The sequence below is a fragment of the Pseudomonadota bacterium genome, assembly GCA_038533575.1.
GTDB lineage: Bacteria > Pseudomonadota > Alphaproteobacteria > Rhodobacterales > Rhodobacteraceae > Shimia_B.
Genome location: JBCAYL010000002.1, coordinates 55,295 through 168,823 on the forward strand (window position 1 = coordinate 55,295; position 113,529 = coordinate 168,823).

A 113,529-nucleotide genomic window follows, 5' to 3' on the forward strand; every position below is an offset into this window, starting at 1 on the left:
CGCGAGGCTATCCTCGGCGAAGAGATGGGCCAGCACGGGATCATCGAGTATCGCCACCGCTGCCTCGAGCATCTCCGACGCGCCCCTTCGCTCGGCTGCCTCTTTCCAGTCTGCACGTGGAAGCGGGGGAAGGGTTTCGAGCAAGTCGTGAAGGGCCGTGCCTCTCGCCAACGCGTCCGCATCCTCATCCGTGCCCGCGAGTGTCTTCGCGCCGCCGAGATCGGACGGGCGAAGGAGCTTTTTCGGCGGAACGGGTGCAGGCGCAGGCAGATTGAGCTGCGTTGCGTCAGCGTCCCTTTCGTCCTGCCTTCGGGGCATATCCTTGGGCCAAGGCATCGGTTCATATCTGACGCCGCCTTCGATCTTCGAAAGCGGCAGCCCTTCCAGGGCGCCTGAGATTTGCGCGTGCCAGCTTGTTTCCGAGTTCTCGGACTTTCCCGCGGCACCGACGATCAGCCAGTTCTCCGCACGGGTCATTGCGACGTAGAGCAGCCGCTGTCGCTCTTCCTGCGCCAGCCTTTTGCCATCCTCCCGGGCCTCCGCAAGCACGGTCGGCATGTCTTCGGTCTTTGGAGCCCAAACAGGCCCAAACTCTGCCTTAAGCAATGCGGATTGACGCGCTGCACGGCGCTCACTCGTATCCGGGAGAATGACAATCGGTGCCTCGAGGCCCTTTGCACCGTGGACCGTCATGACCCGAACAACATTCGCGCTGCCATCAATGGCCCGTTTGACCCTCAGGTCATCGGCCGCGAGCCAGGTGAGGAAGCCGCTGAGGCTCGGTGGTTCCGTCTGTTCATAGGCGATGGCTTGGGCGAGGAGTGCGTCGATGGCGTCTTCGGCCTCCGGGCCAAGTCGAGCGACGATGGCGCGCCGACCGCCTTCGCGCGTCAGGATACGGTCGATGAGCTCGAACGGGCGGAGAAAATCTGCTGCGGAGAGCAGACGCTGGAGCCTGCTGACCGTTTCGGGGAAATCCGGCTCTCGATCCCTGAGCGCTGGCCAGAGATAGGTCTGCACGCGGTGGTGCGCGAGCTCGAACAGCGCTCGCTCGTCCCATCCGAAGAGCGGCGATTTCAGCACCACGGCGAGAGAGAGATCGTCCTCCGGGGTGGCAAGGAAATTCAGAAGCGCCGTGATGTCCTTCACGGCGAGCTCCTGTGCGACGTTGAGTTGGTCGGCCCCGGCGAGGGGGATGCCTGCATTCTTGCAAGCGCGGATGATCTCGGAGAACACGGCAGAGCGGCGCTGGACGAGGATCAGGATATCCTTCGGTTCGGCGGGCCTGTCTTGTCGGCCGTCTCGATCCACGACCGGGAGTGTCGCCGAGGCGAGGATACCCTTGATCCGCGCCGCTGTATCCTCCGCGAGCCTCCGCGTCGGATCTTCCGCGCTCACGGTATCGACGGCCTCGTACCACGCCGGCGGATCTCCCGTTTCGCCTTCGATGGGCGTGAGGAGGTCCACCCGACCAGGGAGCCGATCTTTGAAAGCGATGTGTCGGCTCTCCTGGCCGAGACCACGCTCCGCGCCGTCCTTGAAGACACGGTCAACGACATCGAGGATCGCAGGGGCGGACCGGAAGGAATGCTCGAGCGCCAGGGTTTGCAGGGGCGTATCTGAACCCTCGAGCATGGCTCCAAAATGCGCCTGCGAACGGTCGAAAGCCCGCGGATCGGCACCTTGAAACGAATAGATCGACTGTTTTTTGTCCCCGACGACGAAAACCGTCCGTTGCACGTCTTCCCGTGCGCCCTGCCCCGCGAGAATTTCCGTCGCGAGCGCCTTGATGATCTCCCATTGCTCTGGCGACGTGTCCTGCGCTTCGTCCACGAGGATGTGGTCAATCCCGCCATCAAGCCGGTAGAGCACCCAGGCGGCGACCTCGCTTCGCGCCAGCAAAGCCCGAGTCCGGGTGATCAAATCGTCGAAATCGAGCCATCCTCCTTCTGCCTTCTTCGCTTCGTAGGCGGGGAGAAAGTCTGCCGCGAAAGCATGGAGTGCCCATGTGCGCGCCGCTGCCAAGAGCCCGGTACGACGCGGGCGTGCCTTGGCCAGCCGCTCCATGAGATCATGGAATCTTTCCGTTAACTCAGGGCAAAGGATGTCCTTTCCGGCCTTGGTCGGCACACGGGCGGACTTCGGCGTGAAAGGGTTCTTCGTCTCCGCCCCGTAGACGAGTAACTCCTCCAGTTTGCCGAAAGTGGCGTGCGTCTGTTGAGACAGATCGAGCGCCGCAAGCTGAGACGCCAATTTCTTGTCATTGGCGCCTGACGTGGCGAGGAGACGAGATACTGAGGACAGCAGGTCTCCATCTCCGGGCGCAAGCACGCCCTCTGCGTGAGCTGCCCAATCATAGCCGGGAGGAAGATCAAATTCTGCCCAGAGCATTTCCATCGTTTTCGGCTGCGACAGAGCCGATTTATGGCGGAGCAACTCATCAAGCCACGCGCCCAGATCGTCGCTCGATTGCTCTGCAGCCATGGCCGAAAAGCCTGCCGAGCCCGCCTCTGCAAGTACCTCGATCACCTCACGCTGCATGAGATGCGCGACCCGCTGATCCATTTCTCGGAAATCCGGAGACACGCCTGCCTCGAGCGGGAAGCGGCGCAGGATTGCCGCGCAGAAGGCATGGATCGTCTGGATCTTGAGACCGCCAGGCGTCTCGATCGCCCGCGCAAAGAGCGTCCGCGCTCGTGAAATCTCCTCCGCAGAGAGCGCCTCATCGGCACCCACCGCAGCCAGCGCCTCGCGGAGGTCTGGCTCCGGCTGCATCGCCCACGCGCCCAAGGTGGCGAAGAGGCGATTCTGCATCTCGCTCGCAGCCGCCTTCGTGTAGGTCAGGCAAAGGATGCGCTGCGGTTCGACGCCTTCGAGCAGAAGGCGCGCCACGCGCTCCGTCAGAACCCGCGTTTTCCCGGAGCCAGCGTTGGCCGTGAGCCATGTGGAGCGACCGGGCTCCGCCGCGCGGAGCTGTCGTTTGGTGGCTTCGTTCGTCAAAGCCGGACTTTCTCTACGGGATCGGCAGCGGACCACTCTCCGAAGCGGCTCAGAAGATCGTAGGGGCTCAGGTCAGTTTCGCGCTCCATGGCCCGACGCGCGGTGAAGCCATGGTCGGGCGCAAGCATGCGCGAAATGAGGTCGATGAATTTCTCATGCGTGTCCTCGTCGCCGAGCGGTGCGTCCCTCTCCTCCGGGCTTCCGCCGAGCCCGATATAGGCGGCCCGTTCGACGCGCGCGGCGCCCACTGCTTCGAATGCGCCGCGCTCTACCATCATTGCTTCGAGAAGAAGCTGCTTGTCAAAGATCCTCTGCTGCTTGTCGCTCGGAGGTTTGCCGGTCTTGTAGTCATATATGCGCGCGCTCCCGTCCTCCGCGATGTCGATGCGATCAGCCTCGCCGGTGAGAAGGAAGTCCACCGCGGCGAGCTTCAGCGCGCCTTTCGTCTCCAGCTCAAATCGGGACACCCCTTGCTGCCGCTTCCCTTCCGTCGCCACAAACCAAGGTGCCACCCGCGCCAGACGCGCTTGCCACATGGCGCGCGCCGCAGGCCAGTGAACGCTGGCCGCGAGGACCTCCGCCGCTTTTGCAGTGAGTGCGTCTATGGCTTCGTCCCTGTTTTCTGGGAGCCCGTCAGCGATGACGCGTTCCATGACCTTGTGAAGTACCGTGCCTCGCAAAAGTGCGTCCGGTTCCGCTTGAATAGGGTCTAATTCTCTGAGGCGAAGGATATGCCGGGCGTAGATCGCGTACGGATCCCGGATCAGGGTTTTGATCTCGGTGACTGACAGCTTGTGCGGCCTCACCGGCACTGGAGGGATCGGTGCCGGGCGCGGGGCTGGCGGAACGCGCGGCGCGATATCAAGCCTGCGTGCCAGCCTTGTCCAATGCGCGCCCCGAGCTTGCATCTCCTCAAGCGCGCGCGGTCCATTCTGCGCCGGCAGGCCCTTCAGCAATGTCATCAACCGGTTGAGCCAACGGGATGGGACCGTCTCAGCATCGTCGGATTTCGTCGCGCGTGTCAGCCATACTTCCGGGGCGCATGCCGCTTGTTGAAAATCATGGGCCGAGAGCCCCACTTGCCGTTCAGGAGACCGAAGACCCAACGTGCGGCGCAGGTCTCGATTGAGCCAGGGATCCGACGCCGCGGGCCCCGGCCAACTGCCTTCGTTGAGGCTGCCGAGGATCACAAGATCAGCTCCCTGGGCACGCGCATCAAGCGTTCCCCAGATCATGATGCCGGGATGGGAGACGTTCTGAATGTTCATCGGCTCCGCAGCCATGGCTTGGGTCAGCAGCGTCAAAGGATCGACTTCTTCGAGCAAGTCGGCATCCATCGCGAGGGCTTCCAGCTTGGTGAGGAGGGCGTCTGCGGCGCGCCCAGCTGCCTCCTCCCACAGCGCCCCTTGACCAGCTCCATGAGGGCCGGCGGCGAGCGCTTCTGCTGCGTGGCGCAACCACCCGAGAAAGTCCGGGAGCGTTGTCATCTGCGGAATTTTCAAGACGGCGGTCAGCCAGGCAGCCCAATCTGCGCGACGTTCATCCTCGGCAGCGCAAGCCGCTATGTGCGAGGCATCCGGAAAAGGCGGACCGCGACGCCGCAAGTGCAGCTCGAGGGCGCGGGTCATCAGCAAATGAGGTCCGCGCGCGTCATTGCCCGTGGCGACCAAGGGGTGCTTGAGAAGCGCGATGAGGCTCTGGGCGGATAACTTCTGTCGCGCAAGGCTGGCCAGTTGTCTGAGTAACCGGCCGGGGGCGGTGAGCGAGAGCGGTGTTCCAGCAGAGTCATCGGCGACGATGCCCCACCGGTCGAGCGCGGCCGCCACGCGCCGTGTGAGGCTTCTGTCCGGGGAGATCAGCGCCGCTGCGGTGCCGTCGTCGGCGGCCTGGCGCAATCGAAGCGCAATGGCGTTGGCTTCTTCCCGCTGGTCCCGCGCCTCGACAAGCGTCAGTCCCTCAGTCGCCGAACTCAGAGAGCCGAGCGTGGGCCCTTCATCCAGCCATTGGTGCGTCACTGGCGCGGGACGGAGTGCGAGAGACAAGACCTTTGACCGCGCTTTGTCAGGTTCAGCGCCGAGGATTGTGACATCATCCTTTGTGATGCCCATGGCTTTCAGCAAAGCGACATAGCGGTATTGCGGATGATCCTCATCCTGTCGGCGATCAAGACCCTCCCACGTACGTTGAGGTGTCATCGGGTCGAAACCGGGAAGCATGACTGCCCCCTGAGGGAGTGCGGCGATGGCCTTGAGCAGAAGTGCGGTGGGGCCTCGCGATCCGGTGGACCCCACGGCCACGATGGGCCCGATTGGCGCGCTTCGCTGCCAGGCCGCAACCAAAGCGTTGACCTGGGCGCGGAGGCCGACGCGGGCCTCACGGGCTTCAAAATCCGCAGCAATCTTAGCCACGGCGAGGGCGCGCTTCCAATGCTCACTATGCGCGCCGAGATCGAGCGCCTCGAGCTCCGGGAAGCTTACCCCTTCCTCCTCCATCTCGGTCAGTAGTGCGGCCAGGGTGCCGGCGAGATCGTAGGCCGTGGCCGGTGCGCCCATCCCCTCGATGGGCAAGAGGAGCCGCGCGAGATCCAACCTACGACGCTCAGCCATCTGTCCCTGTTGCATCGGCAGCAGCACACCGGGCGCCAGAGTCTGGATATCCGTAATCAGCGACATCCGCGGAAGAAGCTGTGGGGGATCGGCCTCGAAAACATCTCGGAGGCGCGTGAGCATTCGGCCCGAATTCGCCACCAACGTGATCCTTGGCCAGTCCTCGGGCGCGGCCACACGTTCCCTCAGCGCAGCCACGACTGCCGCCGGATAATCCGCTCCCGGCGGTACGCCGTAGACCTTCGCCTCAAACACGAAGCATTTCCTCGGCGAGCGGGATGGATGCGGGGCGGCCCACATCACACCACCTACCGGGATAGTTGACGCCCCGCAGCGTGCCTCGCCCGATCATCTCGTCCCAGAGGTGATTGAAGGAAAAGACATCACGCGGCTCCGCGGCCACGACATCTCCGTTGATGATCTGTGCACCGGTGAAGACGACGCCCGGCCCCCGCTTGATGTGGCCATCGGGGCTGAGGCTGAAGTCACCATGGTCCGTGCGGCCATACGCTTGCTCAACCGGGACACACAGAAGCAGGGCCTCAAGCCCGTCGCGCCAATGATCGCGGAGAATTTCATATGGGTTGGGTCCATCCCACGCGGCATCCGAGTTCATGGTGAAGATAGGCCCTGACCCCAGATGCTTGAGTGCATTCTTGAGGCCTCCTCCTGTCTCGAGAAGCGTGTCCTCCTCAATGACCGAGACGTTATCATGCGCCAGCGCGGCCGTGATCTGGCTGGCGAGGTAGTGCGCGTTGACCACTATGGGGGCCAGCCCCGCTTCCTTCGCGGGCTCAAGCGCGTGGGAGAGGAGCGTGCGACCGGCAACCTCGATCAGGGGCTTTGGTCGTGCGTCGGTGAGCGGAGCCATCCGCGTCCCACGCCCTGCCGCAAAGATCATGCAAGCTCTGGGATCGTTCCGCATCGGGCCTTCAGATCTGAGAGGTGTGCTTGGGAGGGCGGTGGCAGGATCGCGAGCGCAACCCTGCGGAGCTCCTCGAGGCTTGGATGAGCGAGGTCGGTCAGCAGGTTTTTCCAAACCCGCGGCAGGAGGTCGATGTAGTGAGGCTTGCCGAAGTGAAGCGAAAGACGCGCAAACACGCCCATGATCCGTAGGTTCCTCTGAGCACTCTGGACAGCAAACTGGCTTCGGAGAGCTTCGTCTTCCACTCCGATCAGCGAAGCGAAGCGGGGGAAGGCTGCCTCGGCGACAGGCTCCGAAACGTCTCGCCGGGCGTCTCGAACAAGAGAGGCGAGATCATAGCTCGGCTGGCCCGCACGTGCGTCCTGGAAATCGAGGAGCCCTACGCGCGCCAAGCCTTGCCGTTCGGGCAGCCAGAGCAGGTTCTCGGCGTGATAGTCTCGCAAGACTAGTGTCGTCCTCGAGCTCTCGGTCTCCTGAAGGGCTTTCATGCAGGCCGCTTCGAGCTCCTGCCGCGCGGTGGGGGCATTGACGTACCATTCGGCCGCCAGACCGGCGAGCGGCGCCATGCTGGCCGCGTCATAGGGGGCAACGCCATCAGGGACTTGAGCAGCGACGAGTGACGCGAGCACCTCGATGGCAGCGTCATAAACGCGGGCTTCTTTGCCCGGGTCGCGCGCAACGACACGGGCAAAAAGCGCATCTCCGAGATCTTCCAACAGCAGGAACCCCGCCGTCTCATCCGCTGCGAAAATGCGTGGTGCTGACAGACCGAGGCTCGAAAGGTGCCGGGCAATCTTGATAAAGGGACGGACGTCCTCGCCCTTGTCTGGCGGACTGTCCATGAGAACGGCTGGATGGCCCTTGAAGGACTTCAGCCGGAAATAGCGCCTGTTTGACGCGTCACCGGCGAGGGTCACTAGCTCTGCGCCCTTCCATTCCGTCTCGGCCAGAAAGGCTGCGGCGCGCGCGTCTCTGTTCATGCGAGATCGTCCCATCGCTCGTCCCCGACAATCGTCAGGAGACGGGCCGAATGCCCTTCAATGCTCAGCCTGAAGAGCTGGGCGTGAGCTGGTGCCAGGCTCCCGAGCCTGTCCGGCCATTCGATGAGGGTGACGGCTGTTGAAAATGCCTCCTCAAGGCCAAGCTCCGCGAGCTGGTCCGCGCTGGAAAGCCGGTAGAGGTCGCAATGCCAAATGTCGAAGTGCGGCGTTTGGTAGGTTTGGACGAGTGTGAACGTGGGTGACGGGACGTCCTCGGGTACGGTCAGCAAGGATTGAATAAGTGCCCGTGCGAACGCGGTTTTCCCGGCCCCGAGATCTCCTTCGAGGAGAAGACAGTCTCCCGCCGTCAAACGCGACCCGACCGTTTCTGCCAGTGTCTCCGTCGCGGCAAGACTGGGAAGTGAGATTTGGATGGCGTTCTTGTTTGCTTCGGCTACGGGCATGGCCGCAGACTATCCACGCGAGAGGCCCACGCAACCGCTTCCTCAGGTCAGCACGCTGTGACCACTTCCCGCTTGCTGGAGACCGGCCGAGACTTTCCAAGGGTTGAGAAGCCCACGAGGGTGGACCCGCCGCTGATCCGTTGGGTCCTGCAGGCGATCCGCCGCCCGTCATCGGTCGTGATCTGGCCGCTCCACGTCGTGGCGCCGTTGCGCCGTTCGATGGCGTCGACGAGGGCGTCCCATGTCGGGCGGTCGCCTCCGCAGGCTCTCCAGCGGTCAGCGGCATCGCGCAGCCGCGACACAACGAGCCCCTCGTCGGCATCGTCCTGCCACATCGCGCGGTAGGCTCGGTTGCTCAGCGTGACCATGCCGACACCGTTCACGACGAGGATCGCTTCCTCGATGGCATCGAGCGCTTCGTGGCCAAGCTCGATCTCTGAGCGGAAGCGGTGGGAGAGTGAGACTTCCGCGCTGATGTCTTCGAAAAGGAACGCGATGGCACCATCCGGATGCGGCCTTCCAGTGACGCGGAAGGTAATGCCACCCGGGAGGTTCCATGTTTCGCAATAGGAGCCTTCCTGCGCTTGGGCCTCAAGCTCCACGATCTGGCTGCGCCACGCTTTGTAGTCTTTCGGCTCCGCGAGAAGGCTATCCGCGCGAAGTCGGTCGAGAAACGCTTGCAGGGTCGGTCGCTGCGCGAGGAATTCCACGGGCAAGCGCATCATGTCGAGAAGCGCGGGGTTGAACAGTGCCATCCGCCGGTCCTTGTCGAAGATGGCAAGCCCGATGGAAAGCTGGGCGAATGTCTTTGTCAGCGTCTGGACGAATTCGCGCTGCGAGGCTTCTGCCTTGACCAAGCCATCCGCCGGAAAGGCGAAGAAGTTGAAGCGTCCTCCGCGCTCCACGCAATGGACGTCAAAGCTCCTGGAGATCAGAGAGGCGCCGGTATCGCTGGCGTCGATCATTGCTCTTGCCGTTTTCCCGGCGGTCGGCGGGGCGCTGTGGAGCTCCGGGAACAGGGCGGTTGGTGGCCACGTCATTCGATCGGCCTCTCCGACGGCATCCACAACGGTGAGATAGGTCTCGTTGGCCCACTCTATTTCGCCTGCAGAGTTGGTTTGCCAGAGCAGCAAGGGCGCTTCGTCCGTGACTGTCCGCAGAATGGCGAGTTCGTCACCGTGCCGCATTTGCGTATAGGCATCGTCGGACTGAATGCCTTCATCCACATCGCCGTGATGCACGAGGGTGACCCGGATGAAACCGTCCCATTGGTCTATGCGCATCCGCAGATCATGGTCTCGCGCCTGTCCACGGACGGTTCCCTCAAAAGCCCCGCCCTTGATCTTCTCGAGGCTTGGAAGGCCTGGGAAGCGTCTCGCCTGGCCCCTTAGAAGCCGACAGAGGTCGCTCCCTCCGGTCGCGAGATCATTCATGATCCGGCGAGCCGGCGCGGTGCAGTCGACTAGGTCCTCTTCATCGAAGAGAAAGATGACCTGCTGATCAGCGTTCCGGAGCGCTGTCCGTGCGACCTGATCCGGGTCCGGCGCAAGCCGCGCCCACAGCAACACCGCCGTGATGCTGATGACCCCCGCCAATAGCACCACCATCGCATATTCTAGAATCACCTGCGCCATATCGGCCCTCCGCTTCCCGCCCAACAGATTGGGGAAACAGAGTTAATTTCTCGTTAAGCTCGCCTAACGGTTGGTAACCAGTTTCGCTGGCCCCTCATGGTGCGATGGGTTCGTTTGGCCCGAGTGCGGACGTGGCGGCCTCTTTGCCACGTTGCGCCACTGCATCCATCGGCCAGCTCACGGTGACCTGCGCCCCGTTAAAGCCGTCGTCTTGCGTGCCATTGTTGAATGCGAGTTCCGCGCCCGTGCGCTCCAGCAGAGTCTTCGCGATGAAAAGGCCCAGCCCCATGCCATCATAGCCCGGCCTCGCGTCAGAGCTCTGTGCGCGCCGGCGGGCCCGCGTGAACGGATCGCCCAAGCGCCCAATCACCTGCGCCGAAAAGCCCGGGCCGTCGTCACTGATTCGGATCGAGACCCAGCGGCTGCCCCAGGCGAGCTCGACGCGTACTTTTTCGTGCGCGAAATCCACCGCGTTTTGCACGAGGTTTCGCACGCCGTGGATGATCTCCGGATGACGTCTGATCTGCGGCTGCTCGAGCGCCGCGTCTGCGGAGGGCGACAAGAGGAAGTCTACCGCCACGCCTCGATCAGTGTGGGGGCTGGCGGCCTCGCGCACGACGGTCTCGAAAGGCGCGAAGCGCAGGTGCAGATCGTCCTTCCCGGCCCTTCCCATGGATCGAAGGATATCGCGACATCTGTCCGCCTGGGTGCGGATGAGGGCTGCGTCGTCATGCAAATCGCCCTCTGGCAGCTCTTCCATCAACTCGCTCGACACGAGCTTTATGGTGGCCAGTGGCGTGCCGAGCTCGTGGGCCGCCGCGGCAACCACACCTCCCAGATCGGTGAGCTTTTGCTCCCGCGACAGGGCCATCTGGGTTGCGAGCAACGCACGAGACATGGTGTGCAACTCGTCCGTGACACGGCGCGCATAGGCCGAAATGAAGATCGCTCCGACGACGATTGCGGCCCAGAATCCGACCATGAAGAGACCGGGAACCTGTAGAACAAACCCGTCGGCGGACCTCAGCGGCAGGTGGAATAGCCCTGCAAACGTTACGGCGGTGAAGGCCACTGCGCCGAGAATGAGAGTAGGTCCAAGGGACAAGGCGGTGGCCGAAATCGTGACTGGGCCAAGCACGAGCAGCGCGAAGGGATTGTTGAGCCCGCCGGTGAGGGTCAGAAGAAAGCCCAACTGGATGAGATCGAACAGGAGGAAGAGAAAGGTCTCCATCTCCGTGAGGCGCTTGTTTTCGGGATAGATCCAGACGGCCGTGAGATTGGCGAATACGGACATGCCGATCGCGAGGTAACAAAGCCCGATCTCCAACTGCAGCTCGTAGATGCGCTGGGCGATGGTGACGGCGAGCAGCTGCCCCACGATGGCAACCCAGCGCAGGACGACGAGCGTGCGCAGACGGATCCAGTTCCGTCGCTCGTCGCCGGGAGAGATCGTCGGAAATTGAGAGGCTTCGGGTCTGACATTGCGCGGGCGCGCGCGATCTCTGCCGGCGGCGTTGTGCGTTGTGTTGTTTGAAGCGTTGATGTCTGTCATGGGCTGCGGACCCGCTGCAATTCAATCAGATGTGACGTCGGGCCTCAGTAAATTCCGGCACTATCTGCCTACATAGCAGGGTAGCTGGCAAAAGGGAGAGCACCGAGGTGAGCGCGAAAGTAGCAGCAATAGCATCCGGAGTGGCGGGTCTCTTGGTGGGCGGCTCTTTTCTTGCAGCGACCGTCCTGGCGCCGTCGAATGACTTGCAAGCGTGCCTTGGCTCTTCGGTTGCTGGCGGAGATGTAGGAGGGCCCTTCGAGCTCGTCAGCGAAACGGGACAGACGGTGACGCAGGACGACGTCATCACCGGCGCGACACTCGTCTATTTCGGATACACGTTTTGCCCCGATGTCTGCCCGATGGACGTAAATCGCAACGCCATCGCCATGGAGATTCTCGAGGAAGATATGGGCACCGAGATCGATGGCCTCTTCGTCACGATCGACCCGGCGCGCGACACGCCCGAATACCTTGCCGAGTTCACGGAGTGGGTTCACCCGCGCCTGACGGGCCTCACTGGTTCAGAGGAGCAAGTGGCCGACGCAGCGCGGGCCTACCGGGCCTATTACCGAAAGGTCGATGGGGATGATCCTGACTTCTACCTCATGGATCATTCGACACTCACCTATCTCATGCATCCGGAAGAAGGCTTCGTGACTTTCTTCCGCCGGGACATGTCTCCGGAGGACATGGCAGAACAGATTGATTGTGTCGTGGACACGCTCGCTTAGGCGAGCGAATTGACGTCCGCGACAATCGGCTCATATGTGATCCAGCCGCAAAGCCGATGACATAGAGGATCGCAGATGCCCGAGACTGCTGTCGACCTTGGACCAGACCCAACCCTTCTGCTCGTCGATGATGACGAGCCGTTTCTGAAGCGCCTGGCGAAAGCCATGGAAAAGCGAGGCTTTGCCGTGGAGCAGGCCGGTTCGGTGGTGGCAGGCAAGGCCATAGCGACCGCGCGGCCCCCGGCCTACGCTGTCATCGATCTGCGCCTTGAAGATGGCAACGGCCTCGACGTCGTTGAGACGCTTCGTGAACGCCGCCCCGAAAGCAAGATCGTCGTGCTGACCGGTTACGGTGCAATCGCAACGGCCGTCGCTGCCGTGAAAATCGGTGCGACGAACTACCTGTCGAAGCCCGCCGACGCAGGCGACATCACCGACGCCTTGTTGGCCAAAGAAGACGAGCTTCCCCCGCCGCCGGAGAACCCGATGAGCGCAGATCGCGTGCGTTGGGAGCATATCCAGCGGGTCTATGAGCTCTGCGATCGCAATGTGTCCGAGACGGCGCGCCGCCTGAACATGCACCGCCGCACGCTCCAGCGGATCCTCGCGAAGCGTTCTCCCCGCTAACTGGGCAGCAAGCTCTTGCTCTCGGGCACTGGCGTACGCACGGTGCCCTTAATGAGGTGATCCACGAGGTTATCGACCACGAGCTGCCCCATGGCCCCGCGGGTCTCCACGGTCGCGCTGCCGACATGCGGCAGAAGGACGACGTTCGGCATCGCTTTCAGAGCATCTGGTATTCTCGGCTCGGCCTCGAACACGTCGAGCCCCGCCCACCCGAGCTTCCCTTGTTCCAGACACCTTACAAGGGCAGCCTCGTCCACGACTGACCCTCGTGCGACGTTGATCAGCGTTCCCTCAGGCCCCAGGGCCTCGATCACCTCTTGGGTCACGAGGTGGCGCGTTTCCGGTCCACCGGGGACGATGACGATGAGGCAATCCACCTTCTGCGCCATTTCCAGAAGGTTTGGCTCGAAGATGAACGGCACGCTTTTGGGCGCGCGGCTGTGATAGTGGATTTCCGGTGAGAAGGGCGCAAGCTTGCGCGCGATTTCTTGTCCGATGCGGCCCATCCCCACGAGACCGATGCGCTGCCCGTCGGCGCTGCGCGTGAGCGGGGCCGCCCCTCTCGCGGACCAGTTGCCGGATCGCGCCCAGTCGTCGTCTCGCAGAAGCTCCCGGTAGCAGGCAAGCATGAGCATGAGTGCGGTCGTGGCCACCTCGGCATTGAGCACATCCGGGGTATGGGTGACGATGATCCCGCGCCGCGCTGCCTCCCTGGCATCGATCGCGTCGTAGCCGACGCCGTAACAGGAGATGAGCGCGAGCCGTGGAAGCGCCGCCATGTCCTCGCGACTGATGCCGAGACCACCATTCGTGAGCACATATGCGAACCGGCCACCTTCGGCAGCGAGATCGAGGCCCTCGCGCGGAACCAACGTCATGTGTGGCGCCAGAGCGTGCGCCATGGCCTCCGTCACCTCACCGTAAATCAGGCATTCGGTCATGGTCGTGCTCTCAATGATTGTCTCGCGGCAGACCCTTGCGCGAGATGTCTTGGTACCCGGCCGCGTCTCGGAGCGTCATGCCCTCATCGAAGCGGCCGACCAGCTCCCGGAAGTATTGCTGCCAGGGCGTCTGGCTCTCGGGATGCGCGTAGCCGCCCGCCTCCGCGAGCGCCGCCGCGCGCGCCTGAAGCTCCTCAAACGGAACGAGCATGTCGGCCGTGCACTTGGCTAGATCGATCCTGACGCGGTCGCCGGTCTTGAGCAAAGCGAGGCCGCCATTGTCCGCGGCCTCGGGCGCCGCATTCAGGATGGATGGCGAGCCCGACGTACCGGATTGCCGTCCATCGCCGACGCAAGGCAGGGCGTGGATGCCCTTTTTGAGGAGGTAGGATGGTGCCCGCATATTCACGACCTCGGCGCCGCCGGGATACCCCTTCGGTCCGGCGCCGCGCATGAAGAGGATGCAGCGCTCGTCGATGTTTTCTGCAGGGTCATCAATCCGGTGATGGAAATCCTCCGGGCCGTCGAAGACCACCGCGCGCCCTTCAAAGGCCATCGGATCCTTCGGATCGGAGAGATAACGCTGACGGAATTCTTCCGAGATCACCGAGGTCTTCATGATCGCACTATCGAAGAGATTGCCCGTCAGGTTGATGAAGCCGGCTTCGGCAACGAGCGGGTTAGAGACTGTCATGATGACGTCAGGGTTCCCCGTGCGGGCGGAAGAGCAGTTCTCAGCGATGGTTTTGCCATTGGCAGTGAGAACGTCGGGATGGGGCAGAAGCCCTGCGGAGATAAGCTCGCCCATCACGGCGGGAACACCTCCGGCGCGCTGATAATCCTCGCCGAGGTATTTGCCAGCCGGCTGCAGGTTCACGAGGAGCGGAATGTGATGCCCCAGAGCCTGCCAGTCATCATTGCTCAACGGGACACCGAGATGGCGCGCGATCCCGTTCAAATGGATCGGCGCGTTCGTCGACCCGCCAATGGCCGAGTTGACCACGATTGCGTTCTCGAAGGCCTCACGGGTCATGATATCCGAGGGGCGCAGGTCCTCCCAAACCATGTCCACGATCCGCTTGCCCGTCTCGTAGCTGATCTGCCCACGTTCGCGGTAGGGCGCGGGGATGGCCGCCGAGCCCGGCAGCTGCATGCCCAGCGCTTCAGCGAGCGAATTCATGGTCGTAGCCGTGCCCATCGTGTTGCAGTAGCCCACAGAGGGCGAGGAAGAGGCCGCGATCTCGAGGAACTCGTCACCGTCGATCTTGCCCTCGGCCATGAGCTCCCGGGCCTTCCAGATCACCGTACCGGAGCCCGCATGCTTGCCTTGCCAATAGCCATTGAGCATGGGCCCCACGGAAAGTGCGATGGCAGGAATGTTGACCGTCGCTGCAGCCATCAGGAGCGCGGGCGTGGTCTTGTCACAGCCAATGGTGAGAACGACCCCGTCGATGGGATATCCGTAGAGGCTCTCGACCAGGGAAAGATAGGCAAGGTTGCGATCGAGGCTCGCCGTGGGCCTTTTGCCCGTTTCCTGGATCGGGTGAACCGGGATCTCGATGCATGTGCCACCGACGGCAATGATCCCGTCGCGGACACGTTTGGCGAGTTCGATGTGGTGTCGATTGCACGGGCTGAGATCGCTTCCGGTTTGCGCGATACCAATGATCGGCTTGCCAGCCTGGAGTTCCTCCTGCGTCATGCCGAAATTCAGATACCGCTCGAGATAGAGCGCCGTCATTTCCGGGTTGTCCGGGTTCATGAACCACTGTCGCGAGCGGAGGTCTTTCTTGTCGATCATGCTTGGTATCTCCTAGCGTCGCTGTCCCGAGGTGCCCGTTTCAGCCCAATGCTCCTCTGCACCGCTCATATCAGGAAGTCACTCCACGATTTCTCGGGCTGACGCCGCACCGCGGCCTCGGTAGCGTACCGTCAGACCACGGGGCAGGGAAAGGCCATCGAGATGCGGGTGATGATACTGGGCGGCGGTGGCATGGTGGGTCAGAAGCTCGCGCGCTGCCTTTTGGCGGACGGCCTCCCCAACGATCCCTCCCCGGACATCACGACCTGTGACGTCGGATATCCAACTGATCCGGCGCCCGTTGCGCGGCAGGACATTCGGGATATCACGCACCCGACCACTGCGGCCGAGATCGCAGCGCAGCGCTATGACGTGATTTACCAGCTTGCCTCGGTGGTCTCGGGGGAGGCGGAGGCCGACTTCTCAAAAGGCTGGGACGTGAATCTTTGGCCGATGTGGAGGCTTCTCGAGGCGCTTCGCGCCGAGCACGAGAGGAGCGGCGGCACATACAGGCCCCGCTTCGTCTTCACGTCGTCCATCGCCGTGTTCGGAGGCCCTTACCCAGAGGTCATCGACGATGAGTTTCTCACGTCTCCGCAGACCAGCTACGGCGCACAAAAGGCCAGCTGCGAGATGCTCGTTCAGGATTTCAGCCGCAAGGGCTTCATTGACGGGGTAAGCTTGCGTCTTCCCACGATCTGCGTGCGACCCGGAAAGCCCAACGCCGCGGCATCTTCATTCTTTTCCGGGATCATTCGGGAGCCCCTCAACGGTCAGCTCGCATCTCTCCCTGTTCCTGAGACTGTGCGCCATACCCATGCATCGCCGCGCGCCGCCGCGCGCTTCTTGCGCCACGCAGCCGGTATCGACACGGAGAAGCTCGGGGGTCGGACCGCTCTCAATCTGCCGGGTGTGAGCGTCACGGTTGCAGAACAAATCGAAGCGCTCTCTCGCGTGGCCGGGGAAAAGGTGACGAAACTCATCAAGCCGGAGCCGGACGAGACGATCATGCGGATCGTCGCGCTCTGGCCGCAGCGTTTCGATCCAGTGCGCGCGAAGGTGCTCGGTTTTGTCGCCGAAGAGAGCTTCGACGATATCATAGAAACCTATATCGCCGACGATCTGGTTAAGGCGTGACCTTTGCAAGCTCGGCTGTGAGCGCGTCATGGCGCGCGACATAGGCTTCGCGGACCGCCACAGGCGGGCGCAGCGTGAGCACCAGTCCATCGACGATTTCAGGCTTGGGTCTGCCGAAGAATTTTGCTGCTTCCTTCTCTTCGAATCCGGCCAGTTGCGTGGCTTCGAGGTACGCGCTGATTGTGTCGGCTTTCTTGATCTGCTTCTTCACCATGGCCGGAACGGCAGCGGGCAGCCCAAAACGCAGGTGGATCGCCGCCGTAAGCCGCGCATCGAGTTCGCCGTAGCCGGGCCCCACAGCCGCCTTCACCGGAGAGATCATATCCCCAATCACGTATTCAGGGGCATCATGGAGCAACGCGGCCAGCCGCCACTTCACTGGCGCTGACGGCTGAAGGCGTGTGTAGATGTCTTCCACGAGAATGGAGTGCTCGGCGACGGAGTACGCATAGTCGCCAAATGTCTGGCCGTTCCACCGCGCGACGAAGGCGAGCCCGTGGGCGATATCTTCGATTTCGATATCAAGCGGCGTGGGATCGAGGAGATCGAGCCTCCGTCCCGATAGCATCCGCTGCCATGCGCGAGGCTTTCCACGTGGACCAGCTGTCATTTTCAGTTTCCTGTGATCAGACGCAACCTGCGGGCATCGAACAAGATTTCCGGAAGGTGCACGAGTGCATACTCTCCGCCTAGGATTTTATAGCCAATCGCGCGGGACTTCGAGGCGAAGGAGCTAGGTTAAATGCCATGGGGAGGCGCAAAGCCACGTCTCTGCTCAGGGCGAAAAGCTCGAGCAAGCCCGAAATGGGAGCCGAAAATGAAGAAGAACCTCACTCGGGTCGTACCCGTCCTACTTGGGGGAGCCGCTCTATCGACTTTCCTTTCTTCGCCTGCACTCGCAGACATCAGCGCTGAGAACAGATGCGCACCTCGGGACTTGATCGTCACGTCCCTCGCGATGGATTACGGCGAAACCCCTGTTGGTAGCGGCTTCCAGGGCACCCAGCAGATCCTCGAAGTATTTGCCTCCGACGACAAGGGCACATGGACGATCATCGTCACTGAAACCAACGGGGTGGCATGCATCGTTGGCGCCGGAACGGACTGGCATGAGAGAAGCATGTTGCCGGTCGGCGTGCCGGGCTAGGCCAGTCGCGCCTCGAGCATTTTTCGAGGCCCTCTTCCCAAGTTGTATCCCGCTCTGACGGCTGGTATCGCCCCGTCGATTAAAGTGTTTATGCGCTTGTGAGATGAGGAGGGCCCCATGGCCAAGGATTACGTTGTCAAAGACATCGCGCTCGCCGGCTATGGCCGCAAGGAGCTCGATATCGCAGAGACAGAGATGCCCGGCCTCATGGCGGCACGGGCGGAATACGGCGAGGCCCAGCCCCTGAAGGGCGCGCGTATCGTCGGGTCCCTCCACATGACGATCCAGACCGGTGTTCTTATCGAGACGCTCACGGCGCTGGGCGCCGATGTCCGTTGGGCATCTTGCAATATTTTCTCGACGCAGGATCACGCCGCGGCGGCGATTGCCGAGGCAGGTGTGCCGGTCTTTGCTGTCAAAGGGCAGACGCTGGAAGAGCACTGGGATTACCTCGATCGCTCGTTCCAGTTCGATGACGGCCCCAACATGATCCTCGACGATGGTGGCGATGCGACGCTCTACGTCCTGCTCGGTGCACGTGCGGAAGCGGGGGAAGAAATCATTCCCGTGCCGCAGTCGGAAGAAGAAGCCGTGATCAAGGCGCAGATCGCCAAACGCATGGAAGCGTCGCCCGGTTGGTTCACGAAGATCAAGGAGCAGATCCAGGGCGTCTCCGAAGAAACGACGACGGGCGTCAACAGGCTTTATCAGCTCAAGCGCGACGGCGGATTGCCGTTCCCGGCAATCAACGTGAATGACAGCGTCACAAAGTCGAAATTCGATAACAAGTACGGATGCAAGGAAAGCCTTGTGGACGGGATCCGTCGCGCAACGGACACCATGATGGCAGGCAAGGTCGCCGTTGTTCTGGGCTATGGCGACGTCGGCAAGGGCTCCGCGGCATCTCTCGCAGGGGCCGGTGCGCGCGTGATCGTCACCGAAGTCGATCCGATCTGCGCCCTGCAGGCTGCGATGGACGGCTTTCAGGTCACCACGCTCGAGGACGTCGTGGAAACCGCCGACATCTTCGTAACCACAACCGGCAACAAGGATGTCATCCGCATCGAGCACCTGCGCGCGATGAAGGACATGGCGATCGTGGGAAACATCGGCCATTTCGACAACGAGATTCAGGTTGCCTCGCTCAAGAACCACAAGTGGACCAACATCAAGGAGCAGGTGGACATGATCGAGATGCCTTCGGGCAATCGGATCATCCTGCTTTCCGAAGGGCGTCTCCTGAACCTCGGCAACGCGACGGGGCATCCGTCCTTTGTGATGTCGGCCTCGTTCACCAATCAGGTGCTCGCGCAGATCGAGCTTTGGCAAAACGGCGACAACTACGGCAATGACGTCTACATCCTACCCAAGGCGCTTGATGAGAAGGTGGCGCGGCTGCATCTCGACCGGATTGGGGTGAAGCTCACCGAGCTCGACAAGACGCAGGCCGACTACATCGGTGTGACCATCGAAGGGCCGTTCAAGCCAGAGCATTATCGCTACTGACAGCGTGGACAGTCGAGGATCGGCTCGGCTCTTGGATCAATTCGCGGCGGGCTTTGACTTGCCGCGTGTCCTCCGTCAGCGTCGGCTCCGATGACGAAGGAGCCCGACATGGCCGCACGCACCGGGGCCGAAAGCCTCGTGGAGACCTTTCTGGCGGAAGGTGTGAACCTCTGCTTTGCAAACCCCGGTACGTCGGAGATGCATTTCGTCGCCGCGTTGGACAGTCACCCAGACATGCGCTGTGTGCTTTGCCTTTTTGAAGGCGGCGCTTCGGGTGCTGCCGATGGCTATTTCCGGATGTCCGGGAAGGTGGCGGCCACAATGTTTCATCTCGCGCCGGGTTTCGGAAATGCCTTCGCCAACCTGCACAACGCGCGGAAGGCGGGTTCGGGCATTGTCAACGTGATGGGCGAACATGCGCGCATCACCTTGCCTATGACAGTCCGCTCAAGGGCGATACCGCAGGGATCAGCGACACGATTTCCTATTGGACTCGGACAGTCACGGATGCGGCCTCGGTCGCCCAGGACGGCGCTGAAGCCGTGGCAGCAGCGCGGAGTGGGAATGGCCGCCTTGCGACGCTGATCCTGCCGGCGGATACGGCGTGGGGCGAGGGAGCTCCGGCCAAAACAGGCACTGTTTCAGCCCTGGAGCGACCAAGCGAAGAAGATATCTCTGCTGCGGTAAAGGCTCTGAAGGCGCCGAACACCGCGCTGCTCATTGGCGGCGAGGCAGCCTACGGTGAAGGCTTGCGACGTGCTGGGGGGATTGCCGAAAAAGCCAGCGCGCGGCTTATCGCGCCACTCTTTGTGAGCAGGCTCGAGCGCGGCGTCGGGACACCCCTCGTCGAACAGCTGCCCTATGCAGGGGATCTCGCCGGCGACATGCTGCGAGGGCTGGAGACAATTGTCTGCATCGGCGCGAAGCCACCGGTGAATTTCTTTGCCTATCCCGGCAAACTGTCGCTGCCTACCGACCCGGCTTGCGACGTGGTGGAGCTTTGCATGCCCGACATGGATGCCCGCTACACGCTCGACGCAATAGCTGATGCCCTCGGGAGCACGCAGCCGACCGGGCTTCGAGAGCTCGCCCTCCCGGACGCGCCTGCCGACGGCCCTCTTTCCGCGGAGAGTGCTTGCACCGTCATTTCTCGCTGGATCCCGGACGGCGCAATCGTGGTGAACGAGGCTATCACCTCTGGCCGCACGTTCGCCGCACAGAGTGTGGGAGCACGGCGCCACGATCTTCTGAATGGTGCGATGGGCGGTGCGATTGGCGGGGGCCTGCCAGTGGCACTCGGTGCTGCGATCGCCTGCCCAGACAGGCCCGTACTCGCCTTGATCGGCGATGGATCCGCGATGTACACTCTTCAAGTCCTTTGGACGATGGCACGTGAGCGGCTCAACGTGACGGCCGTCATCTTTGCCAATCGCACTTACAATATCCTCCACCAGGAACTCGCAGCGATGGGTGCCGGAGCGCCAGGACGCAACGCCCAGCGCATGTTCGATCTCACCGATCCATCACTCGACTGGGTCAAGCTTGCGGAGGGTCATGGTGTGCGGGCCACGCGCGTAGAGACCGTTCGGAGCCTTGAAAAAGCGCTTGATGAAACAGCGAACATCAGCGGGCCGTCGCTGATCGAGGTCGTGCTTTAGGGCGCCGCTGCTATGTCATGTCTTTATCATTGTTTATCGATCGCTGTTTCGGCAAAGATTTTGCAGGCGGATACGCCTCAAACAGAAGGTTTACAACGAGGGAGCCAATTATGGGAAAACGCGACGATTTGATCGCAAGATATGCCGAGGACCTGCGGAGCAAATGCGGGATGGAGCCTGACATGGACTTGCTGACCAAGGTCACCATTGGCTGCGGCCCGTCCATCTATGACGCGGACGCATCCACCGTCGCTGCCGGTCAGGCGGGTGAGCTCGAGACCGTCAAGGACAACTTCCTCGTCAAGAAACTGGGCCTCGCCGACAGTCCGGCGTTGATGGATGCGGTAAACTCCGTGATCGATACCTATGGCCGCTCGGAGCGCAACAAGTACCGCGCGGTCATCTACTACATGCTGACCAAGCACTTCGGGAAAGAAGCGGTCTACGGATAACAGCGGCGACTTCTTCATTTGAAGTCGGATCGCACGTGCCCCTCCGTCGCTCTTTGAGCGGATGAGGGCCAGCCAGCGGCCCGATCCAGGAGAGCGCGCATCGAGAAAGATGAAGGGCGGCTGCGGGATGCATCCGCCCTTTCTCGTTATTGGCTCAGCGCATCAGGTTGAGGACGAGGCCGATAGTGGCGGACCCGCCGATGGCATAGCCGGCGTCAATCATAGTGAGACGGAAAGGCCTCCCGGCAAATCCGTAATTCGTGGCCAGCCAGGGAGCTGCGATGAATGCGCCGAGCCCGGCCCCGTAGCCGAGGCCGCGGAGCGCATCATCGACACCGGAGGCGTCGAACATGTGGCGCATCATCCCCGCCACAAGCACGACTGAGACAAGTGAGATGATGTAGGGCGCCGGATCTTTCTGGTTGGCCGGCCGACCATCGACCGTCGCGACGCCCGATGCGGCCATCCACGGCTTTGCAAAGATGCTGTACCAGACCGCGCCGAAGATGAAGCCCGCGAGGGCAGCGACAAGGATACTAAGAGTGGGCATGGAAGCCTCCCGTTTCTTATTGTGCGGGAAGCTTCACCTCCGTTCGCCCTTTGGATCAAGTCTCTTCGCGATTGGCCATATCCAGGATCTTCTCCCACTCCGCTTCCGTCACCGGCTGAACAGAGAGGCGTGAGTTGTTGACGAGGACCATGTCTGACAGGCTCTCTTCCGCCTTGATTTCATCGAGCGTGACCGGGCGCGGCAGCGGGTCGATTGCCTTTATGTCCACGCAGTCCCAGCGATCATCATCGGTCGTGCTATCGGGATGGCTTTCAGCGATGACTTCCACGATGCCCACCACCGCCTTCTCCGATTGCGAGTGGTAAAAGAAGCCTCGGTCGCCGACCTTCATCTCGCGCATCTTGTTGCGCGCTTGGTAATTCCTGACGCCGTCCCACTCCTCGCCCTCATCACCTTTTGCGACCTGGTCGTCCCAGCTCCAGACGGACGGCTCAGATTTGAACAACCAGTGCGCCATCAGCCGATCACCTTGTTCCACGGGTCGAGCCTGACGCTTTCGAACAGACCTGCCTGTGCGTAGGGGTCATTTGCCGCGAAGGCCTCAGCTTCCGCGAAGTCGTCGACTTCGAGGATGATGAGCGAGCCCGCCATGGCGCCGTCCGCGTCTAGCAGGGGGCCTGCCATCCTGACGGCGGGCGTTGACTTGAGATACTCGACATGAGCTGGGCGGTTCTCCATGCGGACGTCAAGCGCACCCGGCTTGTCACGGGCGGTAAGGGCGACGAGCATTTATTCCTCCTTGAGCGGACGTGTCATGAGGGCGTCTATCGCCGGTGTGATGGCGAGCTCGCCCGAAATCAAGCGGTGGATCGTGGTGAGCACGGGCAGCTCGAGATCGTGCCTTGCGGCCAGCTGCGCCACGGCCGCGGCTGTCGCGACGCCTTCGACGGTCGTGTCCTCCGCGAAGTTTTCCCCACGCCCCAGCGCGAGGCCATAGCGATAGTTGCGGCTTTCCTGCGAATAGGCAGTGAGCATGAGATCACCCATGCCCGAAAGCCCCATGAGCGTCTCTCTGCGCGCGCCCTCGGCGACGGCCAGCCTCGCAAGCTCCGCGAAACCGCGGGCAAGGAGCGCCGCCTGCGCGCTTTGTCCGAGCCCTGATCCGATCACTGCGCCTGATGCGATGGCGAGCACATTCTTCAGGGCCCCACCGAGCTCCGCACCGATGATGTCGTCGGTCCTGTAGAGCCGGAGGGTGCGCGAGCTGAGCCTCTTCTGGGTCTCCGCGCCGTCCTTCATCGCAAGCGTCAGTGCGGTGGGCAGGCCGCGTGCGATGTCCTTGGCGAAACTGGGTCCGGTCAGAATTCCGCAGGGTGAGTGTCTACTTTCGGCAATCGTGGATGCAGGGCCAAGGCCAGTGATGGGGTCAATCCCTTTGCAGCACGCGATTAATGGCGCTTGCGTGGCGGGAATGGCGCCGAGCGTTTCGCGCAATGCTTTCATGGGCACGGCGAGCAGAATAGCTTGGGCACCTTCTACGGTCTCGTCGATCCCCGCAGTGACTTGGACGTTGGCGTGAAATGGATGGCCGGGCAGGCGTGGAGCTTCCGTCATTCCGGGCACAAGGCCGCGACCCCAGATCCGGATCTGGCCCTCGAATGCATGCGCCAGGGCCGCGCCGAAAGCCCCAGCCCCCAGAATTGCAATCATGCCTTCGCGCCCTTCTTGCCGGAGCCGAGAATTGCGGGAGAGCTCGTATCCAAGGGCCAGCGCGGCCGCGCCGAAAGACCCATGTCATCCCGGTGACCTTGCTCAAAAAGCAAACCGCCAGCATGGGCGATCATCGCGGCGTTGTCCGTGCAGAGCGCGAGCGGCGGGGCAACGAAGGTGACGCCATGGGTGGCGGCGAGGCTGGAAAGTGCCGATCGAATGGGTCCGTTCGCGGCGACGCCGCCGGCAACGGCCATAGACGGCACTTGAGGCTTCTCCCCGAGATACGCGCTGAAGGCATGGGCTGACTTGACCTTCAGAACATCAACGACTGCTGCCTGAAAGGATGCCGCGAGATCGGCTTGCGTTTGTCTTCTGAGGCCGCCCTCCGCCTCCATCGCCGCATCCCGCGCTCTGAGGACAGCGGTCTTCAGGCCGGAGAAGGACATGTTGCAGTCGTTTCGATCGAGGAGGGGGCGCGGCAGGTCAAAGCGCGTGGCGTTCCCGCTCTTTGCCGAATTCTCGACGGCGGGGCCCCCGGGCTGTGGGAGCCCGAGAAGGCGCGCCACCTTGTCGAACGCTTCGCCCGGCGCATCGTCGATGGTGCCACCGAGCCGCGTGAAGTCTTTCGCTCCACGCACGACCAGAAACTGGCAGTGTCCTCCGGAGACAAGGAGCATGAGATAGGGAAAGGTCAGTTGATCTGTCAGGACCGGGGTGAGCGCATGGCCCGCGAGGTGGTTGACGCCGATGAGGGGAAGGCCGGAAGACGCCGCGAGGCCCTTCGCACACATGACGCCGGACAACACACCGCCGATAAGGCCCGGCCCGGCCGTGACAGCGATGGCCGCGCAGTCCCGCAGACCCACGTTCGCAGCCTTGAGCGCTTGCGCCACCGCCACGTCGATCTTTTCCGCGTGGGCGCGCGCAGCGATCTCGGGCACAACGCCGCCAAACTCCGCATGGAGCGTGGATTGTCCAAAGACCACGTTGGACAACACCTCTGACTTCTCTCCCACCCTGACCACCGCGGCGGCCGTGTCGTCGCAGCTGCTCTCGAGGCCGAGGATGAGGGTCATCGCGTTGCTCCCATGGGCGCACCCCCTTAATGTCACCCCATACATGACACAAGCGTCCGAACCCGTCTGCCTCCTGACCCGCCCGGCGGCGGAGGCAGAGCGCTTTGCGACGCGGGTAGAAGCAGAGCTTGGACTGCGCACCGTGACGAGCCCGCTCTTGTGCATTGAGCATGTCCGGGTCGAGGTAAACTGGACCGCGCGCGCCGGTGTGATTCTCACGTCCCAACATGCTGCGGCCCAGCTGACGGCGCTGTGTGCGCCGCGGGATCTGACGGTCTTCACGGCAGGTGAGAGGACCGCGCGGATGGCGGCGGATCAAGGCTTCCGCGCAGAGCCGCTTGGGCAGGACGTGGAATCGCTTTTGTCCGCTTTGGCGCGGCGCTTTTCCGATCAGTCGCCCACCGGGTCGTTCGTCTACCTTCGGGGGGAACATACCCGCGGTGATCTCGCGGCGCGTTTGCGGCAGAGATCCGTGGAGTGCGAAGAAGCCGTTGTTTATCAGCAGCTTGCAGTGGATCTGTCGGCTGAGGCCGCGGCGCTTCTCGCCGGGGACAGTGCCGTCGTCGCGCCGGTCTTTTCTCCCCGGACGGGAGGCTTGCTCGCCAAAGCCGCGCCGTCCCTTGCTAAGACGCATATCATCGCCATGAGCCAGAACGTGGCTACGCCGTTCAAGGGCACCAATCTAAGCGGCCTCACCATAGCCGCGACGCCCACAGAACAGGCGATGCTTGCCGCCATGAAGCAGCTACGCCCATGATGGGGCTTGCTTGAGAGCAGCCCTGTGCAAGGGTAGGTTGATGTGTGGCGTGGTGTTTGCGTCCAGAACGACGATAGGGGACCTCGGTGGCTGCCAAGAACGAACCGACTTCATCCAAGAGCGAGATCGAGGACGCAGAGGTCGTTGAGACCTCCACAGAGAAAGACCAAGAGGACCTATCTCAGGAGAACCCCGAGGGATCAGAGGAACCTCAAGAGGGGGTCTCCGATGAATTGCCGGGAGAGGTCTTGGAAGAGGCTGAGCTCGAGGCGACTGACGACACCGAGCAAAGTGAGGACCTCGATAGGCCGCGAGATGAGCTCCTCGAAGCTGAACAAGACGAAGTCGAAGCTGTACGAGCCACAGACGCCGAGGAACCTCAGCCCGTAGCGGCGCCGGTGGAAAAGCGCGGCGGCATGTCAGCTCTCCTCGGCGGCGCGATCGCCGCCGTTCTCGGCTTCATCCTGGCGCAGGCCGTGCCGAATGGCTGGCCGGTGACAGCCGATACCGAGATCACGGACGCCCTGGCCGATGCTGACGCAGGCCTCGCATCGAGCCTTGCTGAAAAGCTCGACGCCTCCGCCCTCGAACCTCTCTCGCAGCAGATCGCAGCGCTATCCGCGCAAATCGACACGCTATCCGCTGAAGCGGCTGCCGGGCGTGATGCCTTGGAGGGGCGTATCGCGGCCCTCGAAGACCGCCCGATCGTGGATCTCTCTTCGTTGGACAATTCCGGCGCCGTGGAAGCCGAGCTTGAGGCCCTGCGTGCCGAGATTGCATCGGTATCGGCTGAGGCCCAGCGCCAGATCGAAGAAGCGAGGAACGAGGCGACGATCCTCGAACAGAACGCCGCGGATGCGGCGGAGGCTGCCGCGCGCCGGGCCGCCCTGTCGCGTGTGCTGGCCGCGCTCGATAGCGGGGTGCCATACGAGGCCACGCTCTCGGAATTCGCCCAGATCAGCGAGGCCGAGATACCCGAGGCACTCGTCGCAGCCGCTGCCGAGGGTGTGCCTACGCTTTCCAACCTGCAGGAAGAGTTTCCTCCTCTCGCCCGCGAAGCGCTCGCTGCGATGCGCGCTGAAAATGCCGGCGGTGAAAACACCATGGGCAACTTCTTCAGGAACCAGTTCGGCGTGCGCAGCCTGTCACCGCAGGAGGGTGACACGCCTGACGCGATCCTGAGCCGCGTGGAAGGTGCGCTGTCTGCGGGCCGTCTGGGGGACGCCCTCGCGGAGATCGGGACACTCCCCTCAAGTGGCGTAGCAATCCTTGCTCCGTGGGTATCTCGCGCCGAAACGCGGCTCGCGGCCTTCAGCGCAGCCGATGCTCTCACGCAATCTCAGATTTCGAACTAAGGACGCGACCCATGCTTTGGTCTCTCATTAAAGTGCTGCTCTTCGTGGCAATCGTGGCCGCGCTCACGCTGGGCGCCGGGGCGCTTCTCGAACTGGGCGGGGGCGTGACAGTTCAGGTCCCGGGGACCGGCATGACCACCCCTGTAGAGTTCTCGCTGACGCCCATTCAGATGATCATCGTGCTCGCGCTTTTCGTCGTGGCGATCTGGCTCTTCTTCAAGCTCTTCGGGCTGCTGATCGCGACCCTCAAGTTCATCAACGGCGACGAGACGGCCATCTCGCGGTACTTCGATCGAAATCGCGAGCGCCGCGGCTTCGAGGCGCTGTCGGAAGGTTTGGTGGCATTGGCCTCTGGCGAGGGGAAGCTCGCCATGGCGAAGGCCGCGAAAGCGGAGCGCTATCTCGGGCGGCCAGAGCTGACGAACCTTGTGACGGCGCAGGCCGCTGAGATGTCCGGAGATCGCACGCGGGCTGCGGATGTCTACAAGCGGCTTTTGCAGGATGATCGCACGCGATTTGTCGGCGTGAACGGGCTTTTGAAGCAGAAGCTCGCGGCCGGTGAAACCGAAACAGCGCTGAAGCTCGCGGAGAAGGCCTTCGCGCTCAAGCCAAAGCACGTCGAGACACAGGATACGCTTCTCAAGCTGCAAGCTGGCGAAAAGGATTGGTCGGGCGCGCGGGCCACTATCGGCGCGAAACTCAAGCACGGCTCCATGCCGCGCGATCTGCACAAGCGCCGAGACGCCGTGCTCGCGATCTCCGAAGCCCGCACCCTGAGGACCGACGGCAAACTCGACGAGGCGCAGAAGCTTGCGATCGACGCGAACCGTCTGTCTCCGGAATTGATCCCGGCCGCCGTCATGGCGGCGCAGGCCTATACCGAGCAGGGGAAACCGCGCTACGCGACCAGGGTCTTGAAGGCGGCTTGGGACACGCTTCCACATCCGGAGCTTGCCGCGGCATTCGCGGCCATCGAGCCCGATGAAAGCTCAGCCGCGCGCATCAAACGCTTCAAAGCGCTGACCAAGGGCAAGCCAAACGATCCCGAGACGCGGATGGTGACGGCGGAGCTCTACATCACCGCCGAGGATTTTCCGGCGGCGAAAAGAGCCATGGGCGAATTGGCCGAAAGTGACCCTTCCATGCGTGCGCTCACCATCATGGCCGCAATCGCCCGCGGCGAAGGCGCCGATGACGCGACGGTGCGTGATTGGCTCACGCGCGCGATTGCCGCGCCGCGAGACCCTGCATGGATCTGCGACCTGTGCGGTGAGATCCACGCGACGTGGGATCCGACTTGTGACAATTGCGGGGCTTTCGACACGCTGAGCTGGCGCCGGCCTCAGGCTGGCAAGGTGGATGCTGGACCGGGAGCGAAGATGCTGCCGCGTCTCGCTGAGGCGCCGGAGGTCGCGCAGGAGCTTGCGGCGGAGGAAACGCCTGCGCTTCCGGCAGCGGACGTTGTCGATGCGGAGCTCGTCGACGAAAAGGGTGAAAATAGGGTCTAGAGGCCCCCGCGAATCTTCGTTAAACGCCCGCCACCGGACACGTCGCCGAGACGTGCCGGTTGGCCGCTGTAGCTCAGCTGGTAGAGCACGTCATTCGTAATGATGGGGTCGGGGGTTCGAGTCCCTTCAGCGGCACCACCCACTTCTAGAGACCGAGGATTTCGCGGGCCTCACTTGTGGTGGCCACCGGCCGCTCGTGCCGCGCAGCGACCTCGACGGTCCGGCGGACAAGCGCGGCGTTCGACGGGGCGAGCGTATCCCGGTCGAGGCGCACGTTGTCCTCGAGCCCGGTCCGCGCGTGGCCTCCGCTGGAAATCGCCCACTCGTTGAGGGTGATCTGCCCGGCGCCAATGCCAGCCGCGCACCACGGCGCGTCATCGCCGAAGAGACGCTTCACCGTGCTGACGTAGAAATCAAATACATGGCGATCGATCGGCATGGCATTTTTCACACCCATCACGAACTGGACGTAAGGCGTCGCCGCGATCTGCCCCTTCGAGTGCATGTCCGCTGCCCTGAAGATGTGAGAGAGGTCGAACGCTTCCACCTCGGGCTTGACGCCATAGGTCACCATCTCTGAGGCGAGCCACTCCACAAGCTCCGGCGGATTCTCGTAGACGCGTGTCGGAAAATTGTTCGAACCCACCGAAAGCGATGCCATGTCCGGGCGTAGGGACAGCATCCCGCCGCGCTCTTTTCCCGCGCCCGAGCGACCACCGGTGGAAAACTGGATGATCATGCCGGGGCAGTGCTTTTCCAGACCCTCCTTGAGCGCCGCGAAGCGCTCGGGATCGCTTGTCGGCGTTTCGTCGGGGTTGCGCACATGTGCGTGGCAGATTGTGGCGCCAGCTTCGAATGCTTCCTGGGTGCTTTCGATCTGTTCGGAGACGGTGACAGGCAGCGCGGGATTGTCGGACTTCCTCGGCACGGACCCCGTGATGGCGACACAGATGATGACCGGTGTCTTCATGTCACCGCCGCCCGCGCTTTGAACTTTGGCTCGTCCCACAATGCGTGCGCCATGACCTCCTCGAGGATGTCTACGGCGCGGCGAATGTCTCCCTCATCGAGGTAGAGCGGGGTGAACCCGAAGCGCATGATGTCAGGCGCGCGAAAATCGCCAATGACCCCGCGGGAAATGAGGGCCTGCATTGCGGCGTAGCCCTCGTCAAACCGGAAGGAAACCTGACTGCCTCGCAGCTCTGGGTCTCTTGGGCTCGCGAGCGATAGCATCGGACATCGCGCCTCAACCTCGGCGATGAAGAGATCCGAAAGTGCGATCGACCGATCTCGAATGTCTTCCATGGATACATCATCCCAGAGGTCCAGCGCTGCGTCGAGTGCCGCCATCTGCAGAACGGGCGGTGTCCCCACGCGCATGCGGCCCACGGCCTCCGCCGGGCTGTAGGCCAAATCGAAGTTGAACGGAGCAGCGTGGCCCAGCCAGCCGGCAAGTATCGGTGAAATGCGCGCGGCCATATCAGGCCGAATGTAGATGAAGGCCGGGGCACCGGGACCGCCGTTGAGGTACTTGTAGGTGCAACCGACGGCAAAATCCGCGCCGACCCCCGCCAGATCCACGGGAAGGGCGCCAGCGCTGTGCGCAAGATCCCATAGGGTGATCGCGCCGACCTCCCGTGCTTTTGCGCTCAGGGTCGCCATGTCGTGCATGCGGCCTGTCCGATAATCCACGTGGGTGAGCATGAGCACCGCCACGTCATCATCGAGTGTATCGAGCACATCCTCCGGCTCCACGATGCGAAGCGTGTGTCCTTTCCCGAGCGCCTTCACGAGGCCTTCTGCCATGTAGACATCCGTGGGGAAGTTGCCGCTATCGGTGAGGATGACCTTTCGTTCGGGCCGGAGGTCCAACGCTGCCGAAAGCGCCTGGAAGACCTTGATCGACAGGGTGTCGCCGACCATCGTCGTGCCCGGCCCGGCCCCGATGATAGGCGCTATGCGGTTCCCAAGTTGCGCTGGCGCGTCCATCCAGCCTGCGGCGTTCCAGCCCCGCACCAGCAACTGACCCCATTCGGCCTCAGTCGCCTCAGCGACGCGTGCCGCTGCGTGTTTTGGCAAGGGGCCAAGCGAGTTTCCATCGAGGTAGATGACGCCCGCCGGCAGTACGAAGTCTTTCTTTTTCATTCGCGCTCCATGTCATTCGTCCGTCGGCGCTGAAGTGAGGCCGTCTATCATGTCTCTCGGAGGAGCCTGTCATACACTTCGAGGATCGCGCGTGCCTCGCCACTGATCTCAAAGTTGGAGGTGGCGTGAGCGTATGCAGCTGCACCCATCCCGGTGAGATCGCCGTCCAAGGCATCGAGGATCGCGCACTCCATCGCAGCGAGATCGCCGGGATCCACGAGCGTGCCGGTCTTCCCTTCGAGAATGATCTCCTCAAACGCACCAACGCGCGTCGCAACCACGGGGACGCCGGATGCCATCGCCTCCAGAGGGGTAAGGCCGAACCCCTCCCACCTTTGCGGTGCAACAAATAGATCGAGGGCACAGTACCATTTCGGGACGTCCTCCACCGGGACCTCTCCCAGGAAACGGATCCGATGGTGTAGTCCCGCGTTGCGGACTTTCGCCTCGAGCCTCGCCTGGAAATCAGCATGCTCCTGCGTCGCACGACCGAGCACCACACCGCGGACCCGCCGGTCTGCCTTGCAGACGGTGATCAGGGCATCCACGAAGATGTCGGTGCCCTTGTTCTCTCGCACGCGGCCGAAGCATCCCAGGAATAGATCTTCCGTTGGGAGGCCTAACGCTTCCTTGGCGGCTTCCTTTGTCTCTGGTGGCCTAAACCGCTCCGTATCGATCCCGTGCATGATCACTTGGGCATCGCGGTCGAGGTAGCTCGCAGCCTGCTGTGACGTGGCAATGAGGGCGTCCATCTGCCGGATGAGCCATTTCGTATAGCCGCTGTGATCCCGTTGGGCTGCCGATGTGAAGAGAAGCTTGAACCGGCGACGGAGAATGTGACGCAGGGCGAGGCCCACGAGCATCTCGGTGTTCCGTCGCGCATGCCAGACGCGCCACCGATTGCGCGGGAGCGTCACGGCTCGAATAAGCGGGATGTGCGGAACAGTGGAGGGCAGACCGGGCCCCGTGGCCACGACCCCGCTGTCCTTCATGAGCGGCACCAGCGCCGCGACAGTCGACGTCACGCCCGAAAGCCGTCTCTTCAGGTTTGGCGCAACGACGCGGATGTCTTTCGAGGTCGTCATAGGAAGTGCGCGATGCTGGCTCCGAAGGCCGCACTGACGATAGCGACGAGGGCCACGATACGGAGCGAGGTGCGCTGCGGAGCTTCACGCGACCGAGGGTTCGACGCCTCGATCAGCGCCCGCTCTGCGAGCTGTGGCAGGCGCGGGCCGAAGCGGGAGAGGACCCGCGCTGTCTCGAAGAGGTCCTTGGCCAAGGCTTGCGGTCCCACATTGCGGCGCACGTAGTCCTCCACGACAGGCTTGGCGACCGACCAGATATTGATGTTGGGGTTGAGCGTGCGTGCCACGCCCTCCACCACGACCATCGTCCTTTGCAGAAGGATGAGCTCCGTTCGCGTCTCCATGCCAAAGCGCTCGGTGACCTCGAAGAGATATGTCAGGAGGCGGCCCATGGAGATCCGAGAGGCATCCATTCCGAAGATTGGCTCGCCCACGGAGCGCAGCGCGCGTGCAAATTCGTCCACGTCGCGGTCGGCGGGCACGTAGCCGGCCTCGAAGTGGACCTCTGCGACGCGCTTGTAGTCTTTCCGGATGAAGCCGAAGAGGATCTCCGCGTAGACGCGGCGGGTATACTCATCCAGGCGGCCCATGATCCCGAAGTCGAGCGCAATGAGCTCGCCCTTGGCGCCGATCTTCAGATTGCCCTGATGCATGTCTCCGTGGAAGTAGCCGTCCCGCAGGGCGTGCCGCAGGAAGAACCTGAGGACGCTCTCGCCGAGGTCGTAGCGATCGTGGCCGGCGGCTTCGATGCCAGCGAGGTCGGAGGCATTGAGGCCATCGACCCATGCGAGCGTCATGACCCTGCGCGAGGACAGATCCCATTTGACGGCCGGGACCTCGAAGCCCTCGTCTTTCTCTGTGTTGGCCGCGAACTCCGCCGCGGCGGAGCTTTCGAGCCGGAGGTCGAGCTCCGCCATCACGACGCCCTCGAAATGACCGATGACTTCGAGCGGCTTCAATCGCCGCGACATCGGAGAGAGACGATCCACGATCCATGCGGCGAGCCAGAAGGCGTCCACGTCCCTGCGAAACGCACGTTCGATACCGGGACGCAGGACTTTCACGGCGACGGTTTCGCCCGTTTCGCGCACGACGGCCTTGTGAACTTGAGCGAGCGATGCGGCGGCGATGGGCTCGGACAGGCTGGTAAAGGTCTCCTCCACGCGTATGCCGAGTTCCGCTTCCATGGTGGCCTTGGCATCGCGCAGGGAGAAGGGCGGAAGCTTGTCCTGCAGGACCCGCAATTGCACCGCGAGCTCCTCGCCCACGACGTCGGGCCGGGTGGAGAGGATCTGACCGAACTTGATGTAGGCAGGCCCAAGCGCCGTCAGCGCGCGCGTGAGCGGCGGCATCATCGGGTCACCTTTGTATCCCAGCCACTGAAAGGGCCACCCGAGGATTCGCGCCACGAGGCGGAGCGGCGCAGGCGCATCCATGGCCTCGAGCACCACGCCCATGGCGCCGGTGCGCTCCAGCGTGGCGCCGGTGCGGATCAGGCGCAGAATGTTGTGCGGTCCGCGCATCTATCCGCAGCGGGGACACGAATTTTTGCAAAAATTCGTGTGCGTCTTCGGAGACATCACAGTTTCCAACCGCTGTGGAGACAGGCGATGCCCTGGCTGAGATTGCGGTACTTGGCGTTCTCAAAGCCGGCCTCGCGGACCATACCGAGAAACGTGTCCTGATCCGGGAACTTGCGGATGCTCTCCACGAGATACTGGTAGCTGTCGCGATCTCCGGTGATCAGGCGCCCCATCTCGGGGATGACATTGAAGCTGTAGGCGTCGTACGCGGCCTGCAGCGCCGGGTTTGGAAGCTGGCTGAACTCAAGAACCATCAGGCGCCCGCCGGGCTTCAGGACGCGAAAGGCCTCGTTCAAGGCTTCCTGTGGGCGCGTGACGTTCCGGATACCGAAGCTGATCGTGTATACGTCGAAGCTCGCATCTTCGAAGGGCAGCGCCATGGCGTCGCCCACGATCCAGTCGAGTTGGCCCGACATGCGCTCGGCCTCGGCTCGCTGGCGGCCCTCGACAAGCATGCCCTCGGTCAGGTCGAGAACAGTCGCATGCCCGGCCCCCGCACGCGCGAGGAAACGAAACGCGATGTCACCCGTGCCACCGGCCACATCGAGAAGGCGTTGCCCCCGACGCGGTGCGAGCCAGTCCATCATGGCGTCCTTCCAAAGACGATGGATGCCAGCGCTCATGACGTCGTTCATGATGTCGTATTTCGAAGCTACGGATGAGAAAACGCCGCGAACGCGCTCGGCTTTCTCACCTTCCGGCACGGTTTCATTGCCGAAATGCGTGGTGGTGTCTGTCTCTGTCATGGAGGTGCGGCTTTGCCTAAGTCTTGTCTAAGTCGTGATATAACCCGCTGCTTGAAAGAACAAACGTGTAAACGTGGAAGGACAGGCGAGCGGTGTCGAGCGGGCTTGCTTTACTGGTGCTGACCGTGGTGGCGCTGTGCCTCTACGTGGTGCCGCGCTTGACCGAGCATCGAATTGTTCGGCGGGTTTCGGCGTACTTTTCCTTTGCCAGATCGACCGACGCTGTCCTGCGAACGCAGATGCGTGTCACGCTTCCATTGAGCTTCGGTGCACGATCCATGGGAACCTTGGCCGCGGCTCTGCTGCTCTATGCACTCAACCTGCATTCCTCCGGGCCCGTAGGATCGCCGTTACCTCCGGAGTATTTCTGGGAGAGCTACACCATCGCCAGCGGACTCATGGCCTGGTTCATGAGCTACATCTGGACCTATGCCATAGCCCTCGACGGCAACAAGCTCTCCGTGCCCACTTGGAATTTTGGCTCTCGCGAGCACGACATCCGACACCTCGTGCGGGTGGAGGCATCTGGTGGTTTCTGTCTGCGTCTGTGGTTCTCAAATGGGGCCAAGGCGGCGATCCTGAAGCCACTTCGCGGGAGAGCGGAGCTCCTCCAACGTCTTGAGGCACAAGCTGCGCGGGGCGGAGTCTTGTGAGCGCTTGGCGGTCTTGCTAGCTCACCCCAATGAACACCACCCGCTGTATCCATGCCTGAACTGCCCGAGGTGGAGACCGTGCGGCGCGGCCTGCTTCCGGCCATGGAGGGCGTGCGGATCGAGCGTGCGGAGGTCAATCGGCCCGATCTGCGCTGGCCCCTTCCGGCGCGCATGGCCGCGCGGCTCACGGGTCAAAGGGTTCTGCGGCTTGGTCGGCGCTCGAAGTACATCCTCGCCGACCTCGAAAGCGATGAAACGCTGCTCGTCCATCTCGGCATGTCCGGGCGCATGCTGATCTCCGGAACCGAGATCGGCGGGTTTTATCACCCGCATCCGGCACCGGCGAAGCACGACCACGTGGTTCTGCATATGGAAAATGGCGCGCGGATCACCTTCAACGATGCGCGCCGGTTTGGGCACATGGATCTTTGGCCGTCCCGCGATATCGAAGGGCATTGGTTGGTGGAGCGCCTTGGCCCCGAGCCGCTCGGCAACGCATTCGACGAGACCTACCTCGCCGGGAAACTCCACGGAAAGAACACGCCCATCAAGGCCGCGCTCCTTGATCAGCGTGTCGTCGCGGGTCTTGGCAACATATACGTCTGCGAGGTGCTCCACCGGGCGGGCATTTCCCCGAGACGGAAAGCGGGCAATCTCAGTGCGAAGCGCGCAGGCGCCCTCGTGCCCATCATCAGGGATGTTCTCTCCGAGGCAATCGAGGCGGGCGGCTCCTCGCTCCGGGACTACCGGCAGGCCGATGGAGAGCTCGGCTATTTCCAGCACACGTTCCACGTCTATGATCAGGAAGGCAAAAGTTGCGTCACCGAAGGCTGCAACGGGGTCGTCAAACGCATAGTGCAGTCGGGGCGATCCAGCTTCTACTGCCCGACATGCCAACGATAAGGGAGAGCGCCATGGCCTACGAAATGATCGAGTACGCGATCGACGATCATGTCGCGGTGATCACGTTGAACCGGCCCGAGGCGCTCAATGCGCTGAATTCGCAGCTCATGGGAGAAGTGGCCGAAGCGCTCACGGAGGCGGACGCGTCCAAAAAAGTGCGCGCGATCATCATCACCGGTTCCGAGAAAGCCTTCGCGGCGGGGGCAGACATCTCGGAGATGGTCGAGAAAGACTTCGTCGACGTCTACAGCGAGAACCTCTTCGTCCGAGAGGCCGAGATCATCGCCGCCATACGAAAGCCCATCATTGCCGCGGTCTCGGGCTACGCGCTCGGCGGCGGGTGTGAACTCGCCATGATGTGCGATTTCATCGTGTGCTCCGAAAGCGCGAAGTTCGGCCAGCCCGAGATCAATCTCGGCGTCATCGCCGGGATCGGCGGAAGCCAGCGGCTCACCAAGCTCGTGGGCAAATCGAAGAGCATGGACATGCATCTCACCGGTCGCTTCATGGACGCCGAAGAGGCGGAGCGCGCGGGTCTCGTGAGCCGGGTGTTTCCGACCGACAAGCTGCTCTCCGAGGCCAAGGCCATCGCAGAGAAGATCTCGGAAAAGAGCATGCCTTCCGTGATGGCGGCCAAAGAAGCGGTGAACCGCTCCTACGAGACGACGCTGCAGGAAGGGCTTCTCTTCGAGCGCAGGCTCTTCCATTCGCTCTTTGCCACCCAGGACCAGACGGAGGGCATGGAGGCATTCCTCGCCAAACGGGAGCCCCGCTTCCGCGACAAGTAAGGCTTGCCATCAGGGCACGGCTTGCCTAACAGGCGCGCCAGACATGCGTGTGCAGCCCGCTCAAGGCTAGATTCGTCCCGGCGACCGACGTTCCGGTGGGCAGTGTACGTATTTTGATATCGCTGACCCACGGAAGGGACACCACCCATGGCCAATACGCCTCAATCCAAGAAGCGCGCTCGTCAGAACGAGCGCCGAAACGACGTGAACAAAGCGCGCCGTTCCCGCATCCGCACCTATCTTCGCAAGGTCGAGGAAGCCATCGCATCGGGCGACTCGGCAGCCGCGGCGGAGGCTCTCAAGACCGCTCAGCCCGAGCTGATGCGTGGGGTGACGAAGGGGGTGTATCACAAAAACACCGCCTCCCGTAAAATGTCCCGCTTGGCTGCGCGTGTTAAGTCAATGGCATGAGTCGCCGATGCGACTCGGGAACAAATCCACCTAATCGCTCGGATTTTTGGAAAGCGCCCGACACGGGCGTTTTTCGCTTTTTGGGGCATGGAAAGAAGTCAACAGATTCCTTTTGAGCTTTTTTTGAGTCAAGGGAATTGAACAGTTGTCGGCGCCTCGGAGAACCACGTAGTTTCTGTCAGCGAGTCATTGTCTGGGGGGACATGGCGCTCGGTCTGAAGGCAGGTCCGCAAGGCGTGTTGTGACTAGATAGAGCGCACTTTCGCAGCGGCGTGGCAGCGTCGCGCGAATGGTAGGTAGGCGTGTGTGAGCCTGCCTTATGTCCGCATTACATGGGGTCGGGCCTTTGCCCGCGGGAAAGCAGCACCCACCAGCGCTTAGCCGAGCGCGGGGCACCTCCTGTATGCCTCCGGCATGATTTGTACAAAGCCGCTCCATCCGGAAATGGGGCTGGGGATACATTTAAAAGCGGGGCATACTCGATGACGCAAGAAGCATGGGGAACAGTTAAGGAAAGTTTGAGGTCCTCCATGGGGACCAACGCATACGACACCTGGATTAAACCTCTTAAATTCGAAGACGCGCAGGATGGCGTCGCAACTCTGATCGCCCCCACGGCCTATGCCCGGACCTACGTTGATCGCAACTTCAGCGATGACATCGTGCACAGCTTCCGTGCCAACGGCGTGACCGTGGAGCGCGTGGCTTTTCACGTTCCCAACAAAATGACGACGCCGGCCAACTCCCACACGAGCGCAGCATCGGAGCGACCCATGGACGATGACGATCGGGACGAGGCACATGGCGAAGATGCTCGGCTCGATGTCGGCGGAGCCAAACTCGACCCGAAGTACACATTCGATCGCTTTATCGTCGGAAAGCCCAACGAACTCGCCTATGCCGCCGCCCGTCGTGTGGCCGAAGGCGGGGACGTCACGTTCAATCCGCTCTTTCTTTATGGGGGTGTCGGTCTCGGCAAGACGCACCTCATGCAGGCCATCGCCCATGAGCTTCGCGCGCGCAAACCCGACCTCAAGGTGCTCTATCTCTCCGCAGAGCAGTTCATGTATCGGTTCGTCCAGGCGCTCCGCGAGCAACGCATGATGGACTTCAAGCTCCTCTTCCGGGCGGCCGATGTTCTCATGGTCGACGATGTGCAGTTCATCGCAGGCAAGGACTCCACGCAGGAGGAGTTCTTTCACACATTCAATGCGCTCGTTGACCAAGGAAAGCAGATCATCATCACGGGAGATCGTGCGCCCGGCGAAATGAAGAACATCGAGGACAGGATTGCCTCCCGCCTGCAATCGGGCCTCGTCGTGGATCTCCATCCGACAGACTTCGAGCTCCGTCTTGGCATCCTGCACTCCAAGGTCGAGCTTTATCGGCAGTCCTATCCCGGCCTCGTCATACAGGACGGCGTCATCAAGTTTCTCGCGCACCGCATCTCGACCAACGTCCGAGTGCTCGAGGGGGCACTCACGCGCCTCTTCGCCTTCGGCTCCCTCGTGGGCCGCGAGATCACCATGGACCTTGTCCAGGAGTGCCTCGTCGATGTATTGCGCGCGTCCGACCGGAAAACCACCGTGGAAGAAATCCAGCGCAAGGTGGCCGAGCACTACAACATCCGCCTCTCCGACATGCTCGGGCCCAAGAGGTCCCGCAATCTTGCGCGTCCGCGGCAGGTGGCGATGTATCTCTCCAAGAAGATGACCACGCGCAGTCTCCCCGACATCGCGCGCCGCTTTGGCGGGCGGGATCACACGACAGTCATGCATGGGGTCAAGAAGATCGAAGAGCTGATGGTGCAAGACAGCCAGATGGCAGACGATCTAGAGATGCTCCGACGCGCGCTGGAAGCCTGACCCGGGCCCGCACCGGACACGACAGACGAAAAACGCGGCGCCCCTGTCACGGGGTGCCGAATTCGAGCCTTTGGGGCTTGCCAGAGGCGAGCGAGGAGGTAGTGTCGCAGCCCCGGCCCAGACGACGCCGGAGCGGGGACAAAGAGGCCAATTATGAAGCTCAGCATTGAACGCGGCACGCTTTTGAAGGCGGTGTCCCAGGCGCAATCGGTCGTGGAGCGCCGCAACACGATCCCCATTCTCGCCAACGTGCTGATCGAGGCCGAGGGGAATTCCGTCAGCTTTCGCGCCACGGACCTCGATATCGAAGTCGTCGACAAGGCCGAAGCCATGGTGGAGCGTGCCGGAGCCACCACCGTGAGCGCGGTGACACTCCATGAAATCGTCCGCAAGCTGCCGGACGGAGCGCTCGTGTCTCTCTCCGATGACGGCACGCGCGGCCGCCTGACCGTGGAAGCCGGGCGGTCCAATTTCAATCTGGCGACCCTGCCCAAGGAGGACTTCCCGGTGATGACCTCCTCTGAGTACACGGCGAATTTCACCTGTGCGGCCCCGACGCTGCGGCGTCTCTTTGACAAGTCGAAGTTCGCGATCTCCACCGAGGAGACGCGGTACTACCTCAACGGCGTCTATATGCACGTCGCCGAAGGCGGCGATGGGCGCGTGCTGCGCTGTGTAGCGACCGACGGCCACCGCCTAGCGCGCATCGATGCAGATCTTCCGAGCGACGCTGAAAACATGCCCGGCGTCATCGTGCCCCGAAAGACCGTCGGTGAGCTCCGCAAGCTCCTCGACGACGATGAGGCCGAGATCTCGGTCAGCGTGAGTGAAACCAAGGTGCGCTTCGCGACCGAGAAAGTGACGTTGACCTCAAAGGTCATCGACGGGACCTTCCCGGATTACATGCGCGTCATCCCCACGTCGAACACGCGACGGCTGGAGGTGGATGCAGGTGAATTCGCCCAGGCCGTCGATCGCGTGGCTACGGTGAGTTCGGAACGGTCCCGCGCGGTAAAGCTTCAGCTGGACGAGGACAGGCTGGTTCTCTCCGTCAATGCGCCTGACAGCGGCGCTGCCGAGGAAGAGCTTGGCGTCGCCTACGGCGATGAAAAGCTCGAGATTGGCTTCAACGCGAAGTACCTGCTCGAGATCGCGAGCCAGGTGGACCGAGAAAACGCCGTCTTTCTGTTCAACTCCGCCGGTGACCCCACCTTGATGCGCGAAGGCACTGACGAAAGCGCCGTCTACGTCGTGATGCCAATGCGCGTCTGAGCGCGGCCATGGCGCAGCCTCTCAGAGGTCTGCCCGGGTCTTCGAAGCTAATCGCGAGCCATCGAAAGGGAGACGCGCGGTGCTTTTTGTAGAGCATCTGACGCTCTCTCACTTCAGATCCCACAAGATCGCGCGTCTCGCGCTCGACGGTCGACCTGTCGTGCTGTTCGGATCGAACGGGGCCGGGAAGACAAATGTGCTGGAAGCCGTGTCGCTCCTTTCTCCGGGCCGAGGGCTGAGGCGTGCTGCGGCTGACGAGATGACCCGGCAGCCCGATGCCGTCGGGTGGAAAATCATGGCCGATGCAGGCGGCCATGAAATCGAGACTTGGTCTGAAGGCGGCGCCGCGCGCAGTGCTCGGATCGATGGCAAGGCAGCGACACAGGCCGCGCTGGGCCGGCTCCTGCGGGTCCTTTGGCTCATCCCGGCGATGGATCGCCTTTGGATCGAAGGTGCAGAAGGACGCCGCCGTTTTCTGGATCGCATGACGCTGAGCTTTCATCCGGAGCATGGAGACGCGTCCCTCACCTATGAGAAGGCCATGCGCGAGCGGAACAGGCTCTTGAAGGAGCAAGTCACGGATCCAGCATGGTACCGTGCACTGGAGGGACGGATGGCAGAGGCCGGGGAAGCCATCATAGCAGCGCGCGCCTCGACCCTGGCCGCGCTCGCTGACGCGCAAGAGGAGGTTGAGACGGCCTTCCCGACCGCGGATCTCGCCCTCACGCACCCCGAAACGGAGCTTCCACCCCAAAAGGAGGAACTCGCCGCCGCGTGGGAAGAGACCCGTCGCCGAGACCTGGCCGCCGGCAGAACGCTTCTCGGGCCGCATCGCATCGACATGGAAGGCACCTATCAAGCCAAGTGCATCAATGCGCGCGCGGCCTCGACAGGCGAGCAAAAGGCTCTCCTCGTGTCACTCATCCTCGCCAATGCGCGCGCGCTTGCTGCGGAGATCGGGGCGCCACCCTTGCTCCTTCTCGATGAAGTTGCCGCGCATCTCGATCAAGGCAGGCAGGCCGCACTTTATGACGAGATCTGCGCTCTTGGCGCGCAGGCATGGATGACAGGGACCGGCCGCGAGCTGTTCGATGCTTTGGGAGACCGTGCGCAGTACTTCGAGGTGCAAGAAACGGACGGCCAATCCTCGTTGGTTGCGCTGTGACACTCGATGCTATCGATATCGCGCTCTACGCGTTCGCAGTCCTCATTCTGTTTCTCACACCGGGGCCCGTCTGGGTCGCGTTGCTTGCGCGCGGGATGTCATCTGGGTTCTCAGGGGTCTGGCCGCTCGCCTTGGGCGTGGCGATCGGAGATGCGGTCTGGCCCTTCCTCGCAATTGTTGGCGTCTCTCTCCTCGTTCAGGAAATCGAGGGCCTCCTGACAGTTCTCCGTTGGGTGGCCGCGGCGATGTTCCTCACCATGGGCATTCTTCTCATTCGACAGGCGGCCAAGCCCTTGGGCAGCGACTCGCGCCTCACGCGGCCGGGCATGTGGGCTGGCTTTGTCGCTGGCGTGCTGGTGATCCTCGGAAACCCGAAGGCGATCCTGTTCTACATGGGCGTGCTGCCGGGGTTCTTCGATCTGACGAAGGTCACGGCGGGCGACATCGCGGCCATTGTCGCGGCCTCCATTATTGTCCCGCTGGCGGGAAATCTCGCGTTGGGCGCGTTCGTGGATCGCGGTCGTCGGCTGCTCAGCAGCGCGCGTGCCCGTACCCGTCTCAATACCGCTTCAGGCATGCTCCTGATCGGCGTGGGGTGCATCATCCCGTTCACTTGAGGGCGCTGTGGATAAGCTGGTGGACAGGCGCCCAGTGAAGCAATGATTCTCCTTGTCTGCGAGACGTTTGGGCGTAGCAAACATCGCCGCCAAATCTGGCCCAATCGCGTGACATTTCCCGCTCGGATGCGTATAAACCCATAGGAAAAGAAGAAGGGTCAGAACGTGGCCGAAAACGAGCAAGAGCAGCCGGAATACGGTGCAGATTCCATCAAGGTTCTCAAGGGCTTGGAGGCGGTCAGAAAGCGCCCGGGCATGTATATCGGAGATACCGATGATGGCTCTGGCCTCCATCATATGGTCTACGAGGTCGTCGATAATGGGATCGATGAAGCCCTCGCGGGCCATGCCGACTTTGTGCACGTCAAAATCCACACCGACAGCTCTGTCTCGGTCTCCGATAATGGGCGTGGGATACCGGTGGGTATCCACGAGGAAGAAGGGGTCTCCGCCGCCGAGGTGATCATGACCCAGCTCCACGCCGGCGGAAAATTCGACTCCAATTCCTACAAGGTGTCCGGCGGACTCCATGGCGTTGGCGTGTCTGTCGTCAACGCACTTTCCGTTTGGCTTGAGCTTCGCATCTGGCGCGATGGCAAGGAGCACATTGCGCGGTTTGAACATGGTGAGACGGTCAAGCACCTCGAGGTCGTCGGTGACGCTGGCGGGAAAAGCGGAACGGAGGTGCGCTTCCTCGCCTCCACAGGCACCTTCTCAAATCTCGACTACGTCTTCGACACTCTGGAGAAGCGCCTGCGTGAGCTTGCATTCCTGAATTCCGGCGTGCGCATCATTCTCGAAGATGAGCGCCCGGCAGAGCCGCTCCGCACGGAGCTTTTCTACGAAGGCGGCGTCAAGGAGTTCGTGAAGTATCTGGATCGCTCCAAGAGCTCGATCATGAGCGAGCCCATCTATGTCACCGGGGAGCGTGACGACATCGGCGTTGAAGTCGCCATGTGGTGGAACGACAGCTTCAACGAGATGGTGCTGCCCTTCACCAATAACATCCCACAGCGCGACGGCGGCACCCACCTCGCCGGATACCGGGGCGCGTTGACCCGGACGATCCAGAAATACGCGACCGACACGGGCATCGCAAAGCGGGAGAAGGTGAACTTCACCGGGGACGACGCCCGTGAAGGTCTGACCTGCGTTCTGTCGGTGAAGGTGCCGGACCCGAAGTTCTCCTCTCAGACGAAGGACAAGCTCGTCTCCTCCGAAGTGCGCCCAGCCGTGGAGAACCTTGTCGGTGAGAAACTCACGGAGTGGTTCGAGGAGAACCCGAACGAAGCCAAGCAGATCGTCGGCAAGATCATCGAAGCCGCGCTGGCGCGAGAAGCTGCGCGCAAGGCAAGAGAGTTGACGCGCCGCAAGACGGCGATGGACGTCAACTTCCTCGCAGGGAAACTCAAGGACTGCTCCGAGAAGGACCCGTCCAAGACGGAGCTCTTCCTCGTCGAGGGTGACTCGGCCGGCGGCTCCGCACAGACGGGGCGCGACCGCCGCACCCAGGCCGTCCTGCCCCTCCGCGGCAAGATCCTGAACGTCGAACGCGCGCGCTTCGACCGGATGCTGTCCAGCCAGGAAATCGGCAATCTCGTCATGGCGCTGGGCACTGGCATCGGGCGTGACGAGTTCAACATCGAGAAGTTGCGCTACCACAAGATCGTCATCATGACCGATGCTGACGTGGACGGGGCCCATATCCGTACGCTGCTGCTCACGTTCTTCTTCCGCCAGATGCCCGAGCTCATCGAGGGCGGATACCTCTACATCGCGCAGCCGCCGCTCTACAAAGTCTCGCGCGGACGGTCCGAGGTGTATCTGAAGGATCAGGCGGCCCTCGATGACTATCTCATCGAGCAGGGTGTCGATGGCGCGGTCCTTAGGCTTTCCTCCGGCGAAGAAATCATCGGGCAGGACCTGGCACGCGTGGTGCAGGAAGCGAGAAACCTCAAGCGTCTTCTCGATGCCTTCCCCACGCACTATCCCCGCCACATCTTGGAGCAGGCCGCGATTGCCGGGGCCTTTGTGCCCGGCGCTGTGGATGCCGACCTTCAAGGCGTGGCAGATCGCGTCGCCGCCAGGCTCGACCTGATCGCACTGGAATATGAACGTGGGTGGCAGGGCCGCATTACGCAGGACCGTGGCATTCGGCTCGCGCGCATTCTGCGGGGCGTCGAGGAAGTCCGCACACTCGATGGCAAGATGCTCCGCTCGGGAGAGGCATCGCGTACGGGAAGCTTCACGCAGTCACTGCAGGAGGTCTACGCCCAGCCCGCCACGCTGCACCGAAAGGAGCGGCATCAACTCATCCTTGGCCCGCTCACGCTCCTCGAGGCAATTCTCGAGGAAGGTGAGAAAGGCAACCAGCTCCAGCGCTACAAGGGCCTTGGCGAGATGAACCCCGACCAGCTCTGGGAAACCACGCTGGACCCGGACGCGCGCACGTTCCTCCAAGTGAAGATCGATGACGTGGCCGAGGCCGATGACCTCTTCACCAAGCTCATGGGAGATGTGGTGGAGCCACGGCGCGAGTTCATCCAGGACAATGCGCTGAGTGTGGCGAACCTCGATTTCTAGGCGGTCGCCCGATCCTCGGCTTCCTCAGGGAAGCCGAATGTCCAGAAGCACAGGGTGATGGTCCGAGGGCCAAACGGCGCCGAGCTTTTCGTTGAAGATCATGGCCTCGCCTGGAACGAGCCCGGAGGTCACGCCGATATGGTCGATTGCGCCAAAGATGTGGAGACCGCGATCGAGGTGGAAGGTGGCGCCGGGCGGTTTGGGAAAGGTCAATCCTTGCGCTTCGTAACGCTCATGCGCGGCTGAGCCGTGGAGCGCGTTGAAATCCCCCAGCAAAATGAGCTCTTCCCCGGCGGCGAGCCACGGAGCGATGCGCTCTGAAACGAGGGCGTGGGAGGCCTGCCTGTTCACCCGAGAGAAGGCATCGGGATGAATGTTGACCACGCGAAAGCGGGTTGGATGGTCGCCCAAAACAGTCTCGAACAAAGCCCAACTCGCAAAAGATGGGCTCGCACCATCAAAGCCTCTCGAGTAGAGAACGTCCGGCGTTCTCGAGAAATGAAACCACCCCTCATCGACCACGCGAAGCGTCTCGCGGCGATAAAAAATCGGCTGCGTGGGAGGAAGGGTGCGAGCATCGCCCGTGGCGGCGGCTGCATAGGCAAGGTTTTCCGCAAGCAGGAAATCACGGGTCAGGTTGATGTTGCCGTCCCCCCTGCGAGAGAAGCACTCCATCTCCTGAAATCCGATGATGTCGGCCTCCAGTTTCTTGAAGGCGGCATCCATCGGTCCTTTTCGCGCCTTCCAGCCGGAAAGCCCCCAGCGGCCCTCTTCCTGCTCGAGCCAGATGTAGTGGACATTCCAAGACGCGACGCGAAACGCCGCTTCAGGCTTCGGCGGCAGCGCGGCACTTGGTGAGAGGCGCACCTGCTGACATCCGATGAGCGCCAAGGGCACGATGATGAGCGCAATTAGGATCCAAGCCATTCGGGGCACCACACAACTCCTCCCGGGACGGAACAAACCCGGGGGCCCCCCGCGTTTTCCCGTCAATCAAAGGAGACGAAACATGGCCGAGAAGGCAATAGACAGCACGCAACCCGACGCCAACGCCCATGCCGAGGACCTCACTGAAGTGACGCCTGGCGAGCGCAAGGCGAAGCGGACGGAAGAAACCGACTACTCCGACCCGCCGGTGGCCGACCTCGCTCAAGAGCTTCCCCCCGAAGCAAAGGAGGCCATGCGGCTTGAAGGCGACTGGTCCGGCGATGGAGATGAAAACCACGCCGATGACGCGCAAGCATCGGAAGATAACCTGCGCGACAACGGCTAGCCTTACATTTCGTGTATCTCAGCCACCTCGACGGACCCTGTTCCGTCGAGGACCATTGGGTTCTTCGCGGCCGCGGCGCAGGCTGCCTCAATATCTGGCATCGTCAGGATCGTGTATCCTGACACAGGGTTAGCGCCCCCATTATGGACATGCCCCGCAGAACTCACGGTGTGACTGCCCATCACCGGATTTCCCGGATCGACCGTGGCCTTTCCGAGTTTTTCATACCAATCGCCCCAAGCCGCCATGGCCTTTGCACCCTCTTCGGGCGTGTCGGGCATCTTCCCGCCGTGATAAATCAATAGATAGTTTGGCATATGCAGACCCTCCTTGCGGGCGTCATCATGCCACGAAAGCAAGATTCGCTTAAGCGTCGAGCCCGTGCTTGAGCAATACCGGCACGACGACCTCTTCTTCGTCCCAAAGGTGCCTGTGGAGAAGAGCCTGGAGCAGCCGGACCTCCACAAGAGCCTTGTCCACGGCACGCCGATCATCAGTCGACCGAAGGACGGCATTGGCCGCCGTTGCCGTATGCTCGAGCCTTTCGGCGAGATCGTGGTGGTCCGCATCTAGGATCTGAAATGCGTGCTCTAAGCGTGGTTCCATCGGGATCAGCCGCGGAAAATAGTGCTCATCCTCGATGTGATGGTGCTCATGGAGCCCACCGAGCAGTGCGTTTCCGTAGCGCGAGAGGTTTGGCGCTGTGCGCTGGGGATCGGTGCGCCCATCGAGGTGACCTTCGAGCAGACCGACAAGAGCGACGCAGATCTCCCGGAACATGGCATGGCGCTCCAGCCAAAACCGGATGAGGTCGGAGAAAGCCGGGTCAGCCTCCCATGCCTCGCGGGGATACTCCTTGAGCAAGACGCGGAGAGGCTCAGAGAGGCCATCGCGCTCGGCCAGAGCGTCAGTCATGGCCACCGATGCGTCTCTGCTTCATGCGCTCCTGGAAGCGGGCCCGGTCTGTCTCGTCATACTCGTCCACGCATTGGTGGCATCGCACGCCTTCGAGGTATTCGGCGCGCTGGGTATCCTCGGGCGCGAGCGGGCGGCGGCAAGCGTGACAAAGACTGTGAGGACCTTCCCGCAAGCCATGTTGGACACTCACGCGCTTATCAAAGACGAAGCACGCGCCGCGCCAGGAGCTCTCGGTCTCCGGAATGTCTTCGAGGTATTTCAGAATGCCACCTTCCAGGTGATAGACATCCTTCACTCCCTCCGAGAGCAGATAGTTGGTGGATTTTTCGCAGCGAATGCCACCGGTGCAGAACATGGCGACGCGCTTTCCCTCGAAACGTTGCCTGTTCGCCTGCCACCATGCAGGGAAGTCGCCAAAGCTCTTCGTCTGCGGGTCTATCGCCCCCTCGAAGCTACCGATGGCCACTTCGAAATCGTTGCGCGTGTCTATCGTCACCACGTCGGGCGCCTTGATGAGCGCGTCCCAGTCTTTGGGTGCCACGTAGTGACCTGTTCCGTCCGCAGGCCTCACGTGCGGCTGGCCCATCGTCACGATCTCGCGCTTGATGCGCACCTTGAGCTTTTTGAACGGTGCCTCTGTGGCCGCGCTTTCCTTCCAGTTCAGATCCTGGCAGCCGGGCAGTGCACGGATTGTCGCGAGCACTGCGTCTATACCGTTCCTTGTCCCTGCGATGGTGCCGTTGATGCCCTCGGGCGCGAGGAGGATCGTGCCGCGCACGTCCGCGGCTTCGGCAACCTCCACCAGCCCGGGTTTGAGCGCGGCGGGGTCGTCTAAGGGCGTGAAGTGATAGAGGGCGGCAATGGTGAACATGCGGCGGCAGATACGCATTTGCCTTCCCGCGCTCAATCCCTACGCTTTGCGGCATGATCCGAAAGAAGCTCACGAAGGCGAAAGTCAAAGGCGGCGGCGACGGGCGCGCCCGAGCCCAGCTCGAGGCCTACATCACCGCGCAAAAGCTCGATGAGAAGGCGCTCGAGACCGAGCTTCATTCAGGTGTCGCGGCCACGCGGATCGGGCAAATCGGGCTTGCCACGACAGCCGAGCCTGATGGCCTTGCATGTGCGGCCGGGTGCGCGTTTTGCTGCATCCTTCAGGGTGAAGACGGTGGCGTGATCACGGGCGCAGAGGCCAAGGCGCTCCATGCCGCGCTTGCCCCGCTGCAGGGACACCCCGATGGGCGCGACTGGCATCCGAAGGCCTGTCCATCGCTTGATCCCGAGACCCGCACCTGCCGCGCCTATGCGGCCCGGCCGATGATCTGCCGAAGCTATGTCAGCCGGGACGCGGCCGCATGCGAGGAGATCGCCGAGGGCAGGGCTGCCGAGGGCACCGGCACCCGTGCGGCGTATGGCACATACTTGACCGTGCATGCGCTCGCGCGCGCGGCTTTGGGCCCCGGCCATGCACCCACCTATGCGCTGCGCAAGGTCGCGGAGGCCGCCGTCGAAGGCGTGCCACTCGACGCCGCGCTCAAGGCTGCGCGGCACCGTCCAGCCGAGCTCATCGAAGAGCGCAAGCGCGCGACCCTTGCTTGAAGCGGACCCTTGCCATGACACATGCCCTCCTCGTGATCGATGTTCAGAATGATTTTTGCCCCGGCGGTGCGCTCGCAGTGGCCGGGGGTGACGAGATCGTTCCGGGCATCAATGCCCTCATGGCCGATTTCGAGGCGGTGATCCTGACGCAGGATTGGCATCCGGCAGGCCACTCGTCCTTCGCGTCCAGCCATCCCGGCGCGGAGCCCATGAGCATGATCGACATGCCCTATGGGCCGCAGGTCCTTTGGCCCGATCACTGCATTCAGGGAAGTCACGGAGCTGCCTTCCATGCCGACCTCGCCGTGGACCGGGCGGACATGATCATCCGGAAGGGCTTCAATCCCGCCATCGACAGCTATTCCGCCATGTTCGAAAATGACCATGAGACGCCGACGGGTCTTGAAGGCTATCTTCGGACGCGGGGCATCACCGCGCTGACGCTCGTAGGCCTTGCAACCGATTTTTGTGTGAATTTCTCGGCAGTGGATGCGGCAAAAGCCGGCTTCGAGGTCACCTTGCGCGAAGATCTCACGAGGGCAATCGATCTGGATGGCTCACTTGGCGTAGCCCATCAGGGGATGAAGAAGGCTGGTGTCCGCCTCACATGAGGCCGGAAAACCCGGCGAGGTATCCAGCAAATGCCATGATCCCGAAGGCAACACCGACCTTCATGGGCGTCCGCTCCGGCGCAGCGGGTATTGCCACGATAGGGCCAAAAGGCTGCGCGGTGGCGACGGCCTTAGCGAGCTCAGAGATGTCGAACTCCGTGGTGTGGTCGCGCCGGGGCGTTTCGTCATCGTCGCGCATCGCAGCGTCCAAGCACGCGGCGACATATTCGCGAGCGCCGGCATCCCGATACGCATAGTGCCCCGCTGGGACGTTCGATGAGGAGGGCTCCAAAGAAATTCCCGCGTCTTCCAAGAGTGCGCCGATCCGCGGATCGGCATCCCGTGCCGCCTGTGCGGTGGCCGGATCCCGGAACGCCGCCACGAAGAGGCCGAGGCTCTCTTTGTCTTCTGGAAGGATGTCGATATCGTAGTTCAAAGCCATGGGCTCATATCCGAACTGCCACCACAATCAACTCAACCTTGCATTGAATTGTGGGCGGATTGGGACGTCTTCATGGAATGTTAACGGAAAGACCTTGCCCCTTCTGGACGGGAGCGCTTTGATCCTCACCGTCGAGCTGGGAGGCCCTGATGGTCGATATCGCCACGCGTGTGTGGAACCACAAATGGAAGATCGACCCCATCGTAAGGTCGCTCATCGACACGGATTTCTACAAGTTGCTCATGTGCCAGTCCGTATTCCGGAACCGTCCGGAGACGCAGGTCACATTCTCTCTCATCAACCGCTCCAAGGACATCAAGCTCGCGGAGTTGATCGACGAGGGTGAGCTCAGAGAGCAGCTCGATCATATCCGCTCGCTCAGCTTGAGCCGGGGCGAAAGTACGTGGCTGCGCGGCAATACATTCTACGGCAAACGGCAGATGTTTCGCCCCGACTTCATGGAGTGGTTCGAGGGGCTCAAGCTCCCGGCGTACCACCTGGAAAAGCGGGACGGACAGTACGAGCTCACCTTCGAGGGCTCTTGGCCGGAGGTCATGCTCTGGGAAATCCCGGCGCTCTCGGTGCTGATGGAGCTGCGCGGGCGGGCCGTCGTCAATGCCATGGGCCGCTTTGAATTGCAGGTGCTGTACGCTCGCGCCATGGCGAAGCTTTGGGAGAAGATCGAGCGCCTGCGTGCGCTCGATGGTCTCCTGATCGCGGATTTCGGGACACGTCGCCGCCATTCGTATCTCTGGCAGGACTGGGCGGTGCAGGCCATGATCGAGGGGCTAGGCCCGCGCTTCATCGGAACCTCGAATTGCCTCATCGCGATGCAGAGGGAGGTCGAGGCCATCGGGACAAACGCGCACGAGCTGCCCATGGTCTATGCCGCCCTCGCGCGGGATGATGACGGACTCGCCCGGGCGCCTTACGAGGTGCTGGCGGATTGGCACGAAGAGCATGATGGCAATCTGCGCATCATCCTTCCGGATACCTATGGGAGCGAGGGCTTCCTCGAACGCGCGCCGGACTGGCTCGCACGTTGGACCGGGATCCGCATTGACTCAGGCAAGCCGGAAGAGGGCGCGGAGACCGCGATCCGCTGGTGGAAAGAGCGCGGAGAAGATCCCACGGAGAAGCTCATCATCTTCTCCGACGGGCTGGATGTGGAGAAGATCGAGGCGCTTCACACGCAGTTTGCGGGGCGTGTTAGGGTCTCTTTCGGTTGGGGAACCCTTCTCACGAACGATTTCCGCGGCTTGACCCCCGGCGATAGCCTCGCGCCGTTTTCGCTCGTCTGCAAAGCGGTGTCAGCGGATGGCCGCGCCACGGTGAAGCTCTCCGACAACCCCAACAAAGCCATGGGGCCGAAGGATGAAATCGAGCGGTACAAGCGAGTCTTCGGCGTGGGCCAGCAGGAAAAACTCGAGGTCGTCGTCTAGCTCTCACCCATCCAGTGGTGGACCGCCGCGAGCGCCCGATCTGCCAGGGCGCGCTGCTCCGCTTCGGCCCTCGCTGCACGCGAGATGGCCCAGCCGCAGCTGGCGAGCGCGCGCAGCATCGTGAAAAAGCGCAGCCGCTCAAGGGTCGGCGGTATCCTCAGCGTGCCATAGCCCGCCAAAAGCGCGTCCTGCAGCAAGGGCAGCTTGGGATGGGAAAGATGCTGAACCATCGCGGTGCCGAGGTCGTAGGCGCGGTATCCAAAGCCCGCATCGTCGAAATCGATCAGCGCGAGACCCGCGGGCGTGGCGAGGATGTTCTCCTGAAGGCAGTCGGCGTGGATGAGGCCCGCATCAACGGCGTCCATGTCCACGAGTTCGTCATAGGCCTGGGCTTTCACCTGCAAGAGGAGCTCCTGTTCAGACCCATCGAGCGTCGGATTCTCCCAAAAACGCCCCCATAGCGGCTCTTCGCCCAAGAGCGCATCCGCGTCCCATGCAGGGCGCTGGATATCGTCTGTCTCGACGGCATCGGTTGCATCGTGGAATGCAGCGATCAGCGCACCGACGGCTGCGTAGAGCGCGCGAAGCTCTTCATCCGTGCCCGGTAACTCCCGGCCTCCTGCTCCGGTGGCGCGCCCCTCGAGCCACGTGACCGCGCTGGCATACTGACCGCCATGTACCGCCTTGAGGAATGTCTGATCCCCAGATGCCACGGGCCGCGGGCAGGGGAAGCCAAGATCAGCGAGGCGAGACATCCAGCGCAGCTCGCTCTCGATCGCCATGCGGCTTTGATACCCGGCACGATGAACACGCAAAGCAAGCTTTTGACCGTCAATTGTGCAGTAGTAGACCCTGTTTTCTCGTGCAGCGACGAGTGCCGGAGCGTCTTCCACATTGCCCCAAAGTCGGGCGACATCAGCTAGATCGGACATGTGGCGAGCGCCTTCTTCAGTGTCGTCATGAGGTGGTCCAAATGGCCCTCGCCAAAGGGCATGGGCGGGCGCAGCTTGAGGATGTTGCGATCCGGCCCGATCGTGCCAAGGAGTACCCCCTGCCTCCGCAGCTCCTCCATGAGCCAGACCGCGAGCTCTGGCACAGGCTCGTTGTCCCGGGTCAGCTCGACCGCGTAGAAGTGACCGCGGCCGCGTATATTTGCCTCCGCACGAAAGTCAGCGGACCGGAGCGCGTCAACGACGATCGATGACATCCGCGCGGCATGGGCTGTCAGTCCGTCGTCTTCGATCACGTCCAGCGTTGTAGAAGCGGCCGCAGCGCTCACCGGGTTCCCACCGAAGGTGTTGAAATAGCCGAACGCCTCTCGGAAGGCTGCCATAATCTCTGGGCGGGCAAGACAGGCTGCCACCGGATGACCGTTGCCCATGGGTTTGCCGAGCGTGGTGATATCGGCCCTGAGATCCATCCAACCTTGCGCCCAAAGATGTCGCCCGGTTCTGCCAAATCCCGACTGCACCTCGTCCGCGATGATGAGCCCGCCCGCATCTCGCACAACGGAAACGGTCGGGGCGAGAAAGTCATCGGGAAGGTCGGGGAGCCCTTCATTCGCGAATATCGGGCAGACCATGATGCCCGCAAAGCCCGCCCCGTTGGCCTCGAGCGCCTCGATGGCCGTGCGGACGCTCTCGGCAAAAGCTCTGCCCTGGCCTTCAGGCGTCCCTCCGAGCGGGGCGAGGGTGTGCGGGGCGGGGACAAAGCGCACGTGGTCTCCGTAGCCGCCTATGGGCGGGCGGCGCGTGCTGAGCTGGGAGACCGCTGCCGTGTTTCCATGGTATGTGGCGTCCGTCGCGATGAACCCGCGTTTCCCCGTGGCCGCCTGCGCCATACGGAGGGCAATGTCATTCGCCTCGGACCCAGTGCAGACGAGGATCGCCTGATGGTCCGTCTCGAACGTCGCGACAAGCCGCTCGACATAGCTCACCATCCCTTCGTGTAGGTAGCGGGAATGCGTGTTGAGCGTCGCTGCTTGCCGTGAAATCGCGTCCACGACGCGCGGGTGGCAATGACCGACATGGGCCACGTTATTGTAGCAGTCGAGGTATCGCTTACCGTCCGCATCCCAGAGCCAGCAGCCTTCTCCCCTCACGATATGGACGGGGTCGGCGTAGAATGTCGGCATGTTCGGGCCCAGCACGCGTGTCCGTCGCGCGAGGAGGTCACTCATTGGGTGACACCCTTCCCCGAAGCGCCTTCTTTTCCGCGGTCAGCGCCTTCGCTTTCAGGCGCCGCTTCTTTGATGCCAAGGTGGGCCGCGTCGGAATCCTGCGCTTCGGTTTTTCGAGCGCCTTCTGGATCAGGTCCTTGAGCCTCTCCCGCGCGATTTCTCGATTGCGCGCCTGGCTGCGTGTCTCCTGGACCTGCACGATGAGCGCGCCGTCTTGCGTCCAGCGTCGTCCCGCGAGCCGTCTCAGCCGCCGCTTCACCGGGTCCGGAAGATGGGGAGACCGCTCAGCTTCGAAGCGCAGTTCCACGGCCGTATTGACCTTGTTCACGTTCTGCCCGCCCGGACCGCTGGAGCGGGCGAAGGTCTCCACCATCTCCCAGTCCTCGATCGTGATGTCCCGGCTGATCTGCAGCATGGCCGCACCCTAACCTTGCCCCGTGCCGGTGGAAACCGGCTTGCGGCGGCAGCGCGGCTCCCGCAGGCTTGCGAGGAAGGAGGCTCATCATGCTCAGATCCACAGTCAACGAGATCATCGCCGAGTCGAATGCGTTCATCCGGTCCCATGGCGTGCACCTGCCGCCCTTCGCCTATCTCTCTCCGGCAGAGCTCAAGGCCCACGTCGCCCACGCCCCCTCGATCCGGGAGCGTTTCCTCGGTTGGGACATCACGGATTATGGAGAGGGGAAATTCGAAGAGCTCGGTCTTTTCCTCTTCACCACGCGCAACGGGCTCCAATCCAACATTCAAAGTGGGCGTGGCATGCTCTACGCCGAGAAGGTGATGATCGCGGGGGAGCACCAGATCAGCCCCATGCATCGCCATGTCACCAAGACAGAAGACATCATCAATCGCGGCGGGGGGGATCTCGTGCTCGAGCTCTTCAAGGATGACGGCGCGGGCCAGGTGGACGAAGGCGCCCCGGTCGAGGTCGTGAGCGATGGGCGTCAGCTGTCGTTGGCCGGGGGCGCGCACCTGCGCCTGAAACCGGGCGAGTCAGTAACGCTCGAGCCGCATACATGGCACGCCTTCTGGGGAGATGGTGGCAAGGTGCTGATCGTCGAGGTGTCGAACGTGAACAATGATCGAACGGACAACATTTTTCGCGCCCCGATAGGACGCTTTTCGACAGTTAAAGAGGACACCGATCCTTCCCACCTCCTCGTCTCGGACTATGACACTTGGCTATGACCTACACGCCTTCCCCCGACCGCTACGACACGATGGTCTATCGCAAATGCGGTAGGTCCGGCCTGAAACTTCCCGCCGTCTCCCTCGGTCTATGGCACAACTTCGGAGAGGACACGCCCGACGCGGTGAAGCGCGACATGTGCCGCACGGCCTTCGACGCCGGCATCACGCATTTCGATCTCGCCAACAATTACGGCCCGCCAGCAGGGTCGGCGGAGGAATTCTTCGGGCGCTTCCTCGCCACCGATTTCCGGGGCTACCGGGACGAGCTTATCATCTCTTCCAAGGCCGGGTATGACATGTGGCCAGGGCCTTACGGAGAGTGGGGCAGCCGCAAATACGTGATCGCTTCTTGCGATCAGTCGCTGAAGCGCATGGGCCTCGATTACGTCGACATATTCTATTCTCACCGCTTCGATCCCGAGACACCTCTCGAAGAGACCATGGGCGCGCTCGATCAGATCGTGCGCTCAGGCAAGGCTCTCTACGCCGGGATCTCGAGCTACAACTCGCAGCGCACGCGCGAGGCCGTGGCGATCCTCGAAGAGCTGGGCACGCCCTGCCTCATCCATCAGCCGTCCTACAACATGCTCAATCGGTGGGTTGAGACGGACGGGCTGAAAGACACGCTCCACGAGCTGGGCGTCGGCTCCATTGCCTTCACGCCGCTCGCGCAGGGCCTGCTGACCAAGAAGTATCTGAACGGGATCCCAGAGGGGAGCCGGGCGACGCAGGGCAAATCGCTCGACCCGGAAACGTATACCGACAGCGTTCGGGACAGTATTCGTGCGCTCACGTCGATCGCGGAAGCGCGAGGGCAGTCCCTGGCGCAGATGGCGATTGCGTGGGTCCTGCGCGACGGGGGGATCACGACCGCGCTCATCGGTGCCTCGAAGCCCGAGCAAATCACGGAATGCGTGGGTGCCGTGGGCAACCTCGAATTCACGGCGGAGGAGCTCGCCGAGATCGACAAGGTGGCCAAGGATCAACCCATCAACCTGTGGGCGCGCTCGTCAGAGACGGAATGATCAGAGTGTCTTGAGCAAGGCGCTCATGCGGTCGAGGCCGAGCGCGAGCTTTGCCGCTTCACCGCCACCCACCCCGATGCGGATGTGACCGGGTCGCCCGTAGGAAGAACCCGGCAGGAGGAACGTTCGATACGGGTCCGCAAGGAGCTGACGGGCGAAGTCGTCTCCGTCGATACCGCTGAGTTTTGCAAGCCCGATGAGACCGGCCTCGGGCTTCTGCCATGAGAGCTTCGGCTCTTGGCCGACGAAGTCATCGAGGACGCGCAACGTGGCGAGCGCATCTGCGCGCACGGTCTCCAGCTTCGCCGCATAGCGGTCCGGGCGCATGGCGATCTCGGCGATGACCTCGCCCATGATGTTCATGATCTCGGAGCTGTTCTCACGCAGGATGAAAGCGTCCCGTATGGCGTCGGTGTCCTGGGAAACCATCCAGCCGGTACGAAGGCCCTGAAGCCCCAAGGCCTTGGAGACCGAACCCGTCGTGATCCCTTTTTCGTATAACCCGGCCACCGAGGCTGGGCGCGGCCCGGCCCATTCCAGACCTGCATAGCACTCATCTACGAGCAGCCACGCGCCGTTTTTAGCTGCAATAGAGACGATTTTCTCCAGCTCAACCGTTGGGATCATCCGACCCGTCGGGTTGTTTGGATTGGTCAGGAAAATGAGCGCTGCGCCCTGCGCTGCCTCTGCCATGGCGTCGAGGTCCAGCGCCCAGCCGGCGGTTTCATCGCGCGGCACGCTCACGAGCTCTGCTCCTATGGCGTCAGCCATGACGCCGACTTGTGGCCAGCCCGGTGTCTCGGTGACGATCTTCTGCCCCGGCCCGACAAGCTGCCTCAAGGCGAGATAGTTTGCTTCCGCGGCCCCTGCCGTGATGAGGACGCTGTCGAGCGGCAAGTCGAGGCCTGCGCGATCCAGCACGTGCCGCCGAAGCGCAGGCAGGCCTCGGAAATCCTGACCGTTCCAGTCCAGGGGCAGGTCGGGGTCGAGCTCTCCGAGAAACTCGCCAAGCCGCGGCGGCTCTGCGAGCGAGAAACCGACAAAGGCCTGGGGCTCGGCCGCCGTCGTCTCGAGCAGGTATTCGAAGAGGGTGTGTATCTTGACTTTGTGCATCCCGCGCCGTCCCTTCGCCCCATGTTCCTGAAGGGTCGCCCCATTTCGCTGACAGTGTTGGACTACGGCACTTTCCATGTCCACGAGGGGCCACGGGATATCGGGCTCATGGGCGCGCTTGTTGTCACGGATGCGGGCGAGCGCGTGCTGATCGATACCGGGCTTCCCGCGAAATATGCGCGCGATCCCGCGGCGGGGACGGAGGATGGGCTCGACAGTTTTGGTCATGTCCTGAGCGTGGGAGAGGAGAACCTGCCCGCCGCCCAGCTTGCCCTGTGTGGGGTGGAAGAGATCGACCTTCTCATCATCACGCATACGCATATCGACCACATAGGCGCGATCTTCGACTTCCAGGATGTGCCGACCGTCATCTCCCGCCCGGAAATCGAGCTGCCGAAGCCTCTCTATTGGTCAGGCGGCCAACCTTGGGATTGGCCCGACCGGGATTGGTTGGTGGTCGCCGGGGACAGCAACATCGGACACGGCTTCGACGCCTTCCTCTGTCCGGGCCATGCGCCCGGGCAGCTCGCGTTTCTGATCACGCTCCCCGAGACAGGCCGAGTGCTTTGGCTCTCGGATGCGATCTCGAGGCCCTCAGAACTCGAGGAGCGCTTCGCAGGGGCATGGGATGCAGAGCAAGCGTTGCACCATGCCAAGCGCCTCCTCGCGCTCGAGCATGACCTGGCGATCTATGGTCACGGACCTGAGCAATGGTCGGAATTGAGGAAGGCGCCTCAAAGCTACCGCTAGCGCTTCCCGTGAGAGCGGGAGCGAGGGGCCAGCCTCTCGCGCTCCCCGAGGTACGGGGCACAAAGAAGCTCGGTCCTTGTCGACGTTGCGGGCCTCACCGCACGTCCCGCCCCTGGTTGAGAATGATGACGTTGCCCGAAGAGACATCCCCCATCGGGCCAGCGAGATGGGCGACCCAGCCGGCGATCTGCTCGGGCCGCATCGCCTCACCGTGGGGCATGGCGGAGATGGCCTTTTCCAGCGTCGCATCATCGAGCACGCCGAAGAGCGGGGTTTCCGTCATGGCAGGTGCGATGGAGTTCACCGCGATCCTGTCGCGTGCATAGCGGCGCGCGAGGTCTTTTGTGAGGGTGTCCATGGCGGCCTTCGACGCCCGGTAATGGGGCGGGTCGAAGACATCGAAATTGTAGGCGCCGTTCGAAGAGATGTTGATGATCTTCTTCACTCCCGCGCGGCCCAGCATGAGCGGCACGGCGGCCTGGCAGCAATGGAACATGGAGGAGAAGTTGACCGCCATCTGTGCCTCGAACTCGGCGGCGGGGATATCGGGGAAATCGGACATGAAGCATGTGCCCGCGTTGTTGACGAGCACGTCGAGGCCGCCGTGCCGATCCGAGATGCCGTCGAAAACGGTTTTGATGGCGTCCGCATCGGTGAGGTCCACCGTGATGGGCTCAGCCGTATTCGAGTGCTTCAGATCGAGGCCGATGACGTTGTGTGACGGGGCGAGGGCTTCTGCGATGGCGGAGCCGAGCCCGCCCGCTGCGCCTGTGACGACTGCTATCTTCATGGCGCGACCCTATACGGGAAACGGAAAAGGGCCACCCCGGCGAAACGGAGTGGCCCTTCGAAGTTTGCGGAGGCAGGGCCGGTTAGTGACCGTTGCCAGCTGGGGCGGCGCAGCCGCCGAGGGTTGCCTTAGAGGCGCGCCTCCCCAGTTGTCCCGACCGCTTTCTCCAGAACCTTCATCGACACTGGATCACCTCCTTTCTGAATGTTTCGCCTATGCCTTGAAAGAAAGGCGCGTCCTGCGAAATGTCAATCAAAAGGCTCAGGCGGTTTCTTGTGACGCAGCGCGGCGCTGAACAATCAGGCGGAATGGCACGAGAGCGATCATCGCGAGCGAAAGCTTCACGCCCCAATCCGCCACGGCAAGCGACACCCAGAGCGGTGCCTCCGGACCAAAGCCGAGAAGCGGAAGCACCTCCTGCGCCCAGACGGGCATGTTGTCAGGCTCCATGCCGTTCAGGAGTGCCGAGAACGCGATGGTAAAGAAAATCGCCGTATCGACCGTCGATCCGATCAGCGTGGAGGCGAGGGGTGCGCGCCACCAGCGCCCGTCGCGGAGCCGGTCAAAGACGGCCACGTCCACGAGCTGCGCGGTGAGGAATGCAAGGCCGGAGCCAAGGGCCACTCGGAAGGTCACGAGCGGGCCGAACTCGCCCATGATCTGCGTCCCCACGAGGGAGCAGAAGATTCCGACGATGAAGCCCACGATCACCACCTGCCGCGCGGCGCGGGGCCCGTAGAATCGGTTCATCAGGTCGGTGACGAGAAAGGCGAGCGGGTACGTGAACGCGCCCCAAGTGAGCCAATTCCCGAAGAGAAACTGTACGAGGATGTTGGAGGCCAGCACGATGGCGGCCATGGCAAGAATGCCGGGAATGTGGGAGCGGTCCATTTGTCAGAGCCCGTTTTTACAAGGTTGCGGAACTTGGCCGCCTGATGGCGGCGCGCGTGTCCTAATGCCGCACTGCGACCTTGGCAAGCTCGGAGGAGGTGATGCAGGCTTTACCGCGAGGCAAGCACGGCCGCGCATTGCTGCGGCAGATCGGCCAGCACGAGTTCCTTGCGCGGCTGCGGCGCGGGCGCATTCGGGTCGGGCGGTGGCGGGTTGAGAATGCGGTCCACCCAGCCCTGCGCCTCGGCGCAGCCATCTCCGGGCGGTGGCGGGGTCTGGGACGTGCAGTTCGTATCGCCCCGCGGGCAATTCAGCCGAACGTGAAAGTGATAGTGGTGGCCCCACCAGGGCCGGATCTTGCGCAGATAGCTTCGGTCGCCCGTCTCGGCATTGCACATGTCCACCTTGGCCCCCGGGAAGACAAAGATCCGTGCCGTCCGTGGATCAGAGGCGGCGAGTTTGAGCACCTCGCGATGTTGGGGTGTCCAGCGGTCATTCACGAACGCGCCCGCATTCCGCCGCATCGAAATCGACGAGATGCTTTCCCGTTCTGACACAGAGAGGTCGAGCCGCGCGGGGGGAAGCATCCATATGTCGATATCGAGGCCAGACTGATGTGAGCGGTGCCCGGTCAGCATCGGCCCGCCGCGTGGCTGGCTCATGTCACCGACATAAATGCCCTCCCAGCCAGGAAGGCGGGCGACGCGCTGGGAGAGGTCCTTTACGTAGTCGATCGTGACGGGCTGCGCCCAGTTCCTGTTCCGGGAGAGCCGCATGGCCTGCCAAGTGGGTCCTGTTTCAGGAAGCTGCACAGCGCCCGCCTGACAGCCGCGCGCATAGCCTCCGATGGCTTGTGGCGCCTGCTGGGAGCCGCGCGGCTCCGCGCCGAAGAGGTTTTTCGCGGGGCCCGATGTGGCCAGAGTCGCCACGCGGGCCATGGCTTCGGGCGCGGCTTGCGGCTCAGCCGCGGCCTCCTCCTCCGAGGGGCCGCAGGCGAAAAGGGCAAGCAGGGCCGCCGCGATCAGGGAACGGGGATGGCGTCTTTGGACCATTCGTCTTGGTCTCCCTCTGGTTGCACCCAGCGTAGCAAGAAGAGCCCCAAAAGAAAGAGCGCGATCACCGGCGTGAAGCCCAGCCGCGCATCCTGCAGCAGCCATGTGAAAAGGGCGATGAGGCCGGGTGCGAGAAAGGCGGTGGCTTTCCCCGAGAGCGCGAAGAGACCGAACGCCTCCGTCGGACGCTCGGGATGGGTGTGGCGGACCATCATGGACCGGGACGCGGAATAGATGCCCCCGCCGGCCGCGCCGATGAGCGAGCCGCAGATGTAGAGCGAGACGTCGGGGATGAAGAGGTCTCCGAGCACGGGCAGTGACAGGAGCGGCGTGTCCGGGAGCGCGATCCCGTAGAACGAGCCGGGCGCCATGCCGATGATCGTGGCGCTCACCGCGATCAGCGTCCAGATGCAGACCATGATGACCGGCCGTGGCCCTTTTGCCCGGTCGAAGCGGCCCGCGATCTGCGTGCCGATGGCGGCGGTGATGGCCGCGATGATGCCAAAGACGGCGATCTGTTCGAGCGTCCAATTCAGGACGAGCCGCGCATAGACGCCGCCGAAGGTGTAGAGCGCGCCGAGCGCGTCGCGGTAGAACATGGAGGACAGGAGGAAGTTGAGGAGGCTCCGGCGGCCCACGACCCCGCGCAGGCTTTGCTTGAGGTCTGCGATCGCGCCCTTGAGGCTGCCGCCTCGGTTGGGCGGGCCCTCTCGCACGAAGGCGAAATAGGGGATCATGAACACGACGAACCAGAGCGCCACAAAGGGCCCCACCGCGCGGGTGCCCTCGCTCTGGCTGCCATCGAGGCCGAAGGGCGGCGGATTGCCGAGGAGGGTCTGCCCGCCCGAGATCTCGAAGAAGAAGATCAACATGATGAAGAGCGAAAGCACCCCACCCCAGTAGCCCAGCGCCGCGCCGTCTCCCGAGATTTTTCCGATCTCCTCCTGGGTGCCGAGCGACGGCAGGATCGCGTTGGTGAAGATGAGCGCATATTCGGCGGCGATGAAGGCCACGGAGAACATGAGCAGGCAGAAAAGCCAGTTCGAGCCGTCTGGCACCATGTACCAAAGCGACCAGGCCCCGACGACGTAAAGGATCGAAAACCCGATCATCCAGGGCAGCCTCCGTCCGGTGCTGTCAGCGTATGCTCCGAGAACCGGGGCCGTGAACGCGATGAAGAGGCCAGCCACCGTCTGGCCCAGTGACCAGATCGACTGGGCGTCCGCGTCAGCGGCCTGTTCAGTCGCGCCGCTCGACAGGAAGAAATCCGCCAGAACGCCCGCGAAATAGGGTCCGAAGATAAATGTGAGGCCGAGCGTGTAAAAGGGCTGCGTGGCCCAGTCGAAGGCCATCCAGCCCCAAATGCGCTTCCTGACGCTGACGTCGGCCATACCGCTCTCCCCATGGCTTTTCGGCCATTAGCGCGCGGCGGGGCTCACCCGGCAAGAAAAAACCGGTGGTCAGGTCTGCATCGGGGGCCAGGGGCGTTGCCTGTCAGCCTCTATCCATGCCTCGGCCCAGTCCGGCAGAGGAGGAGATGCGTCCACGCCTTCCATGATCTCGATAACGTCATCGGTCATCACGGCCTTGCCTTTCGAGACGATGGCCGTGCGAAAAAGGCAGTGGTTGGCGCATTCTCCCGAGCGCTTGAACATGGCTTGCTCGACATAGATGAAGCGCGCGTCCCAGCCGAGAACACGCGTCCGCATCTCGAACCGCTCAAAAGGAACGAGGCGCTTGCGATACCTGACCGACGCCCCGGCGACGGCGAAGCCCCAGCCACGCTTGCTCAATGCGGTCCAGAGCCCTGTGCGCAAGGAAAGCTGCCATCTTCCGAACTCGAAGATCGTCAGGATCCGGCCATTGTTCATCTCGCCGAACATGTCGCAATCCAGAAGCGAGACGCGGTGCTGGGAGACATGCGTATCGAGGACATGCATGGGGGCCAGCCTGCGGCCGGTGACCATGGTGCGAACGAAGCGAAGCCAAGGATACATGTCGCCCTAGGTGCAATCGATGACGCGCGCGTCAACCGTGCCGTGACGGAAGCTGCTTGTGCGCCTCTGGCCCGCGCCCTAGATGCAGCGCACGACTTTGGAGATCCAGATGACCAGCCTTTTCCAGATCATAATGCTGCTGCTCGACGTGGCGACGTTCTTCATCTTCGCCCATTTCATCATGAGCTGGCTCATCAGCTTCAACGTGTTGAACGTCCGCCAGCAGCTGGTGGCGCAGATCTGGTACGGGCTGCAGCGCATCCTTGAGCCGCTCTACGGGCCCATTCGCCGTGTGATCCCGTCGGGCGGTGGTCTCGACTTCGCGCCTCTGGTGGCGTTGCTCCTGATCTATGCTCTTCGGATCATCCTGACGAACAACGCGAGCGCCTTCATCTAGGCAAAGCCCTCTATGAGGCTTCGCAACTGCATGAAAGCGCCTTTGAGGGCGCTTTTGCGCGCGTGTCGATCCCCGCGCTCTTGTTCAGGGATTCTTAATGTGGGACCGTCAGGAAAGAGCAGTTTAAATCACATCTGACAGGTTCCCGTGCACGACACCCTCCGTGACGTCTTCGGATTCGATGCCTTCCGCCCCGGGCAGGAGGACATCGCGCGTGCCGTGACGGCCGGTGAAGACGTGCTCGCGATCATGCCCACCGGCGGGGGGAAATCGCTCTGCTTCCAACTGCCCGCCCTCGAGCGAGAAGGGGTCACGGTGGTCATTTCGCCGCTCATCGCGCTCATGCGTGACCAGGTGCGCGGGCTGCAGGAGGCGGGCGTTGAGGCCGGCGCGCTAACGTCCGGCAACACCGAGGAAGAGACGGCTGAGGTCTGGGAGGCTCTCGAAGCCGGTCGCCTCAAGCTTCTCTACATTGCGCCTGAGCGTCTGGCGGCGGGCTCCGCGCTCGGCATGCTCCGGCGCATAGGTGTCTCGATGATTGCCGTCGATGAGGCGCATTGCGTGAGCCAGTGGGGCCATGATTTCCGCCCGGACTACCTGCGCGTGGGCGAGCTCAGGCAGGCGCTCGGCGTGCCCTTGGCTGCCTTCACGGCCACCGCGGACCCGGAGACGCGCGCCGAGATCGTCGAAAAGCTCTTTGGCGGGGCAGAGCCGCGCACCTTCCTCCATGGATTTGACCGGCCCAACCTGCACCTCGCCTTCCAGCCGAAGACAAAGCCGCGCGAGCAGATCCTCGCCTTCGCCGCAGCACGCAAGGGGCAATCGGGCATCGTCTATTGCGGCACCCGGGCGAAAACAGAGACCTTGGCTCAGGCGTTGCGCGCCGAAGGACACGCGGCCTGTCACTATCACGGCGGGATGGAGGCAGAGGATCGCCGGATCGTGGAGGCACGCTTCCAGCGGGAAGATGGGCTCATCGTTGTGGCGACGGTCGCTTTCGGGATGGGCGTCGACAAGCCGGACATTCGCTGGGTGGCCCATGCCGACCTGCCAAAGTCGATCGAGGCCTACTACCAGGAGATCGGGCGCGCGGGCCGGGACGGCGCGCCGGCGGAGACGCTCACGCTCTTTGGCCCCTCGGATATCGCGCTGCGACGCAACCAGATCGACGAAGGGCTCGCCCCGGTAGAGCGGAAGGCAGCGGATCACGCGAGGCTCAACGCCCTGCTCGGCCTTGCCGAGGCGCTCACCTGTCGGCGGGCCAAGCTGCTCGAATACTTCGGCGATGCGCCCGCCACCTGTGGCCAATGCGATCTTTGCGACAAGCCAGCCGAGGTCGCGGACGGTACGACACCCGTGCGCATGGCGCTTTCGGCGATCCTCCGCACGGGCGAGTATTTCGGCGCCGGACACCTGATCGACATCCTCCTCGGGGCCCAGACGGACAAGATCCGCCAGAAAGGTCACGACGACCTGCCGACCTTCGGGGTCGGCCGGGAATGGACGAAGCCGCAATGGCAGGCGATCTTCCGGCAGATGATGGGGCACGACCTCGTGCGACCGGACCCGGAGCGCTACGGCGCGCTGCGCATGACCGACCGCGCGCGACCGATCCTGCGGGCCGAGGAAGAGATCCAGCTCCGCTTCGATACCATTCGGGCCGCCAAGGGCCGCCCGGAGCCCAGAAGCCTCGTGAGCGAGGATGCTGCTCCGCTCCTTGCGGCCCTGAAGGCGAAGCGCCGAGCGCTGGCCGAGGCCGCGAAGGTGCCAGCTTACGTGATCTTCAACGACCGGACGCTCATCGAGATGGCGGAGGCCCGGCCGACCAGCCTCGACGCGATGGCGGGGATCAATGGCATCGGGGCCAAGAAGCTGGAGCGATACGGGCGAGAGTTCCTCTCTGTGATCGCCGATGACGCGCCGGAAATGCATCCCACGCGCCGCAAGCTCGCGGGACGCGCGGAGGGCGAAGTCTATGATCGTCTCCTCGCGGCGCAGTCAGACCTTCAATACGGGCCCATGGGAACGGAAAAGCCCATGAGCTGCAGCGCGTCGACCCTGCGCCAGATCGCCGAACGGCGGCCGCAATCGCGCGACGAACTTGCGCGCATCCAGGGCGTGGGAGAAACGAAGGCCGAGCGCTTCGGCGATGCCTTTCTCGATGTGTTGAAGGCCTCCTAAGCCCCCCTACGTCTGGTTCAAAGGAGGAGCCTCATGCTCGTTGTCATCTCGCCCGCAAAACGCCTCGACTGGTCTGACGTGCCGCGATCCGATCTGACCAGGCCGGAATTCGAGGCCGAGGCGCTGAGCCTGGCCAAGACGGCGCGTAACCTGACGCTGGGCGGACTTCGTGAGCTCATGGACCTCTCCGACGATCTGGCCCGGCTCAATCGGGATCGCTTCAAGGCGTTTTCGGCCGAGCCTGACGCGGACGCGCTTCGGCCCGCGGCCTTCGCCTTTGCCGGTGACACCTATCAGGGGCTCGAAGCGCGGACGCTCGATGAGGACGATCTCCGCTTTGCACAGAGCCATCTCCGCATACTTTCGGGGCTATACGGCGCCCTGAGGCCGCTCGATGAAATTCAGGCCTACCGGCTCGAGATGGGCTCGAAGCTCAAGACCCGCCGGGGCGCATCCCTTTACGAGTACTGGGGACGAGAAATCGCGAAATCCCTAAGGTCGCAGGCCGAAGGGGTCGGTGCCGAGGTGCTCGTGAATTGCGCGAGCCAGGAGTATTTCGGGGCAGTCGACCTCAAGGCCCTGAAGCTGCCCGTGGTGACGCCCGCTTTCTACGAAGAAAAAGACGGACAGGCGAAAATGGTGAGCTTCTTTGCCAAGCGCGCACGCGGCGCGCTCGCGCGCTTCATCGTGCAGAATCGTCTCACCTCAACGGACGGTCTGAAGGACTTTGATCTCGGCGGGTACCGCTTCGATGCGAGCCGCAGCGAGAGGGGCACGATGGCCTTTTCGCGGCCCTACCCGGACCCGGCCCAAGCCGCCTAACGGAGGCGCGGGACGCCTCGACCTGTCCCGCGCGCCCCTTTGTCAGAGCCGCTCAATGGCCACGGCGATCCCCTGCCCGCCACCGATGCACATGGTGCAGAGCGCCTTCGAGCCGCCGATGCGCTCGAGCTCATACATCGCTTTCACCATGATGATGGCACCGGTTGCCCCCACGGGGTGCCCGAGGGCGATCGCCCCGCCATTGGGGTTCACCTTCGCGGGATCGAGGCCGAGCTCCTTGTTCACCGCGATGGCTTGGGACGCGAATGCCTCGTTCGACTCGATGACGTCGAAATCAGCTGCCGTGAGCCCCGTCTTCTCAAGGAGATTGCGCACTGCGGGGATCGGGCCCACGCCCATGACCTCTGGCCGTACGCCCGCGTGACCATAGCCCAGAACGCGAAACTTCGGCGTGAGGCCCGCCGCCTCCGCCGCCTCGGCGCGGGCCAGGACGATGGCCGCAGCCCCGTCATTGATGCCCGAGGCGTTGCCCGCGGTCACCGTGCCGTCCTTTTGGAAGACGGGGCGCAGGCCTGAGAGGGCCTCGGCATTTGTCGCTTTTGTGTGCTCATCCCGCGCGAAGGGGACCATGTCGCGCTCCACGCGCACCTCGACGGGCACGATCTGACTGTCGAAGTGTCCAGCATCTTGCGCAGCCGCGGCGCGCTCCTGGCTCGTGAGGGCGAAGCGATCCTGATCCTCCCGGGTGATCTGATGTTCGGCGGCGACGTTTTCCGCAGTCACGCCCATGTGGCCCGTGCCAAAGGGGCAGTTCAGCGCGCCGAGCATCATGTCCAGCGTCTTCACGTCGCCCATCTTCGCGCCCCAGCGTTGCGAGGGCACGATGAACGGCGATCGCGTCATATTCTCCGCGCCTCCCGCGACGCCGAAATCCGCGTCGCCGAGCATCAGAGACTGCGTGACAGACACGATGGCCTGAAGCCCAGAGCCGCACAGGCGATTGACGTTCATTGCCGGGACGGTCTCGGGCGTCCCGGCATCCATGGCAGCCACGCGGCTCAGATACATATCGCGCGGTTCCGTGTTGATGACGTGGCCCATGGCGACGGTGCCCACTTGCCCTGCGTCGACGCCGCCGCGGTTCAGCGCCTCCTTGATGGCGGCCGCGCCGAGCTCGATGGGCGGCGTGCCCGCGAAGCTTCCTCCGAAAGTTCCGATTGCGGTGCGCGCGCCGCCGAGGATCACGATATCTGTCATGGCTATCTCCCTTTTGCCGCGTTCTGCCTTCTAGCGGGGGGCAGGGGAAGGGGCGCGGGACACGACGGAAGGTCAAAATCCGACGCTCGGGGTCGGCTGGGGCGTGCTTTGGCGCGCGCGCTCGGCCATGGTGGGCGTGAGGAGAGAGAGACATGAGCAATCGATTCCGCGCCCATATCGAGGCAGAACTCGCTGGTATCGCGGCGGAGGGGCTCTTGAAGGTGGAGCGGCCGATCCAGGGCCCGCAAGGCGCGCACATCAAGGTGGGCGGGCGCAAGATGCTCAACCTCTGCGCCAACAACTACCTTGGCCTGGCAGATCATCCAGAGCTCACCGCCGCCGCCACGGGCGCGCTGGAAGAGAGCGGGTATGGCATGGCCTCGGTTCGCTTCATCTGCGGGACAGGGGAGCTTCATGCAGAGCTCGAGGCACGATTGGCCGCTTATCTCGGCATGGAAGACGCGATCCTCTTCGCCGCCTGTTTTGATGCCAATGGCGGTGTGTTCGAGCCGCTTTTCGGGCCAGAGGATGCAATCATCTCCGACGCGCTCAACCACGCCTCGCTCATCGATGGCATCCGCCTCTGCAAGGCGCAGCGATACAGGTACAAGACCAACGACATGGCCGATCTGGAGCGCCAGCTGCAGGCGGCGCGAGATGCACGCTTCCGGATCATCGTCACAGACGGCGTCTTCTCCATGGACGGCACCATCGCCAATCTGCCGGAGATCGCGCGGCTCGCAGAGGCCTATGACGCGATGACACTGGTGGACGATTGCCACGCGACTGGGTTCCTTGGGCCGAGGGGCGAAGGAACCCACGCCCATCATGGCGTCGAGGTGACGCTTCTCACGGGTACTCTTGGCAAGGCGCTGGGCGGTGCAATGGGCGGCTACGTGGCCGGCCCGGCGCCGCTCATCGAGATGCTGCGGCAGAAGGCGCGGCCTTACCTTTTCTCGAATGCTCTGCCACCCGCCGTCGTCGCTGCGTCGCTCAAAGCGCTTGATCTCGTCGAGGCGGGCGATGATCTCCGGGCGCGTCTCTTCGAGAACGCTGCTTACTGGCGGTCGGGGCTTGAGGCGCGTGGCTTCACCCTCCTCCCCGGCGAACATCCGATTATCCCGGTCATGCTCGGCGAGGCACAGCTTGCCCAGGACATGGCCGCGCGTCTCTTCGAGCTCGGCGTCTATGTCTCCGGCTTTTTCTATCCCGTGGTGCCCAAGGGGCAGGCGCGCATCAGGACACAGATGAACGCAGCGCTTGATCGTGAGGATCTCGATGCCGGTCTTGCCGCGTTCGAGCAGGCGGCGCAGGAGCTGAAGGTCTTGGCGGCATGAGTATGGCGAACGGGACGATGAAGGCTCTATCAAAGGCCCGTGCAGAGGCAGGGCTGGTCATGGGCCGGCACCCGGTGCCCGAGATCGGGCCGTCGGAAGTGCTGATCCGCGTCCGGGCCACCGGCATCTGCGGCACGGACATCCACATCTGGAACTGGGATGAATGGGCGGCGTCAACCGTCCCCGTCCCGCTCATCACGGGCCATGAATTCGCCGGTGAAGTCGTCGAGATCGGCGCGCAGGTCACGGGGCTGAGCCTGGGGCAGCGCGTGAGCGGTGAAGGCCACCTCATCGGCACGACCTCCCGGCAGTCGCGGGCGGGGCGGTTTCATCTCGACCCGGCCACGCGTGGCATCGGGGTCAACGAGCAGGGCGCCTTCGCCGAATACCTCCGACTACCGGCCTTCAACGTCGTGCCCTTGCCGGACAGCATCTCCGACGAGATGGGCGCCATTCTCGATCCGCTGGGGAATGCCGTCCACACGGCGCTCAGCTTCGATCTTCTGGGCGAGGACGTGCTTGTGACCGGGGCAGGGCCGATCGGCATCATGGCGGCGGCCGTTGCGCGTCACGCCGGAGCCCGCCACGTCGTCATCACCGACATTAATCCTGAGCGCCTCGCCCTCGCCGGACAGGTCGCTGATGTGAGGCCCGTAAACGCGTCCGAGGAAGACTTGCGCAGCGTGATCGGCGCGCTGGGGATGAAGGAAGGCTTCGACGTGGGCCTCGAAATGTCTGGAAACCAGCGCGCCCTCGATCAGATGGTTGAGGCGCTTGTGATGGGCGGGCGCATCGCGCTTCTGGGCATTCCACCGGGAAAGAGCCCGGTGGATTGGTCGCGTATCGTCTTCAAGGCCATCACGCTGAAGGGCGTCTATGGGCGCGAGATCTTCGAGACGTGGTACAAGATGATCGCCATGCTCGAGAACGGGCTCGACGTCACGCGCGTCATCACCCACCGCTTCCCCGCGGATCGTTTCGCGGAGGGTTTTGCCGTCATGAAGAGCGGCAGCTCCGGGAAGGTCGTGTTGGACTGGACCTGAGAGACGCCTTCAAAGGGTGTCGTGTGTGTCTGCGCCGTTGCCGCGCGTCTCGCGGCCTTTCTCACGTGCAACGATTCTAGACACGCGGGACGCATGCGACGGGTGATGAGCGGCAAGTCGGCCCGCTCGCTTGACCGGCTTTCTGGCGCGGCGATATTCTTTATGAGGAGGCAGCCATGACGGACCATCCATCTGAGCATCGACGATTCACAGCGCCGGGTCGCCACGGCGGGACTTTAGGCGCATTGCGGGTTACGTGCCGCCACCCCAAAACGGAATCGAACGCGCGCGCGCCGCGGAAGGACAGGTCTCCGAAAATCTGTGCCTTCAGCCGTGAAAAGTCGCTGGACACATCCCTCAAACGGGCTGGCACGCCATGATCGAGATCCTGTCCGAGGTAAGCGTTGCGGGCTGGCTTCTCGGCCTCCTCGTGCTGGTCGCACTCTCCCAGGTGCCCGGCATCCTGCGCGACTGGTATCGGCAGAGCAGGAAGCCGCATCGCTTCATCCCGGGCCAAGACCCTCCCATCTACAGGGATCCCGGCCCCGGCGGCGACACGTGACCCTCGGGCAGATCGTGCTCGTGCTCATCCTGCTGGGCCTGTCCGGGCTCAGCCTCTTGCTCGTGATCGGGCGGCCCGGGCCGCGGATCAAGAAGAAGCGGACCAAGAGAAAGTGAGCCTCGCGCCGTCCTGGGTGGAGAGCGCAAACCGCGCCGATACGGACTTTCCCCTGAACAACCTGCCCCACGGAGTCTTCTCGCTCGGCGGCGGCGCGCGCCATTGCGGCCTCGCCATCGGCGATGACGTTCTCGACGTCACGGCGCTCGCTGGAGACGGGCACGTGTCATCGGTCGATGCGGCTGTCTTTGCCGTCCCGTCCTGGAATGCGTTCATGGCGCTGGGGCGAGGAGCCTGGCGCGCCTTTCGGGAAGAGATGACGGGGCTTTTGAGCGCGGGCCATGCGCAACATGATACCCTGGGGGAGTACCTTTTGCCCCGCCGAGAAGTCGCGCTGCACATGCCGTTTGAGCTGGCAGAGTTCACGGATTTCTACGCATCAAAGCACCACGCCACGAACGTCGGCACGATGTTCCGAGGGGCGGAGCATGCGCTTCCGCCGAACTGGCTCACCATGCCCATCGGCTACAATGGCCGCGCGTCGTCGGTGGTCCTGAGCGGGACGGACATCCCGCGCCCTTGGGGGCAGCTGCGCGGCGAGGATGGCCCGCGGCTGGCACCGTCTGAGCGCTTTGACTTCGAGCTGGAGCTTGGCGCGGTCGTCGGCGCGGCGTCCTCCGGCCCGCTCTCCGTTGCGGAAGCCGATGCCGCGATCTTCGGCTACGTGCTGCTCAATGATTGGTCCGCCAGGGACATTCAGGCCTGGGAGTATCAGCCGCTCGGCCCCTTCCAGGGCAAGGCGAGCGCGACGACGATCTCGCCGTGGATCGTACCGGCCGAGGCCCTCGCTCCCTTCCGGCGCGCAGTGCCAGAGCGCGAGGTCCCCGTCCTGCGGCACCTCGAGGAGTTGGCGCCGACCCTTTTTGATATCGCGCTGGAGGTCGACCTGCTGCGGAACGGCGGAAGGACCACGCTCACGCGTACGAACTATGCCGAGATGTACTGGTCATCGTCGCAGCAGCTCGCGCACCATGCCTCCTCCGGATGCCCGATGCGCATCGGCGATCTGCTCGGCTCCGGCACCGTCTCCGGCCCGGAGCGCGAAAATCGCGGCTGTATGCTCGAGCTGAGTTGGAATGGTGAGCTGCCTTTGGAGACACATGCCGGCCCGCGGCACTTCCTAGAGGACGGGGACGAGATCGTGCTGCGCGGCGCGGCGCAGGGCGATGGATACAGGGTCGGCTTTGGCGAAGCCCGCGGCAAGTTGCTCCCGGCGCTGGACGATCCGTGGGACCGCTCCACTTGAGAGCTCATGAGCAAGAAGAGAAAATTCGGGCCCACGCGGGGCGAGTATATCTTCCGGGCCGTCAGCGGCGCGTTCATCCTCGCGCTCGTGAGCTACGCGCTCCTGGCCAACGGGATGCCCGAGGGCATCATCACGTCCGAGTCGATCCTGTTCGGCACGATCTTCGGCGTCTTCCTCGTCGCCCATTCGGGCTGGAAGCTTCTCAAGCGGGACTACCGCGAGCTGTGAGGGCCACGCGCCCGGCCTCCGTGAGCGCGTAGATTTCCCGACCTTCGCAGGCCACGGGTACGAGCGGGCGCCCGAACGCGGCGCCGCTGTCTATGGCGACCCTGTTCCGGAAATGGGTGGGGGTCTCGACGGGTGTATGGCCATGAACGACGAGGTGAGGATGGACCGTCTCGTCATCGAGAAAACCGTCGCGGATCCAGACGAGATCGTTCTCTGCCTGCTCGGCGAGCGGGACCCCAGGCCGGATGCCCGCGTGGACAAAGAGGAGCGGCCCTGCCTCGTGAAACAGCGGGAGGCCCCTCAGAAACGCGATGTGATCCTGTGGCACGTGCTTGCGCGCCCGCGCCGCGAGATCACCGAGCCGGATGCGCTCGGGCACGTCCACACCGTAGGAGGCCAGCGTCTCTGCTCCGCCGAAGGCCTTGTGGAGCCAGTGGTAGCCCACGAGGATATGCGGATCCTGTTTCGGGCCATCGGGGTGGAAGAACCACTCCATGAGGCGGTCATGGTTGCCCTTGAGGCATGTCCACCGGCGCCCTTTGGCCTGCCCCGTGGCCAGCCGCTCGATCACGGCCCGGCTGTCGGGGCCGCGATCAATGTAATCGCCGACAAACACGACCTCGGCGTCACGGCCCCCGTCGGCTTCGATCAGGGCCAGCGCGTGATCGAGCTTCTCGATGTGGCCGTGGATGTCGCCGACTGCGTAGATCGTCATGAGGCGACGTCGAACTCCAGCGTGGACACGGTGCCGAACATGCCCGTCTGCCGCAGGGCTCCGAGTGCCTCGGGCTTGACGGCCTCGTCGACGTAGAGAAGCGCGATGGCCTGCCCCCCGGCCTCGTTCCGGCCGAGGGTGAAGTTCGCGATGTTCACGCCGTTCTGGCCCATGGTGTTGCCCAATGTACCGATGATGCCGGGGACGTCCTCGTTGGTCGTGTAGACCATGTGCCGCCCGATTTCGGCGTCGATGTTGATCCCCTTGATCTGGATGAAGCGGGGCTTCCCATCGGAGAAGACCGTGCCTGCCACGGAACGCTCGCGCTTGTCGGTGACGACGGTGACCTTGATATAAGCATCGAAGACGCCGGACTTCGCCTGGTTGGTGGTTGAGATGTTGACCCCCCGCTCCTCGGCGATGACGGGGGCCGAGACCATGTTCACGTCCGGGTTCGCGCGCTTCATGATCCCGGCGATCACGGCGCAGTTCAGCGCGGGGAGGTTCATCTGTGCGACGGCGCCGTCGTAGAGGATGTTGATGGCCTTGATGCCTTCGTCCGTTAGCTGGCCGATGAAGCTGCCGAGATGGCCGGCGAGCGCGACCCAGGGCCCCATGACCTTGGCCTCCTCGGCGGTCATCGACGGCATGTTGAGCGCGTTCTCCACGGCCCCGTCGAGGAGGTAGTTCGACATCTGCTCGGCCACTTGGAGCGCCACGTTCTCCTGTGCCTCGGTCGTGGAGGCGCCGAGATGGGGCGTGACCACGACGTTGGGCAGGTTGAAGAGCGGCGAGGCCGTGGCGGGCTCCACGGCGAAGACGTCGAAGGCGGCCCCGGCCACGTGGCCGGACTTCAGCGCCTCAGCGAGGGCGTCTTCGTCCACCAGGCCGCCGCGGGCGCAGTTGATGATGCGCACGCCCTTCTTCATCATCGCGATCCGATCGGCGGTGATCATGTTGGCGGTCTGCTCGGTCTTTGGGACATGGAGCGTGATGAAATCGGCGCGACCGAGAAGCTCCTCGAGCTCCACCTTTTCCACCCCCATCTTCGAGGCCTTCTCCTCCGACAGGAAGGGATCATAGGCAATCACCTTCATTTTCAGGCCCTTTGCGCGGTCGCAGACGATGCCGCCGATATTGCCCGCGCCGATGACGCCGAGCACTTTCGACGTGAGTTCGACCCCCATGAACTTCGATTTCTCCCACTTGCCTGCATGGGTGGAGGAAGAGGCCTCGGGGATCTGGCGCGCCACGGCGAACATCATGGCGATGGCGTGCTCGGCCGTGGTGATCATGTTGCCGAAGGGTGTATTCATGACGATGATCCCGGCCTTCGAGGCGGCGTCGCGATCGACGTTGTCAACCCCGATGCCGGCGCGGCCGATGACCTTGAGGTTGGTCGCGGCGGCGATCACCTTCTCGGTGACCTTCGTCGCCGAGCGGATGGCGAGGCCGTCATATTGGCCGATGACCTCGAGGAGTTTTTCCTTGTCCTTGCCGAGGTCGGGCTGGAAATCGACGTCGATTCCGCGGTCCCGGAAGATCTGGACGGCGGTTTCCGAGAGTTTGTCGGAGACGAGTACTTTGGGCATGATGGATGTCCTTGGGGTGCCACGAATTTTTGCAATAATTCGTGGGCGCTAATGGGTCAGGCGGCTTGCGATTGAGCGGAGATTTCGGCGTGGAAGGCCCAGTCGAGCCAGGGCAGGAGCGCCTCGATGTCCGACGTCTCCACGGTCGATCCGCACCAGATGCGCAGGCCTGGGGGCGCGTCTCGGTAGGCGCCGATATCATAGGCCGCGCCCTCGGCCTCGAGCCGCTTGGCGACGGCCTTGGCAAAAGCGGCGCCATCCACAATCCGGCTGTCGGTGAATTTCAGGCACACGCTCGTCGTGGAGCGGGTGGACGGGTCGGTGGCGAGATTGTCGATCCAGTCCCGCGCGGCGCAGAAGTCCCACACGGTCTTGGCGTTGAGTGTCGCGCGGCTCACGAGGCCGGGCAGACCGCCCACGCTCTCGGCCCAGTCGAGGCAATGGAGGTAATCCTCCACGCAGAGCATCGAAGGCGTGTTGATCGTGGCCCCCTCGAAGATTCCGTCGATGAGCTTGCCGCCTTTCGTTAGGCGAAAGACCTTTGGCAACGGCCAGGGCGGCGTGTAGCTCTCAAGCCGCGCCACCGCGCGGGGGCTCAGGATAAGCATGCCGTGGGCCGCTTCCCCGCCGAGCACCTTTTGCCAGCTGAAGGTCGTCACATCGAGCTTGTCCCATGGCAGCTCCATGGCGAAGGCGGCGGAAGTGGCATCGCAGACCGTGAGGCCCGCGCGATCCGCCGGGATCACGTCACCGCTGGCGACGCGGACGCCGGAGGTCGTGCCATTCCAGGTGAAGCAGACGTCCTTGTCGTAGTCGAGGGCGGCCATGTTGACGATCTCGCCGTAATCGGCGGTGTGGACATGGGCGTCGATCTTGAGCTGCTTGATTGCGTCGGTGACCCAGCCCGCGCCGAAGCTTTCCCATGCGACCATCTCCACCGGGCGTTCCCCCAGCATCGTCCACATGGCCATCTCATAGGCGCCGGTATCGGAGGCCGGCACGATGCCCACCTTGTAGTCGTCCGGCACGCCGAGGAGCGTGCGGGTACGCTCGATGGCGGCCTTGAGCTTCGCCTTGCCCAACGCGGCGCGGTGCGAGCGCCCAAGGGGCGCGTCGGCGAGCTTGTCGAGACTGAAAGTGGAGGGCTTGGCACAGGGGCCAGAGGAAAAGCGCGCGTTTTGCGGCCGCGCGGCCGGTGCTTCATGAGCCATCGGTGTTACCCTTACAGATATGCGGCCCTCGTTGGGGAGGGCTGTCCCACCGCCGGGTGTACGGAGAGCCCGCGCGCGCTGCAATGCGGAAAATGCAGGGGCTTCGCCCGTGGCGCGCGCGGATCGGAAACCTCGTTTCCCCGTTTCCCCTTGGCGCTCCGTGCGGGGCTGAGTATGGCGCGGGTCATGACAGTATCGATGATTGCCAAGCCCGGGGGGCTCACGGCGGCCCATCTCGCAGAGGTGCCGGGGCCGGTGACGTGGTTGTCCGACGGTGAGGCGGCGCTGGTGGAGGGCGTCCTGCCCGCGGGCGTGCGCGAGGCGCTCGGGCCCGAGGGTGTGGATGTCAACGCGCTCCCCGGCGGGCCGCGCGCGCGGCGTGTGCTGCTCGCGGACATGGATTCGACCATGATCCAGCAGGAATGCATCGACGAGATGGCCGCCCATTTCGGGATCGGCGACGCGGTGGCCGAGATCACCGCGCGCGCCATGGACGGGCAGCTCGACTTCGAGGCAGCGCTCGACGCGCGCGTGGCGCTCCTCGAAGGGCTGCCTTTGGCCGCGCTAGAGACTGTTTTCGAGGAGCGCATCCGCTTTACCCCCGGCGGTGCCACGCTTTTGGCGACCATGAAGGCCCGGGGGGCCTACGCCGCGCTCGTCTCCGGCGGGTTCACCTATTTCACGGGGCGTGTGGCGGCGGCGCTCGGCTTTGACGAGAGCCGCGCGAACGTGCTGCTCCACGCGGACGGCGCGCTCACCGGCGCCGTCGCAAAGCCCGTGCTCGGGCAGGAGGCGAAGGTGACGGCCCTCGAGGAGATCACGGCGCGGCTCGGGCTCACGCCCGACGAAGTGCTGGCGGTGGGCGACGGGGCCAACGACCTTGCGATGCTCGGGCGCGCGGGGCTCGGTGTGGCGCTCCATGCCAAGCCCTCGGTGCAGGCGCGGTGTAACGTGCGGGTGAACCACGGCGACCTCACGGCGCTCCTCTTCCTACAGGGCATCCCGCGCGCGGAATTCATCACGCCCTGACCGGCGCCCGCGCCTTTTTCGGAACGGGTCCCGCCCACCTCCCCCTCAGCCTGGAAGGCTTCGGCCTTCGGCGGCGCGCTGCGCGCGCGCCTGCGCCTGTCGCCCGTGTGGTCTCTGCTTTCGGCACCGTGGCGGCCGTGATAGGCCTCCGCCCATGAGCAGGATACCGACGCGTGACGAGATCCTCGATTGGATCTCCGCCCATCCCAAGGAAGCTTCGAAACGCGATATCGCCAAGGCCTTCGGCATCAAGGGCGCGGCGCGGATCGACCTGAAGCGCATTCTCCGCGAGCTGGAGGACGAGGGGCACCTCGCCAAGCGGAAGAAGAGCTACCGCGACGCCGACAGGCTGCCGCCAGTGGCGGTGCTGCTCGTGCAGGCGCCCGATGCCGACGGGGACGTCTTTGCCCGGCCCATGGAGTTGGGCGGCGAGGGGCCGGAGCCTCGCGTGCTCATGGTGCAGCGCGCCTCGGAACCCGCGCTGGGCGAAGGCGACCGCATCCTCGCGCGGCTCTCGGAGGTGAAGGGCGAGGAGCATCACTACGAGGGGCGGCTGATCCGGAAGATCGGTGCCAACCCGCGGCGCATCCTCGGGGTCTTCCGGCAGGGATCCGAGGGCGGGCGGGTCGTCCCCGTGGACAAGAAGCAGGACCGCGAGTGGATCGTGCCCGCGGGCGCCACGGGCGGCGCGCGGGACGGCGAGCTCGTGGAAGCCGAGCAGGCCGGGCCCAAGGGGCGAATGGGCCTGCCAAAGGCGCGCGTGGTCTCCCGACTGGGCGACCCGTCGGCGCCGAAGGCTGTCTCGCTCATCGCCATCCATCATCACGGCATCCCCGACGCCTTCCCCGACGATGCGATGGCAGAGGCCGACGCGGCCGAGCCCGTCGCCCTGGGCGACCGGGAGGACCTGACCCACTTGCCGCTCGTCACGATCGATCCCGCCGATGCGCGGGACCATGACGACGCGGTCTGCGCGCTCGCGGCCGAGCACGGCTTTACCATCTGGGTCGCCATCGCGGATGTTGCGCATTACGTACGCCCCGGCTCTGCGCTCGACCGAGAGGCGCGCAAGCGCGGGAATTCGACCTACTTCCCGGATCGTGTTGTGCCGATGTTGCCCGACATCCTCTCCGGCGATCTCTGCTCGCTGCACGAGGGGGTGACGCGCGCCTGCCTCGCCGTGGAGATGAAGATCTCGCTCGACGGCGCGCTTCTGGGCAGTCGCTTCACGCGGGGGCTCATGAAAAGCCCTGCGGCCCTCCACTACGGGGAGGTGCAGGCGGCGATCGATGGCGCGCCCAATGCGCGGACGCAAGACCTGCTCGAGCCGGTGCTGAAGCCGCTCTACGCCGCCTATGCTGCGCTGGTGCGCGCGCGCGAGGCGCGGCAGCCGCTCGATCTCGATCTGCCAGAGCGGCATATCGAGCTCTCGGACACGGGCAAGGTCACGACGGTGGCCTTTCGCGAGCGGCTCGATGCCCACCGGCTCATCGAGGAGATGATGGTGCTCGCCAATGTGGCCGCGGCGAAGACGCTGAGCGAGAAACGCGTGCCTCTCCTATTCCGCGTCCATGAGGAGCCGTCTCCGGAGAAGCTCGAAGCGCTGCGGGAGACGGCGGGCTCCGTGGGACTGCCACTGGCCAAGGGGCAGGTGTTGCAAACGCGGCATCTGAACCGCCTCCTGGCGGAAGCGGAGGGTACGGAGTTCGCGGAGATGATCAACACCTCCACGCTTCGTTCCATGACGCAAGCCTATTACGCGCCGCAGAATTACGGGCATTTCGGGCTGGGGTTGAGCCATTACGCACATTTTACGTCGCCGATCCGCAGGTATTCCGACCTCATCGTCCATCGCGCACTCATCACCGCCCATGGCTGGGGCGAGGACGGGCTTTCGCAAGACGAGATCGAACGCCGCGAGGCCACCGCCGAGCACATCTCCGAGACCGAGCGCCGCTCCATGCTGGCCGAGCGCGACACGACGGACCGCTACCTCGCGTCCTATCTGAGCGAGCGGGTTGGCAACGAATTCACCGGGCGGATCTCTGGCATCGCGCGTTTCGGCGTCTTCGTGAAGCTCGACGAGACTGGGGCGGACGGGCTCGTGCCCATCCGGGACCTCGGCGCGGAGTATTTCCACTACGATGCCGACGCGCTCACGCTCACGGGCTCTGACACTGGCCGCGAGATCGGGCTGGGGCAGCGTGCAACGGTGCGCCTGGCCGAGGCCACGCCGGTGACCGGTGGCCTCATCCTCGAGATGCTCGACATCGAGGGCGCGCCGCTCACGCGCGGGCCCCAGCGCCGCGCGAAACCGCCCAAGCGCAAGATGCGTGTCGCCAAGAAGAAGAGCGCGAAGGTGCGCAAGGTCACCCGGCGCAAGCGATAACGCGCCGAGCGCCATGATCGCCGCTGACAGGAGGCGCGTGCGGGCCTAACGTGAGCCCAGTTCCCGTGGTGCCGAGGCCCCTCATGCGTAGCGTTTTCGCCCTCCTTGCACTATTGGTGTTGGCCGCCTGCGCCGGTGCCGCCACTCTGGGCCCATCGACCCAGTCGCAAAGGGCGGAGAGACCGGTGGACCCAGCCAAGGAGCAGGCCTTCCAGGCATGGATCGCAAAGTATCGCGCCGGCGCGGAGGCGCGGGGCGTATCCCCTGCGGTGTTGGCTCGGGCTTTCGCGGATGTGCGCTACAACGCCGAGGTGATCGAAAAGGACCGCAACCAGGCGGAGTTCTCCCTGCCGATCTGGGACTACCTCGCACGCATCGCCTCGGACGCGCAGGTGCGGGGCGGGCAGGCGGCGCTCGCGCGGCACAATGCCGTTCTTGAACGGATCGAGGCGCGCTACGGCGTCGACAAGGAGGCGGTCGTGGCCGTCTGGGGCGCAGAGACGCGCTATGGCGAGACGCGCGGTACGATCCCTGTGATAGAGGCCACGGCGACGCTGGCCTTCGACGGGCGGCGGGGCGACTTCTTCCGCCGCCAGCTCGACGCGGCGGTCCGCATCCTCGCGCGGGGAGACACGAGCCCGGCCAACATGACCGGAAGCTGGGCGGGCGCCATGGGGCACACGCAGTTCATCCCCACCTCCTACCAGGAATACGCGGTCGATTTCGACGGGGACGGGCGGCGCGACATCTGGAGCGATGATCCCACCGACGCGCTGGCCTCCACGGCGGCCTATCTCGACCGCTTCGGCTGGACGGAGGGTCAGCCTATCGCGGTGGAGGTGCGGCTCTCGAGCGATGCGGACACGTCTCTCGCGCGGCGCAGCTTCACACTCGCGCCCTCGCAATGGGCGGCGCGGGGCGTCACCGGGCTCGACGGGCGGCCTGTGCCCGATGTCGGGCAGGCTTCGCTCTTCCTCCCCGCCGGGGCCCAAGGGCCCGCCTTCCTCCTTTTCAACAATTTCCGCGTGGTGGAGCGCTACAATGCCGCCGACGCCTACGTCATGGCCGTGGGGGAGCTTTCGCGGCGGATCGCCGGCGCGCCGGGCATCCAAGGCGCGTGGCCGGTGGGGCAGCGGGCGCTCAATGCGCGCGAGGTGCGAGAGTTGCAGCAGCGGCTGACGGCGGCCGGCTTCGATACGCAGGGTGCGGACGGTCTCATGGGATCGAACACGATCGCCGCCATCCGGTCCTACCAGCGCGCGAACGGGCTCACCGTGGACGGCTTTGCCTCGCTCGAACTGCTGGAGGCGCTGCGCTAGAGCGAGATTTCCATCATGCGGTGCTGGATCCCGGCATCGTCGAAGACGGCGCCGTAGGGGCGGTAGCCCAGCCGCTCGTAAAAGGACAGCGCCGAGAGCTGCGCGCCGAGGATCGCGCGCGTGGCGCCGAGGCGGCGCGCGCTCTTGTGGCATTCCTCGATGATGGCTTCGCCAAAGCCCTTGCCGCGATGATCGCGGAGGATGCAGACGCGCCCGATCTTGGCGGTCGTGCCCATGGGCAGCACGCGTGCCGCGCCGATGGGATAGCCGTTGAGCGAGGCGAGGAGATGCACGGCCTCGCCATCCTTGCCGTCCACCTCGTCCTGCTCGGCGACGCCTTGTTCATTGATGAAGACCGCGCGGCGCATGGCCTGGCAGGCGGTGACGTTCTGCGTCTCGGCTACGGTGACGGCGATGAGAAATACTCCCTCAGACAACGCGTGTAGATGGCTTTGAGGCGGTGAATATCGTCCAGTGGGACGCGTTCGTCCACCGCGTGCATGCGTTTTCCCACGAGGCCGCATTCAACGACGGGGCAGTGATCCTTGATGAAACGGGCATCCGAGGTGCCGCCCGAGGTGGAGAGTGCGGGAGTGCGGTTCGTCTCCGCCTGCACCGCCGATTGCACGAGCTCGGAGAAGACGCCGGGGGGCGTGAGGAAGCTCTCCCCGGAGATCTTGATTTGCAAATCCACCGTCACGCCGAAGGCATCGGCGACCTGCGCGGCCTCGCGCTTGAGCCAGTCGCTGACGCTGGCCCCGGAATGGAGGTCGTTGAAGCGGATATTGACGATCCCCTTGGCATGGGCCGGGATCACGTTGGTGGCGGTGTTCTCGGTGGTCATGGAGACGATGGCGAGCGTGGAGGGATCGAAGTGATCTGTGCCTTCGTCGAGCGTGTGGGAGGCGTAGGTATCCATGAGCCGGGCAAGCGCGGTGAGCGGATTGACGGCCATGTGCGGGTAGGCTGAGTGCCCTTGCTTGCCCGTGACCGTGACCCAAGCGGTCATGGAGCCGCGGCGGCCGATCTTGATGGCGTCGCCCATCTCCTCGGGGTTCGTGGGCTCCCCCACGAGGCAGTGGGTCATGGCCTCGCCGCTCTCGTCCATCCAGTCGAGGAGCGCTGTCGTCCCGTCGAGGGCGTCGCCCTCTTCGTCGCCCGTGATGGCGAGGATGACCGCGCCGTCGGGCGGGGTTTCGCGGACGAAATCGACAGCTGCGGAGGCAAAGGCCGCCACGCCGCTCTTCATGTCGGTGGAGCCGCGGCCGTAGAGGTAACCGTCATGGATCTCCGCGCCGAAAGGGGGATGTGTCCATGCCGCGGCATCGCCCACGGGGACGACATCGGTGTGCCCGTTGAAGCCGAACGTGCGCGCATGCCCCTTCTCGCCCCAGCGCGCGAAGAGGTTGGACACGCCGCCCCGGTCCACGCGCATGCACAGGAAACCCGCCGCGCCCAGAAGGCTCTGCAGCACCTCCAGGGCACCGCCTTCCTCGGGCGTGACAGAAGGGCAGCGGACGAGATCGGCTGTGAGCGAAACGGGGTCGTGAGGCATCTCCATGTGCCTTTGATGCGTCATCGGGCTGTCTCTCACAAGCTATTCGGGCCCGCAGCGCGATTGCAGCTATGCAGGCCCGGGGTTTTGAGTTATCCCCAAATCAATCGCGCGCGAAAAAGCGCGTGAAGACAAATAAATGCCTGAGGCAGGGCAGAGGTCGAGCAGGCCTCATCAGCGGTAGAAAAACGCACGATGCGGGGATGGGTACCCCGTGGGTTCGTGTGGCCGTCGATCCTGTCCCGGCAATGGGGCAGAGAATGGTTGCAGGCCGCGAGCTAGACTACGACACCGGTGCGACCGCGCGGGAGATGGCCGATACCATCTTTGGCGATGGCGTCTCCGTCGTCGGAGCATCCTATACTGGCGACAATCGATCCTCGGCGATCTACTCGCGCGGCGACGAGCTCGCCTCCAACGTCACGCCCTCCGACACCGGGGTGATCCTGTCAACCGGGCGGGCAGACCAGTTCACCAACCAGAACGCCAGCCAGTCGAACCTGTCCGGCAGTCGCTCCACCAACACCTCTGGCGAGAACAACAACGCCGATTTCAACGCGGTGGCGGGCCGCTCGACATTCGACGCCTCCTATCTCGACGTCTCTTTCACCAGCGTGGGCGACGTGATGACGATGCAGTTCGTCTTCGCCTCCGACGAGTACCCTGAATACACGTCCTCGATTTACAACGACGTCCTCGCTGTCTGGATCAACGGCACCTACGTCCCCATGGCCGTGGGCAACGGAAACACCTCCGTCACCACGATCAACGAGCAGAATACCCAGAACCTCTACCGAGACAATACAAGCGACCAGTTCAACACCGAGATGGACGGTTTCACCGTCACGCTCTCGCTCACGATCCCGGTCATCCCCACGACGGATCCCTCCGATCCGCAGGTCAACACGATCCGCATCGGCATCGCTGACGCCTCTGACAGCGTTTACGACTCCAACGTCCTCATCGCCGCTGACAGCGTGCAAAGCGTGCTGGTGGCCGACGACGACGAATTCACCCTCCGCCTCACGGAGACGAAGACGGTGGATGTGCTGGCCAATGACAGCTTCACAGGCTTTGTCGAGGTCACGCATATCAACGGCGTCGAGGTGGAAATCGGCGACACCGTGATCCTCGCCACCGGGCAGGAGATCACGCTTAACGACGACTACACCTTTGACGTGAAGGCCACGGGCACCGTCGAGGAGACCGTCTTCACCTACGAGGTGCTGGACGATGACGGGGTCACCGATGTGGCCTTCGTCACGCTCGACACCATCCCCTGCTTCGTCGCCGGGACGCTGATCCTCACCCCCGAGGGCGAGCGGCGCATCGAGACGCTGAGCGAGGGCGACCTCGTCATGACCCATGATGGCGGGCCGCAACCGATCCGCTGGATCGGCGCGCGCACCGTGCGCGCGAAGGGCGCCCTGGCCCCAATCCGGATCGAGGCGGGCGCGCTGGGCGATCACCGGCACCTGCTCGTGTCGCCGCAGCACCGCGTGCTCATCCGCGACACGCTCTCCGAGCTGCTTTTCGGCGAGGCCGAGGTCCTCGTCTCTGCCAAGCACCTCGTCAACGATCACACGATCCGCGCCATGGAAGGGGGCTTTGTGACCTACGTCCACATGCTCTTTGACCGCCACGAGGTGGTCTTTTCGGAGGGGCTCGCCACGGAGAGCTTCCTGCCCGGTCCGCAAACGACGGAGTGCTTCGAGGCCGAGATCCTCGAGGAGATTTGCGCCATCTTTCCAGAACTCGACCCCGAGACCGGGCAGGGCTACAGCCTCGCTGCGCGGCGCACGCTCAAGGCCCATGAAGCGCGGGTTCTGATGGGGAGCGCAGCATGACCTGGATCGGCCTCGCAGATCCGCAGGGCGCGGAATTCGACCTCGTGGGTCTCGGCAATCGCGCGCGGGTCCCACAGGCGCCCGGCGGCGACCGCGCCGCGGCGCTCGCGTGCCGCGGAACCATCCTCTTCGAGGCCGACGTCGCGCAGTTCACTGTGCCACGCCCGCTCATCGGCCACGGGATCGGTGCGAGCTTCATGCTCAAAGTGGATTTCGGCACCGAGGACAAGCTCGATTTCACCATGACCGTGGGCGATGGCATCTGGCAGCACCGGCTGCCGCTGAAGATCACCAACGACCTGCAAGTCGTGCGGGTGAGCTACGCCTGGGACACCGAGACGCGCGCGGGCGTGCTCAGCGTCTACCAGCCGCGCTCCCGCCACCTCGCACAGTGCCTCGTTCCGGAGCCGCGGCCTGTTCCTTGGGCAGTGCTGCGGAGCCTGATCCACGACGCGCCGGACATGTGTCGGTCGAACGAGATGAGCTTTGTCGCGCTCTCGCGCGCATTCGAGCCCGCCGGCCCCATGCCGGGGCTCGATGGCAATGTGGAGGTGGCTACGCCCGAGGGCATGCGGCGCATTTGCGAGATCGGCGCGGAGGACCGGGTGCTGTCGGTCGACGGGCGATCGCTCCGCGTGATCCGGCGCGTCTGTCGCCAGCTTCCGGCGCGTGGCAGCTTTGCCCCCTTCCGCCTGCGCGCGCCCTATCTCGGGCTCGAGCGGGACATGACCCTTTCCGGGGAGACGCTCGTGCGGCTCGACGGGCCCGATGTGGAATACCTCCTCGGCGTCGAGGCCGTGCTCGCGCAGACCAACCAGCTGGGCGAGAGCCGGGCGGCCAGCGTGCATCCGCGGGCAGCGCTCGCGAGCTATCACCAGCTTGTTCTCGAGGAAGCCGACATTTTCGACACGAGCGTGGGGATCGCCTCGCTCGACCTGACGATGGCGGATCGTGACGGGCTGGGCGCGGCGACGACGCTCTGGGCCGATCTCGCGCGCCGCGCGCCCGTGGGACCGGCCCGCACGGAGACCCCGCTCGCGCGGCCCTACGAGATCGTGACGCTCAACGACACCCGCGCCGCCTAGGTCAGGACGCCTCTTCGAAGAAGGGCGTGACCTGCGCCACGATCACGGCGTTCTCGGCAAGCGCCCTGTCCATGAGCGCGCGTTCGTCCTCGGCGATGTCGTGGCCCTCGGCGAGGCGCTCCTCGAGGGTGCCGTAGCCCGACACGTCGAGCGGGGCCATGTCGGCTTGTTTGAGGATCGCCACCGTCTCCCGCACCGCTTCCGCCTCGTCCACGCCAGAGGCATAGACCATGAGCGCGGCCCCGGTCGCGCCCTCGGGCAGGCCGTCCCCGGCCCTGCGGCCCACCTCCACGAGGAGGGTGAAGACGTGGTGCGGTTTCTTGGGTTTGTCGGGCTTGGCCATGGCGTCTCTTGTGCGTCTGTGACAAGGGGGCGCCGCGTCTCGGACATGCCCCCGGGGGGTATGTAACGTGCGTCAGTCGCGCAGGAGTTCGTTGATCCCGGTCTTGGAGCGGGTCTTTTCATCCACGCGCTTCACGATCACGGCACAGTAGAGCGAGATGTTGTTCTTCGAAGGCATGGAGCCCGCGACGACCACCGAGTAGGGCGGCACCTCGCCATAGGTCACCTCGCCGGTTTCCCGGTCCACGATCTTGGTGGACTTGCCGATGAACACACCCATGCCGAGGACCGAGCCCTCGCGCACGATGCAGCCCTCGACCACTTCCGAGCGCGCGCCGATGAAGCAATTGTCCTCGATGATGGTCGGGCCCGCTTGCATGGGCTCGAGCACGCCGCCGATCCCCACGCCGCCCGAGAGATGCACGTTCTTGCCGATCTGCGCGCAGGAGCCCACCGTGGCCCAGGTATCGACCATCGTGCCGCTGTCGACATAGGCGCCGAGGTTCACGAAGGAAGGCATGAGGACGACCCCCGGCGCGATGAAGGCGCTCTTGCGGACCACGCAATTCGGGACCGCGCGGAAGCCGGCCTCGCGCCAGCGGTTCTCACCCCAGTCCTTCCACTTCGAGTCGACCTTGTCCCACCAGCCGCCGCCCTGCGCGGAGCCGGGCTGCATTTCCATGTCCTTGAGGCGGAAACCCAGCAGCACGGCCTTCTTGGCCCATTGGTTCACGTGCCAGTCGCCGCTCTCCTGCCGTTCGGCCACGCGGAGCGTGCCGCCGTCGAGCGCCTCGAGCGTGGCCTCGATGGCTTCCCGGGTCTCGCCGCCGGTGCTGGGCGAGATGGCATCGCGGGCCTCCCAGGCGGCCTCGATCGCGGTTTCCAGCTCTTTATGCGACATCTGTCTCTCCGTTTGCCCCGTCTGTGCAGCGCGGTCACCATGCGGCGCGTCATTCGCGCGTCCTTATCGTTTGCGCGCGGGGAGGGGAAGCAGGCTCAGCTCTCCGGACGGCCCCCGGATCGGGCTGGCGCTTGAACGGAGGCTTCGGCGCTGGTGTCCTCCGGCAGGCCCAAGTTGAAGCGCGCCTCGATCTCGGCGTTGAAGTCAGCGAGGGGCTGCGCGGTGTCGAAGGGTGTCTCGGGGATCTCGATGTCGATCAGGACGTGGCGGCGGCCCGTCTTGCGACCGATGAATGTCCAGAAGCGATCGCGCTTGATCTCCTCGTGGGGGCTCAGGCCCCGGATCCGGATGAGCGCCACCGGCAGGCCGTCGAGCGCCTTGATCGTCTCGTAGGCGCCGCTGAAATGGGGCGCGATGACCTCCCGCCGCTGCTTCTTGATCATGCCCGCCGGGTAGAGAAGGACCATGTTTCCGTTCTCGATGATGCGGCGCATGGTGTGCAGCGCCTTTTCCTTTTGCGCCTTGCGCCGCTCGGGCGTCCACGTCTTGGGAGAGGACATGGGTACCGAGCCCGCGATCATGAGCGGGAACCATTGCAGCGGGTTGTAGTACTCGGTGTAGAGCACGGCGGGGCGTACACGGCGTGTGGTATAGAGCAGCGCGCAGATCATGGGCCCGTCATGGCGCGAGCCGTGGGAGCACAGAATGAGCCCCCCGGGCAGATCCTGCAGCGCGGCCTTGTCGGCGCAGCTGATGTTGAAGAAAAGCCCGTAATAGCTCCGGAGCAGCACGAAGAAGAGATGGCGTGTCCAACGCCCGAGGGTGGCATCCGCGGCGCGGCGCAAGGATTTCATGGGCTGCTCTCCCTCATCAGGGTTTTGATAGCAGCTTCGGGGCCTTGGCCCACGATTTTCTGCGGGGCGATCAAGGCTTTCCGCCGGGCGCAGGCCGTGCAACTCTCCGCCCAAACGCGGGAGGAAGCGATGAACCAGTACCAGCGGCGGCACGTGATGCGGTCCTCCCACGAGGACATCGAGACGACCAAGGGCACGCCTGACACGCCGCAGACCCGCGCACCGACCTACGCCCTCGCCTTCGCGGACCCGGACTTTCTTTGCCGCGAGGAATTACGCCCCGTGCGGCTCCAGCTCGAGCTCCTGAAGCCCGAGATGTTGCTCGAGGAGGAGGGCGTGGACTCCACCATCGTGCTCTTCGGCGGGGCCCGCATCCCGGAGCCCGAGAAGCGCGACAGCGCCCGCACAGAGACACTCGCCGAGCTCTCACGCTTCTACGAAGAAGCGCGCCGCTTTTCCCGGCTCATGACGGAGAAGTCGCTCGAGGCAGGAGGGCGCGAGGGCATCATCATCACGGGCGGCGGGCCGGGTGTCATGGAGGCGGGCAATCGCGGCGCTGAGGAGGCGGGCGGCCGCTCCATCGGGCTAAATATCGTGCTGCCCCACGAGCAGGCGCCAAATACCTTTGTCACGCCTGAGCTTTGCTTCAATTTCCACTACTTCGCGATCCGCAAGATGCACTTCCTGCTGCGCGCGCAGGCGATCTGCGTGTTTCCGGGCGGGTTCGGGACGCTCGATGAACTCTTCGAGGCGCTCACGCTGATCCAGACGAAGCGGATGGACCGGGTGCCCGTGCTGCTCTTTGGAAAGTCGTTCTGGGAGAGCATCGTGAACTGGGAGGCGCTGGCCGAGGCCGGGACGATTGGCGCGGACGACCTCGCGCTCTTCCAATTCGTGGAAACGGCGGAGGAGGCCGCCGAGGCCCTCGCCCGCTGGCAGGGCTAGCGCGCGGCGCCCAGCACCATCACCCAGAGTGTCCCGTCCGGGCTAGGCACCGAGGCGACCCCGATCTCCCGCGCGGCAGGGTCGAGGAGGTTGTCGTTGTGGCCGCTCGAGCTGCGCCAACTCGAGAGCACGCTGGCCGCGCTGGGCTGACCCTTGGCGATGTTCTCGGCGATGAAGGCCCAGGCATAGCCCGCAGTGCGGGCGCGGTCCCCGACGTTACTTCCGTCGCTGCCCTGATGCGAGAAGCGGCCCGATGCCGCCAGATCGCAGGCGTGGATCGTCGCTGCGCGGGCAAGCTCCGCATCGCCTGCGAGTGGCGCGCGGCCCAGGGAGGCGCGGTAGGCATTGGTGAGGGAGATCACGCGGAGCCCCGCATCGCCATCGGGCGCGCAGGCCCATGCTGGCCCCGCCACGAGGATCGCCGCGAGCAGGCTAAGCCTGCGCTGCACCGGTCTCTGCCGCGATCTCGCGGCGGCTCTTGCGCGCGCGCTCGGTCGCCGATTTGAGCTGACCGCAGGCGGCCATGATGTCCTCGCCGCGTGGGGTGCGGATGGGTGAGGCGTAGCCCGCTTTGTAGATGATGTCCGCGAAGGCCTCGATCCTGGACCAGTCGGAGCGCTCGTAGGGCGAGCCGGGCCAAGGATTGAACGGGATGAGGTTCACCTTGGCGGGGATGCCCTTGATGAGTCTGACGAGGCGGTGGGCATCGGCGTCGCTGTCGTTGACGTCCTTCAGCATCACGTATTCGAAGGTGATCCGCTCTGAGTTGGAGAGGCGCGGATAGTCCTTGAGCGCAGCGAGAAGCGCCTCGATGTTCCACTTCCTGTTGATCGGCACGAGCACGTCGCGGACCTCGTCGGTCGTGGCGTGGAAGGACACGGCGAGCTGGCAGCCTATCTCTTCGGCGGTCTTGGCGATCTCGGGCACGACCCCGGACGTCGAGAGCGTGATCCGGCGGCGGCTCAGGCTGATGCCCTCGGGGTCCATCGCGATCTTCATCGCGTTGCGCACTTCGTTGAAATTGTAGAGTGGCTCGCCCATCCCCATCAGCACGATGTTGGAGAGGAGCCGGGTCTCGTCCTTGGGCGCGCCGGGGACCGGCCATTCGCCGAGATCGTCGCGCGCCACCATGACCTGCCCCACGATTTCACCCGCCGTGAGGTTGCGCACGAGCTTTTGCGTACCAGTATGGCAGAAGGTGCAGGTGAGCGTGCAGCCGACCTGGGAAGAGATGCAGAGCGTGCCGCGGTCGGCCTCTGGGATATAGACCACCTCCACCTCGTGGCCCCCGGCGATGCGCACGAGATACTTGCGCGTGCCATCCTCGGAGACCTGGCGGGAGACGACCTCCGGCACCTCGATCACGAAATGCTCGGAGAGCTCGGCGCGGTAGGCCTTGGCGAGGTTCGTCATCTCGGCAAAGTCGCGGCGACCCCATTGGTAGACCCACTGCCAGATCTGCCCGGTGCGCATCTTGGCCTGCTTCTCAGGCGTGCCCATGGCGATGAGCGCGTCGCGCAGCTCGGCGCGGGTCAGGCCCACGATGTTCCTCCGCGCGCCCTCGGGCCGCTTGCGGGGAACGGTCAGATAGTCCTGCGCGATGGGGGCGGGCTGGGTCACGGGCTCTGGCTTTCAGCTGGTTGCGGCACGCATATAGCCTTGCCCCGCCCGCTTGGAAAGGCGCGGGGCCCGCGTCGTCCCTGGTCAGGCACGAACCGTTGGGTCAGGCGTCGCAGCGTTGCTCGGCGTCTTCCACAGCGGCCGTGAAGCCGAGAAGCGAGAATGTGTCGCGCGTCGTCGTCCCGCGGGAGGAGCGCGCCGTGACGATGGCCTGGCTGCCGCGTTTCATGGCGGTGACGATCTTGGCATCCTCGGCAGGGGAGGCGGCCCAGGCCCATTCGCCTTCTGTGAAGAGCTCGAACTCAGTCCCGTCGATGTTGAGATTGACGGTGGAGCCCGACGCGAAGGGATAGCCGCCGGTGAAGTTGAGCTGCCCGGAGACGGAATCCGACGGGCGGTAGAACACCATGAGCAGGATATCCCCGCGCCGCGCTGCCACGACACGCCCCTCGCGGGTGTTCACCGTCTCCTTGGGCGCGGTCACGCCCCAGCATTCCGTGGGATCGTCTGCCACGAAGACGCTCCAGTCGGTATTGGCAGCCACGCGGTTCTCGCTCTGCTCCTGGGCAAAACCGGGAAGAGCGGCGGTGGCGAAGGTGGCCGTGGCGGCCAGCATGGCGATTGAACGGATCATCTCATCAAGCCTCATATGCGGGACGGACGGTGCGCGCTGGCCCGCCCTTGTTGTTGTGTTTTCCATAGCCTAGCGAGGGCGCGTGAGCAAAGGCTCGCGCATCACATTTGCGATTTCTTGCCATCGGGAGAAGCAGGCCATGGACGCGGGCGCACCCCTCATCGAAATCTGGCGCGGCTCGCTCCTCGAGAGCGTGCATGGGGGCCATGCCGTGATCGTGGATGAGAGCGGCGAGATCATCGAGGCCTGGGGCGATCCGGGCGCCCTCATCTTCCCCCGGTCGTCCTGCAAGATGCTGCAGGCGCTGCCCTTGGCGCGGGCGGGGCTCGGCCTCTCGCCGGAGCGGCTCGCGCTGGCCTGCGCGTCCCATCAGGGGGCTGCGCTTCACCGGGGCCATGTCGCGACCTGGTTGGATGAGCTCGGCCTCAGCGATGACGCGCTCCTCTGTGGTCCGCAGCCGCCCCGCGACGCGGCGGAGCGCGACAGGCTCGTGCTGGAGGGTGTCCCGGTCTGCCAGGTCCACAACAATTGCTCGGGAAAGCACGCGGGTTTCCTGCATTTGGCGGCTCATATGGGCGCATCGCCCGAGGGCTACATCGCGCCGGATCATCCGGTGCAGCGGGCCGTGCGCGCGGCCTTCGAGGAGGCCGTGGGCGCCGACAGCCCCACCTGGGCGATTGACGGCTGCTCGGCGCCCAACTTCGCCTGTACGCTGACCGGTCTCGCGCGGGCCATGGCGGGCTTTGCAGCGGCGCGCGAGGGCGCGGAGGCCGCGCTTCGGGAGGCGATGATGGCTCATCCCGAGCTCGTGGCCGGGGAGACCCGCGCCTGCACCGAGCTCATGCGCGCCGCCCCGGGCGTGGCGCTCAAGACCGGCGCGGAGGGAGTCTTCATCGCGATCCTCAGGGACCGGAAGCTGGGCGTCGCGCTCAAGATCGCCGATGGCGCCACGCGCGCCGCTGAGGCGGCGATCGCCGCGCTGCTCATCCGGCTGGGGGCGCTCGATCCCGCGCACCCGGCGGCCTTGAAGCGGCTCGGTCCGATCACGAACTGGGCCGGTCGCGAGACGGGGCGTGTGGCCGCGGGCGCGGCGCTGGCCTGAGCCGCGGAGCGCGCATCCCGGCGCGATACCAGACAAGGCGCGCGGGCGCTCGGTTTCGAGAGCCCCGGTTTCTTTGTGCCCTGTACCTCCGCCGGAGGCATCCGGAACGCGCCCTGCGCGGGGAGATCAGCCGTTGCTCACGATCCTGAGTCCCTGGTCGCGCGGATGTTGGTGGCCGGTGCGGGCGGCGGCCACGCGGCGCATGGGCGCGACATCGGGCACGCTTCGCTCGGGCTTCGCACGGTCCCACATCTCCGTGCGTCCGGGCTGCAGCGCCTGCCAGTGGTCGCGCGCGAGGCCCACCTCCGAGAGCGCGGGCGCCTCGCCGAGGTCCGGCGTCAGGCGGTGCCGCAGGAAGGCGAGCGGGTGCTTGCGCAGTGTCAGGCGCATGGCGACGTAATCTTCCACCACCTCCTCGCCCTCGGTCATGGCCGGCAGGTTCGGCGCCGCCTCAGAGATGGCCTCGTCCTCGGTGTCCTGGGCGAATAGCGGGAGCGGCTTCGTGCCCACCAGCGCCTTGGTCTCCCAGAGCGCCTCGCGCCGTGAGAGGCCGAGGCTCGCGAAGGCATCCGCCTCGGCGAGTGATTTCACCGCCGCGGGGATGATGCCCGCGCGGCGCCAGACATCGCGCACCGTTCGGTAGCCATTGGCGCGGGCGGCCACGATCCAGATCGCATCTTCCTCGGACATGCCCTTGAGCTGGCGGAAGCCCAGCCGGATGGCGAGCGACCCGTCGGGCTGCGGCTCCATGATGTTGTCCCAGTCCGAGGCGTTGATGCAGACGGGCAGGACGGTCACGCCGTGCTCGCGGGCATCGCGGACGATCTGGGCCGGGGCGTAAAATCCCATGGGCTGCGAGTTGAGCAGCGCGCAGGCGAAGATGCCGGGGTGGTGGCATTTCATCCAGGCCGAGACGTAGACCAGGAGCGCGAAGGAGGCGGCATGGGACTCCGGGAAGCCATAGGAGCCGAACCCCTCGATCTGAGAAAAGCAGCGCTCGGAGAAGTCCTGGTCATAGCCGTTGGCGGCCATGCCCTTCATGAAGCGTTTGCGGAATTCCGACACGTTTCCATGCTTTTTGAACGTCGCCAGCGCGCGGCGGAGGCGATCGGCCTCGCTCGGGTCGAAGCCCGCGCCCACGATGGCGATCTGCATGGCCTGCTCCTGGAAGAGGGGCACGCCCAGCGTCTTGCCCAGCACCGCGCCCAGCGCGTCGGAGGGAAAGGTCACCTCCTCCTCCCCGTTGCGGCGGCGGATATAGGGGTGGACCATGTCGCCCTGGATCGGGCCGGGCCGGATGATGGCGACCTGGATGACGAGGTCGTAGAATTTCTGTGGCCGCATGCGCGGCAGGAAGTTCATCTGCGCCCGGCTTTCCACCTGGAAGACGCCGAGCGAGTCGGATTTGCAGAGCATGTCGTAGGTGGGCTTGTCGTCCTCGGGGACGGTCGCCAGCGTGAAGCGGTCGTGGTGGTGCAGGTCGATGAGGTCGAAGGCCTTGCGGATGCAGCTGAGCATCCCGAGGGCGAGGATATCGACCTTCAGGATGCCCAGACTGTCGATGTCGTCCTTGTCCCAGCAGATGACCGTGCGGTCTTCCATGGTGGCGTTCTCCACCGGCACCAGCTCGTCGAGTCGCCCCTCGGTGACGATGAAGCCGCCCACATGCTGGCTGAGGTGCCGGGGAAAGCCGATGATCTCGTAGATCAGCTCCAGCGTCTGGATCAGGTGCTGGTCGGTGGGGTCGAGCCCGATCTCGGCCATCCGCTCCGCCTCGAGCCCGTTGGCCGAGAAAAAGCCCCAGAGCTGGGATGACATGGCCGCGATGGTATCCTCGGAGAGCCCCATGGCCGTGCCCACCTCCCGCACCGCGCGTTTGCCGCGGTAGTGGATGACGGTGGCGCAGAGCCCCGCGCGGTGGCGGCCGTAGCGCTCGTAGATGTGCTGGATCACCTCCTCGCGCCGCTCGTGCTCGAAATCGACGTCGATATCGGGGGGCTCGTTCCGCGCCTCGGAGACGAAACGCTCGAAGACCATGGTGCCGAGTTCGGGGGAGACAGAGGTGACGCCCAGGCAGTAGCACACCACGGAATTGGCCGCCGATCCGCGCCCCTGGCAGAGGATGTTTTGGCTCCGCGCATAGGCGACGATGTCGTGGACGGTGAGGAAGTAGGGCTCGTATTTCAGCTTCCCGATGAGGGAGAGCTCGTGCTCGAGGAGGGTCTTCACCCGCTCCGTCGCGCCTTGCGGGTAGCGCCAGGCGAGCCCCTCATAGGCCAGGCGGCGGAGCCGCGCGGGGGGCTCCTCCCCGCCCATGACCTCCTTGGGGTATTCGTAGCGCAGCTCCTCCAGCGAGAATGTGAGCCGCGCGGCGAGGGCGGCGGCGCGGTCCACCGCGTCCTCGTGACCCTTGAAGAGCCGCCGCATCTCCGCCTCCGAGCGCAGGCGCTGCTCGGCATTGGCCTGCGCCTCCCGGCCCAGCGCGTCGATGCGGGTGCCCAGACGTATGGCGGTGAGCACGTCGGTGAGCTTGCGCCGGCGGCCGTGATGCATGAGCGGGAGCGCGGAGGCCACGAGCGGCAGGCCGAGATCCCGGGTGAGGCGCGCGCGCGCCCTGAGGCGGGCGGCGTCCTGCCCGTCATAGCGCGGCGCGGCGAGGAGGTGACAGGCTCCCGGAAAGCGGCGCGTCAGGGCCCGCGCCGCCTCTGCCCAGGCGCGCCCGCCGGGCTGCGAGAGCGGTTCCCGGGGCGGATGCAGTAGAAGCTCGAGCCCCGCCCCGAAATCCTCGAGATCCGAGAGGTGGAGGATGCAGCGGCCTTTCTCAGCCCGAAGCCGCCCGCGGGAGATGAGCCGGCACAGATGCCCCCAGCCCGCGCGGTCCCGGGGCAGCGCCGTGACGGTGAAGCCATCTACCAGCACGAGCCGCGCTGCGGGAATGAGCCGCGGGACATTCCGGATCGCCGCGCTCGCGGGCCGCGGCAGATGCGCGGGGCAGGGCGGGCCGATGATGCCGTCCCGCGCGTCGGCCTCCGCGCGCAGTTTCACGCGGCGCGCGATCTCCTTGGCTTCGGTATGGGCGCGCACGATGCCTGCCACGCTGTTTTCATCGGCGATGGCGAGCGCCGGCTGACCCAGCAGCGCGGCACGGCGCATATACTCCTCCGGATGCGCGCCGCCGGTGAGGAATGTGAAGTTCGACGTGGCCGAAAGCTCGGCGAAGGGAGGGTGGTCCGTCATGGAGTGGCAGCTCCTGAAACGACTCGGAAGCTTAGTTGTTCACATTTTGTTCCAGATTTCCAGTGCTGTCTTGTGAAAGGGCCACGCCACCGGACCGCCGGGCCATGCCCGTCTCGCGCTGTGCTACTCGGCCGCCCGCTCTCTCGCGCTCTCCTCGGCGCAGGGGCCGCCCGCGTGGCAGGCACGGATCCGGGCGATCTGGTCCTCTGTCGGGTCAGGGAAGGCGCTCCCTCCGCAGGGCCCGAGCGATAGCAGATACCCGTCCGCGGCCTCCTGAAGAAAGACCAGCGTCTCCAGGCCCGGTGCCATCGAGGCGCACCACGGGCCCGCGCAGGTGGCGGCGATGGTCACATCGAGCTCGGTGAGGAAGTCGAACCCGTCACCGGAAAACAACGCACCCGTGAAGCCCGCCGCCACCCGCCGCGTGCCTGCCCAACTCCCCTCTCCCGCCGGTCGCGGCGCCAGCGCCTCCGGTGCAAAGCTGAAGCGACCCAGGGCGATGACGTAGGTCTCCTCCGCGGCGGCCGCATCGAGATAGGCCCGCGACACCGAGACAGGCAGACAGCTCAGGGCACTGGCCGGGGACGCCAGGAAGATAAGACACGCCAGAAAGACTGCTCGCATGGCGCCAGGGTGGACCGGCCTGCCGCCCAAGACAATCCGTTGAGATGGGAGGGTCTCAGATCGCGGGGCCCAGCTCCGCCAGGACGCGCTCGTAGACCTCGCGCTTGAAGGGCACAATTGCCCCTGCCAGCTCCCCAGGGGGCAACCACTTCCAAGCCGAGAACTCGGGGTCTTCGGTGGCGATGTTCACGTCTCCGTCGCCGCCGAGAAAGCGCATGAGAAAATACTTCTGCTCCTGTCCCCGCCACTTGCCGCCCCAGAGCCGCGGCACGAGGTCGGTGGGCAGGTCATAGGCAAGCCAGCCCTGCGTCTCCGCCTCGATCCGCACAAGACTGGCAGGGACGCCCGTCTCTTCCTCCAATTCACGGAGCGCCGCGGCTTCCGGGCTCTCGCCCTTGTCGATCCCGCCCTGCGGCATCTGCCAGGCATCCTGCCCCGACGGTGCGTCGCGGCGCTGCCCCACGAAGACATGGCCCGCCGCGTTCACGAGCATGACGCCCACGTTGCGCCGGTAAGGGAGCCGCGCGATTTCATCCGGTGTCATGACACATGTCCCAAATCCAGATCGGCGCGCCTATGCCCGCCCCGGGCGCACCCGAGCGCAGCGAGGCCACCGAAGGCGCAGGCGTCAGCGCGGCGGGGAGGCGGGCGGGCCCGCTTTGGCAGAACGCGCCGCTCCTGGGCTGGAGCCTCACTGCTGCAGCGCGCTCAGGCCCTTGAGGATGTCGATGGCGTAGGCCAGCTGGTAATCCTCTTCGCGGAGCTCGGCCGTGGCCTCGGCGATGGCCTCCTCCGCCTCGATCTGCTCGAGCTGTTCATCGGTGAGCTCGTTGCCGAGCGACCCGCGCAGGTCCGCTTCAGAGCGAGAAGGGCGCTGATTTTCTTCCTCTTCCTCGGTGACCTCTGCCGCGCGGCGGGGCTGCTCGACGATGATGTCGGGCGAGATACCCAGCGCCTGGATCGAGCGACCCGAGGGCGTGTAGTACCGCGCCGTCGTCAGCCGCATGGCGCCAGAGCCACGCAGCGGCATGATTGATTGGACCGAGCCCTTTCCGAAGCTCTTCGTGCCCACGACGATGGCGCGGCGGTGATCCTGCAGCGCGCCTGCCACGATCTCGGACGCAGAGGCGGAACCGCCATTGATGAGCACCACCACGGGCAGGCCCTGCGCGAGGTCGTCGGGGGAGGCGTTGAAGCGCTCGGCGTCCTGCGGATCGCGGCCCCGGGTGCTCACGATCTCGCCCGCCGTCAGGAATGCGTCGGAGACCCGCACCGCCGCCGTCAGGAGGCCGCCGGGATTGTTGCGCAGGTCCACGACGACGCCCGAGACGTTGGAAATGCCGCCCGCCTCGTCGATCTGCTCGGCGAGCCCGTCGCGCAGGTTAGGGTAGGTCTGGTCGTTGAAGGTGGAGACGCGCAGCACGATGGCGTCGCCCTCGGTGCGCGTGCGCACGGCCGTCAGGCGGATCGTGTCGCGCACGATGGTGATGTCGAAGGGATCGTCCTCGCCCTCGCGCACCACGGTGATCACGATCTCCGAGCCAACGGGGCCGCGCATGAGCTCTACCGCCTCGTCGAGCGTGAGGCCGAGGAGGCCTTCGCCATCCACATGGGTGATGAAATCACCGGCCTCCACGCCCGCGATATCGGCGGGCGTGTCGTCCATGGGAGCCACGACCTTCACGAAGCCCTCCTCCTGGGTCACTTCGATGCCGAGGCCGCCGAACTCCCCGCGCGTCTGCACGCGCATGTCGGCGGCATCGTCGGGCGAGAGATAGGAGGAATGCGGGTCGAGCGAGGTCAGCATCCCGTCGATGGCCGCCTCGATGAGCTCCTCGCTCCCCACCTCTTCGACGTATTGCGCGCGGATGCGCTGGAAGATGTCGCCGAAGAGATCGAGCTGTTCATAGACGTTCGCCTGCTCGTCCGCTTGCTGCGCGAGAAGTGGGCCCGCGACTTGGGTCGTCGCGATCCCGCCGGCTAATATGCCGATCCCTGCCGCAAAGATGAATTTCCGCATCGTCAGTTCCTCTCCAGTGCGAACCACTCTTCGGGGTCTGCTTTTTCCTGATTCACTCGCACTTCGATATAGAGCGTTTCACTGCGCTCGGAGGAAGTGGAGTCCTCACCGGCACCCATCAGGCCGAGGGGCGCGCCGGTGGTGATGACCTCGCCTGCGGACACATAAATATCTTCGAGCCCCGCGAGCACCAGCAAAACGTCGCGGGCGGGCTCAAGGATCATCACATTTCCGTAGTCGAGCAGCGGACCTTCGAAGCGGACGGTGCCCGCCGAGGGCGCAGTGACAAGGGCCGCGGGCTCGGTGGCAAGGATGAGGCCGGGGCGGCTGATCCCGGCTGCATCCGCCTCGCCGAAGCGGCGCAGCACGGTGCCACGCACCGGAAGCTCGAGTGTCCCGGCGAGCGCCTCCGCGCCGGGGAGCGCGGCGGCACCTGCGTCCGTGCCAGTGCCGCCATCGGTCACCCGGGCCAAGCCGGCGGCAAATCCGTCGAGCGTCTCGGAGGCCGCGATGAGGAGCGCGATCTGGATCGGGTCTTCCGTGAAGCGCGTGGGCAGGGGCGCGCGGTCCGCGATCGCGCGAGAGAGCGCCGCGCGCGCCTCCTCTACTCCGACGAGGCCCTCGGTGAGCCGGATGGCGGCATCAGCCTGCAGCGCACGCAGGTCGGACACGTCGGCAAGATCGGCGCGCAGGGCCGCGACCTCGGCCTGCAGCGCGGGCGTCACGTCGGACAGAAGCATGCTCGAGCGGGCCGCGCCCGTGGGTCCCGACGGGTGCAGGAGCATCTGCGGCGTGCCGCGCTGGCTCATGATCTGGAGCGCGCCGATGAGGCGGGATACTTCGTCCTCCTTGGCGGCGAGGCCACGCGTGAGCCTGTCTTCCGCCTGGGCTGCCGCGCGCTGTCCGGCGCGGATTGCGGCGAGCCCGTCCTCGAAGGCGCGAACCGTTTCGGTGAGCGCCGCGATGCGGTCACGGCCGCTATCAGCGGCGTCTAGCGCCTCGGTAGCGGCCTCGATGGCGGCCATGGCGGCGCGGGCCTCCGTCGCGGGGTCCGCCGTCGCGCGTGGCGCGAAGCCAAGGGTCGCGAGGCTCAGGGCGATAGCAGAGAAAAGCACGCGGCCAGCCCCGTTGCTGATCGAAGTGGGCTGCCGGTCAAGTCTGAAGCAGCGGTGTCTCACGTCGGGCGGTCCAGGAGGCTCTCGCCCGTCATTTCGGGTGGCTGCGGGAGCCCCATGAGCGCGAGGAGCGTCGGCGCGAGGTCGGGAAGACGCCCGTCGGCGAGCCGAGCCGCGGCGGGGCCGCCATGGAGCAGGACGGGGACGCGGTTGAGCGTGTGAGCCGTATGCGGGCCGCCGGTTTCGGGGTCCACCATCACCTCGCAATTGCCGTGATCGGCGCAGATGATCATCGCCCCGCCCACCGCATCGAGCGCCTCAACCACCTGACCCAGCCCGCGATCCACGGCCTCGCAGGCCTTGATGGCCGCGTCGAGATCGCCGGTATGGCCCACCATGTCGGGGTTGGCGTAGTTCGTGACGATGAGGTCGTACCCCTTGTGCACCGCCTCCACGAATTTCTGCGTCACCTCCGCGGCCGACATTTCCGGCTGCAGGTCGTAGGTGGCGACCTTGGGAGAGGGCGGCATGAAGCGATCCTCGCCCTTGTAGGGTGCCTCCCTCCCGCCGTTGAGGAAGAAGGTGACATGCGGGTATTTCTCGGTCTCGGCGAGGCGGAACTGCCTGAGGCCTTGCTTGGAGACCCATTCGCCCAACGTGTTGGCGATCTCGCGCTTTGGATAGGCCGTGGCGAGGTATTCGGAGTGGGCGTCAGAATACTCCACCATGCCGAGCTGTGCTGCGAACTGCGGGCGTGTCCCCGTCTCGAAGCCATCGAATCCCGGGGCGCAGAGCGCCGCGAGGATCTCGCGTGCCCGGTCGGCGCGGAAGTTGAGGCAAAAGAGCCCGTCGCCATCGGCCATGCCGCCGAAATCACCGATGACCGTGGGCAGGATGAACTCGTCGCCCGTCCCCGCGGCATAGCTTTGTGCGACGGCGTCGGCGGGGGTGTCCGCCCGTTCGCCGGTGCCGCGCGCCATCGCCATGAACGCCTCTTCGACCCTGTCCCAGCGGTTGTCGCGGTCCATGGCGTAGTAGCGCCCGATAACCGTTACGATCGTTGCACCCTGCGGCAGCGCCTCCTCGAGCCGCGGCAGGAAGGTATCCGCGGTGCGTGGGCCCACGTCGCGCCCATCGGTGATGGCGTGGACCGCCACCGACACGCCCATGGAGGTGAGGAGCTTGGCTGCCGCAATGATATGCGAGAGATGGCCGTGAACGCCCCCGTCCGAGGCCACGCCCATCAGGTGGGCTGTTCCGCCCGTCTCGAGCAGGGCCTCGCCGAAGACCAGGATCTGTTCGTTCTCGAAGAAGCTGCCATCCTCGATGGCGAGGTCGATCTGCCCGAGATCCATCGCCACCACGCGCCCCGCTCCGATATTGGTGTGGCCCACCTCGCTGTTGCCCATCTGGCCGGTGGGCAGGCCCACATCGGGGCCGTGGGTGATAAGCTGCGCTGAGGGGCCTTTGGCGCGCAGGCGATCGAACGTGGGCGTCGCGGCGAGCGCAGGCGCGTTCGCCTCGGTGCTCGGGCTGTCGCCCCAGCCGTCGAGAATGCACAAGACAACGGGTGTAGGTCTGCTCATTCGATCGTCCCCTGCCAGAGGCCCCTGTCTAGCAGAGCGGCGTGGCGCGGCAAGCGGCGGTGGCTTGGTCTGCGCGGGTCGTCACGCGCGATGGTAGGGGCTCCCGGCGAGGATCGAGGCGGCGCGGTAGAGCTGCTCGGCGAGCATGACGCGGGCCAACATGTGCGGCCAAACCATCTTGCCGAAGCTCAGGGAGGCGTCCGCTTGGTTGCGTAGCTCCGGTGCGAGCCCGTCGGCCCCGCCGATGAAGAAGACCGCGTCTTGCGTGCCGGTATCCCGCCACTCTTCCAGCGTTTGGGCGAAATCCGGGGAGCTCATCAGCTTCCCCCGCTCGTCGAGACAGATGCGGCGCGCGCCAGCCGGTGCAGCCTTGGAAAGGAGCTGGGCCTCCTCGGCCATGCCGCCCTTCTTGGCCTCCACTTCGGAAATGGTGAGCTGCGTTAGGCCGAGCCCGCGACCCGTACGCTCGAAGCGCCGGGCATAGTCATCGATCAGATCGCGCTCGGGGCCGGCGCGGAGCCGTCCCACGGCGCAGATCGTCACGCGCATTCAGGTGTTGCCCGCTCCCGAGGCAGCCTCGCCGGACGACAGCCACATCTTCTCGAGCTGGTAGAACTCGCGCACTTCCGGGCGGAAGATATGAACGATGACGTCACCAGCATCGATCAGGACCCAGTCACCCGCGGATTTGCCTTCGGTGCGGCCGCTGATGCCGAGCTCGGAATTGAGCTTTTCGGTCAGCTTGTCGGCGAGGGCAGAGACCTGCCGCGTGGAACGACCGGATGCCACGACCATGAAATCGCCCATCTCGGATTTCCCGCGCAGGTCGATCTCCACAATCTCTTCGGCTTTTTCCTCGGTGAGGGTTCGGGTGATGAGGGCGCGTGTGGCCTCGCTCATCGCTTTGGGGGTAGCTGCGACCATGGCGCTCACCCCTGCATCCGCGGCATGTGCCGCATCAGACGTAAAAGACAGGACATTGTCCTCCTTCTTCTACGCGCCGCTGGCCCCGGCGCTGGGCATGTATCGAAAATAGCCTGCAAAGCGTGTCAGTTCAATGAAACACGCGGGGCGCCCTGCGAGGTGTGACATCACCGCCTATGGCGCCTGCGCCGGCGAGCGCGACCTGCGAGGGATGGATCAGTCCAGCGCCTTCGTAGCGGCGCCCGGGCTCTCGCCCAGCACGCGCACCTCGCGCTGCGGGAAGGGGATGGAAACGCCGTGCTCCTGGAACGCGTCCCAGAGGGCGAGATAGACGTTGCCGCGGATGTTGGTGAGGCCGCCCGTGGGATCGGTGATCCAGAAGCGGAGGATGTAATCCACCGAGCTGTCGCCGAAACCCACGATGTGGCAAACGGGCGGACGCTCCGCCAAGACGCGCTCCACCCCCTGCGCAGCGCCGATCGCGACGCGGCGTACCATGTGCGGGTCGTCTCCATAGGCCGTCCCGAAATAGATATCGAGCCGCACGAACTCGTTGGAATGGGACCAGTTCACCACCTGCCCGGTGATGAGGTCCTCGTTGGGGATAAGGTATTCCTTGCCGTCGCGCGTGACGACGCTGGCATAGCGGGCACCGAGGGTCTGGATCCAGCCGAAGGTCTCGCCAAGCGAGATGACGTCCCCCGGCTTGATCGACTTGTCGAGGAGGATGATGACGCCCGAGACGAGATTCGACACGACCTTCTGCAGGCCAAAGCCGAGACCCACGCCGATGGCGCCCGAGAGGACAGCGAGGCCGGTGAGATCGACGCCCGCGGCGTTGAGGCCGATGACGATGGCGAGGCCGTAGAACACGATCTGCAGGACCTTGACCACGAGCACCTGCATGGAGGGCGACATCTCCTCTGAGCGGCGGATGCGGGCGGAGGTCGTGCGCGTCAGGAGCCGGGCAGCGGTGATGAGGACGCCGAGCGAGATGAGCGCCTGCACGGCGAGAAGCGCGGACAGCCGGAAATCACCGATGGTGAAGGCGAGGCTGTCGAGGACGGCGATGCCCTGATCGAGAAGACCGGTGATCTGGAGGGTCACGTAGGCCCAGGCGCCGTAGCGCACCACCTGCCGGAGCGCCTTGTTGCGGATGAGGCGCGTGGCATAGGCGACGGCGAGCCAAGCCAGGGCGAGCGTGGCGATGATGCCGAGGAGGTAGGATCGCGAGGGCCATGTGATCTCGCGCATCACGAGGACGACCGACCAGATCAGCACGACGAAGATAATCGCGCGCAGCCGCTGGAGGATCGCCAGCACCGACTTGATCCGCCAGAGCGGCCAGCCTTCCCGGGTGGAGAGCCAGGCCCGCGTGCGCGGCGTGATGATGCGGGCGAGGAGCCAGGCGACGAGGAAGAGCCCCAGCGCGATGGCGATCTGATAGGCGCTCCACGGGCGCATTAGCCCGCTCAGGAAGAGCTCGGTTTGCGACAACAGATCCGTGGCGATCGTCGTAAGTTCTTCGAGTTCTTCGGTGCTTGGCTCCATGGAGGGACTGTATCGTCAGGCGGGCGGGTTTCAACCGCGGGTGGCCGGCGGCCCGCCGCGTGCCGGGGTCAGAGATGCGCGCTGGTGATGATCCCGTCGATGCTGCGCCGGACGTCGCTGCTCGCCGCTTCCGTTGCCTCCGAGAGCGATTTGATTTCCTGCGCGATCACGGAAAAGCCGCGCCCCGCCTCCCCGGCGCGGGCCGCTTCCACGGCAGCGTTGAGCGCGATGAGGCGCACGGTGCGCGAGATCGTGTCGATCCGGTCGACGGCATCCCGCGCGGCGCCGCGCGCTGTCTCGGCCTTGACGCGGCTCGTTTCGATGTAGTCGAGATGGGCGGCCTGGATCGCCTCGGTGAGATCGACGGCCGCGAAATGCACGGTCGAATAGGCAAAGGCGATGAGACCCTCGATCTTCTGCGTGTCCACATCGCCGGTGGTCGTGAGATCGGCGACGATGCTCTCCGCGCGCCTGCGATATTCCGAGAGGGGCGCGAGCGTGTCTGAGTGGGCGTCGGCCACGCCGCGCACCCAGCCCAAAGCTTCGGCGTTGAGCTCGGGGATAGGCGCGCGGCCGATGATGGCTCTTTCCATGTTCTTGAGGCCCTGCAGCGCGCGGGCCGCACCTCGGATGGCGGAGCTTTTGCCTTCGACGCTGCTGCTGATCTTGGCCACGCTGGAGAACATGCAGATGCGGATGCAATGCCCCCGGATCAGCGTGGGAAGGTCCGCCATCATGGAGCGCGCGAGCTCTGTATTTGCGTCACGCCCGATGGCGGGCGGGAAACCGATGTCGAAATGCACGTCGTACTGGCCCATGGCCGGGCGATAGCGGGAAATGCTTAAGCGACTGCGAATGAAGGTGAGGCGAAGCGCCTGAAGAGCGCGGGCGCGCTCAGCCCGCAGCTCCGGGCAGGATCGGGACGGCCACCTCGTTGCGTCTCGCCCAGGGCGGGGTCATCGGTCCGTCATAGAAGAAGTAGCGCGGCGCTCCGATCATGGTGAGCTGCCTTGCCTGCGCTTCGTCGATGAGCGCCTGCGTCTGGCGGGCGAGGGCCCCGGCCGTGCGCATCCCGGAGAAGGACAGGACGAGCATCTCTTCGGGCTTGGCCTCAACGAAACGGATCGCGCCGTTCTGCGCGTCAGGCAGCGTCTCCAGCGTGAAGGCGGCGGGCATCATGAAGCTCACCGTCCAGCCTTCGCCCGGGCTCGCCGCGCCCTCGTTGGGCGTTTGCGCCACGGGGACGGTCATGGCGATCTTCTCGCCGGTGGCCTTGCCGCCGAAGATGTAATTGGCCAGCACCTGGAAGCCCCGGCTCACCGCGCGCCCCTGCCCGCCGCGCACGGTCACCTCCGCGAGGATGTGGGGGCGGTAGCTCCGGCGCTCGAACGGGCCCTCGCTTTCGAGGACCTCGTAGGGCGGCAATTCGTAGCCTTTGTACATCTCGCCCTCCGTGGCCGCCGCGACGCCCGCCCCGATCAGGCCGAGGATCAGCACGACGTGGGTCAGGCGGAAGAGGCCGAAGCGATCTGTTTTTGGGCGTCTCATGCATGTGATACGCTGCGGGTGGGGTGATGGATCACGCCGCCTTGCCCCCGGCGGGGTGGAGACGTATCACTATTTTCCGACACTTCAGAGGCGCGATGATCGCAGTGGCTGGCCGGACGCTCTACGACAAAATCTGGGATGCCCATGTCGTCCACCGGGGGGAGGACGGCACGTGCCTTCTCTATATCGACAGGCACTTTGTGCACGAGGTGACGAGCCCGCAGGCTTTCGAGGGCCTGGCCCTGGCCGGTCGCCCCGTTCGCGCGCCGGAGAAGACGATCGTTGTCCCCGATCACAACGTGCCCACGACCTGGGACCGCGCGCAGGGGATCGAGAACGAGGAGAGCCGGATCCAGGTCGAGGCGCTCCATGCCAATGTCGCGAAGTTCAACCTGCCGCACTACTACGACATGAACGATGACCGGCAGGGGATCGTGCACATCGTGGGCCCCGAACAGGGCTGGACGCTCCCGGGCTGCACCATCGTCTGCGGCGACAGCCATACGCCTACCCACGGCGCCTTCGGCGCGCTGGCCCATGGCATCGGGACCTCCGAGGTCGAGCACGTGCTGGCCACCCAGACCCTGATCCAGAAGAAGGCGCGGAACATGCGCGTCCGCGTTTCGGGGGGGCTGCGCCCGGGCGTGACGGCCAAGGACATCGCGCTCCATGTCATTGGGGTCACCGGGACGGGCGGCGGCACGGGTCATGTCATCGAATATGCCGGCGACACGATCGAGGCGCTTTCTATGGAAGGGCGCATGACGATCTGCAATCTCGCCATCGAAGGCGGCGCGCGGGCCGGGCTCATCGCGCCTGACGAGACAACCTTCGCCTATGTCCGGGGGCGGGCGCATGCGCCGAAGGGCGCGCTCTGGGAAGCGGCGCTGAGCTATTGGCGCACGTTGAAGAGCGACGCTGATGCCGTCTTCGACAAGGAGGTGGAGATCGCCGCCGGCGATATCGCGCCCGTCGTCACCTGGGGCACCTCGCCGGAGGACGTGCTCCCCATCACGGGCTCGGTGCCCGCGCCCGAAAGCTTCAGCGGCGGGAAGGTCGCCTCGGCGGCGCGCGCGCTCGATTACATGGGCCTCACGCCCGGCACCAAGTTGTCCGATATCGAGATCGACGCGGTCTTTCTCGGCTCCTGTACCAATGGCCGCATCGAGGATCTTCGTGCCGCCGCCGACATCCTTCGCGGGCGACGGGTGGCGGACCGTGTCCAGACCGCGATCGTGGTGCCGGGCTCGGGTCTCGTCCGGATGCAGGCCGAGGAGGAGGGGCTGGCCGATATCTTCCGAGCCGCGGGCTTCGAATGGCGCCTCGCGGGCTGCTCGATGTGCCTCGGCATGAACCCCGACCAGCTCGGCCCGGAGGTGCGTTGCGCGTCCACCTCGAACCGCAATTTCGAGGGCCGGCAGGGCCGCGGATCCCGCACGCACCTGATGTCTCCGGCCATGGCCGCCGCCGCGGCGGTCACCGGGCGGCTCACGGATGTGCGCGAGCTCAGCTGAGCGCCGGGCTGCGCCAGCGCGCCCTTCAAATCTGAACAATCGCGGCCTCGACGCGTTTCTTTCGCCCGACCAGACGAAGGAGACTGCACATGACATCGGCCCGTTGGACACTCATTTCCGGCATCATCCTCACCTTGGGTGGATTCCTCGGCATCCTGGCGCCCCTGGCGGTCTCCTTCACGGCGACCCTCTTTGTCGGATGGATTTTCCTCTTTCAGGGCGGTCTTGGCCTCTATGCGGCCTTCAAGGATGCCGATGATCGCGGCTGGCAGCTCGTGATGGCGATCCTCGGGATCGTCCTCGGCCTCAGCTTCATCATCAACCCGCTCGGCGGCCTCCTGTCGCTGACGCTTTTCGTGGGCATCCTGCTCGCCTCCTCTGGCGCGCTGCGCCTCTGGATGGCCTATCGGGGATCCTTCGGGCTGCCGCGCTGGGTGCTGATCCTCGGCGGCGTGGCGTCTTTCGCGCTGGGCGTGATCATGATGTTTGGCCTCGCGGGCTCAGGTCCGGCGATCCTCGGCCTCCTCATTTCGCTCGAGATGGTGATGATGGGCTCCGCGCTCGTGGCAATGGGCTGGCGCGGCAAGGCCGCCGCCCCACAGACGGCTGATCGCGAAGACTCCGTCAACGCGTGAGCGCGGGCCGGGCGCAGGCCCGGTGATGCATGAGGGCCACAGGATTTGGGGCCGCGCCATTGCGCTGCGGCCCCAAAGGCACACCATATCTGGGCCCAAGCCGCTCAAATGCCTGAATTTGAGGCGGCGACGCAACGCCCATACGGACCAGCCCCGGTCAAGACCCAAAAAGATTCTCTCGGTGAAAACAGGCGCTTGCCCGCCGATGTGAAAGTGGGCACAATCACGGCAAGAATGAGGCATCCGGGTTTAGCAGGCTCGGGATCAAGAACTGGGACAAGGCTCCGGCATCGTATCGGCGTCGTCCATTTTTGAGGGTCAGGCAGTGTTTTCACGGCTCCCAGGGGCGTTTTTGCGCGCATTGCTCGTGGTCTGGATGATCGCGACACCATCGCTGCTTCTTCCCGAAGCAGGGCCGGATGCCACACAGGTCGTGGCACTCGTTGCCATATTTGCAGCCGTCATCACGCTGATCGAATACGCGTCCGACTATCCCTCCCTCATCGAATTCCGCCACGCGCCGCCCTTCAACCGAGTGCGCTTTGTCTCGCTCTTCGTGACGGTCTTCCTGCTGACCATCATCGCGCGGGGCGCCATCGCGCCGACGGCTATGACCGAAATCATGACCGATATCGGCAAGATCATCGGCTATGCCATCGACTTCCCTTATTCGCCGGTGCGCAACATGGTCCTAGCCCTGCCAGAGGGCGCCAATCCCGACCAGGTGGATGCGATCCGTACCGCCGCGGGCATCAGCTATCTTAGCTCGCTCCTGTCGCTGGCGATCTTCGTCATCATCATCCGCGTCTTCCACTGGCCGGGTCGGTTCGGGAGCTTCAATGTCTGGGTCAATCTGCCGACCTTCGATCCCACGGCGGGCGGTGACGTCGTCGAGCGGCTTCAGCGCGATGCGCGGTTCAACATTGCCATGGGCTTCCTTTTGCCTTTCATCATACCGGCAGTACTCAAGATCGCGGCGGAGACGTTCGAGCCGATTTCCGTGGCCTCGCCGCAATCGCTCATTTGGATGATGACGGCATGGGCCTTCTTGCCATCCTCGCTTTTCATGCGCGGCATCGCCATGGGGCGCGTGGCGCAAATGATCGAAGACAAGCGTCGCCAGCGCTACGCCGAGTTCGGCGAGGAGCAGGCGCTGGCCTGATCTTCTTCGTCTGGGCCCTGGCGGCCTCGGGTGAAACGCTCCGCATCGCCAGCTACAACACCGAGCTCACGCGGGAGGGTCCCGGGCTCTTGGTGCGGGATCTTGGGCGAGGGGCCAAAGACATCGAGTTCGTGTTGACCCGCATGGCGGAGGTCGATGCCGATCTCTGGGTATTGCAGAATTTCGACTTCGACCTCGATGGCGTGGCGCTCTCCCGCTTCGCCGCAGCCGCGGGCTATGCGCACAGCTTCGCCCAAGCGCCCAACGGCGGACGGCAGAGCGGGGTCGATCTCGATGGTGACGGCCGCCTCGGCGGGCGCGACGACAGCCAGGGCTTCGGCTGGTTCTCCGGGCAGGGCGGCATGGCCGTGCTCTCCCGCTATCCGGTCACTCTGCGCGGCGATGAGACGGCGCGTCTTTGGGCCGACATTCCATGGGCCACGCTGCCCGAGACGATGGACGCGGAGGCGCGCGCCGTGCAGCGCCTGTCCTCCACGGCCCATTGGGCGCTGCGCGTCGACTTCCCCGGTGGCCCTCTCACGGTGCTCACCGCCCATGCCACCCCGCCTGTCTTCGATGGACCGGAGGATCGCAATGGCCTGCGAAACGCCGACGAAATCAGGCTCGTCGCCGAGATGCTGGAGGCCACCGCTGGCCCCGTGGTGATCGCGGCGAACCTCAACGTCGACCCCGCGCGCGGCGAAGGCCGGCGTGCTGTGATCGCGGAGCTTCTCGCGCATCCGCGCTTGCGCGATCCCCTCCCCGGCGCGGTTACCGTGGATTTCGGGGCGGAGTCGGGCGGCAGACTTCGGGTCACCTACGTCTTGCCCACCCGCGATCTCGGCCTCTCGGGCGCCGGGATCTTTCGGTACGGCAGCCGACCGGAGGGCTTCACCCGGCACGACCCCGTCTGGATCGATATCAAGCTGCCCGTGGGCGAGTGACTCCCCCGTATCGCATTCCTTAACGTCAGCAGTCACCTCAGTCCCCGGCTTGACCCCTCCGAACGCGGCGGCTACCGCCCTCGCGACACCCCTCTGAGGCCACACGCGGAGCGACCCATGACAAAATCCCTGCTCATCCTGCCCGGCGACGGCATCGGCCCCGAGGTGATGGCCGAGGTCCGCAAGGTGATCGACTGGATGGAGAGCCAGGGTCACGCCTTCGACGTGAGCGAGGATCTCGTGGGCGGCGCGGCTTACGACGCCCATGGCACGCCTTTGACCGACGCCACGATGCAGAAGGCGCAAGAGGTGGACGCCGTCCTTCTCGGCGCGGTGGGCGGGTACAAGTATGACAAGCTCGATTTCTCCGTGAAACCCGAGCGCGGGCTCCTGCGGCTCCGCAAGGAGATGGACCTTTTCGCCAATCTTCGCCCGGCGCAGTGCTTCGACGCGCTGGCCGAGTTCTCCTCGCTGAAGAAAGAGGTGGTGGCGGGCCTCGACATCGTCATCATCCGCGAGCTCACATCGGGCATCTACTTCGGCGAGCCACGCGGGATTATCAAGGAAGGCAACGAGCGCGTGGGCATCAACACCCAGCGCTACACCGAGAGCGAGATCGCCCGCGTGGCCCGTGCCGCCTTCGAGCTCGCGCGGAAGCGGCAGGGCCGTGTTTGCTCCATGGAAAAGGCCAACGTGATGGAGTCGGGCATCCTCTGGCGCGATGTCGTCACCGAGGTCCATGCCGAGTACGAGGACGTGGCGCTCTCGCACATGTACGCCGATGCCGGCGCCATGCAGCTCGTCCGCGACCCCAAGCAATTCGACGTCATCGTGACCGACAATCTCTTCGGCGATCTCCTGTCCGACGCCGCCGCCATGCTCACCGGCTCGCTTGGGATGCTGCCGTCGGCCTCCCTCGGCGCGCCCATGGAAAATGGCCGCCCGAAGGCGCTCTATGAGCCCGTCCATGGCTCCGCGCCCGACATCGCGGGGCAGGGCAAAGCCAACCCTTGCGCCTGCATCCTGAGCTTTGCCATGGCGCTGCGCTACTCGTTCGACATGGGCGAGGAGGCCACGCGCCTCGAGTGGGCGGTGGAGCAGGTGCTCCGCGACGGGGTCCGCACGCCCGATCTCATGCAGGCGGATGGCGGCGCCCCCGCGACGACTGCCGAGATGGGCGACGCGGTGGTGGCCGCGCTCGAAGCGGGCTGAGGCCCAGCACTGCGCGAATTGCGGGCAGGCGAGCCCTCCACGTCTGCCGCTAGGCTTGCTCTGCCTTGTCCTCCGCGCCGCGGCCCATAAAGTGACCGTGGCTGGGAAAGGAGGCCCTCATGTCGGTCAATCTGCGCGCCGTGACGCTCGCGCTGGCGGCTTTCGGGCTATTCGCGACCCATGACGTGATCGTCAAGCTCCTCGGGGCCGACTACTCCGCCTTCCAGATCGTCTTCTTCTCGGTCCTCTTCAGCTTTCCCGTCGCCACGGTCCTGCTCCTGCGGGACGAGACCTCCGGCACGCTCATCCCGAAGCACCCCTGGTGGGTCATCGCGCGTACGCTCGCGGCGGTGATCACGGGGGCCGCGGCCTTCTATGCGTTTTCCGTGCTGCCCCTCGCGCAGGTCTACGCGATCCTCTTTGCCTCGCCGCTCCTCATCACCATCATGTCGGTGCCATTTCTCGGTGAGAAGGTTGGCCTCCGGCGCGGTCTCGCGGTTCTCGCGGGGCTGGGCGGTGTCCTCGTGGTGCTCAATCCCGGCGCGACGGAGCTCGGCCTCGGGCACCTCGCGGCGCTCACCTGCGCGCTTTTCGGCTCCTTTGCCTCCATCGTGGTGCGCAAGATCGGGCGGGAGGAGCGGTCCATCGTGCTCGTGCTCTACCCGCTCGTGACGAACTTCGTCCTGATGGGCGCGCTGATGCCGCTCGTCTACCGGCCCATGCCGGTGGAGCATCTGGGCCTGTCCTTCGCGATGGCCGCGCTGGCGATGGTTGCCATGCTCTGCCTGATCGCGGCCTACAAGGCGGGCGAGGCCGCCATCGTGGCGCCCATGCAGTATAGCCAAATTCTCTGGGCCACAGCCTATGGCGCGCTCTTCTTTGGCGAGCTGCCGCGGCTCAACACCGCCATCGGCGCAGCGATCATCATCGCGGCGGGCGTCTACATCGTGCTCCGCGAGAGCCGGAAGCCCGGCAGTCAGGCCCCGGTGCTGCGCACCCGCACGCGCCTCGATACAGGCACCGTCCCCCGGGTGAGCACGCTCATCCGCGCGGGCGGCGCGGAGCCGCCCAACGCGCCTATGCCCGGCGCGGTCGGGGCCAGCCCCTCGCGCGGGATGCGCGGCCTGCCCGGGCGCGGCTAGGCACCGCGAATCCCCTTGCCAAGCGATAGGCGCGCCGCTAGGCACCGCGCCACGGTCGGAGTGTAGCTCAGCCTGGTAGAGCACTGTCTTCGGGAGGCAGGGGTCGTGAGTTCGAATCTCGCCACTCCGACCAATTCAGCCCCTTCGCATCGCCCCGGACCGCGCGGCTAGATCACCGCGTGCTCCACGAATTTGCGGCCCTCGGCGACGCGGGTGACGGCGAATTCGGACATGTCGATGCTCTGGTAAGCGCCGGTCATGAGCCATTCGGCCGTGGCGCGGCCCATGGCGGTGCTCTGCTGGAGCCCGTGGCCGGAAAAGCCGTTGAGGAAGGTGAGGTTCTCTGCCTTGGGATGGGCGCCCATGAGCGCGTTGTGGTCGAAGGGATTGTACTCGTAGTGCCCTGCCCACTCGCTCACCACCTTCACCCGCTCGAAGGCGGGGATGCGGTGCGCGATTGCAGGCCAGGCTTTCTCCATCCACACGTCGCCGTCCATCGTGAAATCGGTGGGCTCCACGGCGGGATCGTCATCCGGCGTGGCACCCACGAGGTAGGTCTTTGGCCCGTCTTGCCGGACATGGACGCCGGAAGGGTCGATCGTGAGCGGCAGGTCGCGGTCGAGCGGGTCTGCCGCGGAGATGATGTAAGTGTAGCGCTTGCGTGGCTCCACGGGCAGCGCGATCCCGGCCATGGCCGCGATGGTGGCCGCGCGGGGGCCGGCGGCGTTAAGCACCTGCCCGCAGGCCACCGCCTCCCCGGAGGCAAATTCCACATGGGTGATCTTCGCCCCGTCCATGCGAAGCCCCGTCGCGCGGTTCTTGCAGTATTCCACGCCGCGTTCGCGGGCGAGGCGGCGGAACCATTCGAAGAGCGTGCCGCCGTCGAAATACCCCTCGTCGCACGTGTTGATCGTGCCGATGGCGATGTCGTCGAGGTGGTAGAACGGATAGCGCGCGGCGATCTCCTCTCGGTCGAGCACCTCGGTGGCCGCGCCCGCGGCCCGCTGCAGCGCCGCCCGCCCGCGCAGGTCCTCGGCGCGGGAGGCATCGGCGGCGAGATAGAGGTAGCCGTAGCTCTGCAGGAGGATCTCGGGCACGCGGTCATCGCCCATCTCCTCCGCCGCGTTCTTGATGAAATGCGCGCCGAACTGGCTGATCTCGATGTTGAGCGGATTGGTGAATTGCTGGCGGATGCAGCTGTTGGTGTGGGCCGTGGAGGTCTGGGCGTAGCTCGGATCCATCTCCACCACGAGGACCCGGCCCCTGTACCCCAGCTTCGTGAGCCAGAACGCTGTGGAGGAGCCCATCATGGCCCCGCCGATGATAACGATGTCGTAGCTCTTGTGCTTCGGTGCCTGCCAGTCGGTCACGGCGCGTCTCCCTTGGCCATGGCCGCGACGACAGCGGCGATCTCGTCCTCGGTCAAGCCGTAGATGTCGCGCGCGGCGGCCTCAGTGATGTATCCCATGGCAAGATCGCGCTTCACCGCCGCGGGGTCGCGCTCTACTGGCGCGCCGAAGCCCGCCCCGCCCGGGAAGGCCATGCGGACGATGTCTCCTTCGGGCACGAATTGGCGGCCTTTGCCGCGCATCTCGGTGCCGTCTTTCCGCGTGATCTGGGTCGCGCCGCCCGCCCCGCCGCCGCGCCGGCCGCGCGCGGGATGATGGACGCGGTCGAGCATGGCGGAGATGTCGAATTCGTGGCCTGCGCGCGCGCCCACATCCATGACCTGCCCGAGCCCGCCCCGCTGCGCGCCTGCGCCGCCCGAATCCGGGCGCAGCTCCTTGCGCCAGATGAGGACCGGGCCCACCTGCTCGGTGGCTTCCACGGGCATGGTCATGACGCCGGAGGGGAAGGCCGTGGCGCTGAGCCCGTCGAGCGCGGGCCGCGCGCCCGAGCCGCCGGAATTGAAGGTCAGCACCTCTGCGCGTCGGCCCTCTGGCCCAGTGGGGCGGAGCGAGACCTGGAAGTTGCAGAGGCAGCCCGCGCCCTCGGCGGGCACTGTATCCGGCAAGAACGTGTCGAGCGCGTCATAGATCGTGTCGGGCACCATGTGTCCGATGACGTGCCTGAGCGCCACCGGCGCGGGCGGCAATGCGTTCACGATGGAGCCCTCGGGCGCGGTCACCTCGAAGGGCGCAAGCGAGGCGGCGTTGTTCGGGATCTCCGGCGCGATGGCGCATTTGAGCGCGTAGCACGCATAGGCCTTCGTGTAGACGAGAGGCACGTTGATCCCCTTCTTGTCCACGCCGCTCGTGCCCGTCCAGTCGCTCAGGATACGGTCCTTCTCGATGGTGACTCTGACCCGGAGGTCGATGGGCGCGGCGTAGCCATCGATGCGCATGTGGCCCTCGGCCTCGCCGGGGGAGAGCGCGTTGATGGCGGCCAGCGTGGCCTCGCGGGAGCGGGTGAGGATGAAGTCCGAGAGCGCGCCGAGATCGGCGAGCGAGAACTCCGCCATCATCTCGTGCAGACGCCGCGCGCCGATATCGTTGCAGGTGGCGAGCGCGTAGATGTCTCCCACGAGCTGGTCGGGCTCCCGGACATTGGCGCGGATGAGCGCGAGGAGCGTGGCATCCACATTGCCCGCCTTGATGAAGGGCATCGTGGGGATCGCGAGCCCTTCTTCGTGGACATCGTTGGCATCGGCTCCGAAGCCCCGCCCGCCGATATCGGTCACATGCGCAGTGCAGGCGAAGAAGCCCGTGCGCGTGCCACGGTGGAAGACCGGCGTGACGATGGTGATGTCGTGCTTGTGGCCCGTCCCCTCCCAGGGGTCATTGGTGATGTAGACATCGCCCTCGTTCATCTCGGGAATGCGGCGGATGACGTGGCCCACGGCATCGGCCATGGCGTTCACGTGCCCCGGCGTGCCGGTGACGGCCTGCGCGAGCATCTCGCCCGCGGCGTTGTAGACGCCCGCCGAAAGGTCTCCCGCCTCGCGGACGGAGGTGGAGAAGGCCGTGCGCACGAGGGCCTGCGCCTGTTCTTCGACAATGGAGATGAGGCGGTTCCACATGACCTGGTGCGCCACGGTGGAGATATCGGCCCCGCCCCGGACCTGATCCGGGGCCTCCGAGAGCACGATGTTGCCGTCGGCGGCCTTGTGGGCGATCCGGCTCGAGGGGACGACGATGGTGGTTTCACGTTCCGTGATGAGCGCTGGGCCGGGGATGGTGCTGCCTGCCTCGAACGCGTCCCGGTCGAGGAGCGCGGCCTCAACTGTGTCGCCAAAGGCCGGATCGAAGAGCGTGCGATGAAGGAGGGGCCCCGGGTCGAGCCCGGGACGGGGCGTGCTTTCGCTCCGAACCTGATCCGAGGCCTCCACCACGGTCGTGGCATTCACCGACCAGACCGTGATCTCCGCCACCATGCCCGCCACCGTGCGGCTGAAGCGCTTTTCGTATTCCGCCTCGAAGAGCGCGAGGATCGTGTCCGCGTCGGGCGCGGCGGCCTGCGGGGCGGTGAGCATCACCGGGATCTCCCAGCCCTGACCCCGGTAGCGCATGAAGACGCGGTGCTCTAGGACGATCTCCGCCTCCGCGTCGCAGGTGCGCACGAAGCCTGCCGCTTCCGCCTCCATCTCGGCAAAGAGCGTGGCGACACGGGCGCCGTCGAAGGCTGCCAGGGGCATGAAGACGGTGCGGTTGGCCTCGAAGGAGAACGGCGCGCGCAGGAAGCCGATGGCAGAGCCCACGCCCGCCCCGGCCGGCACAAGGCATGTCGAAATGCCCAGCTTCTCGCAAAGCCGCGCTGCATGGAGCGGCGCCGCGCCGCCGAATGCGATCATGGTGTAATCTGCCAGATCCTCCCCGTTTTCGACGGCGTGGACGCGCGCGGCATTGGCCATGTTCTCGTCCACCACCTCGGCCAGTCCGAAGGCCGCCTCTTCCGCGCCCATGTCGAGACGAGCGCCAAGTGCTTTCGAAAGCGCCTCTTCCGCGCGGGAGGCCACGAGCGGGATCGTGCCGCCGGCGAAGCGCTCGGGGTCGAGCCGGCCGAGAACGAGGTCCGCATCCGTGACGGCAGGCCGCGTTCCGCCGCGCCCGTAGCAGGCAGGGCCCGGCTCGGAGCCCGCGCTTTCGGGGCCCACGCGGATCTGGCCCATGCCGTCCACTGAAGCCAGTGAGCCACCTCCCGCGCCGATCTCCACCATGTCGATGACGGGGATGGAGATCGGCATGCCCGAGCCCTTCTTGAAGCGATAGGAACGCGCCACCTCGAAGACCCGCGCCGTTTTTGGCCGGCCATTCCGGATCAGGCAGATCTTCGCCGTTGTGCCGCCCATGTCGAAGCTCAGCACCTTCTTAAGCCCGTGCCGCGCGGCGATCTCCGCAGCGAAGACCGCGCCCCCGGCTGGGCCCGACTCGACGAGCCGCACCGGAAACTCGGCGGCGCTTTCGAGCGAAATGATCCCGCCGCCGGAATGCATCAGGAAGATCGGGCAAGACGCGCCCTCGGCGGCGAGCCGGGCCTCGAGCCGCAAGAGGTAGCTCTTCATGAGCGGCTGGATGTAGGCATTGGCGATGGTGGTGTTGAAGCGCTCGTATTCCCGCATCTGGGGCGACACATCCGAGGAGAGCGAGATCATCACGCCCGGGAGCCGCGCGCTCAGCACTTCGCGCACCAGCCTCTCATGGGCTGGATTGGCATAAGCATGGAGAAAGCCTACCGCGATGGCCGCGTAGCCGCCTTCGGCGAGCCGCTCGGCAAGCACCTCGATGTCCGCCCGCGCGAGAGGCACGAGCATGCCGCCATCGGCATCCATCCGTTCGCGGAGGGTGAAGCGGCGGTGGCGGGGGATGAGCGGCTCCGGGAGCGTCAGGTTGAGGTCGTACTGCTCGAACCGGCTCTCGG

107 protein-coding genes, 2 tRNA genes and 1 pseudogene (2 of these 110 only partly in view) are annotated in these 113,529 nt (G+C 64.6%); 50 read left to right on the plus strand and 60 right to left on the minus strand.

Annotated elements, in window-relative coordinates; genetic code table 11:
* The 7 genes from addA to AAFM92_12275 form a co-directional block, all read right to left on the minus strand.
* Positions 1-3,000, minus strand: the 5' portion of a protein-coding gene (gene addA, locus AAFM92_12245; protein ID MEL7301145.1) for a double-strand break repair helicase AddA. 309 nt of this gene lie to the left of the window's left edge; only the first 3,000 of its 3,309 coding nucleotides appear in the window; the start codon lies at positions 2,998-3,000; its stop codon lies off the left edge, out of view.
* A complete protein-coding gene (gene addB, locus AAFM92_12250) occupies positions 2,997-5,906 on the minus strand; it encodes a double-strand break repair protein AddB (GenBank protein ID MEL7301146.1) in 2,910 nt (969 codons plus the stop codon). Before addB ends, addA begins: the two co-directional genes overlap by 4 nt.
* Entirely contained in the window at positions 5,854-6,477 is a 624-nt protein-coding gene (locus tag AAFM92_12255; protein ID MEL7301147.1) for a nucleotidyltransferase family protein, read from the minus strand. Before AAFM92_12255 ends, addB begins: the two co-directional genes overlap by 53 nt.
* A gap of 26 nt (positions 6,478-6,503) precedes the next feature.
* Positions 6,504-7,511, minus strand: coding sequence for a phosphotransferase (locus AAFM92_12260; protein MEL7301148.1), 1,008 nt, complete (start codon positions 7,509-7,511; stop codon positions 6,504-6,506).
* Positions 7,508-7,975 carry a tRNA (adenosine(37)-N6)-threonylcarbamoyltransferase complex ATPase subunit type 1 TsaE gene (gene tsaE / locus AAFM92_12265; GenBank protein MEL7301149.1) on the minus strand — a complete coding sequence of 156 codons (468 nt, stop codon included), beginning with the start codon at positions 7,973-7,975 and terminating at the stop codon, positions 7,508-7,510. The genes AAFM92_12260 and tsaE overlap by 4 nt, the downstream gene beginning before the upstream one ends.
* 47 nt (positions 7,976-8,022) lie before the next feature.
* Entirely contained in the window at positions 8,023-9,609 is a 1,587-nt protein-coding gene (locus AAFM92_12270; GenBank protein MEL7301150.1) for a PAS-domain containing protein, read from the minus strand.
* 94 nt (positions 9,610-9,703) lie between these two features.
* The gene (locus AAFM92_12275) at positions 9,704-11,161 is read right to left on the minus strand and encodes an ActS/PrrB/RegB family redox-sensitive histidine kinase (GenBank protein MEL7301151.1); all 1,458 of its coding nucleotides are present in this window, start codon (positions 11,159-11,161) and stop codon (positions 9,704-9,706) included.
* 155 nt (positions 11,162-11,316) lie between these two features.
* On the opposite strand from AAFM92_12275, the gene AAFM92_12280 reads away from it, so the two are divergent.
* Both AAFM92_12280 and AAFM92_12285 read left to right on the plus strand, forming a co-directional pair.
* Entirely contained in the window at positions 11,317-11,892 is a 576-nt protein-coding gene (locus AAFM92_12280; GenBank protein MEL7301152.1) for an SCO family protein, read from the plus strand.
* A 75-nt stretch (positions 11,893-11,967) separates the two neighbouring features.
* Complete coding sequence (locus AAFM92_12285; GenBank protein ID MEL7301153.1) at positions 11,968-12,519, plus strand: ActR/PrrA/RegA family redox response regulator transcription factor; 552 nt, start codon at positions 11,968-11,970, stop codon at positions 12,517-12,519.
* Here AAFM92_12285 and AAFM92_12290 read toward each other — a convergent pair.
* Positions 12,516-13,460, minus strand: coding sequence for a 2-hydroxyacid dehydrogenase (locus AAFM92_12290; protein MEL7301154.1), 945 nt, complete (start codon positions 13,458-13,460; stop codon positions 12,516-12,518). The two genes, AAFM92_12285 and AAFM92_12290, sit on opposite strands and share 4 nt — an antisense overlap.
* A 10-nt stretch (positions 13,461-13,470) precedes the next feature.
* Positions 13,471-15,261, minus strand: coding sequence for an IlvD/Edd family dehydratase (locus AAFM92_12295; GenBank protein ID MEL7301155.1), 1,791 nt, complete (start codon positions 15,259-15,261; stop codon positions 13,471-13,473).
* Between the two features lie 162 nt (positions 15,262-15,423).
* Between AAFM92_12295 and denD the strand changes: the two genes are divergently transcribed.
* On the plus strand, positions 15,424-16,398 hold the full coding sequence (gene denD, locus AAFM92_12300; protein ID MEL7301156.1) for a D-erythronate dehydrogenase: 975 nt from the start codon (positions 15,424-15,426) through the stop codon (positions 16,396-16,398).
* Here the strand turns inward: denD and AAFM92_12305 are convergent.
* Positions 16,388-16,966, minus strand: coding sequence for an HD family hydrolase (locus AAFM92_12305; protein ID MEL7301157.1), 579 nt, complete (start codon positions 16,964-16,966; stop codon positions 16,388-16,390). The genes denD and AAFM92_12305 overlap by 11 nt on opposite strands.
* A gap of 249 nt (positions 16,967-17,215) precedes the next feature.
* Between AAFM92_12305 and AAFM92_12310 the strand changes: the two genes are divergently transcribed.
* The 5 genes from AAFM92_12310 to AAFM92_12330 all read left to right on the plus strand — a co-directional run bounded on the left by AAFM92_12310 (position 17,216) and on the right by AAFM92_12330 (position 21,161).
* Positions 17,216-17,545 (plus strand): hypothetical protein, encoded by a 330-nt coding sequence (locus AAFM92_12310; GenBank protein MEL7301158.1) that lies wholly within the window; start codon positions 17,216-17,218, stop codon positions 17,543-17,545.
* 117 nt (positions 17,546-17,662) lie between these two features.
* On the plus strand, positions 17,663-19,051 hold the full coding sequence (ahcY, locus tag AAFM92_12315) for an adenosylhomocysteinase (GenBank protein MEL7301159.1): 1,389 nt from the start codon (positions 17,663-17,665) through the stop codon (positions 19,049-19,051).
* Positions 19,052-19,159: 108 nt separating this feature from the next.
* A complete protein-coding gene (locus tag AAFM92_12320; GenBank protein MEL7301160.1) occupies positions 19,160-19,636 on the plus strand; it encodes a thiamine pyrophosphate-binding protein in 477 nt (158 codons plus the stop codon).
* Entirely contained in the window at positions 19,519-20,709 is a 1,191-nt protein-coding gene (locus AAFM92_12325) for an acetolactate synthase large subunit (protein MEL7301161.1), read from the plus strand. The genes AAFM92_12320 and AAFM92_12325 overlap by 118 nt, the downstream gene beginning before the upstream one ends.
* Positions 20,710-20,819: 110 nt before the next feature.
* Complete coding sequence (locus AAFM92_12330) at positions 20,820-21,161, plus strand: DUF2853 family protein (protein ID MEL7301162.1); 342 nt, start codon at positions 20,820-20,822, stop codon at positions 21,159-21,161.
* Positions 21,162-21,315: 154 nt separating this feature from the next.
* Here the strand turns inward: AAFM92_12330 and AAFM92_12335 are convergent, their stop codons facing one another.
* Genes AAFM92_12335 through tsaD form a run of 5 tightly spaced genes read right to left on the minus strand, consistent with a single transcriptional unit; the run spans position 21,316 to position 24,461 of the window.
* Positions 21,316-21,711, minus strand: coding sequence for a DUF1761 domain-containing protein (locus AAFM92_12335; GenBank protein ID MEL7301163.1), 396 nt, complete (start codon positions 21,709-21,711; stop codon positions 21,316-21,318).
* A 55-nt stretch (positions 21,712-21,766) separates the two neighbouring features.
* Positions 21,767-22,189 carry an EVE domain-containing protein gene (locus tag AAFM92_12340; GenBank protein ID MEL7301164.1) on the minus strand — a complete coding sequence of 141 codons (423 nt, stop codon included), beginning with the start codon at positions 22,187-22,189 and terminating at the stop codon, positions 21,767-21,769.
* The gene (locus tag AAFM92_12345; protein MEL7301165.1) at positions 22,189-22,461 is read right to left on the minus strand and encodes a YciI family protein; all 273 of its coding nucleotides are present in this window, start codon (positions 22,459-22,461) and stop codon (positions 22,189-22,191) included. The genes AAFM92_12340 and AAFM92_12345 overlap by 1 nt, the downstream gene beginning before the upstream one ends.
* On the minus strand, positions 22,462-23,382 hold the full coding sequence (locus tag AAFM92_12350; GenBank protein ID MEL7301166.1) for an NAD(P)H-dependent glycerol-3-phosphate dehydrogenase: 921 nt from the start codon (positions 23,380-23,382) through the stop codon (positions 22,462-22,464).
* Positions 23,379-24,461 (minus strand): tRNA (adenosine(37)-N6)-threonylcarbamoyltransferase complex transferase subunit TsaD, encoded by a 1,083-nt coding sequence (gene tsaD, locus AAFM92_12355; GenBank protein ID MEL7301167.1) that lies wholly within the window; start codon positions 24,459-24,461, stop codon positions 23,379-23,381. Before tsaD ends, AAFM92_12350 begins: the two co-directional genes overlap by 4 nt.
* Positions 24,462-24,504: 43 nt before the next feature.
* Between tsaD and AAFM92_12360 the strand changes: the two genes are divergently transcribed.
* From AAFM92_12360 to AAFM92_12375, 4 genes are all read left to right on the plus strand, one after another.
* On the plus strand, positions 24,505-25,218 hold the full coding sequence (locus tag AAFM92_12360) for a uroporphyrinogen-III synthase (GenBank protein ID MEL7301168.1): 714 nt from the start codon (positions 24,505-24,507) through the stop codon (positions 25,216-25,218).
* A gap of 86 nt (positions 25,219-25,304) precedes the next feature.
* Complete coding sequence (locus AAFM92_12365) at positions 25,305-26,573, plus strand: hypothetical protein (protein MEL7301169.1); 1,269 nt, start codon at positions 25,305-25,307, stop codon at positions 26,571-26,573.
* 11 nt (positions 26,574-26,584) lie between these two features.
* Positions 26,585-28,081 (plus strand): heme biosynthesis HemY N-terminal domain-containing protein, encoded by a 1,497-nt coding sequence (locus tag AAFM92_12370; protein ID MEL7301170.1) that lies wholly within the window; start codon positions 26,585-26,587, stop codon positions 28,079-28,081.
* Positions 28,082-28,143: 62 nt separating this feature from the next.
* Positions 28,144-28,219, plus strand: a tRNA-Thr gene (locus AAFM92_12375).
* Between the two features lie 7 nt (positions 28,220-28,226).
* Here the strand turns inward: AAFM92_12375 and AAFM92_12380 are convergent.
* The 5 genes from AAFM92_12380 to ubiE are packed head-to-tail and all read right to left on the minus strand — an operon-like array spanning position 28,227 to position 33,640.
* Positions 28,227-29,051 (minus strand): 3-keto-5-aminohexanoate cleavage protein, encoded by an 825-nt coding sequence (locus AAFM92_12380; protein ID MEL7301171.1) that lies wholly within the window; start codon positions 29,049-29,051, stop codon positions 28,227-28,229.
* Positions 29,048-30,226, minus strand: coding sequence for a kynureninase (gene kynU / locus AAFM92_12385; GenBank protein MEL7301172.1), 1,179 nt, complete (start codon positions 30,224-30,226; stop codon positions 29,048-29,050). The genes AAFM92_12380 and kynU overlap by 4 nt, the downstream gene beginning before the upstream one ends.
* A 47-nt stretch (positions 30,227-30,273) precedes the next feature.
* Complete coding sequence (locus AAFM92_12390) at positions 30,274-31,311, minus strand: glycosyltransferase family 4 protein (protein MEL7301173.1); 1,038 nt, start codon at positions 31,309-31,311, stop codon at positions 30,274-30,276.
* Positions 31,308-32,834: a 2-polyprenylphenol 6-hydroxylase gene (gene ubiB / locus AAFM92_12395; GenBank protein ID MEL7301174.1), complete on the minus strand. Its 1,527-nt coding sequence runs from the start codon at positions 32,832-32,834 to the stop codon at positions 31,308-31,310. The genes AAFM92_12390 and ubiB overlap by 4 nt, the downstream gene beginning before the upstream one ends.
* Before the next feature lie 56 nt (positions 32,835-32,890).
* A complete protein-coding gene (ubiE, locus tag AAFM92_12400) occupies positions 32,891-33,640 on the minus strand; it encodes a bifunctional demethylmenaquinone methyltransferase/2-methoxy-6-polyprenyl-1,4-benzoquinol methylase UbiE (protein ID MEL7301175.1) in 750 nt (249 codons plus the stop codon).
* Between the two features lie 116 nt (positions 33,641-33,756).
* On the opposite strand from ubiE, the gene AAFM92_12405 reads away from it, so the two are divergent.
* The 9 genes from AAFM92_12405 (at position 33,757) to gyrB (ending at position 43,897) form a co-directional block, all read left to right on the plus strand.
* Entirely contained in the window at positions 33,757-34,293 is a 537-nt protein-coding gene (locus AAFM92_12405) for a hypothetical protein (protein ID MEL7301176.1), read from the plus strand.
* A gap of 51 nt (positions 34,294-34,344) precedes the next feature.
* Positions 34,345-35,196, plus strand: a complete 852-nt coding sequence (gene mutM / locus AAFM92_12410) for a bifunctional DNA-formamidopyrimidine glycosylase/DNA-(apurinic or apyrimidinic site) lyase (protein MEL7301177.1) — start codon at positions 34,345-34,347, stop codon at positions 35,194-35,196.
* 11 nt (positions 35,197-35,207) lie between these two features.
* Positions 35,208-35,984, plus strand: coding sequence for an enoyl-CoA hydratase (locus tag AAFM92_12415; GenBank protein ID MEL7301178.1), 777 nt, complete (start codon positions 35,208-35,210; stop codon positions 35,982-35,984).
* A gap of 147 nt (positions 35,985-36,131) precedes the next feature.
* Positions 36,132-36,395, plus strand: coding sequence for a 30S ribosomal protein S20 (gene rpsT / locus AAFM92_12420; GenBank protein ID MEL7301179.1), 264 nt, complete (start codon positions 36,132-36,134; stop codon positions 36,393-36,395).
* 482 nt (positions 36,396-36,877) lie between these two features.
* The gene (gene dnaA, locus AAFM92_12425) at positions 36,878-38,260 is read left to right on the plus strand and encodes a chromosomal replication initiator protein DnaA (protein MEL7301180.1); all 1,383 of its coding nucleotides are present in this window, start codon (positions 36,878-36,880) and stop codon (positions 38,258-38,260) included.
* A gap of 153 nt (positions 38,261-38,413) precedes the next feature.
* Positions 38,414-39,532 (plus strand): DNA polymerase III subunit beta, encoded by a 1,119-nt coding sequence (dnaN, locus tag AAFM92_12430; GenBank protein ID MEL7301181.1) that lies wholly within the window; start codon positions 38,414-38,416, stop codon positions 39,530-39,532.
* Positions 39,533-39,611: 79 nt separating this feature from the next.
* Positions 39,612-40,697, plus strand: a complete 1,086-nt coding sequence (gene recF, locus AAFM92_12435) for a DNA replication/repair protein RecF (protein MEL7301182.1) — start codon at positions 39,612-39,614, stop codon at positions 40,695-40,697.
* Positions 40,694-41,314, plus strand: coding sequence for a LysE family transporter (locus AAFM92_12440; protein MEL7301183.1), 621 nt, complete (start codon positions 40,694-40,696; stop codon positions 41,312-41,314). Before recF ends, AAFM92_12440 begins: the two co-directional genes overlap by 4 nt.
* 165 nt (positions 41,315-41,479) lie before the next feature.
* A complete protein-coding gene (gene gyrB / locus AAFM92_12445; GenBank protein MEL7301184.1) occupies positions 41,480-43,897 on the plus strand; it encodes a DNA topoisomerase (ATP-hydrolyzing) subunit B in 2,418 nt (805 codons plus the stop codon).
* A 24-nt stretch (positions 43,898-43,921) separates the two neighbouring features.
* On the opposite strand, the gene AAFM92_12450 is transcribed toward gyrB, so the two are convergent.
* A complete protein-coding gene (locus tag AAFM92_12450; GenBank protein ID MEL7301185.1) occupies positions 43,922-44,824 on the minus strand; it encodes an endonuclease/exonuclease/phosphatase family protein in 903 nt (300 codons plus the stop codon).
* Between the two features lie 82 nt (positions 44,825-44,906).
* Between AAFM92_12450 and AAFM92_12455 the strand changes: the two genes are divergently transcribed.
* On the plus strand, positions 44,907-45,170 hold the full coding sequence (locus AAFM92_12455; GenBank protein MEL7301186.1) for a hypothetical protein: 264 nt from the start codon (positions 44,907-44,909) through the stop codon (positions 45,168-45,170).
* A 2-nt stretch (positions 45,171-45,172) separates the two neighbouring features.
* On the opposite strand, the gene AAFM92_12460 is transcribed toward AAFM92_12455, so the two are convergent.
* The 3 genes from AAFM92_12460 to AAFM92_12470 are packed head-to-tail and all read right to left on the minus strand — an operon-like array spanning position 45,173 to position 46,959.
* Complete coding sequence (locus AAFM92_12460; protein MEL7301187.1) at positions 45,173-45,487, minus strand: hypothetical protein; 315 nt, start codon at positions 45,485-45,487, stop codon at positions 45,173-45,175.
* Positions 45,488-45,536: 49 nt separating this feature from the next.
* Complete coding sequence (locus AAFM92_12465; protein ID MEL7301188.1) at positions 45,537-46,085, minus strand: hemerythrin domain-containing protein; 549 nt, start codon at positions 46,083-46,085, stop codon at positions 45,537-45,539.
* Positions 46,078-46,959, minus strand: coding sequence for a rhodanese-related sulfurtransferase (locus AAFM92_12470; GenBank protein MEL7301189.1), 882 nt, complete (start codon positions 46,957-46,959; stop codon positions 46,078-46,080). Before AAFM92_12470 ends, AAFM92_12465 begins: the two co-directional genes overlap by 8 nt.
* A gap of 53 nt (positions 46,960-47,012) precedes the next feature.
* Between AAFM92_12470 and AAFM92_12475 the strand changes: the two genes are divergently transcribed.
* Both AAFM92_12475 and pncA read left to right on the plus strand, forming a co-directional pair.
* On the plus strand, positions 47,013-47,684 hold the full coding sequence (locus AAFM92_12475; GenBank protein MEL7301190.1) for a YkgJ family cysteine cluster protein: 672 nt from the start codon (positions 47,013-47,015) through the stop codon (positions 47,682-47,684).
* Positions 47,685-47,698: 14 nt separating this feature from the next.
* On the plus strand, positions 47,699-48,295 hold the full coding sequence (pncA, locus tag AAFM92_12480; protein MEL7301191.1) for a bifunctional nicotinamidase/pyrazinamidase: 597 nt from the start codon (positions 47,699-47,701) through the stop codon (positions 48,293-48,295).
* Here the strand turns inward: pncA and AAFM92_12485 are convergent.
* Positions 48,288-48,737, minus strand: coding sequence for a hypothetical protein (locus AAFM92_12485; protein MEL7301192.1), 450 nt, complete (start codon positions 48,735-48,737; stop codon positions 48,288-48,290). The genes pncA and AAFM92_12485 overlap by 8 nt on opposite strands.
* 149 nt (positions 48,738-48,886) lie before the next feature.
* Between AAFM92_12485 and pncB the strand changes: the two genes are divergently transcribed.
* Entirely contained in the window at positions 48,887-50,179 is a 1,293-nt protein-coding gene (gene pncB / locus AAFM92_12490) for a nicotinate phosphoribosyltransferase (GenBank protein MEL7301193.1), read from the plus strand.
* Here pncB and AAFM92_12495 read toward each other — a convergent pair.
* From AAFM92_12495 to arfB, 3 genes are read right to left on the minus strand one after another with little or no spacing between them, the layout of a single operon-like run.
* Complete coding sequence (locus AAFM92_12495; protein MEL7301194.1) at positions 50,176-51,111, minus strand: phosphotransferase; 936 nt, start codon at positions 51,109-51,111, stop codon at positions 50,176-50,178. The two genes, pncB and AAFM92_12495, sit on opposite strands and share 4 nt — an antisense overlap.
* On the minus strand, positions 51,099-52,358 hold the full coding sequence (locus AAFM92_12500; GenBank protein MEL7301195.1) for an aspartate aminotransferase family protein: 1,260 nt from the start codon (positions 52,356-52,358) through the stop codon (positions 51,099-51,101). The genes AAFM92_12495 and AAFM92_12500 overlap by 13 nt, the downstream gene beginning before the upstream one ends.
* Positions 52,351-52,773 carry an alternative ribosome rescue aminoacyl-tRNA hydrolase ArfB gene (gene arfB / locus AAFM92_12505; GenBank protein ID MEL7301196.1) on the minus strand — a complete coding sequence of 141 codons (423 nt, stop codon included), beginning with the start codon at positions 52,771-52,773 and terminating at the stop codon, positions 52,351-52,353. The genes AAFM92_12500 and arfB overlap by 8 nt, the downstream gene beginning before the upstream one ends.
* A gap of 89 nt (positions 52,774-52,862) precedes the next feature.
* Here arfB and AAFM92_12510 point away from each other — a divergent pair, with 89 nt between their 5' ends.
* Together AAFM92_12510 and mgrA are read left to right on the plus strand one after the other, a co-directional pair.
* The gene (locus tag AAFM92_12510; protein ID MEL7301197.1) at positions 52,863-53,546 is read left to right on the plus strand and encodes a D-lyxose/D-mannose family sugar isomerase; all 684 of its coding nucleotides are present in this window, start codon (positions 52,863-52,865) and stop codon (positions 53,544-53,546) included.
* On the plus strand, positions 53,543-54,574 hold the full coding sequence (gene mgrA, locus AAFM92_12515) for an L-glyceraldehyde 3-phosphate reductase (protein ID MEL7301198.1): 1,032 nt from the start codon (positions 53,543-53,545) through the stop codon (positions 54,572-54,574). The genes AAFM92_12510 and mgrA overlap by 4 nt, the downstream gene beginning before the upstream one ends.
* Here the strand turns inward: mgrA and AAFM92_12520 are convergent, their stop codons facing one another.
* Positions 54,575-55,687, minus strand: coding sequence for a pyridoxal phosphate-dependent aminotransferase (locus AAFM92_12520; protein MEL7301199.1), 1,113 nt, complete (start codon positions 55,685-55,687; stop codon positions 54,575-54,577). It lies immediately after the preceding gene.
* 21 nt (positions 55,688-55,708) lie between these two features.
* Between AAFM92_12520 and AAFM92_12525 the strand changes: the two genes are divergently transcribed.
* Positions 55,709-56,437, plus strand: a complete 729-nt coding sequence (locus AAFM92_12525) for an MBL fold metallo-hydrolase (protein MEL7301200.1) — start codon at positions 55,709-55,711, stop codon at positions 56,435-56,437.
* A gap of 94 nt (positions 56,438-56,531) precedes the next feature.
* Here the strand turns inward: AAFM92_12525 and AAFM92_12530 are convergent, their stop codons facing one another.
* The 5 genes from AAFM92_12530 to AAFM92_12550 form a co-directional block, all read right to left on the minus strand.
* Positions 56,532-57,227 (minus strand): SDR family oxidoreductase, encoded by a 696-nt coding sequence (locus tag AAFM92_12530; GenBank protein MEL7301201.1) that lies wholly within the window; start codon positions 57,225-57,227, stop codon positions 56,532-56,534.
* Positions 57,228-57,488: 261 nt separating this feature from the next.
* Entirely contained in the window at positions 57,489-58,118 is a 630-nt protein-coding gene (locus AAFM92_12535; GenBank protein ID MEL7301202.1) for a queuosine precursor transporter, read from the minus strand.
* Between the two features lie 110 nt (positions 58,119-58,228).
* Complete coding sequence (gene mepA / locus AAFM92_12540; protein ID MEL7301203.1) at positions 58,229-59,170, minus strand: penicillin-insensitive murein endopeptidase; 942 nt, start codon at positions 59,168-59,170, stop codon at positions 58,229-58,231.
* On the minus strand, positions 59,140-60,561 hold the full coding sequence (locus AAFM92_12545; protein ID MEL7301204.1) for an MFS transporter: 1,422 nt from the start codon (positions 60,559-60,561) through the stop codon (positions 59,140-59,142). Before AAFM92_12545 ends, mepA begins: the two co-directional genes overlap by 31 nt.
* A 69-nt stretch (positions 60,562-60,630) precedes the next feature.
* On the minus strand, positions 60,631-61,167 hold the full coding sequence (locus AAFM92_12550; protein MEL7301205.1) for an acyl-CoA thioesterase: 537 nt from the start codon (positions 61,165-61,167) through the stop codon (positions 60,631-60,633).
* Positions 61,168-61,276: 109 nt separating this feature from the next.
* On the opposite strand from AAFM92_12550, the gene AAFM92_12555 reads away from it, so the two are divergent.
* The 3 genes from AAFM92_12555 (at position 61,277) to yaaA (ending at position 64,567) form a co-directional block, all read left to right on the plus strand.
* Complete coding sequence (locus AAFM92_12555) at positions 61,277-61,564, plus strand: YggT family protein (protein MEL7301206.1); 288 nt, start codon at positions 61,277-61,279, stop codon at positions 61,562-61,564.
* 147 nt (positions 61,565-61,711) lie between these two features.
* Positions 61,712-63,745 (plus strand): DNA helicase RecQ, encoded by a 2,034-nt coding sequence (gene recQ / locus AAFM92_12560; protein ID MEL7301207.1) that lies wholly within the window; start codon positions 61,712-61,714, stop codon positions 63,743-63,745.
* 33 nt (positions 63,746-63,778) lie between these two features.
* The gene (gene yaaA / locus AAFM92_12565; protein MEL7301208.1) at positions 63,779-64,567 is read left to right on the plus strand and encodes a peroxide stress protein YaaA; all 789 of its coding nucleotides are present in this window, start codon (positions 63,779-63,781) and stop codon (positions 64,565-64,567) included.
* 42 nt (positions 64,568-64,609) lie between these two features.
* Here the strand turns inward: yaaA and AAFM92_12570 are convergent, their stop codons facing one another.
* Complete coding sequence (locus AAFM92_12570; protein MEL7301209.1) at positions 64,610-65,785, minus strand: acetyl-CoA C-acyltransferase family protein; 1,176 nt, start codon at positions 65,783-65,785, stop codon at positions 64,610-64,612.
* A gap of 152 nt (positions 65,786-65,937) precedes the next feature.
* Between AAFM92_12570 and AAFM92_12575 the strand changes: the two genes are divergently transcribed.
* From AAFM92_12575 to AAFM92_12595, 5 genes are all read left to right on the plus strand, one after another.
* A complete protein-coding gene (locus tag AAFM92_12575) occupies positions 65,938-67,122 on the plus strand; it encodes a glycine C-acetyltransferase (protein MEL7301210.1) in 1,185 nt (394 codons plus the stop codon).
* 17 nt (positions 67,123-67,139) lie between these two features.
* Positions 67,140-68,165, plus strand: a complete 1,026-nt coding sequence (gene tdh / locus AAFM92_12580) for an L-threonine 3-dehydrogenase (GenBank protein ID MEL7301211.1) — start codon at positions 67,140-67,142, stop codon at positions 68,163-68,165.
* 376 nt (positions 68,166-68,541) lie between these two features.
* Positions 68,542-68,727, plus strand: coding sequence for a hypothetical protein (locus tag AAFM92_12585; GenBank protein MEL7301212.1), 186 nt, complete (start codon positions 68,542-68,544; stop codon positions 68,725-68,727).
* Between the two features lie 112 nt (positions 68,728-68,839).
* Complete coding sequence (gene fahA / locus AAFM92_12590) at positions 68,840-70,090, plus strand: fumarylacetoacetase (GenBank protein ID MEL7301213.1); 1,251 nt, start codon at positions 68,840-68,842, stop codon at positions 70,088-70,090.
* A 6-nt stretch (positions 70,091-70,096) separates the two neighbouring features.
* Entirely contained in the window at positions 70,097-70,318 is a 222-nt protein-coding gene (locus AAFM92_12595; GenBank protein MEL7301214.1) for a hypothetical protein, read from the plus strand.
* Here the strand turns inward: AAFM92_12595 and AAFM92_12600 are convergent.
* Genes AAFM92_12600 through AAFM92_12610 form a run of 3 tightly spaced genes read right to left on the minus strand, consistent with a single transcriptional unit; the run spans position 70,293 to position 73,836 of the window.
* Complete coding sequence (locus AAFM92_12600; protein MEL7301215.1) at positions 70,293-71,033, minus strand: metallophosphoesterase family protein; 741 nt, start codon at positions 71,031-71,033, stop codon at positions 70,293-70,295. The two genes, AAFM92_12595 and AAFM92_12600, sit on opposite strands and share 26 nt — an antisense overlap.
* On the minus strand, positions 71,030-72,628 hold the full coding sequence (gene serA / locus AAFM92_12605; GenBank protein MEL7301216.1) for a phosphoglycerate dehydrogenase: 1,599 nt from the start codon (positions 72,626-72,628) through the stop codon (positions 71,030-71,032). The genes AAFM92_12600 and serA overlap by 4 nt, the downstream gene beginning before the upstream one ends.
* A 53-nt stretch (positions 72,629-72,681) precedes the next feature.
* Positions 72,682-73,836, minus strand: a complete 1,155-nt coding sequence (locus AAFM92_12610; protein ID MEL7301217.1) for a phosphoserine transaminase — start codon at positions 73,834-73,836, stop codon at positions 72,682-72,684.
* Positions 73,837-74,022: 186 nt separating this feature from the next.
* Here AAFM92_12610 and serB point away from each other — a divergent pair, with 186 nt between their 5' ends.
* The 3 genes from serB (at position 74,023) to AAFM92_12625 (ending at position 78,573) form a co-directional block, all read left to right on the plus strand.
* On the plus strand, positions 74,023-74,865 hold the full coding sequence (serB, locus tag AAFM92_12615) for a phosphoserine phosphatase SerB (GenBank protein MEL7301218.1): 843 nt from the start codon (positions 74,023-74,025) through the stop codon (positions 74,863-74,865).
* A gap of 154 nt (positions 74,866-75,019) precedes the next feature.
* Entirely contained in the window at positions 75,020-77,254 is a 2,235-nt protein-coding gene (rnr, locus tag AAFM92_12620) for a ribonuclease R (protein ID MEL7301219.1), read from the plus strand.
* Between the two features lie 185 nt (positions 77,255-77,439).
* Positions 77,440-78,573, plus strand: a complete 1,134-nt coding sequence (locus AAFM92_12625) for a lytic murein transglycosylase (GenBank protein MEL7301220.1) — start codon at positions 77,440-77,442, stop codon at positions 78,571-78,573.
* Here the strand turns inward: AAFM92_12625 and AAFM92_12630 are convergent.
* Together AAFM92_12630 and dapE are read right to left on the minus strand one after the other, a co-directional pair.
* Positions 78,570-79,010 carry a GNAT family N-acetyltransferase gene (locus tag AAFM92_12630; protein MEL7301221.1) on the minus strand — a complete coding sequence of 147 codons (441 nt, stop codon included), beginning with the start codon at positions 79,008-79,010 and terminating at the stop codon, positions 78,570-78,572. The two genes, AAFM92_12625 and AAFM92_12630, sit on opposite strands and share 4 nt — an antisense overlap.
* Positions 78,974-80,128 (minus strand): succinyl-diaminopimelate desuccinylase, encoded by a 1,155-nt coding sequence (dapE, locus tag AAFM92_12635; GenBank protein MEL7301222.1) that lies wholly within the window; start codon positions 80,126-80,128, stop codon positions 78,974-78,976. Before dapE ends, AAFM92_12630 begins: the two co-directional genes overlap by 37 nt.
* A gap of 260 nt (positions 80,129-80,388) precedes the next feature.
* Here dapE and AAFM92_12640 point away from each other — a divergent pair, with 260 nt between their 5' ends.
* Positions 80,389-81,975: a Hint domain-containing protein gene (locus tag AAFM92_12640; protein ID MEL7301223.1), complete on the plus strand. Its 1,587-nt coding sequence runs from the start codon at positions 80,389-80,391 to the stop codon at positions 81,973-81,975.
* The gene (locus AAFM92_12645; protein MEL7301224.1) at positions 81,972-83,060 is read left to right on the plus strand and encodes a Hint domain-containing protein; all 1,089 of its coding nucleotides are present in this window, start codon (positions 81,972-81,974) and stop codon (positions 83,058-83,060) included. Before AAFM92_12640 ends, AAFM92_12645 begins: the two co-directional genes overlap by 4 nt.
* Before the next feature lies 1 nt (position 83,061).
* Here AAFM92_12645 and AAFM92_12650 read toward each other — a convergent pair whose 3' ends face one another.
* The 3 genes from AAFM92_12650 to AAFM92_12660 form a co-directional block, all read right to left on the minus strand.
* Entirely contained in the window at positions 83,062-83,403 is a 342-nt protein-coding gene (locus tag AAFM92_12650) for a hypothetical protein (protein MEL7301225.1), read from the minus strand.
* 72 nt (positions 83,404-83,475) lie between these two features.
* On the minus strand, positions 83,476-84,303 hold the full coding sequence (gene dapD / locus AAFM92_12655) for a 2,3,4,5-tetrahydropyridine-2,6-dicarboxylate N-succinyltransferase (GenBank protein MEL7301226.1): 828 nt from the start codon (positions 84,301-84,303) through the stop codon (positions 83,476-83,478).
* Between the two features lie 95 nt (positions 84,304-84,398).
* Positions 84,399-85,157 (minus strand): 1-acyl-sn-glycerol-3-phosphate acyltransferase, encoded by a 759-nt coding sequence (locus AAFM92_12660; protein ID MEL7301227.1) that lies wholly within the window; start codon positions 85,155-85,157, stop codon positions 84,399-84,401.
* Between the two features lie 156 nt (positions 85,158-85,313).
* Between AAFM92_12660 and AAFM92_12665 the strand changes: the two genes are divergently transcribed.
* The gene (locus AAFM92_12665) at positions 85,314-86,102 is read left to right on the plus strand and encodes an LOG family protein (protein ID MEL7301228.1); all 789 of its coding nucleotides are present in this window, start codon (positions 85,314-85,316) and stop codon (positions 86,100-86,102) included.
* On the opposite strand, the gene AAFM92_12670 is transcribed toward AAFM92_12665, so the two are convergent.
* The 3 genes from AAFM92_12670 to AAFM92_12680 form a co-directional block, all read right to left on the minus strand.
* The gene (locus AAFM92_12670) at positions 86,099-86,551 is read right to left on the minus strand and encodes a CAP domain-containing protein (GenBank protein MEL7301229.1); all 453 of its coding nucleotides are present in this window, start codon (positions 86,549-86,551) and stop codon (positions 86,099-86,101) included. The genes AAFM92_12665 and AAFM92_12670 overlap by 4 nt on opposite strands.
* Complete coding sequence (rlmN, locus tag AAFM92_12675; GenBank protein MEL7301230.1) at positions 86,535-87,722, minus strand: 23S rRNA (adenine(2503)-C(2))-methyltransferase RlmN; 1,188 nt, start codon at positions 87,720-87,722, stop codon at positions 86,535-86,537. The genes AAFM92_12670 and rlmN overlap by 17 nt, the downstream gene beginning before the upstream one ends.
* 103 nt (positions 87,723-87,825) lie before the next feature.
* Complete coding sequence (locus AAFM92_12680) at positions 87,826-88,338, minus strand: invasion associated locus B family protein (protein MEL7301231.1); 513 nt, start codon at positions 88,336-88,338, stop codon at positions 87,826-87,828.
* Positions 88,339-88,495: 157 nt separating this feature from the next.
* On the opposite strand from AAFM92_12680, the gene AAFM92_12685 reads away from it, so the two are divergent.
* Positions 88,496-89,458 carry an asparaginase gene (locus AAFM92_12685; GenBank protein ID MEL7301232.1) on the plus strand — a complete coding sequence of 321 codons (963 nt, stop codon included), beginning with the start codon at positions 88,496-88,498 and terminating at the stop codon, positions 89,456-89,458.
* Positions 89,459-89,584: 126 nt separating this feature from the next.
* On the opposite strand, the gene AAFM92_12690 is transcribed toward AAFM92_12685, so the two are convergent.
* From AAFM92_12690 to AAFM92_12740, 11 genes are all read right to left on the minus strand, one after another.
* Positions 89,585-92,695: an error-prone DNA polymerase gene (locus AAFM92_12690; protein MEL7301233.1), complete on the minus strand. Its 3,111-nt coding sequence runs from the start codon at positions 92,693-92,695 to the stop codon at positions 89,585-89,587.
* Between the two features lie 123 nt (positions 92,696-92,818).
* The gene (locus tag AAFM92_12695; GenBank protein ID MEL7301234.1) at positions 92,819-93,319 is read right to left on the minus strand and encodes a hypothetical protein; all 501 of its coding nucleotides are present in this window, start codon (positions 93,317-93,319) and stop codon (positions 92,819-92,821) included.
* Between the two features lie 55 nt (positions 93,320-93,374).
* Positions 93,375-93,863, minus strand: coding sequence for an RNA pyrophosphohydrolase (locus tag AAFM92_12700; GenBank protein MEL7301235.1), 489 nt, complete (start codon positions 93,861-93,863; stop codon positions 93,375-93,377).
* Positions 93,864-94,010: 147 nt separating this feature from the next.
* On the minus strand, positions 94,011-95,339 hold the full coding sequence (locus AAFM92_12705; GenBank protein MEL7301236.1) for a S41 family peptidase: 1,329 nt from the start codon (positions 95,337-95,339) through the stop codon (positions 94,011-94,013).
* Positions 95,340-95,341: 2 nt separating this feature from the next.
* Positions 95,342-96,454 (minus strand): peptidoglycan DD-metalloendopeptidase family protein, encoded by a 1,113-nt coding sequence (locus tag AAFM92_12710; protein ID MEL7301237.1) that lies wholly within the window; start codon positions 96,452-96,454, stop codon positions 95,342-95,344.
* 59 nt (positions 96,455-96,513) lie between these two features.
* Entirely contained in the window at positions 96,514-98,040 is a 1,527-nt protein-coding gene (gene gpmI / locus AAFM92_12715; GenBank protein MEL7301238.1) for a 2,3-bisphosphoglycerate-independent phosphoglycerate mutase, read from the minus strand.
* An 81-nt stretch (positions 98,041-98,121) separates the two neighbouring features.
* Entirely contained in the window at positions 98,122-98,589 is a 468-nt protein-coding gene (rlmH, locus tag AAFM92_12720) for a 23S rRNA (pseudouridine(1915)-N(3))-methyltransferase RlmH (protein MEL7301239.1), read from the minus strand.
* Positions 98,590-98,964 carry a ribosome silencing factor gene (gene rsfS / locus AAFM92_12725; GenBank protein MEL7301240.1) on the minus strand — a complete coding sequence of 125 codons (375 nt, stop codon included), beginning with the start codon at positions 98,962-98,964 and terminating at the stop codon, positions 98,590-98,592.
* A 216-nt stretch (positions 98,965-99,180) separates the two neighbouring features.
* Positions 99,181-100,515 (minus strand): mechanosensitive ion channel domain-containing protein, encoded by a 1,335-nt coding sequence (locus AAFM92_12730; protein MEL7301241.1) that lies wholly within the window; start codon positions 100,513-100,515, stop codon positions 99,181-99,183.
* A 68-nt stretch (positions 100,516-100,583) separates the two neighbouring features.
* Positions 100,584-101,333 carry a methyl-accepting chemotaxis protein gene (locus AAFM92_12735; GenBank protein MEL7301242.1) on the minus strand — a complete coding sequence of 250 codons (750 nt, stop codon included), beginning with the start codon at positions 101,331-101,333 and terminating at the stop codon, positions 100,584-100,586.
* Between the two features lie 76 nt (positions 101,334-101,409).
* Positions 101,410-102,063: a heme-binding protein gene (locus AAFM92_12740; GenBank protein ID MEL7301243.1), complete on the minus strand. Its 654-nt coding sequence runs from the start codon at positions 102,061-102,063 to the stop codon at positions 101,410-101,412.
* A gap of 95 nt (positions 102,064-102,158) precedes the next feature.
* Here AAFM92_12740 and leuC point away from each other — a divergent pair, with 95 nt between their 5' ends.
* From leuC to AAFM92_12775, 7 genes are all read left to right on the plus strand, one after another.
* A complete protein-coding gene (gene leuC / locus AAFM92_12745) occupies positions 102,159-103,577 on the plus strand; it encodes a 3-isopropylmalate dehydratase large subunit (protein ID MEL7301244.1) in 1,419 nt (472 codons plus the stop codon).
* Positions 103,578-103,666: 89 nt separating this feature from the next.
* Positions 103,667-104,212 carry a DUF308 domain-containing protein gene (locus AAFM92_12750; GenBank protein MEL7301245.1) on the plus strand — a complete coding sequence of 182 codons (546 nt, stop codon included), beginning with the start codon at positions 103,667-103,669 and terminating at the stop codon, positions 104,210-104,212.
* Positions 104,213-104,588: 376 nt separating this feature from the next.
* The gene (locus AAFM92_12755; GenBank protein MEL7301246.1) at positions 104,589-105,374 is read left to right on the plus strand and encodes a hypothetical protein; all 786 of its coding nucleotides are present in this window, start codon (positions 104,589-104,591) and stop codon (positions 105,372-105,374) included.
* 44 nt (positions 105,375-105,418) lie between these two features.
* Complete coding sequence (locus AAFM92_12760; GenBank protein MEL7301247.1) at positions 105,419-106,318, plus strand: endonuclease/exonuclease/phosphatase family protein; 900 nt, start codon at positions 105,419-105,421, stop codon at positions 106,316-106,318.
* A 117-nt stretch (positions 106,319-106,435) separates the two neighbouring features.
* Positions 106,436-107,530, plus strand: coding sequence for a 3-isopropylmalate dehydrogenase (leuB, locus tag AAFM92_12765; GenBank protein ID MEL7301248.1), 1,095 nt, complete (start codon positions 106,436-106,438; stop codon positions 107,528-107,530).
* A 119-nt stretch (positions 107,531-107,649) separates the two neighbouring features.
* Entirely contained in the window at positions 107,650-108,672 is a 1,023-nt protein-coding gene (locus AAFM92_12770; GenBank protein ID MEL7301249.1) for a DMT family transporter, read from the plus strand.
* Between the two features lie 56 nt (positions 108,673-108,728).
* Positions 108,729-108,805: transfer RNA gene (locus tag AAFM92_12775), tRNA-Pro, on the plus strand.
* 34 nt (positions 108,806-108,839) lie between these two features.
* Here the strand turns inward: AAFM92_12775 and AAFM92_12780 are convergent.
* From AAFM92_12780 to AAFM92_12790, 3 genes and pseudogenes are all read right to left on the minus strand, one after another.
* Positions 108,840-110,042 carry an FAD-binding oxidoreductase gene (locus tag AAFM92_12780; protein MEL7301250.1) on the minus strand — a complete coding sequence of 401 codons (1,203 nt, stop codon included), beginning with the start codon at positions 110,040-110,042 and terminating at the stop codon, positions 108,840-108,842.
* Positions 110,039-111,757: a hydantoinase B/oxoprolinase family protein gene (locus tag AAFM92_12785; GenBank protein ID MEL7301251.1), complete on the minus strand. Its 1,719-nt coding sequence runs from the start codon at positions 111,755-111,757 to the stop codon at positions 110,039-110,041. The genes AAFM92_12780 and AAFM92_12785 overlap by 4 nt, the downstream gene beginning before the upstream one ends.
* Positions 111,758-113,529, minus strand: a pseudogene (locus AAFM92_12790) (hydantoinase/oxoprolinase family protein) (it continues 292 nt past the right edge of the window).

Coding starts and splice junctions, on each gene's coding strand:
- AAFM92_12330 (MEL7301162.1), top strand. CDS start 20,820: ATGGGAAAACGCGACGATTTGATCGCAAGATATGCCGAGGACCTGCGG.
- AAFM92_12390 (MEL7301173.1), bottom strand. CDS start 31,311: ATGACGACCTCGAAAGACATCCGCGTCGTTGCGCCAAACCTGAAGAGA.
- AAFM92_12650 (MEL7301225.1), bottom strand. CDS start 83,403: ATGGCCAAGCCCGACAAACCCAAGAAACCGCACCACGTCTTCACCCTC.
- AAFM92_12350 (MEL7301166.1), bottom strand. CDS start 23,382: ATGATTGCAATTCTGGGGGCTGGGGCTTTCGGCGCGGCCCTGGCGCAT.
- dapE (MEL7301222.1), bottom strand. CDS start 80,128: ATGCCTCACGACCCCGTTTCGCTCACAGCCGATCTCGTCCGCTGCCCT.
- mepA (MEL7301203.1), bottom strand. CDS start 59,170: ATGGTCCAAAGACGCCATCCCCGTTCCCTGATCGCGGCGGCCCTGCTT.
- AAFM92_12285 (MEL7301153.1), top strand. CDS start 11,968: ATGCCCGAGACTGCTGTCGACCTTGGACCAGACCCAACCCTTCTGCTC.
- AAFM92_12685 (MEL7301232.1), top strand. CDS start 88,496: ATGGACGCGGGCGCACCCCTCATCGAAATCTGGCGCGGCTCGCTCCTC.
- AAFM92_12465 (MEL7301188.1), bottom strand. CDS start 46,085: ATGACTGACGCTCTGGCCGAGCGCGATGGCCTCTCTGAGCCTCTCCGC.
- tsaD (MEL7301167.1), bottom strand. CDS start 24,461: ATGACCCTCATCCTCGGCCTCGAGAGCAGCTGCGACGACACGGCCGCC.
- AAFM92_12340 (MEL7301164.1), bottom strand. CDS start 22,189: ATGGCGCACTGGTTGTTCAAATCTGAGCCGTCCGTCTGGAGCTGGGAC.
- rlmH (MEL7301239.1), bottom strand. CDS start 98,589: ATGCGCGTGACGATCTGCGCCGTGGGACGGCTCCGCGCCGGCCCCGAG.
- pncA (MEL7301191.1), top strand. CDS start 47,699: ATGACACATGCCCTCCTCGTGATCGATGTTCAGAATGATTTTTGCCCC.
- AAFM92_12700 (MEL7301235.1), bottom strand. CDS start 93,863: ATGACACCGGATGAAATCGCGCGGCTCCCTTACCGGCGCAACGTGGGC.
- AAFM92_12255 (MEL7301147.1), bottom strand. CDS start 6,477: ATGGCTCCGCTCACCGACGCACGACCAAAGCCCCTGATCGAGGTTGCC.
- AAFM92_12570 (MEL7301209.1), bottom strand. CDS start 65,785: ATGACAGATATCGTGATCCTCGGCGGCGCGCGCACCGCAATCGGAACT.
- leuB (MEL7301248.1), top strand. CDS start 106,436: ATGACAAAATCCCTGCTCATCCTGCCCGGCGACGGCATCGGCCCCGAG.
- AAFM92_12295 (MEL7301155.1), bottom strand. CDS start 15,261: ATGATCGACAAGAAAGACCTCCGCTCGCGACAGTGGTTCATGAACCCG.
- AAFM92_12360 (MEL7301168.1), top strand. CDS start 24,505: ATGACACAAGCGTCCGAACCCGTCTGCCTCCTGACCCGCCCGGCGGCG.
- serB (MEL7301218.1), top strand. CDS start 74,023: ATGACAGTATCGATGATTGCCAAGCCCGGGGGGCTCACGGCGGCCCAT.
- pncB (MEL7301193.1), top strand. CDS start 48,887: ATGGTCGATATCGCCACGCGTGTGTGGAACCACAAATGGAAGATCGAC.
- dnaA (MEL7301180.1), top strand. CDS start 36,878: ATGACGCAAGAAGCATGGGGAACAGTTAAGGAAAGTTTGAGGTCCTCC.
- rnr (MEL7301219.1), top strand. CDS start 75,020: ATGAGCAGGATACCGACGCGTGACGAGATCCTCGATTGGATCTCCGCC.
- AAFM92_12525 (MEL7301200.1), top strand. CDS start 55,709: ATGTTCCTGAAGGGTCGCCCCATTTCGCTGACAGTGTTGGACTACGGC.
- AAFM92_12290 (MEL7301154.1), bottom strand. CDS start 13,460: ATGACCGAATGCCTGATTTACGGTGAGGTGACGGAGGCCATGGCGCAC.
- addB (MEL7301146.1), bottom strand. CDS start 5,906: ATGTGGGCCGCCCCGCATCCATCCCGCTCGCCGAGGAAATGCTTCGTG.
- AAFM92_12380 (MEL7301171.1), bottom strand. CDS start 29,051: ATGAAGACACCGGTCATCATCTGTGTCGCCATCACGGGGTCCGTGCCG.
- kynU (MEL7301172.1), bottom strand. CDS start 30,226: ATGAAAAAGAAAGACTTCGTACTGCCGGCGGGCGTCATCTACCTCGAT.
- mgrA (MEL7301198.1), top strand. CDS start 53,543: ATGACCTACACGCCTTCCCCCGACCGCTACGACACGATGGTCTATCGC.
- AAFM92_12690 (MEL7301233.1), bottom strand. CDS start 92,695: ATGACGGACCACCCTCCCTTCGCCGAGCTTTCGGCCACGTCGAACTTC.
- mutM (MEL7301177.1), top strand. CDS start 34,345: ATGCCTGAACTGCCCGAGGTGGAGACCGTGCGGCGCGGCCTGCTTCCG.
- gpmI (MEL7301238.1), bottom strand. CDS start 98,040: ATGAGCAGACCTACACCCGTTGTCTTGTGCATTCTCGACGGCTGGGGC.
- AAFM92_12455 (MEL7301186.1), top strand. CDS start 44,907: ATGGCCGAGAAGGCAATAGACAGCACGCAACCCGACGCCAACGCCCAT.
- AAFM92_12755 (MEL7301246.1), top strand. CDS start 104,589: ATGATCGCGACACCATCGCTGCTTCTTCCCGAAGCAGGGCCGGATGCC.
- dnaN (MEL7301181.1), top strand. CDS start 38,414: ATGAAGCTCAGCATTGAACGCGGCACGCTTTTGAAGGCGGTGTCCCAG.
- AAFM92_12770 (MEL7301249.1), top strand. CDS start 107,650: ATGTCGGTCAATCTGCGCGCCGTGACGCTCGCGCTGGCGGCTTTCGGG.
- AAFM92_12335 (MEL7301163.1), bottom strand. CDS start 21,711: ATGCCCACTCTTAGTATCCTTGTCGCTGCCCTCGCGGGCTTCATCTTC.
- AAFM92_12450 (MEL7301185.1), bottom strand. CDS start 44,824: ATGGCTTGGATCCTAATTGCGCTCATCATCGTGCCCTTGGCGCTCATC.
- AAFM92_12595 (MEL7301214.1), top strand. CDS start 70,097: ATGAGCAAGAAGAGAAAATTCGGGCCCACGCGGGGCGAGTATATCTTC.
- denD (MEL7301156.1), top strand. CDS start 15,424: ATGCGGGTGATGATACTGGGCGGCGGTGGCATGGTGGGTCAGAAGCTC.
- rsfS (MEL7301240.1), bottom strand. CDS start 98,964: ATGGTCGCAGCTACCCCCAAAGCGATGAGCGAGGCCACACGCGCCCTC.
- rpsT (MEL7301179.1), top strand. CDS start 36,132: ATGGCCAATACGCCTCAATCCAAGAAGCGCGCTCGTCAGAACGAGCGC.
- dapD (MEL7301226.1), bottom strand. CDS start 84,303: ATGTCGCATAAAGAGCTGGAAACCGCGATCGAGGCCGCCTGGGAGGCC.
- AAFM92_12665 (MEL7301228.1), top strand. CDS start 85,314: ATGCGGTCCTCCCACGAGGACATCGAGACGACCAAGGGCACGCCTGAC.
- AAFM92_12470 (MEL7301189.1), bottom strand. CDS start 46,959: ATGTTCACCATTGCCGCCCTCTATCACTTCACGCCCTTAGACGACCCC.
- AAFM92_12485 (MEL7301192.1), bottom strand. CDS start 48,737: ATGGCTTTGAACTACGATATCGACATCCTTCCAGAAGACAAAGAGAGC.
- AAFM92_12320 (MEL7301160.1), top strand. CDS start 19,160: ATGGCCGCACGCACCGGGGCCGAAAGCCTCGTGGAGACCTTTCTGGCG.
- AAFM92_12495 (MEL7301194.1), bottom strand. CDS start 51,111: ATGTCCGATCTAGCTGATGTCGCCCGACTTTGGGGCAATGTGGAAGAC.
- AAFM92_12475 (MEL7301190.1), top strand. CDS start 47,013: ATGATCCGAAAGAAGCTCACGAAGGCGAAAGTCAAAGGCGGCGGCGAC.
- AAFM92_12575 (MEL7301210.1), top strand. CDS start 65,938: ATGAGCAATCGATTCCGCGCCCATATCGAGGCAGAACTCGCTGGTATC.
- AAFM92_12415 (MEL7301178.1), top strand. CDS start 35,208: ATGGCCTACGAAATGATCGAGTACGCGATCGACGATCATGTCGCGGTG.
- AAFM92_12510 (MEL7301197.1), top strand. CDS start 52,863: ATGCTCAGATCCACAGTCAACGAGATCATCGCCGAGTCGAATGCGTTC.
- AAFM92_12270 (MEL7301150.1), bottom strand. CDS start 9,609: ATGGCGCAGGTGATTCTAGAATATGCGATGGTGGTGCTATTGGCGGGG.
- ubiE (MEL7301175.1), bottom strand. CDS start 33,640: ATGACAGAGACAGACACCACCACGCATTTCGGCAATGAAACCGTGCCG.
- AAFM92_12500 (MEL7301195.1), bottom strand. CDS start 52,358: ATGAGTGACCTCCTCGCGCGACGGACACGCGTGCTGGGCCCGAACATG.
- AAFM92_12460 (MEL7301187.1), bottom strand. CDS start 45,487: ATGCCAAACTATCTATTGATTTATCACGGCGGGAAGATGCCCGACACG.
- AAFM92_12535 (MEL7301202.1), bottom strand. CDS start 58,118: ATGGACCGCTCCCACATTCCCGGCATTCTTGCCATGGCCGCCATCGTG.
- AAFM92_12275 (MEL7301151.1), bottom strand. CDS start 11,161: ATGACAGACATCAACGCTTCAAACAACACAACGCACAACGCCGCCGGC.
- AAFM92_12545 (MEL7301204.1), bottom strand. CDS start 60,561: ATGGCCGACGTCAGCGTCAGGAAGCGCATTTGGGGCTGGATGGCCTTC.
- AAFM92_12640 (MEL7301223.1), top strand. CDS start 80,389: ATGGTTGCAGGCCGCGAGCTAGACTACGACACCGGTGCGACCGCGCGG.
- AAFM92_12750 (MEL7301245.1), top strand. CDS start 103,667: ATGACATCGGCCCGTTGGACACTCATTTCCGGCATCATCCTCACCTTG.
- AAFM92_12610 (MEL7301217.1), bottom strand. CDS start 73,836: ATGGCTCATGAAGCACCGGCCGCGCGGCCGCAAAACGCGCGCTTTTCC.
- tdh (MEL7301211.1), top strand. CDS start 67,140: ATGAAGGCTCTATCAAAGGCCCGTGCAGAGGCAGGGCTGGTCATGGGC.
- ahcY (MEL7301159.1), top strand. CDS start 17,663: ATGGCCAAGGATTACGTTGTCAAAGACATCGCGCTCGCCGGCTATGGC.
- AAFM92_12695 (MEL7301234.1), bottom strand. CDS start 93,319: ATGCGAGCAGTCTTTCTGGCGTGTCTTATCTTCCTGGCGTCCCCGGCC.
- arfB (MEL7301196.1), bottom strand. CDS start 52,773: ATGCTGCAGATCAGCCGGGACATCACGATCGAGGACTGGGAGATGGTG.
- AAFM92_12705 (MEL7301236.1), bottom strand. CDS start 95,339: ATGCGGAAATTCATCTTTGCGGCAGGGATCGGCATATTAGCCGGCGGG.
- AAFM92_12680 (MEL7301231.1), bottom strand. CDS start 88,338: ATGCTGGCCGCCACGGCCACCTTCGCCACCGCCGCTCTTCCCGGTTTT.
- AAFM92_12260 (MEL7301148.1), bottom strand. CDS start 7,511: ATGAACAGAGACGCGCGCGCCGCAGCCTTTCTGGCCGAGACGGAATGG.
- AAFM92_12585 (MEL7301212.1), top strand. CDS start 68,542: ATGATCGAGATCCTGTCCGAGGTAAGCGTTGCGGGCTGGCTTCTCGGC.
- ubiB (MEL7301174.1), bottom strand. CDS start 32,834: ATGCGCGGACCGCACAACATTCTGCGCCTGATCCGCACCGGCGCCACG.
- AAFM92_12310 (MEL7301158.1), top strand. CDS start 17,216: ATGAAGAAGAACCTCACTCGGGTCGTACCCGTCCTACTTGGGGGAGCC.
- AAFM92_12305 (MEL7301157.1), bottom strand. CDS start 16,966: ATGCTATCGGGACGGAGGCTCGATCTCCTCGATCCCACGCCGCTTGAT.
- AAFM92_12645 (MEL7301224.1), top strand. CDS start 81,972: ATGACCTGGATCGGCCTCGCAGATCCGCAGGGCGCGGAATTCGACCTC.
- tsaE (MEL7301149.1), bottom strand. CDS start 7,975: ATGCCCGTAGCCGAAGCAAACAAGAACGCCATCCAAATCTCACTTCCC.
- AAFM92_12740 (MEL7301243.1), bottom strand. CDS start 102,063: ATGAGACGCCCAAAAACAGATCGCTTCGGCCTCTTCCGCCTGACCCAC.
- AAFM92_12600 (MEL7301215.1), bottom strand. CDS start 71,033: ATGACGATCTACGCAGTCGGCGACATCCACGGCCACATCGAGAAGCTC.
- AAFM92_12345 (MEL7301165.1), bottom strand. CDS start 22,461: ATGCTCGTCGCCCTTACCGCCCGTGACAAGCCGGGTGCGCTTGACGTC.
- AAFM92_12370 (MEL7301170.1), top strand. CDS start 26,585: ATGCTTTGGTCTCTCATTAAAGTGCTGCTCTTCGTGGCAATCGTGGCC.
- yaaA (MEL7301208.1), top strand. CDS start 63,779: ATGCTCGTTGTCATCTCGCCCGCAAAACGCCTCGACTGGTCTGACGTG.
- AAFM92_12520 (MEL7301199.1), bottom strand. CDS start 55,687: ATGCACAAAGTCAAGATACACACCCTCTTCGAATACCTGCTCGAGACG.
- leuC (MEL7301244.1), top strand. CDS start 102,159: ATGATCGCAGTGGCTGGCCGGACGCTCTACGACAAAATCTGGGATGCC.
- AAFM92_12550 (MEL7301205.1), bottom strand. CDS start 61,167: ATGTATCCTTGGCTTCGCTTCGTTCGCACCATGGTCACCGGCCGCAGG.
- AAFM92_12735 (MEL7301242.1), bottom strand. CDS start 101,333: ATGGGCCAGTACGACGTGCATTTCGACATCGGTTTCCCGCCCGCCATC.
- AAFM92_12555 (MEL7301206.1), top strand. CDS start 61,277: ATGACCAGCCTTTTCCAGATCATAATGCTGCTGCTCGACGTGGCGACG.
- AAFM92_12660 (MEL7301227.1), bottom strand. CDS start 85,157: ATGAAATCCTTGCGCCGCGCCGCGGATGCCACCCTCGGGCGTTGGACA.
- AAFM92_12530 (MEL7301201.1), bottom strand. CDS start 57,227: ATGAAGATAGCAGTCGTCACAGGCGCAGCGGGCGGGCTCGGCTCCGCC.
- AAFM92_12730 (MEL7301241.1), bottom strand. CDS start 100,515: ATGGAGCCAAGCACCGAAGAACTCGAAGAACTTACGACGATCGCCACG.